Source organism: Sporichthya brevicatena (assembly GCF_039525035.1).
Lineage (GTDB): Bacteria > Actinomycetota > Actinomycetes > Sporichthyales > Sporichthyaceae > Sporichthya > Sporichthya brevicatena.
Genome location: NZ_BAAAHE010000044.1, coordinates 110891 through 226233 on the forward strand (window position 1 = coordinate 110891; position 115343 = coordinate 226233).

Below are 115343 nucleotides of genomic sequence, written 5' to 3' on the forward strand. Positions count from 1 at the left end.
GGCCGGGCCGCCGGGGTGAACCCGTCCGACGCGGTCGGGAACTCCGCCTCCGGCACGAACACGCAGGAGGCCGGGGTCGACGAGGCGGACCTGGCGAAGACCGACGGCCGCCTGCTCGTGACCGTGCGTGACCGCAGCCTGGTCGTCATGGACGTCGCCGGGAAGGTCCCCCAGCGGCTCGGGTCGGTCCGTCTGACCGGCCAGCGGGCGCTGGAACTGCTGCTGGCCGGCGACCGGGCCGTCGTGATCGGCACCGCGGACTCCCGGGAGCGCTACCTCGACGACGAGGCCGGGGCGCGCAGCCGCGGGGCGGCGGCGCTGACGACGCTGTCGGTCGTCGACCTCTCCGACCCCGCCCGCCCGCGCGTCGTGAGCACCGAGGAGATCACCGCCCGCTACCTGTCGGCGCGGATGACCGGCGACACGGTCCGGGTGGTCCTTTCCAGCACCCCGGACGTCCTGCGCGGCCTCGGCGGCGTGGCCGACGGGTGGCGCGGGCGCGACGACAGCGGCCTGGAGGCCGCCCGCGAGCGCCTGGCCCGCGTCCCTGGCGAGGACTGGCTCCCGATGCGCCGCCACGTCGACCGCGAGGCCCGGTCGGTCTCGGAGTCCCCGCTGCTGGACTGCTCGGACGTCCGGTACCCGGTCACCGACTCCGGGCTGGACCTGCTGACCGTCCTGTCCCTCGACACCGGACTCGACGACGCGATCGAGCAGGCGGCCGCGACCGCGCTCGTCGGCAGCGGCGACCTCGTCTACGCGACGGCCGAGAAGCTGTTCGTCGCCACCACCGACGGCGGCTGGAACGACGGGTGGGACGAGTTCCGCGGCCGCCGCGGCGGCGTGACCACACGCGTGCACTCGTTCGACATCACCGGCGCCGGCGCGGAGTACCTCGCCAGCGGCCGGGTCGACGGCTACCTCTACGGCCGGTGGGCGATGTCCGAGTCCGACGGCCTGCTGCGGATGGTCACGACCAGCACCGCTCCCTGGCGGCGTGGGGGCAGCACGGAGACCGGGGTCGTCGTCCTCGACACCGACGGCAAGCGCATGCGCGAGATCGGGCGCGTCGACGGGATGGGGCTGACCGAGACCGTCCGCGCGGTGCGGTGGTTCGACGACGTCGCGGCGATCGTGACGTTCCGTCAGACGGACCCGCTGTACCTGGTCGACCTCTCGCGACCGGAGAGCCCGCGGGTGCGCGGCGAGCTGAAGATCCCGGGCTACTCCGCCTACCTGCACCCGATCGGGGACCACCGGCTCCTCGGCGTCGGGCAGGACGGCGACAACTGGGGCGCGAACGGAGGTCTGCAGGTGTCGAACTTCGACATCCTCGACCTGGCGGACCCGCGGCGCACCGACGCGCTCGGGTTCGGCCCGGGCACCTCGTCACCGGTCGAGCAGGACCCGCGCGGATTCGTGTACCTGCCGAGCGAGTCGCTCGCGGTGCTGCCGGTCTTCTCCTACCGGGAGGGCCGCAACGGGCTCGCGGCGATCGGCGTGACCGACAACGGCCGCCTGCGCAAGGTGGCGACCTGGTACGACTCCGACCGTCGGCGGGTGATCAAGGTGATGCCCATCGGCGGCGGCCGGATCGTCGCTCTCGACCACGAGGGGGTTCGGATCTTCGACGCGGAGTCACTCCGCCTGCACGGCTCGGCGTACTACCGCTGAGCCCCGGTCGCGAGGGGGCCGTCTGCACCGGCGGTCCTCGCGCAAAGACCGGCGAAAACAGCTGACGAGCACGCACACACATTGAGACGGTGGGGACATGAGCGGTCGAACCGGCACGCGTACGACGAAGACACGCAGATCTCCGGCCCGGGCGGTCCGCGCCACGGCCGGCACGGGGGCGGCGCTCGCCCTCGTCCTGGGCTACGGCACGGTCACCGGCGGGGTGGGGCACGCCGCGGCCGACGAGCTGCCGCGATTCAGCGACTGCAACGAGTTCACGAAGTACATGCGCTCGACCGCGGAGTCCGAGGTCACCGCGTACGGCCTCGGCGGCGGGCCGATGATGTACAAGACCGCGCCGATGACCGCCGAGGGTGACGCGTCGCGCGCCGGGGCGGCTCCGAGCGCCGCCGTCGGCAACGGCCCGACCGGGACCAACACCCAGGAGCGCGGGGTCGACGAGCCCGACATCGCGAAGATCCAGGGAAAGCGCGTCCTCAGCCTGGTGAACGGCAAGCTCACCGTCGTCGACGCCGCGGGGCGCAAGCCCAAACTGCTCTCGACCCACACGTTCGCGGAGAACGAGTACCCGAACGAGCTGTTCGTCCTCGACAGGAACCGCGTGATGGTGCTCGGCACCGGCTGGAAGCAGCACGACGCGGTGGACTCCCCGGCCGGCAAGCGCGCCCCCGGCTTCGCGCCCGGCCCGTACCGGCCGGCCGAGTCCTACGTCGTGCTGACCGTGCTGGACCTGTCTCAGCCGACCCGGCCGAAGTTGGTCCGCACCGAGAGGATCACCGGCTCCTACGTCACCGGCCGGCTCACCGACGGCGTCGCGCGGATCGTGCTGACCAGCCAGCCGCGGATCGCGTTCAGCACCCCGCGCGAGGGTGAGCCCGAGACGCTGGCGCTGGCCCGCAACCGCAAGGCCGTCCGCGACGCGAAGGCCGAGGACTTCCTGCCCGAGCGCACGGTCCTCGACCAGGCCGGCAAGGTCGTCCGCTCCGGCCCGCTGATGGACTGCGGGGCCGTCCGGCACCCGTCGGTCCGCTCCGGGCTGGGCATCATCTCGGTCCTCACCCTCGACACCGCCGACGGCGGAGCCCGGCTCGAGCGGGGCAAGGCCGCAGGCGTCGTCAGCAACGGCGACCTCGTCTACAGCTCGACCGACCGCCTCTACGTCGCCACGACCGACGGCGGCTGGAACTCCCCGCGCCCGGTCGACTCGCGCCGTCCGCGCGAGCAGGAGATGCGGACCCGGATCCACGCGTTCGACGTGACCGGCCGCAACGACAGCCCGTACGTCGCGACGGGTTCAGTACCGGGCTTCCTCCTCGGCCGCTGGGCGCTCTCGGAGTTCCAGGGCAAGCTCCGCGTCGCCACCACGACCGGGCAGCCGTGGGCACCGCCGGAGGAGACCCCGAACTCGCAGTCGAGCGTCGTGGTCCTCGCCGAGCGCGGCGACGAGCTGCGGAAGATCGGCTCGGTCTCCGGCCTCGGCAAGGGCGAGACGATCCGCGCCGTCCGCTGGTTCGACGACATCGCCGCGATCGTGACGTTCCGTCAGACCGATCCGCTGTACCTCGTCGACCTCGCCGACCCGGCCCACCCGGCCGTGCGCGGCGAGCTGAAGATCCCGGGCTACTCCGCCTACCTCCACCCGGTCGGTGGGGACCGCCTGCTCGGCGTCGGGCAGGACGCCGACTCGACCGGCCGCGTCACCGGCCTGCAGGTCTCGTCGTTCGACCTGCGCAACCTGGCGAAGCCGACCCGCACCGCCGCGCTCGGCTACGGCCGCGGCTGGACCGACGTCGAGCACGACTCCCGGGCGTTCACCTACCTGCCCGGCCGTCGCCTCGCGGTGCTGCCGGCGTACGTGACGCAGAAGGTCCCGTGCCCGCCGGACGCCCAGTGCTTCGCCGCCGACGGGCGCCCGGGCTTCGTCGGGGAGATCCAGGTCCCCGCCGCTCTCGGCATTCGGGTCGGCGCCGACGGCACGCTCCGCAAGGCCGGGAAGTTCGTCGCGGACTCCGCCATCCTGCGCGTCCTCCCGGTCGGCGACCGCCTCGTCGCGATCACCGGGAACGCCGTCGTCCTCCTCGACCCGGACACCTTCTCCCCGACCGGGTCGGTCCGCACGGCCCCGGACGAGGCCAAGCCCACGCGCTGACGCACTTCACCAGCTGCACCCCTGCTTCACCGCCCGGCCCGGCCGGTGAAGCAGGGGTACGGCCAGTGAAGGCGGGGTGGGGACGGCAGGATGCTCGGCGTGGCGACGCGATCCTGGGTGCCGGTGCCGGAGGGCTCGGACTTCCCGCTCCAGAACCTGCCGTTCGGGGTGTTCTCGCGGCCCGGTGCGGAGCCCCGCTGCGGGGTGGCGATCGGGGACTTCGTCCTCGACCTCGCGCCGGTGTTCGGTGACCCGGCCTTCGGCGAGCCGTCGCTCAACCGGTTCCTGGCGGCGGGACGGGATCGCTGGGACGAGGTCCGGCGGGCGCTGACGTCGTTCCTGTCCGACCCGTCGCACGCGATCGACGTCGAGCCGCACCTGATCCCGCGGTCCGCGGTGACCCTGCATCTGCCGTTGGAGGTCGCGGACTACGTCGACTTCTACGCCTCGGAGCACCACGCGACGAACGTCGGGCGCATGTTCCGGCCGGGCGGCGAGCCGCTGACGCCGAACTGGAAGCACCTGCCGATCGGCTACCACGGCCGGGCGGGGACGGTGGTGGTGTCGGACACCGACATCGTCCGCCCCTGCGGGCAGCGGCGGTCGGCGGAGGGCCCGCCGACGTTCGGACCGACCCAGCGCCTCGACATCGAGGCCGAGGTCGGGTTCGTCGTCGGGGTCGGCACGGCGATGGGGACGCGGGTGCCGGTCGAGGACTTCCCCGAGCACGTCTTCGGCGTCGTGCTGCTCAACGACTGGTCCGCCCGGGACGTGCAGCAGTGGGAGGCCCAGCCGCTCGGGCCGTTCCTCGGCAAGTCCTTCGCGACGTCGATCTCGCCGTGGGTGGTGCCGCTCGCGGCACTGGAGCACGCGCTCGTCGACGCACCGGCTCCCGACCCGGAGCCGCTGCCCTACCTGCGGACCCCCGGACCCAGCGGTCTCGACATCGCGCTGGAGATCGAGATCGACGGCACGGTGGTCTCCCGGCCGTCGTTCGCCGACATGTACTGGACCGCCCCGCAGCAGTTGGCGCACCTGACCGTGAACGGGGCGTCGCTGCGGACCGGAGACCTCTTCGCCTCCGGCACCGTGTCCGGACCGGAGCGGGAGCAGCGCGGCTGCCTGCTCGAGCTGAGCTGGAACGGCACCGAGCCGATCCGTCTCGCTGACGGGTCCTCACGCACGTTCCTCGCCGACGGGGACACCGTGACGATCCGCGGCACCGCGCCCGGGGCGGACGGTGTCCGCATCGGGTTCGGTGAGCTCAGAGGAACCGTGCTGCCAGCGTCTCCAGCCGGGCGCGGTACTCCGGCCAGGTGAGGTCGCCGGGCAGGTTACTGTTCCCCGCCCGCAGCCCGGCCTGACCGTCGATCAGCTCGCGCACGATGTCGATGTGCCCCGCGTGCCGGTTCGCCTCGGCGATCATGTGGACGAGGATCACCTGCAGCGTGACGGGATTGCGGTCGCCCCACCACGGCACGTGCCCCGGCGCATCCAGCGGCAGCTCGGTGATCGTCGCGTCCGAGATCTCGCGCACGCGGCGCCAGAAGGCGATGATTTCCTCCTTCGACTCGGACTCGGTGGCAAACATGTCCGCGTTGGGTTCGGCGTCGTCGTCGTACCACGGCAGTGTGATGTCGGTGGCCCGGCCGAACGTCCAGCCGAAGTAGCCGAGCTCGACGCAGGCCAGGTGCTTCGCCACGCCCAGAACGTTGGTGCCGGTCGGGGTCAGGGGGCGCCGGGCGTCGTACTCGGAGAGGTCCTCGAGCTTCCACAGCACGGCGTCCCGCACGCCCGTGAAGTACCTGTGCAGGACAGTCTTGGGCTCGTTCAGGGGATTCTCGGCCATGTCCTCACCCTGCCACCGGCCACCGACAGACACACCTCGAAATGGCTTGACCCTCACGTCGCGGGAGGCTTCAGGATCGAGCCGTGGACGGATACACGGTCGGCGAGGTGGCCAAGCTCGCGCACATCTCGGTGCGCGCGCTGCACCACTACGACGAGCTGGGGCTGCTGACTCCGGCGGGGCGCTCCCCCGCCGGCTACCGGCTCTACTCGAACAAGGACCTGCACCGGCTGCAGCAGATCCTCTTCTACCGCGAGCTGGAGTTCTCCCTCGAGGAGATCGCCGCGATGCTCGCCGACCCGGACGTCGGCGTCGACGACCACCTGCGCCGCCAGCACCGACTGGTGCGCGAACGGCAGGCCCGCAACGCCGCGCTGCTGGCGGCGATCGAGAAGGAGATGGAGGCCCGGAGCATGGGCATGTCCCTGACACCCGAGGAGCAGTTCGAGATCTTCGGCACGGACAAGATCGCCGAGTACCAGGAGGAGGCGAAACAGAAGTGGGGAGACACCGACGCCTGGCGTGAGTCACAGCGCCGATCGGCTCGGTACACGAAGGAGGACTGGATCGAGATCAAGGAGCAGGCCGGAGCGAACATCGAGGGCTTCCTTGCGGCGATCCGAGCGGGCGAACCGGCCGACGGCCCCGTCGCGATGCAGCTGGCCGAGGAGCACCGGCAGCACCTGATCCGCTGGTTCTACGACTGCGGCCCGGACATGCACCGTGGGCTCGGCGATCTCTACATCTCCGACCCGCGGTACATGGCGGAGTACGACAAGCTCGCCCCGGGGTTCTCCCACTACGTCCGGGACGCGTTCCACGCGAACGCCGACCGGCTCTGAACGGGGGTTCGGGCATCAGCAGAATTGGCCGGTGCCCGAACTGCCTGAGGTCGAGTCCGCCCGCCGCGTCATCGAGTCCTACGCCCTCGGGCGACGGATCGTCGACGTCGACGACAGCGACACCTACGAGTGCCGTCCGCACTCCCCCGGCCAGATCCGCGACGCCCTCGTCGGGCGGAAGCTCACCGAGGCCTGCCGGCGCGGGAAGAGCATGTGGTGCCTGACCGGCGGAGTCGGGCGCAGCCGCACCCCCGGCCCGGAGCTCGGGATCCATCTCGGCATGTCCGGCAAGATCGTCGTCGCCGACCCGAACGGCGCCGAGACCGACGGCGGCGACTACTGGGCCCGTGGCCGGGCTGCCGGCGACCACCGCTTCACCCGCTTCGCGCTGCGGTTCGACGACGGCGGGTACCTGCTTCTCGTCGACCCACGCCGGCTCGGCCGCGTTCGTCTCGACCCGCCCCACGAGGACCTCGGGCCGGACGCGCAGGGCATCGGCGCCGCGGAGTTCCGCGCGATGCTCGGCCGCAGCGCCGCCCCGGTGAAGGCGCGTCTGCTCGACCAGCACGCGATCGCCGGCATCGGCAACCTGCTCGCCGACCAGGCGCTCTGGCTCGCGAGGGTCAGCCCGAGACACCCGGCCAAGGAACTGTCCCGCGCCGAGGCGGACCGGCTCCACAAGGGCGTGCGCAAGGCGATCACCGATGCGATCGCCGGCGGCGGCGTCCACACCCTGTCGGTCATCCCGTACCGGAAGGCCGGGGCCGAGTGCCCCCGGGACGGGGCACCCATGACCCGCGGCACCGTCGGCGGCCGGACCACCTGGTGGTGCGCGGAGGAGCAGAAACTCTGACGCCTCCTGACGATGCGTCAGTGAAGCTGGCGGGTGATTCCCTGCTCGAGGAGCCCGAAGCCCTCGACCCCGTCGGCCCGGCGCAGCGAGTGCCACTCGTCGTACGCGCTCAGCGTCGGGCCGGCCTGCTCGTCCAGACCCATCGGGCACCAGAACGTGCCGTGGCGCTCGACGAGCGAGACCTCGAGCGGGTCGCCCTCCTTGCGGTCGATGCGCGTGGACCGGAACAGACCAGCGGCGTCACGGACGATCGTCATACCCGTCACCGGGACGGTGCCGTTCGCGTCGCAGACGTGCCCGATCGTCGCGGTGTGGCCGTCCTGCCCGAGCAGGCGGATCGCCGAGACCGAGACGTCCGGGAACACCCACATGCAGCCGTAGTACTCCTGCACGCTGGCCGACTCCTCCCGGAAACCCCAGGTGCGGTCGCGGTAGCCGAAGCCGTCGACCTCCACCGTGCGCCCGTGGACGGTGAGCGTCCCGGTGACCCGCGCGCTGCGCTGGTAGTGGTGCAACGGGTGCTCGGCGTCGAGGCTGAACGCCTTCGGCGCGGACTCGCCGAGAAAGACCGCGAGCGCGTGGTGCGGGGCGAACGTCAGGCTCCCCGACAGGCCGGGGCCGTCGACGGTGAAGCCCGTCTGCGGGTCGAAAGTGATCGACTCGCTGTTCCAGGTCGCGAAACCGAGGGACTCGACGACCTCGACGGTCGTGTTCTCCACCCGCACGCTGACGCGCGCCCGCCGCCCGCCGGCCGCGTTGGGCGAGGCCGACACGTGCATCACGCCGGTGACCCGGCCCGCGGGGTCCCAGAAGCACAGGAACGCGTTGTCCCGCCACGGCCGCGGGTCGTCCGGGACCTCGGCGTGCAGCGGCTGGGCCAGCGGCCCCCAGTCGGTGTCGCTCGCCGTCCCGCTCGCCGTCCCGCTCAAGCCGCCCGCCTCCGTCGCCACTGTCCGTCGACCCTGCACTGGAGATGACATCTCCAGTGCAGGTCGGTGGAGATGTCATCTCCAAGGTGTCTGGACAGGTTATATGGACACGGCGTCCGGCACTAGGGCGGAGCGGGGCCGCTACTCCGAGACGCCGAGCTTCTCCAGGATCAGCGCCTTCGCGGCGGCGGCGTCGGCCTGGCCGCGGGTCTCCTTCATGACCGCCCCGACGAGGGCCCCGACGGCCTGGATCTTGCCGCCGCGGATCTTGTCGGCCACCCCGGCGTTCGCGGCGATCGCGGCGTCGACGGCGGCCGAGAGCGCCCCGGTGTCGGAGACGACCTCCAGGCCGCGGGCGGCGACGACCTGCTCCGGCGTCCCCTCCCCGGCGAGCACGCCCTCGATGACCTGGCGAGCGAGCTTGTCGTTGAGCTTGCCGGCGTCGACGAGCGCGCAGACCTCGGCGACCTGCGCCGGGGTGATGGCGAGCGCCGCGACCTCGACGCCCGCCTCGTTCGCGCGCCGGGCCAGCTCGCCCAGCCACCACTTGCGGGCCGCCTCCGGGGACGCGCCCGCGGCGACGGTCGCCTCGACGGAGTCGAGCGCGCCGACGCCGGTGAGGGCCTGCATGTCGAGGTCCGAGAGGTCCCACTCCGCCTGCAGCCGCTTGCGCCGCGCGGTCGGCAGCTCGGGCAGCGCCGCCCGGAGCTCCTCGACCCACTCGGGGGCCGGGGCGATCGGGACGAGGTCGGGCTCCGGGAAGTACCGGTAGTCCTCGGCGGTCTCCTTGCTCCGGCCGGGCGTGGTCGTCCCGGAGTCCTCCTGGAAGTGGCGGGTCTCCTGGATCACGCGGCCACCGGCGTCGAGCACGCCCGCCTGCCGCGAGATCTCGAACCGCACGGCGCGCTCGACCGAGCGCAGCGAGTTGACGTTCTTCGTCTCCGAGCGGGTGCCCCACTCGCTCGCGCCGCGGGGCGCGATGGAGACGTTGGCGTCGCAGCGCAGCGAACCCTCCTCCATGCGCACGTCGGAGATGCCGAGGGTGCGGCAGATGTCGCGCAGCTCGGTGACGTAGGCGCGGGCGACCTCGGGCGCAAGTGACCCGGTGTCAGTCACGGGCTTGGTCACGACCTCGACGAGCGGGATGCCGGCGCGGTTGTAGTCGACGAGCGAGTGCGAGGCCCCGTGGATGCGACCCGTCGCGCCGCCGACGTGCAGCGACTTGCCGGTGTCCTCCTCCAGGTGGACGCGCTCGATGCCGATGCGGAAGGTCCGGCCCTCGACCTCCACGTCGAGGTGGCCCTCGAAGCAGATCGGCTCGTCGTACTGGCTGATCTGAAAGTCCTTGGGCATGTCCGGGTAGAAGTAGTTCTTCCGCGCGAAGCGGCACCAGGACGCGATCGAGCAGTTCAGGGCCAGCCCGAGCCGGATGATCGAGGAGATCGCCTTCTTGTTCGCCACCGGCAGCGAGCCCGGCAGGCCGAGGCAGGTCGGGCAGACCTGGGTGTTGGGCTCGGCGCCGAACGCGGTCGGGCAGCCGCAGAACATCTTCGACGCGGTGCCGAGCTCGACGTGGACCTCGAGGCCGATGACCGGCTCGTAGGTCTCGAGCGCCTTCTCGTAGGGGACGATCGCGGGGGTCGCCAGGGTCTCGGTTCCGCTCACAGCTGGGGAGCCTCCTCGATCAGCAGGTGCCCGGCGCGCTCCACCAGGGCCTTCTCCAGCGCCGCCCCGACCCGGTAGAGGCGATCGTCCGCCATCGCCGGCGCCATGATCTGCAGGCCGACGGGCAGACCGTCCTCCGGCGCGAGGCCGACCGGAACGGACATCGCGCAGTTGCCCGCGAGATTCGACGGGATCGTGCAGAGGTCCTGCAGGTACATCGCGAGCGGGTCGTCGACCTTCTCCCCCAGCGGGAACGCCGTGGTCGGGGTGGTCGGCGAGACGAGGACGTCGACCTGCGAGAAGGCCGCCTCGAAGTCCCGCGCGATGAGTGTGCGGACCTTCTGCGCCGAGCCGTAGTAGGCGTCGTAGTACCCGGCGGACAGCGCGTAGGTACCGAGGATGATGCGGCGCTTCACCTCGGGGCCGAAGCCCGCCGCGCGCGTCCGCGACATGACCTCCTCGACCCCGGCGGTGCCGTCGTCGCCGACCCGCAGGCCGTACCGCATCGCGTCGAACCGGGCGAGGTTCGAGGAGCACTCGCTCGGCGCGATCAGGTAGTAGGCGGGCATCGCGTAGGTGAAGTCCGGGCACGAGACCTCGACGACCTCCGCACCGAGCGAGGTCAGCAGCTCGACGGCCTCCCGGAAGCGCTGCTCGACGCCGGGCTGGTACCCCTCGCCGGAGAGCTCGCGCACGACGCCGACGCGCAGCCCGGCGACGTCGGCCTGCCGGGCCGCGGCGACGACGGCCGGCACGGGCGCGTCGATCGACGTGGAGTCCAGCGGGTCGTGCCCAGCGACGGCCTCGTGCAGCAGCGCCGCGTCGAGGACGGTGCGGGCGAACGGCCCGGCCTGGTCGAGGCTGGAGGAGAACGCGACGAGCCCGTAGCGGCTGACGCCGCCGTACGTCGGCTTGGTGCCGACGATGCCGCAGACCGCGGCCGGCTGCCGGATCGAACCACCGGTGTCGGTGCCGATCGCGAGCGGCGCCTCGAACGCGGCGACCGCCGCCGAGGACCCGCCGGACGAGCCGCCCGGGATGCGCGTCAGGTCCCACGGGTTGCGCGTCGGGCCGTAGGCCGAGTTCTCGGTGGACGAACCCATCGCGAACTCGTCCATGTTCGCCTTGCCGAGGATGACGACGCCCGCCGCGCGCAGCTTGCGCACGACCGTCGAGTCGTACGGCGGCCGCCAGCCCTCGAGGATCTTCGAGCCGCAGGTGGTCGGGACGCCCTCCTGCGTGAGGACGTCCTTGAGCGCGAGCGGGACACCGGCGAGCGGACCGAGGGGCGTGCCTGCCGATCGCGCCGCGTCCACGGAGGCCGCGGCCGCCAGCGCCCCCTCGGTGTCGAGGTGCAGGAAGGCGTGGACGGAGTCGTCGACCTTGGTGATGCGGTCCAGGTGAGCCTGCGTCACTTCGACGGCGGACGCCTCGCCCGCCGCGATGAGCGCGGCCAGCTCCGCCGCGGTCAGCCTCGTCAGGTCGCCCATTACGGCGCCTCCCCCAGGATCCGCGGCACCCGGAACCGGCCGTCCTCGGCGGCCGGGGCGCCCGAGAGCGCCTGCTCCGGCGTCAGACCGGGACGCACCTCGTCCTCGCGGAGGACGTTCGTCAACGGGACGGCGTGGGACATCGGCGGCACGTCGGCGCCCGCGACCTCGGAGACGCGCGCCACCGCGTTGAGGATGGCGTCCAGCTGGCCGGCCATCTGCGCCAGCTCGTCCTCGCTCAGATCGAGCCGGGCGAGCCGGGCGAGGTGCGCGACCTCGTCTCGGGTGATGGACATGCGGCTCCGATCGAACGAGCTCCGGCGGACCCCGGCAATCCTAGGAGCCGACGAAAACACGGCCGAAACCTGCCGTCGACACGGCTGTCGCGCCCGGTGAGGGAGAATGGACGCATGTTCCTGCTCCGCGTCGTCCTGCCCGACCGCCCCGGTTCGCTGGGCGCGCTCGCGACGGCGCTCGGCAAGGCCGACGCCGACATCGTCGGCGTCGACGTCGTGGAGCAGCGTGGGGACGGCCGCGCGGTCGACGACATCCTCGTCCAGCTGCCGCCGGGCAAGATGGCGGACGCCCTGGTCACGGCGTGCAACTCGGTCGAGGGCGCGCAGGTCGAGTTCGTCCGGTTCTACCCCTCGCGCGGCGGGCTCCAGCGCGACCTGCAGGCCGTCGAGGCGATGACGGCGGACCCCACGCACGCCGAGGCCGTCCTCGTGCAGCTGAGCCCGAACGTCTTCCGCGCGGACTGGGCGATCCTGCTGGAGGCCCGCGACGAGGGCGACTCCAGGCCGCGGCTGCTGGACCGCAGCCCCGCCGCGCCGGAGGAGATCGACGACGTCAGCACGCCGTGGCTCCCCCTGACGCGACCGATAAGGCTGCCCGACCCCGCGGAGTGGGCGCCGAGCCTCGCGCAGTCCACGACCGCCGCCGTGATGACCTCCGGCGACCGGGTGCTGATCCTGGGCCGCCGCGGCGGGCCCGAGTTCCTCGACTCCGAGCTCGCGCGACTCGGTCACCTCGTCGCCCTGGCCCGGGCGATCGGCGCCGGCGCCGCCTGAGACCTGCGCCACAGCGGCAAATCTGTCTCGTCGGGCTTTGTCCGACTCCCGGGCCAATTCGTCAGCTGATGCTTCGTCAGGTGTGCCCGGTTCACGTCCGAACCGCGGCAATTCACGGCGCGTGATGGGCCGTCGCGATTGCCGTTACACCGAGTGCACCCCGTCTGAGCCGCCCTTACGTTCCTGACCTACGGGGGTTACCGGAAGGCAAGCAGCGCCTTCCAAGTACCAGGGGGGTAAGTCCGCTCATGCAGGCCACGCGCGTCCAAATGTTCCGCCGAGCCACCATCGTCGCTTCCTCGGCATTTCTGCTCAGCCCGACCTTGTTCGGACACACCGCGGCGGTCGCCGACCCCGCCGGCGACAACGGCGTGCTCCAGGTCCACGACCAGGGCACGTCGCGCACCGACCGCAGCAACGACCCGCACGTCGGGTGCGGCTTCTACTTCGTCGGGTTCGGGTTCGACGCCAACACCACGATCGACTACATCGTCGACGACGGCCCGCCGTTCCCGGCCAACCCCTCGGCGCCGTACGTGCTCACCGGGTCGTTCCAGGTCGACAGCGACGGCAACGGCTCGACCCTGAACCTGACCCTGCCGACCGGCGACTACAAGGTCTACTTCTCCTACACCGGCCAGAACGGCAACGGGAACGACAAGCGCTTCGACGTCACCTGTGCCCCGGCGCCCACGCCCACGCCGACGCCCACGCCCACCCCGACCCCGACCCCCACCCCGACGCCCACGCCGGTCGTGACGCCGACCCCGACCCCGACTCCGGTCGTCCCGACCCCCACCCCGGTGGTCCCCACCCCGACCCCGGACCCGACCCCGGCCGTCGGTGGCGTCACGGTGCCGGCTCCGACGCCGGCTCCGACCCCGCCGACCACGAAGCCGGTCGCCCAGCCCGCCACCAAGCCCGCGACGAAGCCCGTCGCGAAGCCCAAGCCCGTCGCGGAGCCCGCGCCGGCGGTGGGCGGCGTGGCGGTCCCGGCGGACGACGACAACGGGGCGATCCCGACCGGCGGGGTGGCGGCCGGTGGTGGCGCTCTCGCCGCCGGGGACAGCTCGCTCCCGCTCGGGCAGCAGTCCGCCGCCGCGATGGTCCTGGCCGCCATGGGCGCCTGGGCCGGCGTCGAGCGGCTGCGCAACCGCAAGCGCTGAGGTCCTCCTCGTGCGCTCCCTCGTGCGCGCGGGCGCCCGCCGTTCCGTGCGGTGGGCGCCCGCTGCTCTCGCCGTCCTCGCGGTCGGCTACGGCGGTCCCTCGGCCGCCGGGACCGAACCGGTTCTGACCCACGACGCGCCGTTCACCATCGCGTCGTTCCCCGCCGCCGACTCCGTGCCCGCGGCTGTCGCGGCGAGCGAGTCCGCGACCGGGTCGGCCACTGAACAGGTGGCCGACCCGGCGCGAGTCGCCGTACCCCGTCTCGGCATCTCGGCGGCGCTGTCGCCGCTGAGCCTGGGCGCCGACGGCGAGTTGATCCCGCCGGACTACGGCTCCGCCGGCTGGTACCGCAACGGCCCCGAGCCGGGCGAGACCGGGCGGGCGGTGATCGCCGGGCACGTCGACTCCCGGACCGGTCCGGACGTCTTCGCCGACCTGCGCAACGCCCGGCCGGGTGACCGGATCGTCGTCGACCTCGTCGACGGCACGGCGCAGGAGTTCGTCGTCGACGACGTCGGCCTGTACGCGAAGTCGGCGTTCCCGACCGCGGACGTCTACGGCCCGAGCACCGAGCGCGAGCTCCGCCTCATCACCTGCGGGGGCGAGTACGACCGTGACCGCGGCGGCTACCAGTCCAACGTCGTGGTGTTCGCCCACGCCGTGGGCTGACGCGAGGTCAGCGCACCCGCACCACGGTGTCGTCCACCCCGCGGCTGTAGACGGTCGCGACGGTGCGGTCGCGGGCGCGCCGCAACCGGGCGAGGTCCTCCCCCGCCGGCTTGCGCGCGAGGTCGGTCGCGACGTCTGCGGTGTGCAGTCCACCGACGGGTGAGACGAAGGTCGGGGTGACCTCGATGTCGGTGACCTTCCAGCGGTCGCCGTCGCGGGTGAAGGTGAACTTCGGGACGATTCCCTCGCGCGAGGCGCCGCTCGCGAAGTCGTGGCTCAGGGCCGAGATGACGTTGCCGAGACCGTAGGCGACGTAGCGGTCGCCGAACGCTTCGATCGCCTGGACCACGTGCGCGTGGTGGCCGATCACGAGGTCGATCTCGCCGGAGTCCATCAGCTCGGTCGCCAGCGAGATCTGATCAGCCGTCGGATTCGTCACGAACTCGACACCCCAGTGCAGGCTCGCGATCACGACCTCGGCCCCGGCCGCGCGCGCGGCGCGGGCGTCGTCGAGGATCGACTTGTCCGCGAGGGTGTTGATCAGCCACGGCTTGTCGGCCGGCCGGGCGTTGTTGTGGCCGTAGGTGTAGGACAGGTGAGCCACCGTCACGCCGTTGGCGTCGAGCAGCACCGGCTTGTCCTCGTCCGCGTTGCGCGCGGTTCCGACGTGGGCGACCCCCGCGGCGTCGAGCGCGGCCAGCGTCGAGTTCACGCCGGCCTCGCCCTGATCGATCCCGTGGTTGGACGCGGTCGAACAGGTGTCGTAGCCCAACTTGGCGACGGCGACGGCGAGCTCGGGCGGGTTCTGGAAGAGCGGGAAGCCCTTCGGCTCCGCGCCGGCCGCGCCCATCGGGCCTTCGAGGTGACAGATCGCGATGTCGGCACCGGCGATCAGCGGTTCCAGCGCGGACAGCGCCGGGAAGAAGTCGTAGCGCGCGGACGTACCCTTCGCCTCGCGCTCCGCCCGCCACCACACGCCCGGGTGGATCAGCAGGTCACCGCTCGCGACGACGGTGAACTGCTGCGGGGCGGGCGTGGGTGTCGGCGTCGGGGTCGCCGACGGCGCGGCCGTCGCGACCACGTCCGCCGCGGGCAGCGGGCCGGAGTCGTCGTCGGCACACGCCGACAACGACAGCACCAGGGACATCCCGAACACGGCCGCCCCGGCCCCCCGCACGAAGCTCACGCGGGCATGGTGACAGGCGCGGCGTCACTCCGCCGGGATCTGCGCCTTTTCGCGGGCGGCGTCGGGTCCGTCGGACAACAGGACCGCGAACCCCTCCTCGTCGAGGACCGGCACCTTCAGCGAGACCGCTTTGTCGTACTTCGACCCGGGTGAGTCACCGACGACCACGAAGCCGGTCTTCTTGGAGACCGAGCCCGACACCTTGCCCCCGAGTTTCTGCACGGCCTCGGTCGCCTCGTCGCGGGACCAGCCCGTGAGCGAACCGGTGACGACCACCGTGACGCCCTCCAACGGCCGCGGGCCCTCGTCGGTGACCTCCTCGGCCAGCCGGACGCCGGCGGCGCGCCACTTCTCGACGACGTCGCGGTGCCAGTCGACCGCGAACCACTCGCGCAGCGCGGCGGCGATCGTCGGGCCGACGCCCTCGGTGTTCGCGAGCTCCTCCTCGGACGCCGCCGCGATGGCGTCGACCGAGCGGAACTCCCGCGCGAGCGCCTGCGCCGCCGTCGGGCCGACGTGACGGATCGAGAGCGCCACGACGACGCGCCAGAGCGCGCGCTCCTTCGCGGCGTCGAGGTTCGCGAGCAGCTTCGCACCGTTCGCGGACAGCTTGCCCGCCTTGGTGGTGAACAGGTCGACGCCGAGCAGCTTGGTCTCGTCGAGGGTGAAGATGTCGCCCTCGTCGGTGAGCACGCCGGCGTCGAGCAGCGCCGTGGCCGCCTTGAAGCCGAGCACCTCGATGTCGAGGGCGTTGCGGCTCGCGACGTGGAAGATGCGCTCCCGCAGCTGCGAGGGGCAGGACCGCGAGTTCGGGCAGCGGAGGTCGACGTCGGCCTCCTTCTCCGGCCGCAGCTCGGTGCCGCAGGAGGGGCAGTGCGTCGGCATCACGAACTCGCGCTCGGTGCCGTCACGCAGGTCGACGACCGGCCCGACGATCTCGGGGATGACGTCGCCGGCCTTGCGGAGCACGACGGTGTCGCCGATCAGCACACCCTTGCGCTTGACCTCGCTCGCGTTGTGCAGCGTGGCCATCTCGACCGTCGACCCGGCGACCTTGACCGGCTCCATGACCCCGAACGGCGTCACGCGGCCCGTCCGGCCGACGTTGACCTGGATGTCGAGGAGCTTGGTGTTGACCTCTTCGGGCGGGTACTTGAACGCGATCGCCCACCGCGGAGCCCGCGAGGTCGACCCGAGGCGGCGCTGCAGGTCGCGCTGGTCGACCTTGACGACGACGCCGTCGATCTCGTGTTCGACGGAGTGCCGGTGCTCGCCGTAGTGGTCGATGAACTTCTGGACGCCCGTCAGGTCCGTCACGACCTTCGCCGTGGTCGCGACCGGGAGCCCCCAGGAGGCGAGCAGGTCGTAGCCGCCGGACTGCCGTTCGTAGGTGACGCCGCTGGACGCGCCGATGCCGTGCACGACGAGCTTGAGCTTGCGGCTGGCCGTGACGCGCGGGTCCTTCTGCCGCAGCGACCCGGCGGCGGTGTTGCGGGGGTTCGCGAACGGCGCCTTGCCGGCAGCCACGAGGGAGGCGTTGAGCTCCTCGAAGCCCGCCACCGGGAAGAACACCTCGCCGCGGACCTCGAGCAGGTCCGGGATCTCGCCACCGTCGGGGACCTGCAGTCGGTCGGGGACGTTCTCGAGCGTCCGGACGTTCGGCGTCACGTCCTCGCCGGTGGACCCGTCCCCGCGGGTGGCGGCGCGGACCAGGCGGCCCTTCTCGTAGACGAGCGCGACAGCCAGCCCGTCGACCTTGAGCTCACAGAGGTACTCCGCGCCGACGCCGACCTCCTTCTCGACGCGCGCGGCCCAGGCCGCGAGCTCCTCGGCCGAGAAGGCGTTGTCGAGACTCATCATCCGCTCGAGATGCTCGACCGGGGCGAAGTCCGTGCTGATCGCCGCGCCGACCCGCTGTGACGGGGAGTCAGGTGTCCGCAGCGACGGGTACTTCTCCTCGAGGCCGACCAGCTCGCGCATCTTCGCGTCGTAGTCGGCGTCGGACAGGGTGGGCCGGTCGAGCACGTGGTAGCGGTAGAGGGCGTCCGAGAGCTCCTCGGACAGCTCCGCGTGCTGGGCGCGCACCTCGGCCGGCACGTCGGCCATCTCCGGCACCTCGACCTCGTCGGCCATCCGTCACTCCTGTCCGAGGTCGGCGAGCCGGCGCGCCGCGTCGGCGCACCGGATGGTCACGGCACGGACCCAGGCCGGCGACGCCCCGGCCAGCCCGCACGCGGGCACCGGCACGACCCGCCCCAGGCCCGCTCGCGGCAGACCGAGGCGGTGCCAGAGGTCCTGCACCGGGGAGACCGTAGTCGCCAGCGGTGACAGTCCGCCCGGAGCGTCGACGGCGGGGACGACCCCCGACAGCAGGACCCCACCGGCCTCCAGGAACTCCCCGAGGGCCTCGTCGGCGCCCTCACCGGCGACCGAGAGGTCGAGCGCCAGCCCCGCCGCACCGGCCCGGTGGAGCAGGGCCACGGGGGTGTCCGCGGCGCAGGAGTGGATCACGGTCGGCACGCCGTCGGCCGCGAGCACGTCGATCACCCCCCGCAGCGTGGCCTCGACGACCGGCCCGTCGACCGCCCGGAGCGTCCCGAAGCCGCTGGCGGTGCGGACCGACCCGCGCAGGACGCCTGGGAGCGTCGGCTCGTCGAGCTGGACCACGACGGTCGTCGCCCGCGGCAGCCGCTTGCGGACCTCGGCGACGTGGCCGCGCAGACCTTCCGCGAGGCTGGCGGCGATGTCGCGGCAGGCCCCGGGGTCCGAGAGCGCCTTGTCGCCGTGCCGGAGCTCGACGGTCGAGGCGAGGGCCCACGGGCCGGCGACCTGGACCTTGATCGCGCCCTCGTAGCCCTCGCCGCGCTCCTCGAGCGCGTCCAGGTCCTGGCCGAGGTGGCTCATCGCCCGGCGGGTGTCCCGGCCGGGGTGCTCGGCGAAGCGCCATCCGCTCGGGGCGAGGTCGGCGTAGAGCTCGACGAGGATCCCGAACGCGCGGCCGATCATGTCGGCGCCGGGGCCACGGGCCGGGAGCTCGGGCAGGTAGGGCAGGCCGGGGAGGTCGAGGACGACGGGGAGCACCTCTAGCGGCGCGGTCCCGGGGAGGGAACCGACCCCACTGGCGGAGCCGGGCGGCAGGTCGAGCGGGAGGGCAGGCACCCCCGCAGGTTAGAACGCGACCGTCGCCACACCGGTCCCGGCTTGACGGCGGGGCGAATCGGGAGAACTCTCGCATTTCGGGTGCACGACGGGTGCCCCCAGCAGATTCGGGAGCCCCCATGCACGCCCTCGCCCGCCGCGCCGGTGCCGCGACCGCCGTCCTCACCCTGGCGCTCTCCCCCACCGCCGCCCACGCGGCCGGGCCGAAGCCCGTCACCCAGGGCGACGGGATCCTGATCGCCGACGGCGCCGCCGTGCGCCTGCCCGCCACCTTCGTGTGCCCGGCCGGTTGGACGGCCTACCTGGTCGCGCAGATCATCCAGGCGGTCGGCGACGAGTTCGCCGGCGGCTTCGACTCGGTCGCGAAGGAGTGCACCGGTCAGCGGCAGAAGGTGACGTTCTTCGTCCAGGCCGTCCCGGCGGGCGACAACACGCACCCGTTCCGGCCGGGCACCGCGTCCTCCCGCGTGATCATGGACGCCGTCGACCCCGCCGCCCAGGAGCCGCCCTACTACGAGGGCGAGGAAACCCCGGCCGAGGAGGAGGGTTCCTCGCTGCTGCCGCCGCTGCCGCCGCTGATGACCAGTCAGAACTCCGTCGCGGACGACCCGATGCCGACCGAACCCGCTCCGCAGACCGTCCACGCCGAGGCCCGCGGGGTCATCAAGCTGAAGGAGAGGGCCCGCTCCTGACGCCCTCCTGACATTCTCCCGAAAGCGCAGTACGACACGTCTGTAGGCAAAATCCGGGTGCTGCGCTGCGCTTTCGGGAGTGGAGGACACTCCGGGCGTCGTCAGCGCCAGGGGTCGGTGATCTCGCGCAGGTCCTCCAGAGCCCGACGGAGTTGGGCCATGCGGCGCTCGCCGAGGTGAGCGGTCCACTCCGCCTCGACCGCGGCCGCGATCGGGCGCGACGCCTCGACCGCGCGGACGCCGCGTTCGGCCACCGTCACCAGGCGCGCGCGGCCGTCGGTCGGGTCGGGGACGCGTTCGACGTACCCGGCGCGCTCGAGCTGGTCGACCAGAAAGGCCGCCGTCGGCTTGGTGATGCCGGCCTGCTCGGCGAGTTCGGTGAGGCGGGTCCCGTGGGGGCCGATTCGCTGGAACACGCGAGCCTGCGCCGGCGTGATGTCGTCGAAGCCGGCGGCGGCCAGCTCCCGGAAGACCCGGGTCTCCAGTGCGCGGTACGGGAGGAACAGCAGCAGGCCGACGTTCAGAGACTCCGTCACACTTGACGACGCTACCGGATGATTAGAGACTCGAACTACTTGGTTCGATACTCGAACAACTGGGGATCGCGATGGACCGCGACGAGAAGTGGACCGTCATCGCCGAGCAGCGGCACGTCCTGGCCGACCTGCTCGCGTCCCTGAGTCCGGAGCAGTGGGAGCGGCCCTCGCTCTGCGACGCCTGGCGGATTCGCGACGTCGCGGCGCACATCGCGCTGACCCCGCAGTCCCCCGGCTTGCCCAGGATCGTCGGCATGGCCGTCCGCGCCCGCGGGAACTTCGACGGCCTCAACCGGGACCTGGCCGTCCGGCACGCCGCGCGTACGCCGGACCTGGTCGCCGAGCTGCGCGCCCTCGCCGACAGCCGCAGCAAGCCCGCGATCACGACGCTCGACAACCTCGTCTTCGACACGCTCGTGCACATCCAGGACGTGGCCCGACCGCTCGGGCTGACCGTTCCGATGCCACCGATTGGAAATCCCCCACTTCCGTGGAGGCATGAGCTATGAGGAGTAGCCATGTCAGAGACGAGAAGGAAGTTCGACGCCGAGTTCCGTGAGGGGGCGGTGCGGCTGGTCCGGGAGAACCCGGGCAAGTCGATCGCGGCGCTCGCGCGGGACTTGGGCATCAACGAGGGCACGCTGGGGAACTGGGTAGCCCGGGACCGGGCCGCCGAGGGCGGGAACGGGCACCTGTCCGCTGATGATCTGGCCGAGCTCAAGCGGCTGCGTGCGGAGAACGCCGAGCTGCGGATGGAACGTGATGTCCTCAAGCGCTCCGTGGTCCTGTGGGTGAAGGAGGCGACGAAGTGAGCGTGGCGGGCTTCATCGCCGACCAGAGGACCTCCTACCGGGTGCCCCACGCGGTCTGCTGCGCCATCCTCGGGGTGAGCGTGTCGTGGTTCTACAAGTGGCTGGCGCGGGTCGGGAACCCGGCCCCGACGGTGCGGGCCCAGCGTCGGGCTCTGCTCGATGCTGAGGTTCGGCGGTGCTTCGAGGCCTCGGGTGGCGTTTACGGATCGCCGCGGGTCCATCTGGATCTGGTCGAGGCCGGCTGGCAGGTCAGCGTGAACACCGTCGCGGACTCGATGCGCCGCCAGCACCTGTTCGGGCGCAAACCCAAGCGGTACAAGGGATTGACGCGCCAGGACAAGGCCGCGCCGAAGTTCCCGGACCTGCTCAACCGTGACTTCAGCGCAGCGGCGCCGAACCGGAAGTGGTGCGGGGACATGACCGAGATCCCGACCGGTGAGGGCAAGCTCTACCTGGCGACCGTGATTGACCTGTACTCGCGGCGGCTGCTGGCCGCGGCGATGAGTGAGCACCCGGACGCGGTGCTGGCCGCGGATGCGATCAAGATCGCCGCTGCTGTGCGCGGTGGCCGGTCGGTGATCGAGGGTGTCATCTTCCACACCGACCGCGGCTCGACCTACACCGCCAAGGACTTCCGGCGCCTGTGCGCCGAGCAGCTCGGGATCCGCCAGTCGATGGGCAGGGTCGGGTCGTGTTTCGACAATGCAGCCGCGGAATCGTTCTTCTCCACCCTTGAACACGAGGTCCTGTCCCGGCACACCTTCGCGACAAAGGCCGAAGCCCGCGCGGTCATCGGACCTTGGTGCTACGAGTTCTACAACCATCGCCGCCGGCACACCACCGCGGCTGGACTGCCACCGGTCCGATACGAAATGATGCTCACTGACGCACCATCAGCTGCAAAACGGAACCCTCCACGAAATGAGGGGATTCCCAGATCGCCGCGGCCGCCGGGCTGGAGCGCGTCTGGCGCATGGGCTGGCCGTTCTGGGCCCGCCGGCGCCTGCGCGGCCTCCGCCTGCAGGCCACCGACCTCGACTGGTCCGCCGGCTCCGGCGAGGAGGTCACCGGCCCCGCCGCCGACCTCCTGCTCCTGCTGACCGGCCGCACCGCCGCCGCCCTCCCCGCCCTCTCCGGCCCCGGCACCACCCGCCTCGCCGCGGCGGTCTGACCGCCGTTCTCCCGAAAGCGCACTACGACACGTCCGAACACAAAATCCGGGTGCTGCACTGCGCTTTCGGGAGTCGATGGCGCCCCGGCGGGGCGGGGGGGGCTACCAGCGCATGCCGCGGGCGCGGAGGGCCGCGACGACCTGGTCGATGATCCACTGCGGCCGGAAGAAGATGTCCTCCTTCGTGACCTTGATCAGGATCCAGCCGTTCTCGCGGTAGGCGGCGTCGCGGCGGATGTCTCGCCGCCACTGATCGCGATCGGTCTGATGGTGGCTGCCCTCGATCTCGATCGCGACCCTCACCGTGTGCTCCCCCAGGTCGGGCTCGGCGAACGGGCGACCGTCCCGACCGATCGCCGGCTCGTTCACCGCCAGCGGCGGGACGCCGGCGAGGGTCAACAGCACGCGCACCCGCGTCTCCTGCGGAGATTTCGCGGCCGGGTTCAACAGTGCCCGCACCTCCCTCGCCAGCCGGATGCCCCGGCGGGCGACGGCCAGCGCGAGCGCTCGATCGAGCTCGGCGAGGTTGCTGCGGGACCCGAGGACGTCCCCGGCGACGCAGAGCGACATCAGATCCAGCTTCGACGCGAGGTCGACGAACGTCCGGCCCGGTGAGGTGACGGGGAAACCGCGCACGTTCCAGACGTCACCGAGGTCCAGCACGCGGTGCGCGACCAGACCTCGCATGCGCGGCTCGATCTCCGAGCGGACGCTGAGGTGGATCTTGGGGTCCGGGTCGATCGGAACGTTGTAGAGCTCCGCGGCGGTGAAGTGGCTGAACACGAACGGAATGTCCACCGCTTTGCGGAACGCAGCGCACCGCGTCGGCAGGTCGAGCGGCGTCTCCGCCGCGACATGGACGTCCTTCGTGATCAACCGGAAGCGCGACCCATTTACCTGACGCGCCGTCAAACCAGCTTCCAGGCCCTCGCGACGTCGGAAGGGCCCGTGGAGAAGTTCTGCATCGGTCATGAGCGGAAGCGTCGGGCACCCGGCTGTCCCGCCGACTCGGCCTGTGGACAACTTCGTGGGTGTGCGCGCTGTGGACAACTCCGCCCCAGCGCCCCGCCCCCTCTCCCGAAAGTGCAGTACGGCACCCGGATTTTGCTTTCGGACGTGCCAGAGTGCGCTTTCGGGAGAACGGCGGGGCGGGGACGGCGGGGCGGGGAGGGCGGGGCGGCTATCGGACGGTGGCGGCGATGGTGGCGGAGCCGAGGACGCGGGTGCCGTCGTAGAGGACGGCGGCCTGGCCGGGGGCGACGCCGCGGACCGGGGTGGTGAACGCGATCTGGAGCCCCGCCTCGAGGGCGGTGACGGCGGCGGGGACGGGGTCGCCGTGGGCGCGGAACTGCACCAGGCACTCGGACGAACCGAGCAGGGCGTCGCCGCACCAGCGGGGGCGGTCGGCGGTCAGGCCGCGGACGTCGAGGGCCTCGGCGGGGCCGACGGTGACGCGGTTGTCGACGACCGAGACGTCGAGGACGTACCGGGGCCGGCCGTCCGGCGCGGGAGTCCCGATGCGCAGGCCCTTCCGCTGCCCGACGGTGAAGCCGTAGGCACCGGAGTGCTCCCCCAGCACCGCGCCGGTGGTGTCGACGAGCTCGCCCGGCCGTTCCCCCAACCGCCGGCGGAGGAATCCCGCCGTGTCGCCGTCGGGGATGAAGCAGATGTCGTGGCTGTCGGGCTTGGCCGCGACGGCGAGGCCGCGCGTCTCGGCCTCGGCGCGGACGTCGCCCTTCACCGAGTCGCCGAGCGGGAACATCGCGTGGGCGAGCTGATCCGCCTCCAGCACCCCGAGCACGTAGGACTGGTCCTTGTCCGGGTCGATTGCTCGGTGCAGCTCGCGACCTGACGGACCGTCAATCAGCCGCGCGTAGTGGCCGGTGCAGACGGCGTCGAAGCCGAGGCCGATCGCACGGTCGAGCACCGCGGCGAACTTGATCGACTCGTTGCAGCGCAGGCACGGGTTCGGCGTGCGCCCGGCGGCGTACTCGGCGACGAAGTCGTCGACCACGTCGGCACGGAACTGCTCGGCGAGGTCCCACACGTAGAACGGGATGCCGAGCACGTCGGCGACGCGGCGCGCGTCCCGGGCGTCCTCGGGCGTGCAGCAGCCCTTGCCCCGCGGGTTGTCCGGCGCCTCGGCCAGCGCGAGGTGGACGCCGGTGACGTCGTGCCCGGCCTCGACGGCGCGGGCCGCGGCGACCGCGGAGTCCACGCCCCCGGACATCGCCGCGAGGACGCGCATCTCAGGCCCGCTTGTGCCGGGCGGCCGCGATCTCGCCGGCGCGACGGGCGCGCTCCACCACCGGGGGCAGCGCCTCGATCAGGTCGGCGACGTCGGCCTCGGTCGAGGTGTGGCCGAGCGAGAAGCGCAGCGAGCTGCGGGCCGAGGCCTCGTCGTGCCCCATCGCGAGCAGCACGTGCGACGGCCGCGCGACCCCGGCCGAGCACGCGGACCCGGTCGAGCACTCGATGCCGCGGGCGTCGAGCAGCATCAGCAGCGAGTCACCCTCGCAGCCGGGGAACGAGAAGTGGGCGTTGCCGGGCAGGCGGTCGTCGGGGTCGCCGTTGAAACGGGCGTCGGGCACGGCGGCCAGCACACCGGCGATCAGGTCCGAGCGCAGGCGCAGCATCGTCGCGGTGTGCGCGTCGAGGTTGCGCACCGCCGACTCGACGGCCGCCGCGAAGCCCGCGATGGCCGGCGTGTCCAGCGTGCCGGAGTGGACGTCACGCTCCTGCCCGCCGCCGTGGAGCAGCGGCGTCGGGACCGTCCCACGGGCGAGGACGAGGGCGCCGATGCCGAGCGGCCCGCCGAGCTTGTGACCGGTCAGCGCCATCGCGGACACCCCGGAGGCGGCGAAGTCGACCGGAAGCTGCCCGACGGCCTGGACGGCGTCCGAGTGCAGCGGGATCTCGAACTCGCGGGCGATCGCGGCGAGCTCGGCGATCGGCTGGACCGTCCCGACCTCGTTGTTCGCCCACATCACCGAGACCAGCGCGACCGAGGCGGGATCGCGCTCGATCGCGGCGCGCAACGTCTCGGGCTGCAGGCGTCCGAGGTCGTCCACGGGGAGGATCTCCAGCTCGGCACCCTGCTGCCGAGCGAGCCAGGCCGCGGGGTCGAGGACCGCGTGGTGCTCCACCGCGCTGATCAGGATGCGCCGGCGGGCCGGGGCCTCCGTGGAGCGTGCCCAGTACAGGCCCTTGAGCGCGAGGTTGTCGGCCTCCGTGCCGCCCCCGGTGAACACGACCTCACCGGGCCGGCACCCGAGCGCCGCGGCGACGGTCTCGCGCGACTCCTCGACCACCCGGCGGGCCTGACGGCCACTGCCGTGCAGCGACGAGGGGTTCCCGACGCGCCCGAGCTCGGCCGTCATCGCGGCCAGCGCCTCGGGGAGCATCGGCGTCGTCGCCGCGTGATCCAAGTACGTCATCGTTCCGCCAGCCTAACCGTCGCCCTTAACCACCTGCGTCCGGCGAACTGTGGGCTGTAGGCCACAGTTCACCGGACGCAACGCCGTGGGAGGGCGCGAACTTCCCTACTTGCGCTTGGTGATCTCGTCGGTGGCCTGCGGCAGGACCTTGTGCAGGTCGCCGACGACGCCGTAGTCCGCGAGCTCGAAGATCGGGGCCTCGCGGTCCTTGTTCACCGCGACGATCGTCTTCGAGGTCTGCATGCCGGCCCGGTGCTGGATCGCACCGGAGATCCCCGCCGCGATGTAGAGCTGCGGCGAGACGGTCTTGCCGGTCTGGCCGACCTGCGAGTTGTGCGGGTACCACCCGGCGTCGACGACGGCGCGGGAGGCGCCGACGGCCGCGCCGAGCGAGTCCGCCAGCTTCTCGACGACCGACATGTTCTCGGCCGAACCGACACCGCGACCGCCGGAGACGACGATCGAGGCCTCGGTGAGCTCCGGACGCTCGCCCTTCTCCTCGATGACGGAGTCGACGATCTTCGCGCCCTTGGCGGCGGCGGAGAGCTCCACCGAGACCGGGACGCGGTTGCCGGCGGCCGGCGAGGCCTCCGGCGGGGTGGCGTTCGGGAGCACCGCGATGATCGGGGTGCCCTTGGTGGCCGAGGACTGCACGACCGTGGCGCCACCGAAGATCGACTGCTCGGCGACGACCGAACCGCCCTCGCTGGTCAGGCCCGTGGCGTCGGTGAGGACACCGGAGGTGGTCTTGATGGCCAGGCGACCGGCGATCTCCTTGCCGGTGGCCGTGGCGGCGATCAGGACGGCGGCCGGGGACTGCTCCGCGACCAGCTTGGCCAGCACCTCGGCGACCGGGGCGACGACGTAGCCCGTGAGTTCGGCGTCGTCGGCGACGTAGATGGTCTCCGCGCCGTACTCGGCCAGCTTGTCGGCGGCGTTGTCGATGCCGGAGCCGACGAACACGGCCGCCGGCTCACCCACGGCCTTGGCCATGGTCAGCAGCTCGAGGCTGACCTTCTTCAGCGCACCGTCGGTGTGCTCGACGAGAACGAGAACCTGCGACATGTCTACCGGATCCCTTCTCAGACGAACTTCTTGGAGGCGAGGAAGTCGACGAGCGCGACGCCACCGTTGCCGTCGTCCTCGACGATGGTGCCGGCCGACCGCGGGGGCCGGTCCGCGCTGGAGTTGACCTGGGTCCAGGAACCCCCGAGGCCGACCTCACCGGCGTCGATGCCGAGGTCGGACAGCGACACCGTCTCGACCGGCTTCTTCTTCGCGGCCATGATCCCCTTGAACGAGGGGTACCGCGGCTCGTTCATCTTCTCGACGGCCGAGATCATCGCCGGCAGCGAGGCCTCGACGACCTGGTAGCCGTCGTCGGTGATGCGGTTGGCCTTGAGGGTCTTCGCGTTCGGGTCGACCTCGACCTTGTTCACGAAGGTGACCTGCGGGATCCCGAGGCGCTCGGCGAGCATCGCGGGCACGACCGAGGTCCGGGCGTCGGAGGCCTCCGACCCGGCGATGACCAGGTCGTAGTCCCCGATGCGCTCGAGGGCCTTGGCGAGCACCAGCGAGGTGGTCGCGGCGCACGAGCCCTTGAGGGCGTCGTCGACGACGTGCACGGCGTCGTCGGCACCCATCGAGAGCGCCTTGCGAATGGCCTCCGTGGCCGAGTCCGGCCCCATGCAGAGCACGGTCACCGAGCCCCCGTGGGCCTCGGTCATCTGGAGGGCCTCTTCGATGGCGAACTCGTCCATCTCGTTGAGGATGTTGTCGACCGAGACGCGGTCGAGCGTCTTGGACGCGTCGAGCTTCTTCTCAGCCCACGTGTCCGGCACCTGCTTCACGCAGACGACGATCTTCATGTTCGGCTCAGACCTCCTGGTCGAAAACGTCGCGCCGCAGCTTCACGCCGGCCTCGGTGCCCGAGGACCGGGTCACCGGGAAACGATTACTGGCGAGTAGGGATCCTATCGGGTGGTGCAGGACACGCTGTCATCGCCCCACGAACGATGCCTTCCCCGGACCGTTCTCCACGAACGAGCGCATGCCGTTCTTCTGGTCCTCGGTGGCGAACAGGGCCGCGAACAGGACCCGCTCGATGTCGAGGCCGGTGGGGAGATCGACCTCCAGACCGCGGTCGACGGCCTCCTTGGCCGCACGGAGGGCAGCTGCCGGCCCACCGACGAAGGTGCGGGCCCACGCGACGGCGGCGTCGTAGACCTCGGCGTCCGGGACGACCTTGTCGACCAGGCCGATCGAGAGCGCCTCGGCGGCGTCGACGAACCGGCCGGAGAAGATGATGTCCTTCGCCTTGGCCGGGCCGACCAGACGCGGCAGGCGCTGCGTGCCGCCGGCGCCGGGGATGATCCCGAGCAGGATCTCCGGCTGGCCCCACTTGGCGCTCTCGCCGCTGACGCGGAAGTCCGCGCACATCGCGAGCTCGCACCCGCCGCCGAGCGCGTAGCCGGTCACGGCCGCGATCGTCGGCTTCGGGATCGCCGCGACGGCGTTGAAGCAGCGGTGCAGGTCCATCGACTTGACGGCCATCTCGGCGTACGAGAGTTCCGCCATCTCCTTCACGTCGGCGCCCGCCGCGAAGACGCGCTCACCGCCGTAGATCACGACCGCGCGGATGTCGTCGTCCTTGCGCGCCGCCTGGGCGGCGTCGTGGAACTCCTCCTGAACCTGCGCGTTCAGGGCGTTCATCTTGGGCCGGTCGAGCCGAATCGTCGCGACCCCGTTGTCGACCTCAAGCCGCACAAACTCCGCCATACCGACCTCCTCGTCGAGTTCCTTCCGCACGGGCACGTTATCGGCCACGCTCCGCAGGCGGGATCATGGCCGGATGTGCGCTGATCAGGTGGTCCCGTGGCCGGGGCGGTCCGCCCCGCTCGGGGCCACCTACGACCCGGTCCGCGGTGGGGTCAACGTCGCGGTGTTCTCGCGGCGGGCGGAGTCGGTCGAGGTCTGCCTCCTCGACTCCGCCGGGGCCGAGACCAACCGGATCGGGCTGCACGAGCGCACCGGCCACGTCTGGCACGCGTTCCTGCCCGGCGTCGAGCCCGGCACGCGGTACGGCTTCCGGGTCCACGGTCCGTGGGACCCCGCGCGCGGTCTGCGTTTCAACCCGGCGAAGCTGCTGCTCGACCCGTACGCCCGCGCGATCACCGGGGGCTACGCCGGCCACCCGGCCAGTTACGCGCACGTCCACACGGGCCCCGGCTCGGACGACACGGTCCGCGACGAACGCGACTCGGCGCCCCACGTCCCGCACGCGGTGGTCGTCGACCCCGCCGACGCCTCCCCCACCGGCACCCGGCCGGGCACGGCCTGGACGGACACGGTCCTCTACGAACTGCACGTCCGCGGGTTCACCCGCAGCCACCCCGAGGTCCCGCCGCACCAGCGCGGCACCTACGCCGGACTCGCGCACCCCGCGGTCGTCGAGTACCTGACCGGGCTGGGCGTCACCGCCGTCGAACTTCTGCCGGTGCATCACTTCGTGTCCGAGGAGCACCTGCTGCGCAGCGGCCGGCGCAACTACTGGGGCTACAACTCGATCGGGTTCTTCGCCCCGCACGCCGGCTACTCGTCGGCGGGGACGCTCGGCGGGCAGGTCCGCGAGTTCCAGGAGATGGTCCGGACGCTTCACGCGGCCGGACTCGAGGTGATCCTCGACGTCGTCTACAACCACACGGCCGAGGGCGACGAGACCGGCCCGACGCTGTCGTTCCGCGGCCTCGACAACGTCGAGTACTACCGCCTGCGCGACGGCCGGCACTACGCCGACGTCACCGGCTGCGGCAACACCCTCGACGCGCGGTCCCCCCAGGTGATCGCCCTGATCGCGGACTCCCTGCGCTACTGGGTCACCGAGATGGGCGTCGACGGATTCCGCTTCGACCTCGCCTCCGCGCTGATCCGAGGACCGGTCGGCGCGGACGCCCCGGACCCCCGGGCGGCCCTGCTCACCGTGCTCGCACAGGATCCGGTCCTGGCCGACGTGAAGCTGATCGCCGAGCCGTGGGACGCGACCGCGGCGGGTTACCTGCTCGGCGGCTTCCCGCCGCCGTGGGCGGAGTGGAACGACCGCTACCGCGGCTGCGTCCGCGACTTCTGGCGCGGTGCCCCGGCGGGCGTCGACGACCTCGCCTACCGGCTCTCCGGATCCTCCGACCTGTTCGCCCACCCGGGCCGCGGCCCGATCGCGTCGGTCAACTACGTCACCTCGCACGACGGGTTCACCCTGCGCGACCTCGTCAGCTACACGAGCAAACGCAACCAGGCCAACGGCGAGGACAACCGCGACGGGACCGACGACAACCGCTCCTGGAACTGCGGCGAGGAGGGCGAGACCGCCACCTTCGGCGTCCTGGTCCTGAGAGAGCGTCAGATGCGCAACATGCTGATGACGTTGCTGCTGTCGGTCGGCACGCCGATGCTGGTCGCCGGCGACGAGCGCGCCCGCACCCAGCGGGGCAACAACAACGCCTACTGCCAGGACAACGAGATCTCCTGGGTCGACTGGACGCCCGACCCGACCGCCGACCGGCTGACCGAGTTCACGCGCACCCTGCTCGCCCTCCGGCACGCCCACCCCGTGTTCCGTCAGCAGGGCTTCTTCACCGGCGCCCCGATCGGCGCGCACGGCCAGCCCGACCTGGAGTGGTTCACCGAGGCCGGCGAGCGCCTGACCAACGAGGACTGGCACGACCCCCACCGCAGCGCGCTCGGGGTCCTGCTCTGCGGCGACGCGATCCACCAGCGCGGACCCCAGGGCGAGACCCTCACCGACGACAGCTTCCTGCTGCTGCTCAACGCCGGCGCCGAGGCGCTGGCGTGGCGGATGCCGACCACCACCTTCGCGACCGGCTTCGTCCCCGTGCTCGACAGCGACCCGGGCCACTCCGTCGACGGGCAGACCGTCCTCGCCCCGGGCGAGACCCTCACCCTGACCGGCCGCTCCGCCGTCCTGCTCCGGGTCCTCGGCGAACCCGACCCGCTGATCGGCTGAGCTACTCGCCCTGCTCCAACTCGACCGCCGGCGGCGTCGGCTCCGGCGTGAGCGTCGGCGTGGGCGTGGGCGTCGGCTCCTCCGTCGGCGTCGGGGTCGGCGTCGGCGTCGGGTCCGGCGGGGTGACCGTCACGACCGGGATCGTCGGGGTCGGGGTCGGGACCGGGGTGGGAGTCGGGGTCGGGGTCGGCTCCGGGGTCGGCGTCGGGGTGGTGCCCGGGGCCAACGGGGTCGGAGTCGGGGTCGGGGACTCCTCCGGGGTCGGGGTCGGGGACTCCTCCGGCGTCGGGGTCGGGGTCTCCTCCAGGTCGCCCGGGAAGCCCGGGGTCGGCAGGACGATGCCCGGGTCGTCGGTACCGGGGTCGTCGTCCCCGTCGCCGCCACCGAGCACCGCGCCGATCGCGACGCCGACGCCGATCACCGAGAGCAGGACGACGGCGGCGATGATCGCGAAGCGCCGACGCCGGTCGCGCTCGTACATGGCGAGGTAGGCGGCGTTGCGCGCGCGCTCCTCCTCGGCGTCCGCGGCCGCGGCGACCTCGACCGGGTCGGAGCCGACCGGCCCGTACCCGGCCCCGCCGTAGCCACCGGCGCCGTACCCGGCCGCGGCGGCGTAGGCCCCGGCGTCGTAGGCCCCGGCGTCGTAGCCGCCGGACTCACCGTAGGAGCCCGAGGAGGGGTACGGGTCGTAAGCCGCGGGCTCGACCGGCGGACGCTCCCAGGGCGCGGGGTCCGCGGGCGGGGGCGTCCAGGCGGGCGGCTCGACGACCGGCAGGACGTCGGTCTCGGCGGTCGGGCTGACGTCACCGATCGGCTCGTCGACCCAGGCCGACCCCGGTGCGCTGATGTCCGGCAGCGGGGCGAGCGGCACCGCCGCGGCGATGGGCCCGATCGGCGCGGCGGGCGGGACGCGGTCGACGTCGGCCGCGATCGCGTCGAGGTACCCGGCCACGGCGGCGGCGGGGCCGACGCGGGCGGCGCCGTCCTTGGCGAGCAGCGCCGCGATCAGGACCCACAGCTGGTCGGGGATGCCGGCCGGACGGACCGGCACCTCCTCGACGTGACGGCGCGTCACGTCAGCCGGGTCGCCGGTGAACGGCGGCACCCCGACGCACATCTCGTGCAGCAGGACACCGAGGGCGTACAGGTCGGCGGACGCCCCGGGCACGCCACCCGCGGCCACCTCGGGCGCCGCGTAGGCCGCCGCGCCGACCGGGATCCAGCCCCGGCCGAGTCCGGCCAGCCACCGCGTCAGGCCGGCGTCGGAGACGCGCACCGCCGGACGGCTGCCCGAGTCGTTGAACAGGATGTTGGTCGAGGTCAGGTCGCCGTGGACGAGGCCGGTCGCGTGCAGCGAGGCCAGCGCCCGGGCGATCTGCGCGCCGAGGCGGCACGCCTCCGACGGCGGGAAGGTGCGGACGACCTCGAGGGCCTGGCGCAGGTTGCCGCCCTCGGCCCGCTCGCTGACGACCGCGAGCAGCCCGGTGTCGGTGAGCACGATGTCGTACACCGGCATGAGGTGCGGGTGCCGCAGCGAGGTGAGGGTGTCGCGCTGCCCCGCGAACTCGCGCGCGGACGCGTCACCCCCGGACAGGTCCGGCGTCAGGACCTTGACCGCGAGGCGGCGCTCGGCCGCGTCCTGCGCGGTGAACACCGCGCCATGGGGACCGCGCCCCATGACCTCGCCGGCCAGATAGGGCGTGCCCGGCAACCGTTCCACGCCTTTACTCCTACCGGTCCCGCTGAACGATCTTGTGCAGCACGATCTTGTGCAGCCGCCGAATCTACGGCGACGGGGTCAAGGATTGCACCCGGAACCGATGATTGTTCGGGATAGTTCGCTACGCGTGTCCCGCGACCGACGGCCGCCCCCTCCCGGGGTCAGCGCACCGGCCCGTCCGTCATCCCCGCCGGGGCCATCGGGACCGCGACGAGCCCGAGCTCCGCGGGGCTCGCGAGCAACCGGTGAGCCGGCAGGACGCGCACCGAGTACCCGAACGGCCCGCTGTTCCGCAGCGCGACGGTGCCCTCGTACCGGCTGCGGCCGCTGTCGAACTGCTCCGCGACGGTGAGGGAGAGCGTCTGCGGCGCGAGGATCTGGTCCGACTCGTCGACCCGGCCGTACACCAGCTGCACGTCCACGTCAGCCGGGTCGAGCGACCCAAGGGAGACCAAACAGGAGACCGAGACCTCGTCACCCACGGACGCGACGTCGACCGCACCGGAGACCTCGACGTGGTCGACGCGGACGGCCTCCCAGCCACCCCGGACGCGCGACTTCCAGGACGCGAGCTCACGGGCGAGCGAGAGCTTGTCGTCAGCGAGCTCGCGCGACGACACCGCCGCGGGCGCGTAGAGCTGGTTGACGTAGTCCTGGACCATGCGCGAGGCGAGGACCTTCGGGCCCAGCGAGCCGATCGTGTGCCGGACCATCTCCAGCCAGCGGGCCGGCAGACCGGAGTCGTCGCGCTCGTAGAAGCGCGGTGCCACCGAGGTCTCGATCAGGTCGTAGAGCGCGCTCGACTCGAGCTCGTCGCGCCGCTCCGGGTCGTCGACACCGGTCGCGGACGGGATCGCCCAGCCGTTCGCGCCGTCGTACCACTCGTCCCACCAGCCGTCGAGCACGGAGAGGTTGAGGCAGCCGTTCAGAGCGGCCTTCATCCCGGACGTGCCGCAGGCCTCGAGCGGGCGCAGCGGGTTGTTCAGCCAGACGTCGCAGCCGGGGATCATCTCGGCGGCGAGGCCCATGTCGTAGTCGGTGAGGAACACGATCCGGTGCCGCACCGCGGGGTCGTCGGCGAAGCGGACGAGCTCCTGGATCAGGCGCTTGCCGCCGTCGTCGGCCGGGTGCGCCTTGCCGGCGATGACGAGCTGGATCGGACGCTCGGGGTGCAGCAGCAGGTGCTGAAGCCGCTCCGGGTCCGTCAGCATCAGCGTCAGTCGCTTGTAGGAGGGCACGCGGCGCGCGAACCCGATCGTCAGGACGTCGGGGTCGAGGACCGTGTTGACCCAGCCGAGCTCGGCCTCGCTCGCCCCCCGCTGCAGCCACTGCGCGCGCAGGCGCCGGCGGACCGACTGGACCAGCCGCTCGCGGAGCAGCCGGCCGACGTCGAACAGGGCGCGGTCGGAGACGTCGTCGAGCGCGCCCCAGTCCTCGGCGGTGGCGATGAAGGCCTGCCCGGCCTCGCGCCGGGCGAGCTCGATCGCCTCGGGCGCGGTCCAGGTCGGCGCGTGGACGCCGTTGGTGATGGACGTGATCGGCACCTCGTCCGGGTCGAAGCCCGGCCAGAGCCCGCCGAACATCTCGCGGCTGACCGCGCCGTGCAGCAGGCTCACGCCGTTGGCGCGCTGCGCGAGGCGCAGGCCCATGACCGCCATGTTGAACACCGTCGGGTCGCCGCCGGAGTAGGTCTCGGCGCCGAGTTCCAGGATCCGCTCGACCGGCACCGAGGCGATCGCGTTGTCGCCGCCGAAGTAGGTCGCGATCAGCTCGCGCGGGAAGCGGTCGATGCCGGCCGGCACCGGGGTGTGCGTGGTGAACACGGTCCCGGCCCGGGCTGCCTCGAGTGCGGCGTCGAACGGCAGGCCGTCCTCGTCCGCGTACTCGCGGATGCGCTCGATGCCGAGGAAGCCGGCGTGCCCCTCGTTGGTGTGGAACACCTCGGGGTCGGGCGTGCCGGACAGACGGCAGTACGCGCGGACGGCGCGGACGCCGCCGATGCCCAGCAGCAGCTCCTGGTGCAGGCGGTGCTCGGTGCCGCCGCCGTAGAGGCGGTCGGTGATCTCCCGCTCGAACGGGCCGTTCTCCTCCACGTCCGAGTCGAGCAGCAGCAGCGGGACTCGGCCGACCTGCGCCTTCCAGACCTGCGCGGACAGGGTTCGGCCTCCGGGCAGTCCGATGCGGACCCGCAGCAGCGAGCCGTCGGCCTCGCGCAGGGCCTCGATCGGGAGTTCGTGCGGGTCGAGGACCGGGTAGCGCTCCTCCTGCCAGCCCTCGCGGGAGAGCGACTGGATGAAGTAGCCGCGCCGGTAGAGCAGCCCGACGCCGATGATCGGGACGCCGAGGTCGCTGGCCGCCTTGAGGTGGTCGCCGGCGAGGATGCCGAGGCCGCCCGAGTACTGCGGCAGCACCGCGGTGATGCCGAATTCGGGAGAGAAGTAGGCAATCGCCCGCGGCAGCGGGTGCTCGCCGGCCTGCTCGTTGCGCTGGTACCAGCGTTCCTCGGTGCAGTAGGAGCGCAGGTCCGCCACGGCGGCGTCGAGCCGGGCGCGGAACTCGGTGTCGGCCGCGAGCTCGGAGAGCCGGGTCGTGGAGACGGCGCCGAGCAGCTTCATCGGGTCCTGCCCGACCGCGTCCCAGGTCGTGGGGTCGACCGCGGCGAAGATCGCCCGCGTGTCGGCGTGCCAGCTCCAACGGAGGTTCGTGGCCAGCTCCCCCAGGGGGAGCAGCTCGGCGGGCAGGGCGGCGCGGACGGTGAACCGACGGATAGCTCTCACCCGACTCAATCTATCCGGGACACGTTTCCGCAATGCATCGCGCGCGGAGCCATTCGAGGGAGCCGCCCGACATCACCCGAACAGCCCGGTCCGTCCACTCGCCCGGTGCCTGGTTGCGACCCGGACAGCCGGGTACGTTCGCCAACGTGAGCGCACGAATCCCGATCACCGACGTCCACCCGGTCGTGGACTGCACGGCCCGCCCCGCGAAGGCGGTCGCCGGCGAACCCTTCGAGGTCCGCGCGACGGTCTTCCGCGAGGGCCACGACGCGGTGAACGCGAACGTGGTCCTGCGCGACCCGCGCGGCAAGGTCGAGTCCTGGGTCCCGATGCGGCTGCTCGCCCCCGGCACCGACCGGTGGGCCGCGACCGTGATGCCCACCCGCCCCGGCAAGTGGACCTTCCAGGTCGAGGGGTGGAGCGACCCGTACGGCACGTGGCACCACGACGCCCCGCTCAAGATCGCGGCCGGCGTCGACGTGGAGCTGATGCTCGAGGAGGGCGCGCGGCTGATGGAGCGCGCGGCCGAGGCGCTCGCCGCGAACTCGGCCCTCGGCCCCGAGGAGATCGAGGCCGGACTGAAGCTGCTCCGCGGCACCGCCGCGGACCTGCGGGACGAGCGCTACCCCGCGCAGGTCCGCCTCGCGGCCGGCCTGGCGCCGGAGGTGGGGCGGCTGCTCGCCCGCCACCCGCTGCGTGACCTCGTGACCGCGACCAAGCGCTTCCCGCTGCAGGTGGACCGGCGCGAGGCGCTGTTCAGCTCCTGGTACGAGTTCTTCCCGCGCAGCGAGGGCGCGAGCCTGGACCCGCCGCGGTCCGGGACGTTCGCCGATGCCGCCGAGCGTCTGCCGGCGATCGCGGCGATGGGCTTCGACGTCGTCTACCTGCCGCCGATCCACCCCGTCGGCCACTCGTTCCGCAAGGGCCCGAACAACACGCTGACCCCCGGCCCCGACGACCCGGGTTCCCCGTGGGCGATCGGGTCCGAGGACGGCGGACACGACGCCGTGCACCCCGACCTCGGGACGCTCGCCGACTTCGACCGCTTCGTCGACACGGCCCGGACGAACGGTCTCGAGGTCGCGTTGGACTTCGCGCTGCAGTGCTCCCCCGACCACCCGTGGGTCAAGGAGCACCCGGAGTGGTTCACCACGCGCGCGGACGGGACGATCGCCTACGCGGAGAACCCGCCGAAGAAGTACCAGGACATCTACCCGATCAACTTCGACAACGACTTCGACGGCCTGTACGCCGAGTGCCTGCGGGTCCTGCGGCACTGGATGGACCACGGCGTCCGCATCTTCCGCGTCGACAACCCGCACACCAAGCCGGTGTCGTTCTGGGAGCAACTGCTCGCCGACATCCGCCGCACGGACCCGGACGTGCTGTTCCTCTCGGAGGCGTTCACGCGGCCGGCGATGATGCACGAGCTGGCGAAGGTCGGGTTCCACCAGTCCTACACGTACTTCACGTGGCGGACGACGAAGGAGGAACTGACCGAGTACGCGACGGAGCTCTCACAGCAGACGGCGCACTTCCTGCGGCCGAACTTCTTCGTCAACACCCCGGACATCCTCCACGCGTTCCTGCAGTACGGCGGGCCGCCGGCCTTCAAGATCCGCGCGGTCCTGGCCGCGACGCTCTCCCCCGCCTGGGGTGTGTACTCCGGCTACGAGCTGTACGAGTCGGTCGCCGTGCGCCCCGGCAGCGAGGAGTACCTCGACTCGGAGAAGTACCAGTACCGGCCGCGCGACTACGCGGCCGCCGAGGCCGAGGGCCGCAGCCTCGCGCCCTACCTCGCGACGCTGAACCGTTACCGCCGTGCGCACCCGGCGTTGCAGCAGTTGCGTAATCTCGCCTTCCACGACGTCGACGACGAGAACGTGATCGCGTACTCGAAGACCGCGTCCGGTCCTGACGGGTCGTCGGACACCGTGCTCGTCGTCGTGAGTCTCGACCCTCACGCGACACGGGAAACGATGCTGCACCTGGATCCCGCGCCCCTCGGCCTGACTCCCGGGGAGTCCTGCCTCGTGACCGACGAGTTCACCGGCGAGACCTGGACCTGGGGCGCCCACAACTACATCCGCCTGGACCCGCATCACGAGCCGGCGCACCTGCTCACCCTGCGGCGCTCGGGGACCGCGGGCCGATGAGCGACGACGTGTCCCGCGCCGCCGACGCCATGTCCGGCGACGCCCCGATCGAGTCCAACGCCCCGATCGAGTCGTACTCGGACACCCCGGCGAGTCCGCCGGACCCGCAGTGGTTCAAGCGCGCGGTCTTCTACGAGGTCCTCGTCCGGTCCTTCTACGACAGCAACGACGACGGCGTCGGCGACCTGCGGGGCCTGACGGAGAAGCTCGACTACCTCGCCTGGCTCGGCGTCGACTGCCTGTGGCTGCCGCCGTTCTTCGCCTCCCCGCTGCGGGACGGCGGGTACGACGTCGCGGACTACACCGCGGTGCTGCCGGAGTTCGGCACGCTCGGCGACTTCGTCGAGTTCGTCGACGCCGCGCACCAGCGGGGCATCCGCGTGATCATCGACTTCGTCATGAACCACACGTCGGACGCGCACCCGTGGTTCCAGGCCTCGCGCACCGACCCGGACGGCCCCTACGGCGACTTCTACGTGTGGGCCGACGACGACAAGGGCTACGGCGACGCCCGCATCATCTTCGTCGACACCGAGACATCGAACTGGACCTACGACCCGGTCCGCAAGCAGTACTACTGGCACCGCTTCTTCTCGCACCAGCCCGACCTGAACTTCGAGAACCCGCGGGTGCGCGAGGCGATCATGGAGGCCCTGCGCTTCTGGCTCGACCTCGGCATCGACGGGTTCCGCCTCGACGCCGTGCCCTACCTGTTCGAGGAGGAGGGCACCAACTGCGAGAACCTCCCGCGCACGCACGAGTTCCTGCGCGAGGTGCGCGCCGAGGTCGACCGGCTCTACCCGGACCGCGTCCTGCTGTGCGAGGCGAACCAGTGGCCCGAGGACGTCGTCGAGTACATGGGCGACGGCGACGAGTGCCACATGGCGTTCCACTTCCCCGTCATGCCACGGCTGTTCATGGCCGTCCGCCGCGAGACGCGCTACCCCATCTCGGAGATCCTCGCCCAGACGCCGAAGATCCCGGACAACTGCCAGTGGGGCATCTTCCTCCGCAACCACGACGAGCTCACGCTCGAGATGGTCACGGACGAGGAACGCGACTACATGTACGCGGAGTACGCCAAGGACCCGCGGATGAAGGCCAACATCGGCATCCGCCGGCGCCTGGCCCCGTTGCTCGACAACGACCGCCGCCGCCTCGAACTGTTCACCGCCCTGCTGCTCTCGCTCCCCGGCTCCCCCGTCCTCTACTACGGCGACGAGATCGGGATGGGCGACAACATCTGGCTCGGTGACCGCGACGGTGTGCGCACGCCGATGCAGTGGGACCCGGACCGCAACGCGGGGTTCTCCAACGCGAACCCCGGGCGCCTCACGCTGCCGGTGATCATGGACCCGATCTACGGCTACCAGGTCACCAACGTCGAGGCGCAGATGGCGTCGCCGACGTCGCTGCTGCACTTCACCCGCCGGATGATCGAGGTGCGCAAGGCGAACCCCGCCTTCGGGCTCGGCACCTTCACCGACCTCGGCGGGTCGAACCCCAGCGTGCTGTCGTTCCTGCGCGAGTACTGCCCGGACCCGGAGAACCCGACGCGGTGCGACATCGTCCTGTGCGTGAACAACCTCTCGCGGTTCGCGCAGCCGGTGGAGCTCGACCTGCGCCGCTTCGAGGGGTACCGGCCGGTCGAACTGCTCGGCGGCGTCGCATTCCCGCTCATCGGTGAGCTGCCTTACCTCCTGACGGCGCCACCGCACGGCAGCTACTGGTTCCGCCTCGACCCGCCCGGGTAAGCGATCGTCATGGACAGAAGTGACGAGCTCGCCCGCTGGTTGACCGGCCAACGGTGGTTCGCGGGCAAGGGCCGCGAGATCGCCCGGGCAGAGGCCTCGCGGATCGGGCGTCTGCACGACGACCCCGCGGCCGACCTGCTGGCGGTCGCGGTGACCTACGCGGAGGACGCCGACGACCCCGCGGCGGGCGGGGAGACGTACTCGGTGCCGGTGTCCTACCGGTCCGAGCCCGACCCGAACCTGGCCCACGCGCTGATCGGCCACTGGGCCCCGGCCGAGGGCGAGCCCCCGCAGTACGCCTACGACGCGACGCACGACAAGGAGACGACGGCGGCCTGGCTGACCGGCATGGCCGCCGGGAGGTACGCGGGCAGCCTGACCTTCCACCGTGACTCGACGGCGCTGCCGCTGCCCGCGAACGAGCCCTCGCGCGTGATCGGCGGCGAGCAGTCCAACACCTCGCTCGTCTTCGGCGACCTCTCCGACGGTCCGAAGGCGATCCTCAAGGTGTTCCGCCGCCTCGTCGCCGGCACCAACCCGGACGTCGAGCTGCTGCACGCGCTCGGACAGGCCGGCAACACGAGCGTGCCCGCCCTGCTCGGGTGGGTCGACGGCGAGTGGGCCGGGCCCGACGGCGACCCGCAGCACGGCACGCTCGCCATCGCGACGGAGTTCTTCCCCTCGGCGACCGACGGCTGGGACCTGGCGCTCGCCAGCGTCCGCGCGCTGTACGCCGACGACGACCCCGACCCGGCCGCCTCCGGCGGCGACTTCGCCGGCGAGGCCTACCGGCTCGGCCAGGCGACCGCGTCGGTGCACGCGGACCTCGCTCGCGTCCTCGGCAGCGTCACGTGGTCGGCGGCCGAGGTCGCCGACCTCGCGGCGACCCTGCGCAAGCGCCTCGACGCGGCCGTCGCCGCGGTGCCGGACCTCGCGCCGTTCGCCGAGGAGATCGCGGCCCGCTACGCCGAACTGCCGGCGGCGGCCCGCAACCTCGTCGGGCAGCGCGTCCACGGCGACCTGCACCTCGGGCAGGCGCTGCGGACCGACACCGGCTGGAAGATCCTCGATTTCGAGGGCGAGCCGGCCCGGCCGATCGCCGAGCGCTCCGCGCCGCAGACCGCGCTGAAGGACGTCGCCGGCATGTTGCGCTCGTTCGACTACGCCGCCCGGCAGCTGTTCTCCGGCGCCGACCCCGCGGACCCCGCGAGTCGTCCGGGGGCCGAGGAGCGGGCGGCCGCGTGGGCCGCACGCAACTCCCGCGCGTACTGTGCCGGCTACGCCGACGTCGCGGGCGCGGACGCCCTGGCCGACCCCGTTCCGCTGACAGCTCTCGTCCTCGACAAGGCGGTCTACGAAGTGGTGTACGAGACGCGCAACCGACCGGACTGGGTCGACGTTCCGCTGGGGGCGATCCGCCGGATGCTGGCGGCGCCCGTCCTGGGCGACGTCCTGACGGGAGGCCGCTCATGAGCAGGATCCAGGAGAAGGCCCTGACCCCGATGCCCGTCCCCCGCGAGGTCCTCGGCCGCGTCGTCGCCGGTGAGCACCACGACCCGCACTCGATCCTCGGTGCCCACCCCGACGGCCAGGGCGGGGTGACGATCCGCGCGCTGCGCCCGCTCGCCGACCGCGTCACGGTCGTCGTCGGCTCGGGCCCGGACGCGGCCCGGCACGAGCTCACCCACGAGCACGAGGGCGTCTTCGTCGGCGTCGTGCCGGGCGAGCACGCCCCCGACTACCGCCTCGAGGTCACCCACGACGGCACCACGACCCTGCTCGACGACCCGTACCGCTACCTCCCGACGCTCGGCGAGGTCGACCTGCACCTGATCCGCGAGGGCCGCCACGAGCAGCTCTGGCAGGTGCTCGGCGCGCACGTGCGGCACTACGACGGGCCGGCCGGGACGGTCGCGGGAACCTCGTTCGCCGTCTGGGCGCCGAACGCCCGGGGCGTGCGCCTGATCGGCGACTTCAACTTCTGGGACGGCCGGGCGCACCCGATGCGTTCGCTCGGCTCCTCCGGCGTCTGGGACATCTTCGTCCCCGGCATCGGTGCCGGCACGCACTACAAGTACGAGATCCTCGGCCGCGACGGGGGCTGGCGGCAGAAGGCCGACCCGATGGCGGCCGCCGCCGAGGTTCCGCCCGCGACCGCGTCCGTGGTCTACGAGTCGTCGTACACCTGGAACGACGAGCAGTGGATGACCACGCGCACGTCGACGGCGCCGACCGACCGGCCGATGAGCGTCTACGAGGTCCACCTCGGCTCGTGGCGTCCGGGCCTGACGTACCGTCAGCTCGCGGAGGAGCTCGTCAGCTACGTCCAGGAGATGGGCTTCACCCACGTCGAGTTCCTGCCGGTGGCGGAACACCCCTTCGGGGGGTCGTGGGGGTACCAGGTCTCCTCCTACTACGCGCCGACGTCGCGCTTCGGCTCCCCCGACGACTTCCGGTACCTCGTCGACCGACTGCACCAGGCCGGCATCGGCGTCATCATCGACTGGGTCCCGGCGCACTTCCCCAAGGACGAGTGGGCCCTGGCGCGCTTCGACGGCACGCCGCTCTACGAGCACGGCGACCCGCACCGGGGCGAGCACCCCGAGTGGGGCACGCTGATCTTCGACTTCGGCCGCAACGAGGTCCGCAACTTCCTCGTCGCGAACGCCTCGTACTGGCTGGAGGAGTTCCACGTCGACGGTCTGCGCGTCGACGCCGTCGCCTCGATGCTCTACCTGGACTACTCACGCCCCGAGGGCCAGTGGACGCCGAACCAGTACGGCGGCCGCGAGAACCTCGACGCGGTGCAGTTCCTGCAGGAGATGAACGCGACGGTCTACCGGCGCGCACCCGGCGCCTTCACCGTCGCCGAGGAGTCCACGGCCTGGCCGGGCGTCACCCGCGCCACGCATCTGGGCGGCCTCGGCTTCGGCTTCAAGTGGAACATGGGCTGGATGCACGACTCGCTCGGCTATGTGAGTCACGACCCCATCCACCGGCAGTACCACCACCATCAGATGACGTTCTCGATGATGTACGCGTACTCCGAGAACTACGTCCTGCCGCTCTCGCACGACGAGGTCGTCCACGGCAAGGGCTCCCTGCTCGGCAAGATGCCGGGCGACCGGTGGCAGAAGCTCGCGAACCTGCGCGCGTACCTGGCCTTCATGTGGGCGCACCCCGGCAAGCAGCTGCTGTTCATGGGCGGCGAGTTCGGCCAGGAGTCCGAGTGGTCCGAGGGCCGGGCGCTCGACTGGTGGCTGCTCGAGCACCCCGAGCACGCCGGGCTGCACCGGCTGGTCGGCGACCTCAACCGTGTCTACGTCGCCTCGGCCGAACTGTGGGAGCGCGACCACGACCCGAGCGGCTTCGCCTGGATCGACGCGAACGACACCGGCAGCAACGTGTTCTCGTTCCTGCGCTTCGCCGCCGACGGGTCCGCGCTGGCGTGCGTCGCGAACTTCGCCAACACCGTCCACAGCGAGTACCGGATCGGCCTGCCCTACGCCGGCCGCTGGACCGAGGTCCTCAACACCGACGCCGAGGTCTACGCCGGCAGCGGCGTCGGGAACCTGGGCGGCATCGACGCCACCGAGGTCCCGCACCACGGGCTCCCCGCGTCCGGGTGCCTCACCCTGCCGCCGCTCGGCGCCGTCTGGCTCCGCCACGGCCCCGCCTGACCCGCCAGAAGGGGTGACACCCTTTCTGGCGCCGAAAGGGGTGACACCCTTTCTGGCGCCGGAAAGGGTGTCACCCCTCCTGGTTCGTGGGCGGGCCCGCTAGAAGAGGGCGCTCGCGAGGGCGCGGCGGGCGGTGATGACGCGGGGGTCGTCGGCGCCGAGGACGGCGAACAGGCTCAGCAGGTGCTCGCGGAGCGCGTCGCGGTCGTCGCCGCCGGAGACCCGGATCGCCTCGACCAGACGGGTGAAGCCCGCCTCGGGGATACCGGAGGCGACCTCGACGTCCGCGGCGAGGCGGACCGCTGCGAGGTCGGCCGGGCGCTCGTTCGCCGTCTTGAGCGCAACGTCGGGGTCGACGCCCTGCACGCGCTGCAGCAGCTGCACCCGGGCGAGGCCCTCGGCCGCGTCGCGGTCCGCGGGCCGGTCGGCGAGCACCGCGGCGTACTTCGCCTCGGCCTCGTCCAGGTTGCCCGCGACCATTGCCTCGTAGGCGTCGGCGTGCGGGACGACCGGCTCGGCCGACGTCGCCGCGGCAGCCGGCGCACTCCCCCGCGGGGCGGCGCGGCCGGCGACGCCGTTCATCGCCGCGACGCGGAGCAGTTCCTCGATGTACTGGCGGACCTGCGCCTCGGGCAGCGCGCCCTGGAACAACGGCACCGGCTGCTGCCCGACGACGGCGAGGATCGTCGGCAGGCTCTGGATGCCGATCTCCTGCGCGAGCCGCTGGTTCGCGTCGGTGTCGATCGTGGCCAGCAGGAAGCGGCCCTCGTACTCGAGCGCCAGCTTCTCCATGATCGGCGCGAGTTGCTTGCACGGCTGGCACCAGCCCGCCCAGAAGTCGATGACGACCGGGACGGTCATCGAGGTCGTCATGACCTCGGTGCCGAAGTTCTCCTCGGTGACCTCGACGACCCAGGGGTTGCCGCCGTGTCCGGCCGCACCGGCGTCGGCTCCACCGGTGTGCTCCGGACCGACGCCCAGGGCGGAGCCGGCCGCGAGCGGCGGAGCCGAGCGAGCCGGCGGCTCGGGGATCTCACCCGGGCGGGTCGGACGCGCCTTCAGGGCGGAGAGGTCGACGGCGCCGTGGGTGGGGATGCGGGGAGAGGGAGGCTGAGCCATGGGTTCATCCTGCCTGACGGGAGTCCGCGTGGCCGGGCTCGGCGGGCTCGTGCTGCGTCCGGAGCCAGCGTTCGACGAAGAAGGTGGCGAACGGGATCACCGAGGCGCCCAGGAGCTTGACGAGCGTGACGTTGTCCCAGCGCATCCGCCGCTGCAGGTCGAGCACGCCCAGCACGTAGGCGACGAACAGGATCCCGTGGATGGGCCCGAGGACGGCCACGCCGGGGTGCCAGTCGAGCACCCACTGTGAGATCAGGAGCAGCAGCAGGTAGCTGACCCCCTCGACCAGCGAGACCACTCGCAGCCGACCGATCCGCGTCGCCAGCATCCGGCACCCCTTGCTCTGCTCTCGTTCGGCGCGAACACCCGTCCGCGCCCGCCTCCATCTTGCCCGGTCGCACTTTCACGCCGCCCGCACGCCCGGTTGCGGTCCGCGACCCGCGCCGCGTCGGCCGCGCTGCGTCGGCCGCGCCCCGGCAACCGCTAGGCGACGAACACGTCACGGAGCGGCGGTTCGGCTTTCAGGGCCCCCGAACCGGGACAAGGATGGAGACATGAGACGGCGAGGCCGCGGTGCCCGGGGCGCGACCCTGCTCGCCGTGGCCGCATCGGTCACGGCGCTCGCGGCCTGCGGTGGTCAGCCCGAGGTGACGCCGGCGGGCGACGCCGGTCTCGACGTCCCCTACGACGACTCCGCGCCCCGCGCCGCCGGGCAGCCGCGGCCCGCCGCGAGCACGTCCCCGCTGCCGAACGGGGCGACCCCGCCCCCGGCGATCCCGCTGCCGGGCGGCACGTTCCAGCCCCCGAAGCCGGTGAAGTCCGGCAAGCCGGGAGCCCCGACACCGACGCCCGCGCCGGGCCTGCCGGCGCCGCCGCCCGAGGGTGGCCTGACGCTGCCCGCCCCGGGCGAGTACACCTACACGCTCACGGGCAGCTCCAGCCTCGGCAAGCCACCGTCGACGATGAAGGCCACGGTCGCCGCGTCCTCCGGCGAGGACGAGCAGGTCTGGACGCTCGACGCCCGCCGCGCCGACGGCGCCGGGATCATCGAGGAGCTGACGCTGGCCCGCCAGGCCGACGGCGTCTACCTCTCCGCGTACCGGATGGACGCCTCCACCGGGCTCGCGGCGGTCGTCCTGGAGTTCGTCCCGCCGACGCCGGTGCTGTTCGAACCGGACGACGCGAAGGCGGGCCAGACCTGGGCGTTCGACCTCGAGTCCAAGGACGGCTGTGCGGCGGCACACACCGCCGCCGTGCTCGTGTCGGAGGGCAAGCCCGGCGCCGACGGGGTGAACTCGGTCCGGCACGTCCGGATGACGACGACGTTGAAGACGATCGGCCCGCCGACCTGCCCGGCGATCAGCGCCAAGCGCGTCCAGGACACGTATCACCCGGCCGGGGTCGCGCTCCCCGCCCGGATCGACAACAACTTCTCCGGCTCGCTCGGCGCCGTCCCGGTCCGGTCCGACACGCGCGCCACTCTCACCGCCCCGACCCCGAAGTCAGCGGCACGCCGGCCCGACGCGGACTAGGTTCTCCCAGCATGTGGCTGATTCCGCTGCGGGACCTCCAGTGGCGCCACCGACGGTTCGTGCTCGGCGCGGTCGCGACGGCCGTCGTTCTCACCCTCACTCTGCTCCTCGGCGGCGTCGGTTCGGCGCTGCGCGGCGAGGCGGACCGCGCCGTGCAGGCGGTGGGCGCCGACGCCTGGCTGGTCCGGGAGGGCGCGAGCGGGCCGTTCCACACGCTCGCCGCGATGCCGGACACCGTCGTCGACCAGGTCGCCCGTGCCCCGGGGGTGGCCTCCGCCGACCCGTTCGTGGCCGCGTCGGCCACCACCGGCGGCGCGCGCACGGTCGACGTCACGGTGATCGGTTATCGCCCCGGCGGGCTCGGGCCGCCGGTACCGACGGCCGGCCGTCAGCCCAGCCGGCCCAACGAGGCGCTGGTCGACCGCTCGACCGGCTACGCGGTCGGCGACACCGTCAGCCTGTCCGGGATCAACTTCACCGTCGTCGGCCAGGTCGAGCACATGACGATGCGCGGCGGCGTCGGCAACGTCTACCTGAACATTCGTGACGCGCAGTCAGTCCTGTTCAAGGGCAACCGGTTCGTCACCGCCGTCGTGGTGAAGGGCGTGCCCGAGGTCCCCGCCGCGCTCGGGCTCCGCGTGCTGGACACCGTCGACGCCCGCAGCGACGCGCTCCGGCCCGTCGACCGCCAGCTCGACGCCACGCACGCCCTGCGTCTGCTGCTGTGGGCGGCGGCCATCCTCGTCGTCGGCGCGACGGTGCACCTGGCGGCGGCGGAGCGGACGCAGGACCTCGCGGTGCTCAAGGTTCTCGGCGCGACGACCTCGACCCTCGCCGCCGGCCTCGCCCTGCAGGCCGTGGTGATCTCGCTCGTCGCCGCCGCCGCGGCGGTGCTCACCGCTCCACTGTTCGCGCCGGCGCTGCCGCTGCCCACGCACTTCTCGATGGGATCGACGATCGGTCTGTTCGCGATCGCCGCCGTCATCGGCATGCTCGCCGGGCTCGCGGGGCTCAGCCGCGCGGCTCGGGTCGAGGCGATCGAGGCGCTGGACGCCTGAGATGGAGCACCTGCAGATCAGCGACCTGACCGTCGAGCACGCGAGTGGTGACTACCTCGTCCGCCCGCTCGACCGGTTCAGCGGTGAGGCCCGCTCCGGCGAGCTCGTGCTCCTGCTCGGTCCCAGCGGCAGCGGCAAGACCACGCTGCTGGCCTGCCTGGCCGGCTTGCGGTCCCCCACCTCCGGCGGGATCCGGCTCGACGACGAGGTGGTCACCGATCTGCGGGGCCGGGACCTCGCCGAGTACTGCCGCCGCTCGGTCGGTCTGGTCCTCCCCGGTGCCAAACTGCTGCCCGGCCTCACGATCCGCGAGAACGTCGAGGTCCCGCTGCGCCTTGCGCACGTCCCCGGCCGCACGGCCCGGGCCCGCGCCGCGGAACTGCTCGACCTCGTCGGCCTCGGCGAGCACGGGCACCAGCGCCCCGCCGACCTCTCGGGCGGGCAGCAGCAGCGCGTCGCCATCGCGCGGGCGCTCGCCCACGAGCCGCCGCTGATTCTCGTCGACGAGCCGACCGTCGGGGCCGACTACGTGCAGGTCGAGATCGTGCTCCGCACCCTGCGCGACCTGGCCGTCCCCGGCCGTGCGGTGATCGTCGCGACCCACGACGAGCGGCTCGTGCCGCTGGCCGACCGCGTCATCGAGATGCGCCCGCAGACCCCCGAGGCCGAGCAGCTCGGCACCGTCGACCTGAAGGAGGGTCAGACGCTGTTCGAGCAGGGCGACAACGGCGAGCTCGTGTACGTGATCGTCAAGGGCCAGCTCGACGTGTTCCGCGCCCTCGCCGACGGCGGCGACGCGCTCGTGCACACCTGCCAGCCGGGCGAGTACGTCGGGGAGATCGGTCCGCTGCTCGGGCTGCCGCGGTCCGCCACCGTGAAGGCGAAGACCGACGCCGTCGTCCAGGGCCTCACCGTCGAGGAGTTCTGCGAGCGTGTCGGCCCCGAGGGGGTCCGTCACGCCCTGGGGTCGACCTCACTCTGACCCGGCCGCCAGTAGGGGTGACACCCTTTTCGGCGCCAGAAAGGGTGTCACCCCTTCTGGTTGCCGTCAGGTGGCGAGCTGCTCCGCGAGGGCGTCGGCCGCCGCGTAGGGGTCGAGCTCGCCGGCGGCGACGCGGTCGGCGAGGGCCTCCAGGCGACGGTCACCCCGCAGGTTGCCGATCCGGCGGCGCATCCCCTCGAGGGTGACGGCCTCGACCTCACCGGCCGCGCGCCGGCGGCGGCGGGCGAGAAGGCGCCCCGAGTCGGTGAGGTGCTGCCGGTGCTGGGAGATCGCGTCGAGGACCTCCTCGACGCCGTCCCCCCGGGACGCGACGGTCTTGAGCACCGGTGCGGTCCAGTCGCCCTCGCCGCGGCCGGGGCCGAGGGAGAGCATGTGGGTGAGCTCGCGCGCGGTCTGCGCGGCGCCTTCGCGATCGGCCTTGTTGACGACGTAGATGTCGCCGACCTCGAGGATCCCGGCCTTGGCGGCCTGGATGCCGTCGCCCATGCCGGGGGCCATCAGGACGAGCGTCGTGTCGGCCTGGCCGGCGACCTCGACCTCGGACTGCCCGACGCCGACGGTCTCCAGCAGGATCACCTCGCACCCGGCGGCGGCGAGGACGCGCAGTGCCTGCGGCGCCGCCCACGACAGTCCGCCGAGGTGACCGCGGGCCGCCATCGAGCGGATGTAGACGCCGTCGTCCTCGGCGTGCGCGCCCATCCGGATGCGGTCACCGAGCAGCGCGCCGCCGGAATAGGGCGAGGACGGGTCGATCGCCAGCACGCCGACGCGGACGCCGCGGCGGCGGTACGCGCCGATCAGCGCCGCCGTCGACGTGGACTTGCCGACGCCCGGCGGGCCGGTCAGTCCCACCACGTAGGTGTCCGCCGGACCGGCCGCGACGAGGGCGGCCATCACCTCGCGCAGCAGCGGCGAGGCGTCCTCGACCAGGCTGATCAGCCGGGCGACCGCGCGACGGTCACCCGTGCGCGCCCGCCCGACGAGATCGGCGACGTCGGTCACGAACTGGCCAGCGATTCTGACGAAGAGTCAGGACCCGACCTTGATGATCAGAGCGTCGCCCTGGCCACCGCCGCCGCAGAGCGCGGCGGCGCCGTACCCGCCGCCACGGCGGCCGAGCTCGAGGGCCAGGTGGAGCACGATGCGGGCGCCGGACATCCCGACCGGGTGCCCGAGCGCGATCGCGCCGCCGTTGACGTTGACCTTCTCCGGGTCGACGCCGAGCTCACGGGTGGACTGGATGCCGACTGCGGCGAACGCCTCGTTGATCTCGATCAGGTCCAGGTCCGAGGCCGCGATGCCCTGCTTGGCCAGCGCGGCGTTGATCGCGCGGGAGGGCTGGGACTGCAGCGAGGAGTCCGGGCCGGCGACCATGCCGTGCGCGCCGATCTCGGCGATCCAGGACAGCCCGTTGGCCTGCGCCTTCTCCTTGCTCATCACGACGACCGCGGCGCCGCCGTCGGAGATCTGCGAGGCCGAGCCCGCGGTGATGGTGCCGTCCTTGGTGAACGCCGGGCGCAGCTTCGACAGCGACTCGGCGGTGGTGTCCCCACGCACGCCCTCGTCGTCGCCGAACAGGATCGGGTCGCCCTTGCGCTGCGGCAGCTCGATGGGGGCGATCTCGTCGGCGAACAGGCCGTTCTTGTGCGCCGCGGCCGCGCGCTGGTGGGAGCGGGCCGAGAACTCGTCCTGCTCCTCGCGCGTGATGTTCAGACCCGCGTTGGCCTTCTCGGTGAGCTCACCCATCGGCACGTTGGTGAACTGGTCCCACAGGCCGTCGTAGGCCATCGAGTCCGTCAGCTTGGTGTCGCCGTACTTGAACCCGCTGCGCGAGTTGAGCAGCACGTGCGGGGCGTTCGTCATCGACTCCATGCCGCCCGCGACGACGGTGTCGACCTCACCGGCGCGGATCAGCTGGTCGGCCATCGCGATCGCGTTCAGACCCGACAGGCACACCTTGTTGATGGTGATCGCGGGGACGTTCATCCCGATCCCGCCCTTGACCGCGGCCTGGCGGGCGGTGATCTGCCCCGCGCCGGCCTGCAGGACCTGGCCCATGATCACGTACTGGATCTCCGCGGCCGGCACACCGGACTTCGCGAGCGCGGCCTGAATGGCATGACCACCCAGGTCCGCCCCGGAGAAGTCCTTGAGGGAGCCGAGCAGGCGTCCCATCGGCGTACGCGCGCCGGCAACGATCACGGAGCTGGTCATGGGGGGCCTCCACGGGTCCTCGGACGTGCCCTGGTCTCGGGCATCTGCCACGATAGTCAGGAGGCGCAAATCGACATCTCCCCGGCGTCCGTGCCGTCGGCCGGGTGGACCGCTCGTCGCGCCGAACGGCCCGTCGGACGCCCGCCAGGGAGCACCCTCATGATCAACCGGATCGACCACGTCGGCCTCGCCGTCCAGGACCTGGACGCCTCGATCGCCTTCTACGAGCGGACCTTCGGCATGCACGTCGTGCACGAGGAGGTCAACGAGGAGCAGGGCGTCCGCGAGGCGATGCTGGCGGTCGGCGACTCGGGCTCCTACATCCAGCTGCTCGCGCCGCTGCGCGAGGACTCCCCCATCGGCAAGTTCCTCGCCCGCAACGGCGAGGGCATCCAGCAGATGGCCTACAACGTGGACGACATCGACGCGATCTCCACGCACCTGCGGGACGCCGGCGTCCGGCTCCTCTACGACGAGCCCAAGCGCGGCACCGCCAACTCCCGCATCAACTTCGTCCACCCGAAGGACGCCGGCGGCGTCCTGATCGAGCTCGTCCAGTCGGCTCCGGAGGGCGAGGGCGGCCACTGAGCCCGCCGGCGGGCCACCGCTGAGGCTCCCTCAGCCAGGCCGGCTGAGGCGCAGAACACGGTTTACCGTTCGGGCTTTCCGGTCACCTTGGCTCGAAACCGCACGCCACCTCGCCGCCGCTCGGCGACGGGGTCGACCGTCCGGCGACCAGCTCGACCAGGCGAGCGGCGGCCGGTCCGGGGGACATTTCGGGCGTCGGTATCGTCTACCAGCCGCTCGCACTACCCGGGAGTAATGCCGTGAAGGACATCCTCGAGGCCATCCTCGCCAGCGACACCGAACGCCCGGACGTTGCCGGACTCCCGATCCCGGAGTCCTACAAGGGCATCGTCGTCCGCAAGGACGAGCAGAACATGTTCGAGGGTGTCCCCTCCAAGGAGAAGGACCCGCGCAAGAGCCTCCACCTCGACGAGGTCCCCACCCCCGAGCTCGGCCCGGGTGAGGCCCTCGTCGCCGTCATGGCGTCGTCGGTCAACTACAACACCGTCTGGACCTCGATCTTCGAGCCGGTCTCGACGTTCGGCTTCCTGGAGCGCTACGGCCGGGTCTCCGAGCTGACCAAGCGCCACGACCAGCCGTACCACGTGGTCGGCTCCGACCTCGCCGGCGTCGTCCTCAAGGTCGGCCCGGGCGTGAGCAAGTGGAAGGCCGGCGACCGCGTCGTCGCCCACTGCCTGAGCGTCGAGCTCGAGGACGCCATGGGCCACGACGACACGATGATGGACCCGCAGCAGCGCATCTGGGGCTTCGAGACCAACTTCGGCGGCCTCGCCGAGCTGGCCCTGGTCAAGGCCAACCAGCTGATGCCCAAGCCGGACCACCTCTCGTGGGAGGAGGCCGCGTCCCCGGGTCTGGTGAACTCCACCGCCTACCGGCAGCTGGTCTCGCACAACGGCGCGAACATGAAGCAGGGCGACGTCGTCCTGATCTGGGGCGCCTCCGGCGGCCTCGGCTCCTACGCCACACAGATGGCCCTGGCCGGCGGCGCGATCCCGGTCTGCGTCGTCTCCTCCCCCGACAAGGTCGAGATCTGCAAGTCGCTCGGCGCGGAGCACGTCATCGACCGCGCGGCCGAGGGCTACAAGTTCTGGAAGAACGAGAACGAGCAGGACCCGAAGGAGTGGCAGCGCTTCGGCAAGAAGATCCGTGAGCTCACCGGCGGCGAGGACATCGACATCGTCTTCGAGCACCCGGGCCGCGAGACCTTCGGCGCCTCCATCTACGTGACCCGTCGCGGCGGCATCATCACCACCTGCGCGTCGACCTCGGGCTACATCCACCAGTACGACAACCGGTACTTCTGGATGAACCTCAAGCGGATCATCGGCTCGCACTTCGCGAACTACCGCGAGGCGTGGGAGGCCAACCGCCTCATCGACAAGGGCATCATCCACCCGACGCTGTCGAAGACCTACGCCCTCGCCGACACCGGCCAGGCCGCCCTCGACGTCCACCGCAACGTCCACCAGGGCAAGGTCGGCGTCCTCTGCCTCGCCCCCTCCGAGGGCCTCGGCGTCGCCAACCCCGAGAAGCGCGCCAAGTTCGAGGACAAGATCAACCGCTTCCGCAACGTCTGAGCCTCGCGCCCGGACCTCCTGCACCACCCCGATCCGCCCGACCGCCCGCTCATGCATGAGCGGGCGGTCGCTTTTCGGGCGGCCGGTGTCCGAATCTCGACCCTCCGCTCATGCATGAGCGGGCGGTCGCTTTTCGGGCGGCCGGTGTCCGAATCTCGACCCTCCGCTCATGCATGAGCAACGGGCGGGAGCGGGGACGTGAAGATTTGTCCGTTTCGTTCCCGGGCCGGGGGCGCCGTGGGAACATGCCGGGGTGACGTCGGACGCCGAGCGGGCGCCCGGCCGCGAGCTGTCGCGGCCGGGGACGGTCGCACGGTTCGAGACGGCCCTGCGCGGTTACGACCGGGCCCAGGTCGATCTCTACGTCGACGAACTCAGCTCCCGGCTGGAGGCACTGCGCGCCGCGGTGGCGGACGCCGAGCAGGTCGCGCACGACGCGCGCGAGGACGCACTCGCCGCGCACGCGGAGCTGACGCGGACCCGAGCCCGGCTCGCGGACACCGAGGCCCGGCTCGCCCAGGTCGAGGCCTCCCCCGGCCTGCCCGGGGAGGACAGCGCCGGCCGGCTGATGCGCCTGGCCGAGCTGACGGCCGAGGCGCTGCGCGCGGAGGCGGCCGAGGCGGCCGCCGCGGTGCAGCGGGAGGCCCACGAAGCACTGGAGGCGGCGCACCGCAGGCACGCGGAGCTGCTGGAGGCGGCCGCGGTCGAGAAGGCCGCCCTGCTCGCCGAGGCCCGCCGGGTGGCCGTGGCCCTGGCCGAGGCCGGCCGCGTCACCGGCGAGGCCCGCCGGACCGAGGGCGCGAGCTCCCGCAAGCGCGCCGAGCAGGCCGCCCGCCGGGAGGGCGAGCGGATCGTCGCGGCCGCGCGGGCCCGGGCCGCCGAGATCGAGCGCATCATCGAGCGCCGCGTGACCGAGGCCGAGACCGCCGGCTTCGGGGCCCGGGCCCGTGGTCACGCCCAGGCGGCGGCGACCGCCGCGCGGCTGCGGACGCGCGCCGCGGACGTCCTCGCCCGCGCCCACGAGCGGGCCGAGACCCTGCAGACCACGGCCGCCCGCGAGGCGGACGCGCTGATCACCGAGGCGACCGCGAAGTCCCAGGCGATGCTCGCCGCGGCCCGGACCGAGAGCCAGCAGCTCGTCACGGACGCCGAGACCCGCCTCGCCGCCGCGCAGGCCGCGGCGGCCGCGCTCACCCGCGTCGCGACGGCCGAGGCGCGGGAACTCTCCGAGACCACGAAGGCCGAGGCCGCACGGCTCGCGGAGACCTCACGCGAGCAGGCCACCCGTCTGCTCCAGGAGGCCCGCGCCGAGGCCACCCGCCTGACCACCGCGGCCCGCGCCGAGGCCGAGCGGGTCTCGCGGTCGGCCGCCGACGAGGCGACCGCCCTGCTCACCGCGGCCCGTAGCGACGCCGAGGCCACCACCGTCGCCGCCCGCGAGGCCGCCGAGAAGCTGACGACCACGTCCACCGCGGCCGCCGCGGCGCGCGAGGCCAGCGCCCGGGCCGAGGCCGAGCGGGTGCTGCGGGAGGCCCAGGAGGCGGCGGACGCCCTGACCGCGCGCTCCACCGGCGAGGCGGCGAAGGTCCTTGCCGAGGCCCGGCGCGAGGCGCACTCGATCGCCGCGGCGTCGCGGTCCCAGGTCGAGCAGATCACCAGCGAGGCCCGGGCGACCGCGGACGCCGTCACCGCCCGCGCCACGGCCGAGGCCGAGCGCCTGTCCTCCTCGACCCGCGCCGCGGCCGCCGAGCTCGCCGCGGCCGCCAGTGCGGACCGCGAAGCGGCCGCCGAGATGTTGGCCGAGGCGGAGCGCAAGCTCGACGACGCCCGGCGGCGCGCCGAGGGCCTCGCGACCGCGGCCCTGGAGGCGATCGCGGACGAACTGGCCGCGCGCCGGGCCGAGGTCCGCGCCCTCGAAAACGAAAGAGATTCGATTCTGGCGCAGCGTCAGGACATCGGTGCGCACTTGATCAACCTTCAGGCAAGTCTGGATCTCATGGCCGAGCTCGGCGTCGATCCGGGTGGTCCTGGTTCCGAATCGGGCTCGGACAACGGGCCGAAGTCGACCGACAGGTCCTGAGAAATCCCTTTCGACCGGCGCCGCGCGGTCCCTCGGTTTGCCCAGAGGGCGGACGGCGGGACCCGCCTCGAGAGATGATCACTGCAGGCTCGCGCCGGGCCGAGGCAAAGCGGGACCATGAAGATTGCACAGATCCCGCGTCGCACCCGAACCGGCTGCGAGGATGGTCAACAATCAACGCAGGACGATCACCGCAGACCTTGAGGACAAGTGTCGCAATGACGATGAACGAGACCCCTCCCGCCTTCGACATCGTGCTGCGTGGGTACGAGCGCCGCCAGGTCGACGAGCACCTGTCCACCCTCGTGAACGACCGGCTCTCGGCTGAGCGCAAGGTCCAGGAGCTGGAGAAGCAGGTCCAGCGGGTCCGCGCCGAGTTCGAGGCCAGCGACGTCAGCGAGCCGAACTACGCCAGCCTGGGCGCCCGGGTCGAGAAGATCCTGCGCCTGGCCGAGGAGGAGGCCCGCGACGTTCGCGCCGAGGCCGACGCCGCCGGCCAGCAGGCCCGCGCGAAGGCGAGCGAGGACGCCGAGGCGATCCGCAAGTCGGCCGAGGCCGAGGCGGAGCGCCGCCGCACCGAGGCGGAGGCCAAGACCGAGCAGATGCTCGAGCAGGCCAAGGCCGAGGTCGAGCGGATCCAGACCGAGGCCCAGAACGAGGCCCAGGCGAAGATCACGAGCGCAGAGAACATCGTCGAGGAGGCCCGCGCCAAGGCCGCCCAGATCGCGACCGAGGTCGAGGCCAAGCTCGCCAAGCGCCGCGAGCAGGCCGAGCGCGACATGGCCACCCGCCAGGAGGTCGCCGAGCGCCGCCTGATGGAGACCGGCGAGAAGGCCGACGCCCTCCGCATGGAGGCCCAGAAGATGCGGGACGACGCCGAGCGTCGCGCCAAGCAGCTGCTGGAGGCCGCGCGCCGCGAGGCCGAGGACCTGGTCGCCGACGCCCGCGCCAAGGCCGAGCGCATGCGCCTGGAGTCCGAGCGCGAGCTCGCCGCCCTGACGCACCGCCGCGACAGCATCAACGCCCAGCTGAGCAACGTCCGCGAGATGCTCGCGACGCTGACCGGCTCGGCGGCGGCCCTGATCGGTGGCGGCGCCCCCGCCGCCGGTGCCGAGACCGGGGCGATGCCGGCGCAGGCTCCGCGTCCGGACGCGCCGCAGCAGCCGCAGTCGGCCGACAACGGCACCGCGGCCTCCTGAGGTAGCTCACCCAGCAATCACCCCGAAGGGGCGGCACCGGTTCGGTGCCGCCCCTTCGGCGTGTTCGGGGTGCTCGCCGGCGTCGTGGGCTCAGCCCAACGGCCGGCGCCGGGTCCGGGCCTCCCAGCAGGCGGTGTGCCAGTGGCGGCGGTCGGCGCCGTCGGAGTCGGCGGGCCAGGCGACGACGTGCGGCCGCGACGCCGGGAGCTCGTGCGCGCAGCCCGGGCACCGGTAGGTCCGCCCCGACGGGGAGCCCGTGAGCCGCCGGACGTTCCACTCCCCGTCCGGGCCGGACTCGTAGGCCTGGGTCTCCCGCACCGGGCGCACCGGACGCCCGTCCGGGCGTGGCTTGCGGCGCGGCATGAGGTCCATTCTCCCGCCCGCCGTCGTGCCCGCGGAATTTGTCCCGATCCCGGCGAACGTTCCGCCCGGCCCCGCCGTCCTCCCCCCGAACGGGCCACGGGACCGGCCCCGGTGACCGGGCCGCGCTGAAGGGGAGACACCGCCATGACCATGTCGCTTCGTCGCACCTGGGGGCCGCTCGCCGCGGCCGGCGTCGTCGGCGCCGTCCTCACCGGCGTCCTGCTGGGCAGCGGATCGGGCGCGAGCGTCGCCGCGATCGGGTCGGACAGCGTGCGGGACACGGTCTCCGTCGCCGGCACCGGCAAGGTCAGCGGCGTGCCGGACGTCCTGCGCCTCGACCTGGGCGTCGAGCACACCGGCAAGGACGTCAACGTCGCGCTCAACGCGGCCAACCGCGACGTCGCCGCGATCAAGAAGGCGCTCGGCCGCTTCGACGTGCCGGACGCCGACATCCAGACCTCGCAGCTCTCGATCAACCCGCACTACGAGAACAACGGCAAGGTCAACGGCTACGAGGTCTTCCAGGGGCTGACGGTCAAACTGCGCGACCTGCCGAAGGCGGGCCAGGCGATCTCCGCGGCGGCGCAGGCCGGCGGCAACGCGACACGCATCAACGGCGTCTCCTTCGACATCGAGGACAACGCGAAGCTCGTCCAGGCCGCCCGCGACGCGGCGTTCGCCGACGCGAAGGCCAAGGCCGAGCAGTACGCGAAACTCGCCGGCCGTCGCCTCGGAAAGGTGACGACGATCAGCGAACAGACCTCCTACGGCGGCGAGCCGGTCCCCTACGCCGTGATGGCGGAGGACTCCGCGGCCGCCGGCGGTTCGGTGCCGCTGGAGGCGGGCAGCCGGCAGGTCTCGGTCGACTCCAACGTCGCCTGGGAACTGGTCTAGCAGGCTCGGCGACGTCGCAGAACTGCACTGTCGGGGGAAGGGGCCGGCCGGACGCGCTGGTGGGGCGCGTCCGGCCGGCCGTCGCATGTCGGGGCGGGCAGGAGCAGGATGGAGCGATGGCTCCGCGAATGCCCGTGGCCTTCCTCGGCCACGGCAACCCGATGAACGCGCTCGAGACCAACCGCTACACCGAGGCCTGGCGCGCGTTCGGGGCGGCGGTCCCCCGCCCGCGCGCGATCCTCGTGGTCTCCGCGCACTGGTACATCCACGCGACCGCCGTGACGGCGATGCCGCGGCCCCGCACCATCCACGACTTCTTCGGCTTCCCCCAGGCGCTGTTCGACGTCGCCTATCCCGCGCCCGGGCTGCCGGAGCTCGCGACCGAGATCGCGGACGTCGTCCACCCGACCTGGGTCGGCGCCGACCAGGACTCCTGGGGCATCGACCACGGCACGTGGTCGGTGCTCGTGCACGCGTTCCCCGAGGCCGACATCCCCGTCGTGCAGCTCTCGCTCAAGGCCGACGCCGGTCTCGACCACCACCTCGCCCTCGGCGCCCGGTTGGCCCCGCTGCGCGAGCGCGGTGTGCTGATCGTCGGCAGCGGCAACGTCGTGCACAACCTGCGCGCCGTCGACTTCTCGCAGCCCGACGCCGGCTTCGACTGGGCCCAGCGGTTCGACGCGGCCTTCACCGAGGCCGTCACCGGCTCCGACCCGGCCGCCACCGCCGCCCTCGACGGCCACGCCGACTTCGCCGCCGCCGTCCCGACCCCGGATCACTACCTGCCCGCGCTGTACCTCGCGGGCCTCGCCGACGCCGCCGGCGAGTCCGCGGAGGTCCTGATCGACGGCTGCGCCTACGGCTCGTTGTCGATGACCGCGTACACCCTCGGCCTCCCGGCCGCCGACCGGACGAACGACCGGGCGAACGACAACGCGGCGGCGGCCACCACCCCCGCCGCCGAGACCGCCCCCGCCGCCCCCGCGGACTGCGCGAACATCTGACCCCTGCACTGGAGATGACATCTCCAGTGCACAGGCCCGAACCCGGTGGAGATGTCATCTCCACCGCACACACCCCAACCCGGTGGAGATGACATCTCCAGTGCACAGACCCGAACCCGGTGGAGATGTCATCTCCACCGCACAGGCCCGAGCCCGGTGGAGATGTCATCTCCACTGTGGGGGGACGCGCCGACCTACAATGGGCGGGTGCCCCGATACGAGTACCGCTGCCGCGACTGCGAGCACACGTTCGAGCTGAACCGGCCGATGGCGGACTCCGGCGCGCCCGCGCCGTGCCCGTTCGGCCACACCGACACCGTCAAGCTGCTCTCGACGATCTCGGTCGTCGGCGCCGCCACCAGCGGTGGCGGGGCTCCGCGGCCCGCCGCTCCCCCGCCCGCGATGGGTGGCGGCTGCTGCGGCGGCGCGTGCCACTGACGTCAGGTCACCGTCACCGGCAGGCGGTCGAGCCCGTGGAAGATGAAGCTCGGCGCCCAGGTCAGCTCGTCGGGGTCGACGGCGAGGCGTAGCTCCGGGCACCGACGCAGCAGGGTCTCGAAGGCGATCCGCGCCTCCAGCCGCGCGAGCGCGACGCCGAGGCAGTGATGAATCCCGTGGCCGAAGCCGAGGTGCGGCCGCGGTTCCCGGGTGACGTCGAGGACGTCCGGCTCCGCGACCTGGGCGGAGTCCCGGTTCGCCGGCATCAGCGCGACGATCACCAGCTCCCCCGTCCCGATCACGGCGCCGCCCACGTCGACCGGCTCGGCCGCGATCAGCGGGAACGCCACCTGGACCGGGCCGCACCAGCAGAGCAGTTCCTCGACGGCGGCGGGCACGCGCTCGGGCTCGGCGCGGAGCAGGTCCCACTGCGGACGGTGCGTCAGCAGGGCCTCCACGCCGTTGGCGATCAGGTGCACGGTCGTCTCGTGGCCCGCGGCGATGAGGATGAACGTCATCGACAGCAGCTCGTCCTCGGAGAGCGTGTCGCCGCCGTCGTCACGGACCTCGATCAGCGCACTGATCAGGTCGTCGCCGGGTTCGCGCCGCTTGGTCGCCACGAGCTCGGTGAGGCTGCGTTCGAGCACCTCGAACTTGGCCGCCCACTCCTCGTCGGGCATGCCCATGCCGCGGAAGGTCGTCTCCATCCCGGCCTTGATGTCGTCCCGCAGGTGCGCCGGTACGCCCATCAGCTCGCAGATCACGGTCATCGGCAGCGGGAAGGCGAACTGCGCGAGCAGGTCGACGGTCGAGCCGTCCTTTCCCGCGATCAGCACCTCGTCGAGCAGGGCGTCCGTGATCGCCTGCATCGACGGGGCGAGGGACTCGACGCGCCGCCGGGTGAAAGCGGCCGTCACGAGACGGCGCTGGCGTTCGTGCGCCGCGCCGTCGCGGACCAGCATGTGGCTGGCGATCCAGGGCGCCCGGGCGAGGCGCTCGCGCCGGAACGGGGTGACCGGCGGCGGTGGCGCCTTCACCAGGCGCGCGTCGTTGAGGACGGACCGCCTCGGCGTAGCCCGTGACGAGCCACGCCTCCCCGCCCCCGGGGGACGGGATCCGCAGCACCGGACCGGCGGACGCCATCGCGGCGTAGGCCGCGACGCGGTCACCGCGGGCGGTGGCGAGGAACGGGTTGAGGCCGGCTGGTGCGCTCATGGCGACTCCCGGGCGTGGGTGGCACGTCGAGTCTGACGCGGGCCACCCCCGCCCGGGAAGGGCTCAGCGGTGGAGCTGCTCAGCTGTAGTCGCGGAACCCGCGGCCGGTCTTGCGGCCGAGGTAGCCGGCGGTGACGAGGTGCTCGAGCAGCGGAGCCGGGGCGAACCCGGACTCGCGGAACTCGGAGAACAGCGTCCGCTCGATCGCCAGCGAAACGTCGAGGCCGACGACGTCGAGCAGGGTGAACGGCCCCATCGGGAGCCGGCAGCCTTCCTTCATCGCCAGGTCGATGTCGTCGGCGGTCGCGTAGTGCGCCTCGAGCATCTTCACCGCGTCGTTCAGGTACGGGAACAGCAGCGCGTTGACGATGAAGCCGGCCCGGTCGCCGCAGGTGACCGCGACCTTGCCGAGCTTGACGCACAGGGCCTGGGCGGTCTCGGTGACCTCGGGCGAGGTCGAGACCGTGTGCACGACCTCGACGAGCTTCATGATCGCCGCCGGGTTGAAGAAGTGCATGCCGACGACGTCGCCGGGGCGCTTGGTGCTCGCGGCGAGTTCGACGACCGGCAGCGACGAGGTGGTCGTCGCGAGGATCGCGCCCGGTCGGCAGATCTCGTCGAGGTTCTCGAACAGTGCGCGCTTGACGTCGATGTCCTCGACGACGGCCTCGACGACGAGGTCGACCGACGCGAGGTCGTCGAGCTTCGTGGTGCCGGTGACCTTCGCGAGCGTCGCGTCGCGGGCCTCCTCGGTGAGCTTGCCGCGCTGGACGGCCTTCTCGAGCGACTTGGCGATCGACTTCTGGACGCCCGCGGCCTTCTCCTCGCTGCGCGCGACGAAGATGACGTCGTAACCCGCCTTGGCGAAGACCTCGACGATGCCGGTCGCCATGGTGCCGGTGCCGATGACACCGACACGGCTGATCTCGTGGCGCAGCTGCGGGAGGCGGTCCTTGCTCGGGGTCTGCTCGTCGGCCACGACCTCGTGGGAGTCCTTGCCCGCGTAGGTGTAGAAGCCCTTGCCGGTCTTCCGGCCGAGCAGGCCCGCGGTGATCATCTGCTTGAGGATCGGCGCCGGCGCGTGGACGCGCTTGCGGTCCTGCTTGTACATCGAGTTCAGGATCTCGTAGGCCGAGTCCAGGCCGATGAGGTCGAGCAGCGCCAGCGGGCCCATCGGGTAGCCGCAGCCGTACATCATCGCGGCGTCGATGTCCTCGCGCGTCGCGTAGCGCGACTCGTACATCTGCACCGCGTGGTTGAGGTAGCCGAACAGCAGCGCGTTGGCGATGAAGCCCGCCTTGTCGCCGCAGACGACCGGGGTCTTCCCGAGCTTCTCGGCGAGGTTCTTCACCGCGTCGACGGCGCTCTGGTCGGTGACGACCGTCCGCACGACCTCGACGAACGCCTGCACCGGCGCCGGGTTGAAGAAGTGGAGGCCGAGCACGCGGCGCGGGTTCGCCGTCGAGACCGAGATCTCGGTGACCGACAGCGACGAGGTGTTCGTGGCGAGCACGGCCTCGGGGCGCGTGATCTGGCCGAGTTCGGTGAAGATCTGCTGCTTGAGCTCCAGGTCCTCGGGGACGGCCTCGATGACCAGGTCCGCCGCGGCGACCGCCGTCAGGTCGGTCCCGATCGTGATCCGGCCCAGCAGGTCGGCGCGCTCGGCCTCGGTGAGCTTGCCGCCGGCGACGGCGCGGGCGGTGGAGGCCTCGATCGTGGCGCGGGCGCGGGTGGCGGAGTCGGCGTCCTTCTCGACCCCGACGACGGAGACCCCGCTGCGCGCGAGTACCTCTGCGATCCCCGACCCCATCGTCCCGATTCCGACGACCCCGGCGGTGGCGAACTCTGCGGACACGGTGAATCTCCTTGGTTCCAGCTGAAAATCCCGCGCTGCCTGACCCGGCGGCGCGTTGCCTGGGTCACGCTACCGCCCGGTAAAGATCGCCTGCTCAGCGCGGCGGTTCGGCGGCCGTTCGGCGCGACGGGCGGTGGCGCGAATCGACGGGCGGCACGCGTCCGCGCCGAGTGGACCCGTAGCGTTGCGTTCGTGCGCCTCGTGATCGCCCGCTGCTCCGTCGACTACGTCGGCCGGCTGACCGCCCACCTCCCCCCGGCCACCCGGCTGCTGCTGATCAAGGCCGACGGCTCGGTCCTGGTCCACTCCGACGGCGGCTCGTACAAGCCGCTGAACTGGATGAGCCCGCCGTGCACGCTCAAGGAGGCCCCCGCCGACGACGGCACCGCCTCCTGGGTCGTCACGAACAAGGCCGGCGAGGAGCTCCGGATCTCGATCGAGGAGGTCCTGCACGACTCGTCCCACGAGCTCGGCGTGGACCCGGGTCTGCAGAAGGACGGCGTCGAGGCCCACCTGCAGATCCTGCTGGCCGAGAACGCCGAGGTCCTCGGCGAGGGCTGGCGCGTCGTCCGCCGCGAGTACCCGACCTCGATCGGCCCCGTCGACCTGCTCTGCAAGGACGCCGCCGGCGCCTCCGTCGCCGTCGAGATCAAGCGCCGCGGCGAGATCGACGGCGTCGAGCAGCTCACCCGCTACCTCGACCTGATGAACCGGGACCCCCTGCTGGCCCCCGTCTCGGGCGTCTTCGCCGCCCAGGAGATCAAGCCCCAGGCCCGCGTCCTCGCCGAGGACCGCGGCATCCGCTGCGTCGTCCTCGACTACGACGAGCTCCGCGGCATGGACGACAAGGAGTCCCGCCTCTTCTGATCGGCGGGATGTGGGTCCGGCGGGTTAGCGTCAATCCGTGCCCGCCGCCCTGTTCACCCTCGACGTCGCCAGCCTGCGGGCGGTCGTCGGGATGGCGACGTTTCAGCGGGGCGTGGAGTACGCCGACCGCGGCGCCGTCGAGCAGCTGACCTGGAGCAAGGCGGCCCGGGTGGTGCTGGGGTCCGTCGCGGGCGGGTCGACGACGCCGTACGTGACGACGCTGCACGTGTACCCCTCCGACTCCGGCAGCGGGGCGTACGTGTTCGTCCGGGGCGAGTGCAGCTGCCCGGTCCACTACAACTGCAAGCACGCGGCCGCCCTCGCGCTCGTCGCCGGCGGGCACGCGGCGCCGCCCCCGGCGAAGCCCACCCCGCCGAAGGAACCGACGTGGGAGGACCGCTGGCGCTCGGCCCTCGACCCGGCGGCGCCGTTCCCGGTGAAGGTCGAGCCGCGCACGCTCGCGATCGAGTTGACCCTCAAGCGCCGCCTGCCGACCCGGTGGGGCGGCGGCGACGCGATGGCGAGCGAGCCGGTCGAGCTGTGGGCGCGGATCGTGCGCGAGGGCAAGAAGGGCTGGGTTGCGGGCGAGCTGTCCTGGGGCCGTCTCGGGTCGCTGGCGAGCCGCACCGCCTACCCCGAGGACCAGGTGCGCGTCCTGCACGACCTGCACGCCCTCTACCGGGCCCGCACCGGCGCCGGCTACGCCGAGCATCTCCGCTACGGCGACGAGCGCTCCATCGAGCTCTCCGCCGTCACCTCCAGCGCCTTGCTCCCCCTGCTCCGCCAGGCGGTCCGGGCCGGGTTGCGCCTGATCCACCCGGACCTCGGCGACCTGCCTCCGATCGAAACCGCGGACCTGTGCCTCGACGTGACCGCGGCGTCCGCCGACGCCGACGCCGAAACCGGACTTGAGGTCACTCCCGTCCTGCGGACCGGGACCGGGTTCGGGGAGCTGACGCCGATCGCCTTCCTCGGCAGCGGATCCGGGGCCCTCGTGCGCTCGCGGGAGGACGAGGACCGCCTGCCCGGCAACCCCGCGGACTGGCCGATCCGCCTCGTCGAGCTCAGCTCCCCCGCCGCGCTCCCCCTGCGCCGCATGGTGTTCGCGGTCGAGCCGCTCGCGGTGCCGGCGGCCCACCGGGACCGGTTCACCGACGAGTACCTCCCGCAACTGCGCCGCATCGCCGAGGTCGTCAGCTCCGACGGTTCGTTCACCGTCCCCGAGGTCTCGCCGCCCGAGCTCGTGCTCCGCGCCGACTTCGGCGACGACCACGCGCTCGCGCTGTCCTGGCACTGGTCGTACCGGGTCGGCGACGAGGAGCGGCGGCTCACGGTCAACTCCCCCGAGGGCGCGGCGTTCCGCGACCCCCAGGCCGAGGCCGCCCTGATGTCCGGTCTCGCCCCGGGCCTGAGCGCCTACGGCCTGGGCCGCCCCGACGGTCCCGGCGTCGACTCCCCGCTCGAGCTCTCCGGCGTCGACACCATGCACTTCGCCACCGAGTGGCTCCCGCGGCTCACCGAGCGGGACGACCTGCGGGTCGAGGTCGGCGGCACGCCCGTCGAGTACCGCGAGGCCGGCGACTCGCTGCGGATCGCGGTCTCCACCGCGGCGCTCGACAACGACGGCGACTGGTACGACCTCGGCGTCTCCGTGACCGTCGACGGCGAGACCGTCCCGTTCCTGCAGCTGTTCGTCGCCCTCGCACAGGGCCGTTCGCACCTGCTGCTGCCGGGCGGCGCGTACTTCTCGCTGGAGAAGCCCGAGCTGATCGCCCTGCGCGCGTTGATCGACGAGGCCCGCCGGCTCGCGGACGCCCCGCCGGGCCAGCTGCGGATCAGCCGGTACCAGACCGGGCTCTGGGAGGAGCTCGCCGGCCTCGGCGACGTCAGCCACCAGACCCCGGCCTGGCAGGAGCACGTGCAGGCGCTGCGCCGACTCGACGCCATCGGCAGCACCCCCGTCCCCGCCGGCGTCCACGCCGATCTGAGGCACTATCAGGTCGAAGGTTTCGAGTGGCTCGCGTTCCTCTGGGAGCACCGCCTCGGCGGAATCCTCGCCGACGACATGGGCCTGGGCAAGACACTGCAGTCGCTCGCGCTGATCGCGCACGCCCGTACCACCGAGCCCGACGCACCGCCGTTCCTCATCGTCGCCCCGACCTCGGTCGTGTCGAACTGGGCGGCCGAGGCGGCGCGCTTCACCCCGGGCCTGCGGGTCGAGACCGTCACCGAGACGGCCGCGCGCTCCCGGCGCTCCAAGTCGGCCCCGCTGCACGAGAAGGCCGCGCGGGCCGACGTCGTCGTGACCTCCTACGCCCTGCTGCGCATCGACGCCGCGAGCTACCTGGAGCGGCCGTGGGCCGGACTCCTGCTCGACGAGGCGCAGTTCGTGAAGAACCGCAAGGCGCAGGTGCACCGGGTCGCGCGGCACATCGACGCCCCGTTCAAGCTCGCCATCACCGGGACCCCGCTGGAGAACTCGGTGATGGAGCTGTGGGCACTGCTCTCCGTCGCAGCGCCCGGGCTCTTCCCGAACCCCGAGGCGTTCAAGGAGATCTACGCCGTCCCGATCGAGCGCAACGGCGACTCCGACCTGCTCGCCCGGCTGCGCCGCCGGATCCGTCCGCTGGTGAAACGGCGGACCAAGGAGGAGGTCGCCCCCGAGCTCCCGCCCAAGCAGGAGCAGGTCCTGTCGGTCCAGCTCGACCCGAAGCACCGGAAGATCTACGATCTCACGCTCCAGCGGGAGCGTCAGAAGGTGCTCAAGCTGCTCGACGACCTCGACGGCAACCGCTTCGAGATCCTGCGCTCACTCACCCTGCTCCGGCAGCTCAGCCTGCACCCCGGACTCACCGACGACGAGCACCTCGCGGTCCCGAACGCGAAGCTCGATTCCCTCCTCGAGCACGTCCAGTCCGTCGAGGGCACCGGGCACCGGACGCTGGTCTTCAGCCAGTTCACCCGCCTGCTGGACCTGATCGAGGCCCGGCTCGACGCGGAGGGCGTCGAGCACGTCCGGCTCGACGGGACGACCCGCCGGCGGGCCGAGGTGATCGAGCGCTTCAAGTCCGGCTCCGCATCGGTGTTCCTGATCAGCCTCAAAGCCGGCGGGTTCGGGCTGAACCTGACCGAGGCCGACTACTGCTTCCTGATGGACCCGTGGTGGAACCCGGCCGCGGAGCTGCAGGCGGTCGACCGCACGCACCGCATCGGGCAGACCCGCACCGTGCACGTCTACCGGCTGATCGCGGCCAACACGATCGAGGAACGGGTGCTCGATCTGCAGGCCCGCAAGGCGAAGCTGTTCGCCCGCGTCGTCGACGGCGGCGAGGGCGAGGGTTTCGGTCGCGCGCTCTCGGCCGAGGACATCCGCGGCCTGTTCACGTAGAGATCAAGCCGCTCGATTTCCGCCCGGCGCTGCGGTACAACACGTCCCATGCCCACCATCGCGCAGCGTCGTCGCCTGGCCGGTCTGCTGACGGCCGTCTCGCTGGTCGCCGCCGGCGGCCTCGCCACCGAAACGGTCGCCGCTCCCGCGGCGCCGCCGTCGGACACCAGCCCGAAGGTGAAGACCCGGAACCCGGCGAAGATCCCGCGGGTCGTCGACGCCCGGTTCGGCAAGCACAAGGCCTACGACCGGGTGGTGTTCGACCTGACCGGGAAGGCGTCGGGCTACAACGTCCGGTACGTCAGCACCCTGCGCCAGTGCGGCAGCGGGAAGAAGGTGACGATCCCCGGCAAGAAGTTCCTCAGCATCACCCTCGAGCCGGCGCAGGCCCACGACAACAAGGGCCGGGACGTCTACCGCGGGCCGGGCCAGAACTCCACGGCCAACCCCAAGCTCCCGACGCTGCGGAGCATGCGCATGCTGTGCGACTTCGAGGGCCAGGTCGCCTTCGGCCTCGGGCTGAAGCGCAAGGCCGGCTTCCGGGTCGGGACGCTCTCGAAGCCGACCCGGATCTACGTCGACGTCGCGCACTGAGCACGACGCCGCACGCCCGGCTCAGGTCAGCGGGTCGAGCCCGTTCGCCGCGCGGATGACGTCGACGATGCGCGCCATGATCTCGGTGAGGCCGTAGTCCTTCGGCGTGAACACCGCGGCGACGCCGGCCTCGCGGAGAGCCCGGGCGTCACCGTCGGGCACGATGCCGCCCACGATCACGGGGACGTCGGAAGCACCGGCGTCCCGCAGGCGGGCCAGGACGTCCGGGATCAGCTCCATGTGCGAGCCGGACAGGATCGACAGACCCACGCAGTGGACGTCCTCCTCGACGGCGGCGGCAACAATCTGAGCCGGCGTCAGGCGGATGCCCTGGTAGATGACCTCGAACCCGACGTCCCGGGCACGGACCGCGACCTGCTCGGCACCGTTGGAGTGACCGTCGAGGCCGGGCTTGCCGACGAGCAGACGCAGCCGGCGGCCGAGTTCGTCACCCGTCCGCTGCACGGCCGCGCGCACCTCGGCGATCGCGGCGCCGTCGGGCGCGGAACTCACGCCGGTGACCCCGGTCGGCGCGCGGTACTCGCCGAACTCCTCGCGCAGGGCACCGGACCACTCCCCCGTCGTGACGCCGGCGCGGACGCACTCGAGCGTCGCCGTCATCAGGTTGTCGTTGCTCTTCGCGACCTTGCGCAGGTTCTCCAGCGCGGCCGCGACCGCGTTGTCGTCGCGCTGTGCCTTCCAGGCCCGGACGCTCTCGATCGCCGCGGACTCCGCCGCGGGATCCGCGGTCTGGATCGCGGCGTCGAGGTCGGCGAGCAGCGGGTTCGGCTCGGTCTCGGTGAACGAGTTGACGCCGATGATCTTGTCCTCGCCGGTCTCGATGCGCTTGCGGCGCTCGGCGTGCGAGGCGACGAGGGCGGACTTCATGTAGCCGGACTCGACGGCCGCGACCGCCCCGCCGAGTTCGGCGATGCGGTCCATCTCCGCGTACGCGTCACGGACCAGCTGGTCGACCTTGGCCTCGACGACGACCGAGCCGTGAAACAGGTCGTCGTACTCGAGCAGGTCGGACTCGAACGCGAGGACCTGCTGGATCCGCAGCGACCACTGCTGGTCCCACGGCCGCGGGAGGCCGAGCGCCTCGTTCCACGCCGGCAGCTGGATGGCGCGGGCCCGGGCGTCCTTCGAGAGCGTCACGCCGAGCATCTCCAGCACGATGCGCTGGACGTTGTTCTCCGGCTGAGCCTCCGTCAGACCGAGCGAGTTCACCTGCACGCCGTAGCGGAAACGCCGCTGCTTCGGGTCGGTCACCCCGTAGCGCTGCTCGGTGACCTCGTCCCACAGGCGCACGAACGCGCGCATCTTGCACATCTCCTCGACGAACCGCACACCGGCGTTCACGAAGAAGGAGATGCGGGCGACGACGTCACCGAACTTCTCGGCCGGCACCTGGCCCGAGTCGCGGACCGCGTCGAGGACCGCGATCGCGGTCGACATCGCGAAGGCGAGCTCCTGGACCGTGGTGGCCCCGGCCTCCTGCAGGTGGTAGCTGCAGATGTTGATCGGGTTCCACTTGGGGACGTTCGTGACCGTGTACGCGATGGTGTCGACGGTCAGGCGCATCGAGGCGGCCGGCGGGAACACGTAGGTCCCGCGCGACAGGTACTCCTTGATGATGTCGTTCTGGGTCGTCCCGGAGAGCTTGCGCAGCGTCTCGGCCGGGTCGGTGCCGGCGGCGATCGCCTGCTCCTCGGCGACCACCTGGTACATGGCGAGCAGCCACATCGCGGTGGCGTTGATCGTCATGGAGGTGTTCATGGAGTCGAGCGGGATGCCCTCGAAGAGCTGACGCATCTCACCCAGATGCGGGACGGGCACGCCGACCTTGCCGACCTCACCCCTGGCCAGGACGTGGTCGGGGTCGTACCCGGTCTGCGTCGGGAGGTCGAACGCCACCGACAGACCGGTCTGGCCCTTGGCGAGGTTGCTCCGGTACAGCGCGTTCGAGCCCGCCGCGGACGAGTGCCCCGCGTAGGTCCGAATCAGCCAAGGCTTGTCGCGGGTGCTGCCACCGTCTGCCATCGCGGCCCTCCAGTCTCGTGGGTGCGATGGTAACGACGCCGTAACCCGGGGCAGAATCCGACCGTGGGCTACGCCACGGAGCACATGGTGATCGTCGCGGTCGTCCTCGGCGTGCTCGTTCTGGTCCTGCGCTGGGCCTTCTCACCCCGTCCGACGTCGCTGCTGGCACGCCGTCCGCGGACCGGGTCCGAGCACGACTACGGGCTGATGACGCCCCTCGCCGCGCCCCAGGACGCTGCGGAGGGCGCGCAGATCAGCTCACTGCTGGCCCGGTCGGGGATCCGCAGCCGGGTCGTCGAGACGCACGACGGACTGCGCGTCATGGTGTGGAACGACGACCTGCAACGCGCCCGCGAGTTGCTGCTGGGCTACTGATCGACCGCGCTGCGCGACCGATCCGCGTGAGCGAACTCACTCGTGAAAGTGGTCCGGATCCGGCTCGCGGACGACCTGGGCGCCGAGGGAGTTGAGCTGCGCGACAAAGTCGGCGTACCCGCGGTCGATGTGGTGGACGTCGGTCACGATCGTCTCGCCCTCGGCCACGAGGCCCGCGAGGACGAGACCCGCACCCGCACGGATGTCGTGCGACCGCACGGGCGCCCCGGACAGGTGCGGGCGGCCGCGGATGACCGCGTGGTGGCCGTCGGTCTTGATCTCGGCGCCGAGGCGAACCATCTCGTCGATGAACATGAACCGCGCCTCGAAGATGTTCTCGGTGACCATCGCGGCGCCCTCGGCGACGGTGTTGAGCGCGATGTAGGCCGGCTGCAGGTCGGTCGGGAAGCCCGGGTACGGCAACGTCATGATGTCGACCGCCTCGGGGCGGCGGTTCATCTCGACGCGGAAGCCGTCGGGCATCCACTCGACGTCCGCGCCTGCGGTCACGAGCTTGTCGAGCGGGAGCTCCAGGTGATGGGGGTTCGCGTTCAGGATCGTGACGTCGCCGCGCGTCATCGCCGCCGCGACCGCCCAGGTGCCGGCGACGATGCGGTCGGGAACGGTGCGGTGCGAGGTCGGGCTCAGTGAGCCGGCCGGGACGCCCTCGATCTCGATCGTCGAGGTGCCGGCGCCGGAGACCTTCGCGCCCATCTGGATCAGCATGTCGGCGAGGTCGACGATCTCGGGTTCGCGCGCCGCGTTGTCGATGACCGTCGTGCCGTTGGCGAGCACCGCCGCCATGAGGATGTTCTCGGTGGCCCCGACGCTCGGGAAGTCCAGCCAGACCGACGCTCCGGTCAGTCCCTTCGGGGCCTCCGTGATGATGTAGCCGTGCTCGGACTCGCTCGTCGCGCCGAGCTTGGCCAGCCCGCCGATGTGCATGTCGAGCGCGCGCGAGCCGATGTTGTCACCGCCCGGCAGCGCGACCTTCGCGCGACCCAGCCGCGCGACCAGCGGACCGAGGACGCAGATCGAGGCCCGGAGCCGGCGCACCAGCTCGTACGGCGCCTCGTGCGAGAGCTCGGCCGGCACGTCGATCACCACGGTGCCGGGCCGCTGTTCGACCTCGCAGCCGAGGCGGCGCAGCAGCGCCGACATGAAGTCGATGTCGAGGATCTCCGGGACGTTCGTCAGCGTCGTGCGCCCCTCGGCGAGCAGCGCAGCCGCCATCAGCTTGAGGACGCTGTTCTTCGCGCCGTCGACGCGCACCTCGCCCGCCAGACGGGCCCCACCCGTAACCCGGAACCGTTCCACGCGTAGATCGTAGGGCGCGGCGCGTCAACCGGACGGGCGCTTCGCGCGTCTTGCGGGTGTCAGGAACCCCCTGCACCCCCTCGGCAGGCCCCCTGGAGGCCGACATGTTCCGTCGGAAGACGCCCCGCATCCGTTCCGTCCTGCTCTCCGTCGCCCTGCTGGCCGGCGCCTCGGCCACGTTGGCGGTGCCGTCCCTCGCCGACGCGGCGGGCGGGTCGAGCGGGACCAGCAAGCTCGTCGCGATCCGGACGGCCACCCATCCGGGCTACGACCGCCTGGTGTTCGAGTTCTCCGGGAAGCTGCCCTCGCACACGTTCGTGCAGTGGGCGCCCAGGATCGCCCACGACGGGTCCGGCGACACCGTGCCGGCGGCGGGTAACGCGTTCCTGCAGATCGGGCTGGGCGGCGTCACCGGGTACACGAAGAACTACGCCTCCACCTTCGGCCCCCTGCGCCGTTCCACCGGCAACCAGAACCTCAACGAGGTGGTCCACGCGGGTGAATTCGAGGGCATGGTCTCCTTCGGCGCGGCGCTGATGGCGCGCACCTCCTACAGCGTCCTGAAGCTGACGAAGCCCAGCCGCGTCGTCATCGACATCCGCAACGACTACGCGCGGACCCGCGTCCCGGTGTACTTCACGAATCAGGCCACCGCCGAGACCCGCTCCGTCTGGCGCGACGTGCCGGCCGGCGCCCCGGCCACCGGCGCGCTGCACCGCATGTTCGCCGGGCCGACGGCGGCCGAATCCGCGGCGGGCGTGGGCAACATGCTCTCGAAGGCCACCGGTTTCACGAACCTCTCGATCAGCAACGGGATTGCGCGCGTCCGCCTCACCGGCGGCTGCTCCGCCGGCGGCGGAGCGTTCAGCATCGCGAACCAGATCGACGCGACGCTCTCCCACTACCCGACCGTCCGCTGGGTGAAGATCTACTCGCCCACCGGCCAGACGGGCGCCCCGACCGGAAACTCGGACTCGCTCCCGACCTGCCTGGAGCCGTAGCGTTCGGCCATGACGACCACACGACGCCTGTCCCTCGCCGCCGGTGTCTCCGCGGTCGGCCTGACGGTCACGCTGCTGCCGACGGCGGGCGCGACCGCCGCCTCGACGGCGGGCAGCGAGGGCGAGCAGGCGACCGTCGCCGCGGCGGGCAAGATCACGAAGCGCTGCACGAGCACGGTCCGCGGCCGCACGGCGCGCATCCAGATCAAGGTCAACGTCGGCGCCAACGGCCGGGACGTCCAGGCGATCAGCCTGCGCATCACCGACAACGGCGAGACCGGGATCTACCGGAACAAGAAGATCAACATCAAGAAGCTCCGCCTGATCATCAAGGACCAGGACGGCAAGACCCAGCTGAGCCAGCTCGTCGCCCCGTCCTCCCCCGGCGGCTACGACATCCCCGCCTCGGCGGGCGAGGGCGCGGGCCTGGTGCGCACGCGGGTCGAGTTCCGCTCCAGCGGCCACACCGTCGTCCGCAACTGCGCGATGGTCATCGACTGATCACCGGCCGGAGCCTGCGCGTGCTGCTCGCCTAGGCTGCACCGCATGGTCAACCTGACGCGGATCTACACCAAGACCGGCGACGACGGGACGACGGCGCTCGGCGACTTCAGCCGGACGTCGAAGAACGACCCCCGCCTGGCCGCCTACGCGGACTGCGACGAGGCGAACTCGGCGATCGGGGTCGCGATCGCGCTCGGCGACCTCGCGCCCGACCTGGTCGAGCTGCTGACCCGCATTCAGAACGACCTGTTCGACGTCGGCGCCGACCTGTGCAATCCGATCGTCGAGAACCCCGCCTACCCGCCGCTGCGGATCGGCGAGGCCGACATCGAGCGCCTCGAGGCCGCCTGCGACCGCTACAACGAGGATCTGCCGAAGCTGAAGAGCTTCATCCTGCCCGGCGGGACGAAGGGCGCCGCCCTCCTCCACGTCGCGCGTACCGTGACCCGCCGCGCCGAGCGCTCCGCCTGGGCCGCGTACGAGGCGCACCCGGACAGCACCAGCAAACTCCCGGCGAAGTACCTCAACCGATTGAGCGACCTGCTGTTCATCCTCGGCCGCGTCGCGAATGTGACATCAGAGGGTGGGGACGGCGACGTCCTCTGGGTGCCCGGCGCCAACCGCTGAGCACACGCGGCCGAGGAGAGCGCGAAACCCGGACGCCCCTGTTTAGTGCCTGTGAACCCGGGCACTGCGAATGAATGCGTAGCAAACCGAACAAACACCGTTCCCCGAGTCCGACCCGCACCGTGGCCACGCGGGCCGCGGTGGCCGCCGGCGGCGCGCTCCTCGCCGTCGCCGCGAGCGCCGGCACCGCGTCCGCGACCACCGCCGCTCCCGCAGAAGAGCCCTGCACCGGCACCCCGCTGGACCTCGTGCTCTGCCCGGACTCGACCGAGACCGAACCCCACTCTCCGGAGGAGACCACCCCGCCTCCGGGCGAGGACCCGACGACACCCCCGCCCGCCGATCCCGGCACTCCGCCGGCCGATCCGGGCACGCCGCCCCCGGCCGACCCCGGCACCCCGCCGGTCGACCCGGGCACGCCGCCGGCCGACCCGGGCACGCCGCCCCCGGCCGACCCGGGCACGGCACCGCCGCCGCCCGGCATCTGACGCCAGAGACCAGTTCCAGGACCCACGCGGTCCGTCGCGGCCCGGCCGCGGCGGGCCGCGCCTGCGTTGCGCGGCCGCGTCAGGCGACCATCGGGTCCTTCGGCGGGGCCGCCTCGACCCAGGAAAGAAAGCCCGTCATCGCGTCGTGGGTCATCGCGAGCTCGAGGGGCTCGGTGCCCAGCGCGCAGACCAGGACCACCGAGCCGACGGAGACCGTGTGGGTCTCGGCGGTGGTCGCGTCGCGCCGACTGCGCACGCGGAGCTGACGGCGGGTCAGAACGTGCCGCGGCCGCCAGCGGAGGCTGAAGATGGGGAACCACTCGACGCGGTCCCCGTGGTACCGGCCGATCCCGTAGGACCAGCCCTCCCCGTCCGGATGATCACCGAACCGGAGGCTGCAGGCGAACGTACCGACCGGGCGGGACAGCACCATCCGTCGCACGGTCAGGGCCAGCAGGGAGAGGCCCACAAAGGCGAGCAGGCCGATGACGATGTCGAGAAACAGCATCATCGGCCCTCCCCTGCCGTGCGGTGCCCTTGCGGGTCAGGCCTCCCGGCCCGCGGCGCGCAGACGCGTCTGCGCCCGCTTGGCCGCGTCGCCCTCGGGGTCACCCTCGGACTTGGCCCGGTCCAGCGCACGCTGGGCGCGGGCCACGTCGATGTCGGTGCCGAGCTCGGCCACCTCGGCGAGGATCGACACGACGTCGTCCGCCACCGAGATGAAGCCGCCGTGCACGGCCGCCGTGACGGTCTCGCCGTCCGGCGTACGGATCGTCACCGGGCCCGACTCCAGCACGCCGAGCACCGGTACGTGTCCCTTGAGGATGCCGAGCTCGCCCTCGAGGGTGCGCGCGATGACGATCGTCGCCGGACCGCGATAGACGTTGCGGTCCGGAGCGACGACGTCGACGGAGAGCGTGTCAGCCACGAGCCAGTTCCTTGGCCTTCTTCTCGACGTCCTCGACGCCGCCGCACATGAAGAACGCCTGCTCGGGCAGGTGGTCGAACTCGCCGGCCACGAGCGCCTTGAAGGAGGCGATGGTCTCCGAGAGCGGAACGAACACGCCGGGCTGGCCGGTGAAGGCCTCGGCCACGAACATCGGGTGCGAGAGGAAACGCTCGATGCGGCGGGCCCGGTTGACGGCGACCTTGTCCTCTTCGGACAGTTCGTCGATACCGAGGATGGCGATGATGTCCTGCAGCTCCTTGTACTTCTGCAGGAGCCGCTTCACCGACTGCGCGACCTGGTAGTGCTCCTCGCCGACGATCTGCGGGTCGAGGATGCGGGAGGTCGAGTCGAGCGGGTCGACGGCCGGGTAGATGCCCTTCTCGGTGATGGCCCGGGAAAGAACGGTCGTCGCGTCGAGGTGGGCGAACGCGTTGTGCGGCGCCGGGTCGGTGATGTCGTCGGCGGGGACGTAGATCGCCTGCATCGAGGTGATCGAACGACCACGCGTCGAGGTGATGCGCTCCTGCAGGAGGCCCATCTCGTCGGCCAGGGTCGGCTGGTAACCGACGGCGGAGGGCATGCGGCCGAGCAGGGTCGACACCTCGGAACCGGCCTGGGTGAACCGGAAGATGTTGTCGATGAACAGGAGCACGTCCTGCTTCTGCACGTCGCGGAAGTACTCCGCCATCGTCAGCGCGGTCAGCGCGACGCGAAGACGCGTGCCCGGCGGCTCGTCCATCTGACCGAAGCAGAGCGCGGTCGAGTTGATGACGCCGGACTCGGACATCTCCAGGAAGAGGTCGTTGCCCTCACGGGTGCGCTCGCCGACACCGGCGAAGCAGGACACGCCACCGAACTCCTGGGCGACGCGGCGGATCATCTCCTGGATCAGAACGGTCTTGCCGACACCGGCACCACCGAACAGACCGATCTTCCCACCCTTTACGTAAGGGGTGAGGAGGTCGATGACCTTGATGCCCGTCTCGAGGATCTCGGTGCGCGACTCGAGCTGGTCGAAGGGCGGCGGGTCGCGGTGAATCGGCCAGCGCTCGGTGATCTGCAGGCTCTCGGCCGGCACGTCGAGCGGGTCGCCGATGGTGTTCCAGACGTGGCCCTTGGTCACGTCACCGACGGGCACCGAGATCGGCGCGCCGGTGTCGATGACCTCGGCGCCGCGGGTCAGGCCGTCGGTCGGGTTCAGCGAGACGGCGCGGACCAGGTTGTCACCGAGGTGCTGCGCGACCTCGAGGGTGAGCGTCGAGGTGACACCACCCATGGTGACCTTCACCTTGAGCGCGTTGAAGATCGCGGGCATCGCGCCGACGGGGAACTCCACGTCGGCGACGGGGCCGATGACGCGGGCGACCCGGCCGGTCGCGGTCGTGCCCCCAGGAAGTGTCTCAGCAGCGGTAGCAGTCATCTGTCGTATCCCTGTCCCTTATTCGCTTCCTGCGGTCGCGTCGGCGAGCGCGTTCGCGCCACCCACGATTTCGCTGATTTCCTGGGTGATCTCGGCCTGCCGGGCCTGGTTGGCCGACCGGGTGAGGATGTCGACCAGTTCGTTCGCGTTGTCGGTCGCGGACTTCATCGCGCGGCGACGCGCAGCGAACTCCGAGGCCGCCGACGTGAGCAGCGCGTAGTAGAAGCGGCTCTCGACGTACCGCGGCAGCAGCGCGTCGAGCACCTCCTCCTCGTCGGGCTCGTAGTCGTACTGCGGGAGCGGGCCACCGCCCTGCGCAGCCGCGGCGGCAGCCGCCGCGGCGCTGCCCTCCTCGACCTCCTCGACCTCAAGCGGGAGGATGCGGCGCACCACGACCCGCTGGGTCAGCATCGAGACGAACTCGGTGTAGACGAGGTGGATCTCGTCGACACCGCCCTCCTCGGTGGGGGTCTTGAAGGCCTCGATGACCACGTCGGCGATCGCCTTCGCGTCGTCGTAGGTCGGCCGGTCCGAGAACCCGCTCCACTCCCCCGCGAGGGCGCGGTTGCGGAACTTGTACCAGGTGACGCCCTTACGCCCGGAGACGTAGGGCACGACCTCGCTGCCCTCCTCGCGGAGCAGGCTCGTCAGAGCCTCGCCCTCGCGCAGGATGTTGGCGTTGAAGCCGCCCGCGAAGCCGCGGTCGGAGGTCAGCAGGACGACCGCGGAGCGGGTCGGGCTGGCCTTCTTCTCGGTGAGCAGCGGATGGTCGACGGTGCCGGCCTGGCTGACCAGGGCCGTGACCGCGCGCGTGATCGCACGGGCGTACGGCTGGGCCGCCACCGTGCGCTGCTGCGCCTTGATGATCCGGGACGAGGCAATGAGCTCCTGCGCCCGCGTGATCTTCGCGGTCGACTTAACCGACCGGATCCGCTGCCGGAAGATCCGGAGTTGAGCGCCCATTCGTCAGGCCTTCTTCACCTTGGTGATCTTCTCCTGGTCGACGTCCTCGTCGTCCATCGCCGCCACCGCAGCCTCCTTGGCCAGCGACTGGCCCGAGGAGGTCGTGAAGCCCTTCTTGAACTCCGTGATGGCGTCGGCGAACACGGCGAGGTCCTCGTCGCTCAGGTTGCCGGTCTCGCGGATCGTGTCGAGGGTGCCCTTGTGCTTGAGGCTCAGGTAGTCGAGGAACTCCTCCTCGAAGCGGCGGATGTCCGCGACCGGGACCTCGTCGAGCTGACCGGTGGTACCCGCCCAGATCGAGGCGACCTGACGGTCGATCGAGAACGGCGAGAACTGCGGCTGCTTGAGGAGCTCGATCATGCGGGCACCGCGCTCCAGCTGGGCGCGGGAGGCCGCGTCCAGGTCGGAGGCGAAGGCCGCGAACGCTTCCAGATCTCGGTACTGCGACAGGGCCAGACGCAGCGTGCCGGCGACCTTCTTCATCGCCTTGACCTGCGCGGCACCACCGACGCGGGAGACCGAGACACCGACGTTGATGGCCGGGCGGACACCCGCGTTGAACAGGTCCGACTCGAGGAAGCACTGGCCGTCGGTGATGGAGATGACGTTGGTCGGGATGTACGCCGACACGTCGTTGCCCTTGGTCTCGATGACCGGCAGACCCGTCATCGAACCGGCGCCCAGGTCGTCCGAGAGCTTCGCGCAACGCTCGAGGAGCCGCGAGTGCAGGTAGAAGACGTCGCCCGGGAAGGCCTCGCGGCCCGGCGGGCGGCGGAGCAGGAGGGAGACGGCGCGGTAGGCGTCGGCCTGCTTGCTCAGGTCGTCGAAGACGATGAGGACGTGCTTGCCCTGGTACATCCAGTGCTGGCCGATGGCCGAGCCGGTGTAGGGGGCGATGTACTTGAAGCCGGCCGGGTCGGACGCCGGGGCGGCGACGATCGTCGTGTACTCCAGGGCGCCGTTGTCGGCGAGGACCTGGCGGATGTTGGCGATCGTCGAGCCCTTCTGGCCGACGGCGACGTAGATGCAGCGGACCTGCTTGGTCGGGTCGCCCGACTCCCAGTTGGCCTTCTGGTTCAGGATCGTGTCGACCGCGATGGTGGTCTTGCCCGTCTGGCGGTCACCGATGATCAGCTGGCGCTGGCCACGGCCGATCGGGGTCATCGCGTCGATGGCCTTGATACCGGTCTGCAGCGGCTCGGTGACCGGCTGGCGCTGGACGACCGAGGGGGCCTGCAGCTCGAGGATGCGGCGCTCGGTGGTCTCGACGGCGCCGAGGCCGTCGAGCGGGTTGCCGAGCGAGTCGACCACGCGACCGAGGTACGCGTCGCCGACCGGCACCGAGAGAACCTCACCGGTGCGGCGGACCGACTGGCCCTCCTCGATCTTCGAGAAGTCACCGAGGACGACGACGCCGATCTCGCGGACGTCGAGGTTCTGCGCCAGGCCGCGGGTGCCGTCCTCGAACTCGAGGATCTCGTTGGCCATCGTCGAGGGCAGGCCCTCGACGCGGGCGATGCCGTCACCACACTCGATGACCGTGCCGACCTCGTCGCGGGTGGGGGCGTCGGGCGAGTAACCCGAGACGAAGCGCTCCAGCGCCTCCCGGATCTCGTCCGGCCGGATCGTCAGCTCCGCCATGTCCTTCGTCTCCCTGTTCCTGTTACTCGTTCAACCGGCGTTCGAATGGGGCTGCGAAAAATCAGCGCTCGAAGCGCCGCTTGAGCCGGTCGAGCCGACCGGCGATGGTTCCGTCGACGACCTCGTCGCCGACCTGGACGAACAGACCGCCCACGATCGACGGGTCGACCTCGGCCTTGACCTGGACGTCGTGGCCGTAGATCCCGGCCAGCGCGCGGGCCAGCCGGTCCTTCTCCTGCGGCTCCAGCGGAACCGCGGACCGCACCAGGGCGACGAGCTTGCGCCGGCGGTCCGAGACCGCCTTGCCGAGGTGCGCGATGTTGCGCTCGGGGGTACGGCCACGGGGGTGGCTCACGACCTGGCGCACCAGGCGGACGGTCGAGTCCTTCGCGCGCCCGCTGAGCAGACCGGCGACGAGCTCACCCTTGCGGTCCGCGCCGACGGCCGGGTCCACCAGCGCGCCGCGCAGTCCCGGCTCCGCCTCGACGATGCGGCCGAAGCGGAACAGCTCGTCCTCGACGTCGTCGAGCTCGCCGAGCGCCTCGGCCCGGGCGATCTCGGCCAGCACCGCGAGGTTCTCGAGGCCGTCGGCCATCTCGCTCGGGCGCGACCAGCGCTGCGCCGCGAGGGTCGTGACGACCTCGAGCGTCTCGCCGGACACCTTGCCGCTGAACAGGACCTGCGCGACCTCGCTCTTGGCCGAACCGGGCCGGCTGGGGTCGGACAGCGAGCGGCGGAGCATGTGCTCGGTGTCGACGACCTGCAGCACGGCGAACAGCTCGTCCGAGAGCCGGGCCAGGCCGTTGGCGTCGAGCCCGCGGCTGACCTGGTCGAACCGGTCGACGGCAGCCGCGAGGGCCGCCTTGGACGCACCCCTCACTAGAACAGCCCTCCCTGACCGGACTGGCCGGCCGTCTCTCCGGCCGGGGCCGAGGCCACCGGCGCGTTGGAGCTGGCGATCGAGCCGCCCTCGAGCTCGGACAGGAACCGGTCGTTGATCCGGCGCTGCACCGCGTCGTTCTGGAGCGCCTCGCGGACCTGCCGCTCGGCCAGCTCGACGGCCATGGAGGCGATCTCGGCCTGCAGGGTGCGCACCGCGCTGACCCGCTCGGCCTCGAGGGCCTCGGTGGCGCGGGCGGTGATCTCGTCCGCCCGGGCCTGCGCGGCGGCCGCCGCCTCCGACACGATCTGCTGGTTCTGCTCCCGAGCGTCGGCCCGCAGCTTCTCGGCCTCGGCACGAGCCTCGGCGACCGCGTTGTCGTACGCGGCCTGAGCCTCCGCCAGCTTCTGGCTGGCGGCCTCACTGTCGGCGAGCTGCTTGGCGATCCGCTCCTGCTGGGCCGACATCAGCTTCAGCACCACCGGCACGAGCCACTTCGCGAGGATCGCGACGATGACCACGAAGCCGATGAGCTCGATCGTGACGCCCTTGGCACCGCCCGAGGCCAGGATCAGGTCACTCGTGGGTGACGTTGTCACTGAATTCATACCTGCTCCCCCACGACCCGGCCGGCCAGCTGACCGGCGAGGGCGGAGACGTCGGACTGCAACGAAGCCAGCGCACGCTCGCGCTCCTCGGCCAGCTGAGCCCGGGTGGTCGCGGTGATCTCGTCCGCCCGGGCCTGCGCCGCCGCGGCGGCCTCGTCGACGATCGCCTTGTGCTGCGCACGCGCCTCTTCGCGGAGGCGGTTCGCCTCGGCGCGAGCGTCGGCCATCGCGTTCTCGTAGGCCGCCTGGGCCTCGGCGAGTTTGCGCGTGGCCGCCTCGGTGTCCGACATCGATCCGGAGATCTTCGCCTGCCGCTCGGCCATGGCCTTGGCGACCGGCGGCACGATGAACTTCCAGACGACGAACAGGACGATCGCGAAGAGGACGAGCTCGACCAGCATGGTCGCGTTGGGGATCAGGAAGATGTCATCTTCCTCTTCCTCAATCCCCTCGGGGCTTTCCGAGGTGGCGATGCTGTAGGCGAGTCGCAGCACGGTGGGCTACCTACTTACCGATGACGAAGACGAACATCGCCATGAAGGCGAGGTTGATGAAGTACGCCGCCTCACACAGACCGACCGTCAGGAAGAAGATCGTGAACAGGCGGGACTGCGCCTCGGGCTGACGAGCGACACCGGAGATGGTCGCCGAGCCGGCGAGACCGTCACCGATGGCCGCGCCGATCGCGCCGCCGCCCAGTGCCAGGCCACCGCCGATAAGGCCGCCCGCGACCTTGATGGCCTCGGCCGAGAGCTCTGCATCGGTTGCCATGTACCTAATCCTTTGTGTGAGTGCTTGTCCCCGGGGGTCCGGGTACGTCTGAGGGGTTGACGGGTGAGGCTGGTCGTGCAGTCCGTGGGTCAGGCGTGCGCGAGTTCCTTCTCGCCGGGCGCCTTGTCGTGGCCGTCGCCGTGGCCGTCGCCGTGGCCGTCGCCGTGGTCGTCGTGCGCACCGTGGCTGGCCGCCATCCCGAAGTAGAGGATGGTCAGCAGGGCGAAGATGAAGGCCTGGATGACGCCGATGGCGAGGTCGAACAGCTTCCACGCGACGTTCGGCGCCCAGGCGACGTAGGTCGGCATCAGACCGATCAGGGCGATCATGATGCCGCCGGAGAAGATGTTGCCGAACAGTCGCAAAGCGAGCGTGAACGGCTTGACGATCTCTTCGAGCACGTTCAGCGGCAGCAGCGCCTTGTAGGGCTGGGCCAGGTGCTTGTAGCTGCCGATGCCGTTGAGCCGGATGGCGTTCACGTGCACCCAGATGATCACGACCAGCGCGATCGAGTACGTCAGGTTCACGTCGGACGTGGCCGGCGGCAGCCACTCGTGGGCCGGGAGCAGCGCCACCCAGTTGCAGAACAGGATGAAGAAGAACAGCGTGACCGCGAGCGGCACCACGAACGGCGACGTCTTGCCCAGGGAGTTGTCGACCTCGCCCTGGACCCAGCCGACCACGGCCTCCCAGAGGAGCTGAATCTTGCTCGGGACGCCGCTGGTGGCGGTCCGGGCGAGCCAGAGGCCCATCAGGATCACGATGGCGCCACCGATGCAGGTGGTGGCGATCGTGTCGATGTGGAGCTCGACACCACCGATGGAGATCTTGTGGTGCTTGCCGACCTCGACATCGGCAGCCATCACCAGATCGGGGTTCACGGCGTCGGACAGCCGGATCATCCGGAGCGCACCTCACGGTAGAGAACACCGGCGCTGCTGCCGATGATCGTGAATTGGAAGAAAGCGAGCCCGAAGAGGACGGCGAGACCATCGGGCCGGAACGCGAACATGATGTAGCCGGCGATCAGGGTGACCAGCGCGAGGCGCTTCACCACCGCCGCCATGAACTTCTTCTTGTTGGGGTTCTCCTCGCCGGCGTTCTCGGCGGCGAACTTCGCGGTGGCGGAGACCACCATCGCGGTGTTCAGCCAGCCCAGCAGGAGGCCGACGCAGAGAAAGATGCCGATCTTGGTCTCGCCGACGGCGACGCAGAAGATCAGCCCGAGCAAGCCGACGACCGCGCCGAAGCGCACCGAGAACTTGTAGCTGGAACTGGCCTTCATCAGCCCGACGCGCTCCATGCCACCTCGCTCTCTCATCACTTGCTCGCCCTGAGGTAGTCCGAGACCCGCCGCCACGTGGCGAGAACTCCGAGAGCCAGGCCGAGCACCAGGCCGATCAGGATGAAAACCGGGGTCGTGTCCAACTGCGTATCGACGAGCCACCCGAGGGCGCACCCACCGACGGCCGCGACCGCGTTCAACATCCCGATCCCAGCCAGCGCAAGCGCTGTCTCACGGATCGAACGTTGGTCTGGGGGATTTTCGTCGGAGGCCACGCCGCCTCCTTCCGGGCACTGCACAAACGGGCGCCGGCAGGGGCTAGGCGTCCGTTCGGTGTGGAAACTACCACCCGTACGGAGGAGTTCCGGACGGTGGGTCCGCTGCTACGTCAGCGCGTCGGTTTTCCGGTCGGTGCACCGACCCGCTGGATGACCGGGAGACGGAGCAGGACGACCCCGACGACCACCAGCAACGCCACCGCCACCAGGGCCCACGCCTGGGCGCTGACCAGGGACAAGGCCACGACGCCGAAGGCGATCAGGGCCGACCAGAAGTACATGATGAGCACCGCCCCGCGGTGCGAGTGACCGATCTCCAGCAGGCGGTGGTGCAGGTGCTGCTTGTCCGGCGCGAACGGCGACCGGCCGGACATGGTGCGCCGGATGATCGCGAGCACGAGGTCGAGGAACGGCGCCGCGATCGCCGCGAACGGCAGGATCAGCGGCAGCAGGGCAGGTGAGACGTCCTCGGACTCGACCGCGCCGAAGTCGATCTGCCCGGCGAAGCTCACCGTGGAGGCGGCCAGCACGAGCCCGATGAGCATCGAGCCGGAGTCCCCCATGAAGATCTTCGCCGGGTAGAAGTTGTGCGGCAGGAAGCCCAGACAGATGCCGGCGAGCAGGGCGGAGAACAGCGACGGCGAGATCGCGCGGTCGAACTGCTGCTCGATCGAGAGCAGGTACGTGTAGCTGAAGAAGGCCAGGGCCGCGGTCAGCGCGATCCCGGCCAGCAGCCCGTCCAGGCCGTCGACGAAGTTCACGGCATTGACCGTCGCGACCACGATGAGCACCGAGAGCAGGAACCCCGAGCTCGCGTCCAGGACGATCGTCGTGCCCGGCACCGGCAGGTAGGTCATCTGGATCCCGAGGACCACCATGACGCCGGCGGCCAGCACCTGCCCGGCGAGCTTGGTGACCGCGTCCAGGCCCCACTTGTCGTCGACCACCCCGAGCGCGCAGATGATCGTCGCCCCGGCGAGCAGGGCCCACGGGTCGTGCGAGTTCGCGAACAGCTCGCGGGACAGGAACGGGAGCTCGGCCGCCACCACCAGGCCGGCCGCGAGGCCGACCAGCATCGCCAGCCCGCCCATGCGAGGGGTCGGGACGGCGTGCACGTCCCGGTCGCGGACCTCCGCCATGACCCCACCGGCCAGGGCGGCCCGACGGACGACCCCGGTGGTCAGGTACGTGGCGGCGGCGGCAACCAGCATGGTGAGCAGGTACTCGCGCACGGCCCTATCGAATCAGTCGCGGCCGCGCGGCGCCGACGACGACCCGCTCGGACGGGCGCGGCCTAGACGGCGGACGAGCCACGACGCCCGGCCGTCGACGCCGGGGCCAGGTGCTCGACCAGCGCCGCCAGGCCCTCGGCGAGCATGTCGGCGCACAGCCGGAACACGTGCAGGGGCGCTCCGAACGGGTCCGGGATGTCGTCGGCCGGCCGGCCGGGGCCGGGGCGCGGGGTCCGCAGCATCGCGACGCGGTCGACCAGCACCCGCGCCCGCGCGGCCGGGTCGGCCTCGGGCAGCGTGGCCGGGTACACGCGGCGCGCGAAGCGCGCGAACTCCCGGATCGTGAACGTGCGCCCGCCGGCGTAGGGGTCGAGCAGGCGCACCTGCTCGCGGTGCTCGCGGGTCGCGCCGAGGATCAGGTCGGCCTCGAGGACCTGGTCGGGGTTCAGCTCGCGGGCGACGAAGCGGCCCGCCTCGATCCCCCGCTCGGCGAGGACGGCCGCGGCGTGCGGCTCCATCCCGGCGCCGCTGTGCCCCCAGGTGCCCGCGCTCTCGCAGCGGAACACGCGGGGGTCGGTGCCGATGGCTGCTCTCAGCTGGGCGCCGAGAATCTTCTCGGCGAGCGGGGAACGGCACACGTTCCCGGTCGAGACGATCAGGACGCTGAAACGCGTCGCGCTCACGCGCCCGAGCCTGTGGCCAGCTCCACGTCGGCGACCACCGACCGGATGTCGTCGACGCTGATGTGACCCGCGCGCAGGATCCGCGGGCGGCTCCCGGTCACGTCCACGATCGTGGACGGGATGTTGTCGTCGGTGGGCCCGCCGTCGAGGTAGACCTCCACCGAGTCGCCGAGCTGCTCGCGCGCCTGCGCGACCGTCGTCGCCGGCGGGTAGCCGGTGCGGTTCGCGCTGCTGACGGCCATCGGGCCGGTGGCCTTGAGCAGGTCGAGCGCGACCGGGTGCAGCGGCATCCGGATCGCGACGGTCTGCGCGGAGTCGCCGAGGTCCCAGGCCAGCGAGGGCTGCTGGTGGCACACGATCGTGAGACCGCCGGGCCAGAACGCGTCGGCGAGCTCGCGGGCGGCGTCCGACAGGCGCGCGGCGATCCCGTCCAGCGTGCGCATCGTGCCGATCAGCACCGGGACGGGCATGTCCCGCCCCCGACCCTTCGCGGCGAGCAGCGCCTCGACGGCCGACGGGGTGAACGCGTCCGCACCGAGTCCGTAGACCGTGTCGGTGGGCAGGACGACGAGCTGACCGGCCCCGACGGCGGCACCGGCAGCGGCGAGACCCGCCGCCCGTGCATCGGGATCGGCGCAGTCGTAGGACTGCGGCAAGGGTCTTACCTCTCGCTGGTGGTTCGGGGACGGTGGTTCAGGGACGGTGGTTCAGGGACGGGCCGGGCGCTGCGCGCAACGCACACGACGAACGACGCAGGGGGCCACGCTAGATCCCCTGACGGTGGCCTGCCAATGCGGGTGCACCGAATTCGTGACAGAAGACCGAATCAGGCACGAATCGCGGTGACGAACCGGTCCCGTTCGGTGAGGTCCTGCTGACTGCGCACCTGCGTCCACCGCCCGGTCCGGGCGAAAACCTCGACCACGGCGGGCCCCTGGACGTCCGCGTGCTCCACCGCCACGCGACCACCCGTGCGGAGCAGTCGACCGGCGGTGCGCTCGACCGCGCGCACGACGTCGAGTCCGTCGTCCCCGCCCCAGAGGGCGGCGGCGGGATCGTGGTCACGCGCCTCGACGGCCACGGATTCCCAAGCGTCCAAAGGAATGTACGGCGGATTCGAGACCACAAGATCCACTTCGCCGTCGAGTTCGGGCAGCGCGTCGGCGGCGTCGCCGGCGTGCAGCGTCACCCCGCTGCCGTCGAGGTTGCGCCGCGCCCAGGCGAGCGCGCCGGGGTCGAGCTCGACGGCGTGGACGACCAGGCCGGGGACCTCCGTCGCCAACGCGAGCGCGATGGCGCCCGACCCGGTGCACAGGTCGACGGCGACCGAACCGGCCGGTAATGATCTTGCAACGTCAACCATCTGACCCACCATCACTTCAGTCTCGGGCCGCGGGACGAAGACCCCGGGACCGACCGCGAGACTGACGTGACGGAAATGGGCGACGCCGGTGAGGTGCTGCAGCGGGGTGCGCGCAGCCCGCGCCTCGATCAACGGCGCGTAGGCACCGGCGTCGATCTCGTCGAACCGGACAAGGTCGCGGCGCTCGACGCCGAGCACGTGCGCGGCCAGTTCCTCCGCGTCCGTCCGCGGCGACGCGACCCCCGCGGCCCGCAGCTGCTCGGTCGCGGCCGCGAGCGCCGCGCGGAGCGGCTGCCGCGTCACCGGCTCGGACGTCACCGGCTCAGTCGTCACCGGCGAGGGCAGCGGCCTGGTCGCCCGCGATGACCGCGTCGATGACCGCGTCGAGGTCGCCGTCGAGGACCTGGTCGAGGTTGTAGGCCTTGAAGTTCACCCGGTGGTCGGAGATGCGGTTCTCCGGGAAGTTGTACGTGCGGATCCGCTCCGAGCGGTCGACCGTGCGGATCTGGCTCTTGCGCAGGTCCCCGGCCTCCTTGTCCGCCTCCTCCTGCGCGGCGGCCAGCAGCCGGGCCCGCAGGATGCGCATCGCCTGCTCCTTGTTCTGGAGCTGGCTCTTCTCGTTCTGGCAGGAGACGACGATCCCCGTCGGGATGTGTGTGAGGCGCACGGCCGAGTCGGTGGTGTTGACGCTCTGCCCGCCCGGGCCGGAGGAGCGGAAGACGTCGACGCGCAGGTCGTTCAGGTTCAGCTCGACGTCGACCTCCTCGGCCTCCGGGAGCACGAGCACGCCGGCGGCGGAGGTGTGGATGCGGCCCTGGGACTCGGTCACGGGCACGCGCTGCACGCGGTGCACGCCGCCCTCGAACTTGAGGCGGTCCCAGACGCCCTCGGCGTCGGTCCCCCGCGTCTTGATCGCCACCGAGACGTCCTTGTAGCCGCCGAGGTCGGACTCGGTGGCGTCGAGGACCTCGGCCTTCCAACCGCGGCGTTCGGCGTACCGCAGGTACATGCGCAGCAGGTCGCCGGCGAACAGCGCGGACTCCTGGCCACCCTCGCCGGCCTTGACCTCGAGGATGACGTCCTTGCCGTCGTTGGGGTCGCGGGGCAGCAGCAGCTGCCGCAGCTTTTCCCCCAGCTCCTCACGCCGCGCGGTCAGTTCCGGGATCTCGGCCTTGAAGGACTCGTCCTCGGCCGCGAGCTCCGTCGCCGCCGCGAGGTCGTCCCCGATCTGCTCCCACGCGCGGTGCGTCGCGACGATCGGGCCCAGCTCGGCGTACCGCCGGCCGAGCTTGCGCGCCGCGCCCGCGTCGGCGTGCACCGCCGGGTCGGCCAGCTTCTTCTCGAGCTCGGCGTACTCGTCGATCAGCTCCTGCACGGTCTCGAACACTGCTGGCCTCCTTCCGAACGTCGGTCCCGAACACAAGAACGCCGGCGAGGCGACCTCGTGGGTCGCCCGCCGGCGTCAGGAGAGCTACTTCTTCTTGCCGAAGCGCTTCTCGAACCGGGCCACGCGGCCACCGGTGTCGAGGATCTTCTGCTTGCCCGTGTAGAAGGGGTGGCACTGCGAGCACACGTCGGCGTGGATGACGCCGTTCTTCGCGGTGCTGCGGGTGACGAACGTGGCGCCGCAGGTACAGGTGACCTCGGTCTTGCCGTACTGCGGGTGGATGTCGGGCTTCACGACGCGCTCCTGATTCTCGTGGCTCCGGGTCGCCTCCGCTGGTCACGGGGGCGTGAACCGGAACCGGGTCAGTGTGCCAGGTCCTGGCGCACCCACCCAAACGCAGGTGCGCCTCCGGACATTCCGGGGGTGCGGGGACTACTCGTCCCCGCCCTCCTCGCCCGGGGTCGTCTTCTGGACCTGCATGAGGAACTCGATGTTCGACTTGGTCTTCCGCAAGCGCTCGAGCAGCAGCTCGATGGCCTGCTGGTCGTCCAGGGCGGCGAGCACGCGGCGGAGCTTCCAGACGATCTGGAGCTCGTCCTTGCTCATCAGGATCTCTTCCTTGCGGGTGCCGGACGCGTCCACGTCCACCGCCGGGAAGATCCGCTTGTCGGCGAGCTTCCGGTCGAGCTTGAGCTCCATGTTCCCGGTGCCCTTGAACTCCTCGAAGATCACCTCGTCCATGCGGGACCCGGTCTCGACCAGGGCCGTGGCGAGGATCGTCAGGGAGCCACCGTTCTCGATGTTGCGCGCGGCGCCGAAGAACTTCTTCGGCGGGTAGAGCGCGGTCGAGTCGACACCGCCGGACAGGATCCGCCCGGAGGCCGGCGCGGCCAGGTTGTACGCCCGGCCCAGGCGGGTGATCGAGTCGAGCAGCACGACGACGTCGTGACCGAGCTCGACCAGACGCTTGGCGCGCTCGATCGAGAGCTCCGCGACCGTCGTGTGGTCCTCGGCGGGGCGGTCGAAGGTGGAGGCGATGACCTCACCCTTCACCGACCGCTGCATGTCGGTGACCTCCTCGGGCCGCTCGTCGACGAGGACGACCATGAGGTGGCACTCCGGGTTGTTGCGGGTGATCGCGTTGGCGATCGCCTGCAGCACCATCGTCTTGCCGGCCTTGGGCGGGGAGACGATGAGACCGCGCTGGCCCTTGCCGATCGGCGCGACGAGGTCGATGACGCGGGTGGTCATCGAGTTGACGTCGTGCTCCAGACGCAGGCGCTCCTGCGGGTACAGCGGCGTGAGCTTGCCGAACTCGACGCGCTCGCGCGCGGCGTCCGGCTCCATGCCGTTGACGGTGTCGAGGCGGACGAGCGCGTTGAACTTCTCGCGCCGCTCCCCGTCGCGGGGCTGCCGCACCGCACCGGTGACGGCGTCACCCTTGCGCAGGCCGTACTTGCGGACCTGGGCGAGCGAGACGTAGACGTCGTTCGGGCCGGGCAGGTAGCCGCTGGTCCGCACGAACGCGTAGTTGTCGAGGATGTCGAGGATCCCGGCGACGGGGATGAGGACGTCGTCCTCGCTGATCTCGATGTCGCCCGGCTCGTAGCCACCCGGGCCCCGGGTCCGGCCGCCGCGCTGACGGTCCCGGTACCGGCCGCGGCGCCGACGGCGACCGCCGCCCTCACCGTCGTCCTCGTCGTCGTCGCGCGGACCGTTGTCCCGGTCGCGCTGGTCGCGCGGACCGCGGTCGTCCCGCATGCGGTCGTCACGGGGGCCGCGGTCGTCCCGCGGGCCGCGGTCGTCGCGGGCGCCCCGGTCCTCGCGGGCGCCCCGGTCCTCGCGCTGACCCCGGTCCTCCCGGGGAGCACGGTCCTCGCGGGGGCCGCGGTTGTTCGGGCCCGAGCCGTCGGGGCGGTCGCTGCGGTTGCGCTGGCGGTCGCGCTGGCGCTCCCGGCGCTCACTGCGCTCGGTGGTGTCGGCGCCGGAGTCGGTGTCGGCGGCCGCCGCGTCACCGGAACGTTCACCCGAACGGGTGTCGACGGCGTCGTCGGCGGGCGCGGTCGCGGGGCGCTGGGCCCGGCGCGAGGTCCGCGCGGGGGCCTCGGTGGTGTCCTCGGACTTGCTCTCCGGCTTGCTCTCCGGCTTGCTCTCCGGCTTGCTCTCCGGCTTGTTCTCGGACTTGCTCTCGGACTTGCTCTCGGACTTGCTGGGCGCGTCCGCGGGGGCCGTGGCCCCACCACCGGCGCGGCCCGCGGTGATCGCCTCGATGAGCTGGCTCTTGCGCATCCGGGCGGTGCCGGTGATGCCCATGCCCGCGGCCATGGCCTGCAGCTCCGAGAGCACCATGCCGTTCAGGCCCTCGCCACGGCGCCGGCGGGTCGTTCCGCCGCCGTCCCCCGACGACTCCGCCGTCGAGGAAGCGAGTTCTGTGGTTTCTGTCACTGGGTCGTGTCCTTCCGGACCTCACGTCGCACGGGACGTGGCAGGTCGGTAACTGACGGAACGCACCACGGCGCCGGGAAATCCGATGTCAGGCAGGAACTCGGCGGACCAGCGCACGCTTCGGGAGGATCTTCACCCGGAGATTCGACCGGCAAGCGCCACAGATTCCGGCGCGCCTAGGTGCGGCCTCACGATAACACGGTGGCTCCGAGCGGGTCGACGGACAGGCGGTGGACACGCCAGCCCTCCCCCGCCAGTCCGGCCACCTTCTCCACGGTGTCGCGCGTCGCCAGTGCGAGCACACTCGGCCCGGCCCCGGACACCGTCGCGGGCACTCCGTCCGCGCGCAGACGCTGAATCAGATCGAGGCTCGCCGGCATGGCGGGCCCGCGGTAGTCCTGGTGCAGTCGGTCCTCGGTGGCTACCAGGAGAAGCTCAGGATTGCGGGTGAGCGCCTCGACGAGCAGCGCCGCGCGGCCGGCGTTCGCCGCGGCGTCGGCGTGCGGGACGGTGCGCGGCAGCAGACCGCGGGCCTTGCGCGTCGACAGCTCCGTCGACGGCACGAACACCACCGGCGAGACCTCGGGCGACGCCTCGAGCCGGATCAGGTGCGGCCCGTCCGCCTCGGTCCACGCGAGCGTGAACCCGCCCGCGATCGCGGCCGCGACGTTGTCGGGGTGACCCTCGAGTTCGGTGGCCAGGCGGAGCAGCGCCACGTCGTCCATGCGCTGCTCACCGTCGACGCAGAGCGCGCGGGCCGCGACGATGCCGGCGACGATCGCCGCGGAGCTCGAACCCATGCCCCGGCCGTGCGGGATCGCGTTGCGGCACGCGACGCGCAGCCCCGGCGGCGGACCGCCGAGCTTGGCGAAGCACTCGTTCATGGCGCGGACGACCAGGTGCCGGCCGTCGCGATTGACGGTGTGCGCCCCCTCGCCCTCGACGGAGAGGGCGAGGCCGTCGGCCTGGACCTGCGCCTCCACGACGTCGTGCAACGTCAGCGCCAGGCCGAAGCAGTCGAACCCCGGGCCCAGGTTCGCGCTGCTGGCCGGGACGCGGACCCGGACGGCCTCGGAGCGGTAGGTCGGCGGCGACGAGAGTTGCTGCGACAAGTCAGGCCAGACCGAGCTTCTCGGCCGCCGCGGCGGCGTCGATCGGCACGGTGACGGGCGCGGGTGCCCCCGCGATCGCCCACTCCGGGTCCTTCAACCCGTTGCCGGTGACGGTGCAGACGACCTGCTGACCGGCCGGGAGCCAGTCGTTCTCACGCGCCATGAGCAGGCCGGCGACGCTGGCCGCGGAGGCCGGCTCGACGAAGACACCCTCGCGGGAGGCGAGCAGTCGATAGGCGGCAAGGATCTGACGGTCCGTCACTGCCTCGATGCGGCCGCCGGATTCGTCACGCGCAGCCAGGGCGGAGTCCCAGGAGGCGGGGTTGCCGATGCGGATCGCGGTCGCGATCGTCTGCGGCTGCTTCACGACCTCGCCGGTGACCAGCGGCGCCGCGCCGGCGGCCTGGAAGCCGAGCATCCGCGGGCGACGGGTGGCCGGGCCGTCGGCCTCGTACTCGGTGTAGCCCTTCCAGTACGCGGTGATGTTGCCGGCGTTGCCGACCGGCAGCACGTGCACGTCGGGGGCGTCGCCGAGCGCGTCGACGATCTCGAACGCGGCGCTCTTCTGGCCCTCGAGCCGGAACGGGTTCACCGAGTTCACCAGCGCGACCGGGTAGTGCTCGGAGAGGTCGCGGGCCAGCGTGAGGCAGTCGTCGAAGTTGCCGTCGACCTGCAGGATCCGCGAGCCGTGGACGAGGGCCTGGCTCATCTTGCCGAGCGCGATCTTGCCCTGCGGGACGAGGACGGCGCAGACCATGCCGGCGCGCACCGCGTACGCGGCGGCGCTCGCGCTGGTGTTGCCGGTCGAGGCGCAGATGACCGCCTTCGCGCCCTCCTCCGCGGCCTTGGAGATCGCCATCGTCATGCCGCGGTCCTTGAAGGACCCGGTCGGGTTGGCGCCCTCGACCTTGAGGTGGACCTCGCAGCCGGTCATCTCCGAGAGCACCGGCGCGGGCACGAGCGGCGTGCCGCCCTCCCGCAGCGTGACGATCGGCGTCGCGTCGGTGACCGGCATCCGGTCGCGGTACTCGGTGATGACCCCACGCCACTGGTGGGTCATGGCCCCGCGGATCGAATCAGTGCTCACGACTCGAGATCTCCTTCGACCCGCATCACGCTGGCAACAGCCCGGACGGCATCCATGGTCCGCAGGTGCGCGACCGTCGCGGCCAGGGCCGAGTCCGGGGCGCGGTGGGTGACCACGACGAGGGTCGCGTCGTCGGCGTGGCCGTGCTGACGAACCGTCTGGATCGAGACGCCGTGCTCGGCGAACGCGGCGGCCACCTGCGCCAGCACGCCGGGCTTCTCGGCCACGTCGAGGCAGATGTAGTACCGGGTGATCGTCTCGCCCATCGGCCGCACCGCGAGCTGCGCGTAGGCCGACTCCCCCGGCCCGCGGCCGCCGACGACCTTGTGCCGCGCGACGGCGACGAGGTCGCCGAGGACGGCGCTCGCCGTCGGGCCGCCACCGGCGCCGCGGCCGTAGAACATGACCTGACCGGCCGCCTCGGCCTCGACGAACACCGCGTTGAATGCGTCGCCGACCCCGGCGAGGGGGTGGGAGCGCGGAATCATTGCCGGGTGCACCCGCACGCCGATCGTCGAGCCGTCCGGGGAGAGCTCGCAGATCGCGAGGAGCTTGATGACCGAGTTCATGTCGCGCGCGCTCGCGACGTCGGCGGCGCTGACCTCGGTGATGCCTTCGCGGTAGACGTCGGCCGCCGTCACGCGGCTGTGGAACGCGAGGCTGGCGAGGATCGCCGCCTTGGCCGCGGCGTCGAAGCCCTCGACGTCCGCGGAGGGGTCGGCCTCGGCGTAGCCGAGCGCACTCGCCTCCTCCAGCGCCTCGGTGAAGCCGGCGCCGGTCTCGTGCATCCGCGACAGGATGAAGTTGGTGGTGCCGTTGACGATGCCGAGCACGCGGTGGACCTGGTCCCCCACCATCGACTCGCGCAGCGGGCGCAGCAGCGGGATCGCCCCGGCGACCGCCGCCTCGTAGTAGAGGTCCACGCCGTGCTTCTCGGCGGCGGCGTACAGCGTCGCGCCGTCCTCGGCGAGCAGCGCCTTGTTCGCGCTGACCACGGACGCGCCGTGCTCCATCGCCGACAGGATCAGCGAGCGCGCGGGCTCGATCCCGCCGATGACCTCGACCACCACGTCACAGCCGCGGGTGACCAGCTCGGCGGAGTCGGTCGTGAACAGCGACTCGGGGACGCCGAGCTCGGCCGCCTTCTCTGGGATGCGCTTGGCGCGCCGGACGGCGATGCCGACCAGCTCCAACGGGGCACCCACCCGCTGCGTGAGGTCGTCGGCCTGCGTCTGGAGCTGCCGGACCACCTCGGTGCCGACCACTCCGCAGCCGAGAAGTCCTACTCGGATCGGGGCCATCACCTCCCCGCCCTTGCGGCGTTGCGCACTCATGTCGGGGATTCTTCCATCCGGACCGGCGAGCACCGGGCCCGCGCTCACCCGACGTCCAGTCGGGCCAGGTCCTCGTCGGTCTCCCGGCGGACGATCACGCGGGCCTCGCCGTCGCGCACGGCGACGACCGGGGGCCGGCCCAGCAGGTTGTAGTTGCTGGCCATCGACCGGCAGTAGGCCCCGGTCGCGGCGACGGCGACCAGGTCCCCGGGCGCGATGTCGGCCGGCAGGTAGAGGTCCCGGACGACGATGTCGCCGCTCTCGCAGTGCTTGCCGACCAGCCGCGACAGCGCCGGCGGGGCGTCCGAGGCGCGGGAGACGAGCGCTGCGGTGTAGCTGGCGTCGTACAGCGCGGTCCGGATGTTGTCGCTCATCCCGCCGTCGACGGAGACGTAGGCGCGGGTCGCTCCCCCGCTGACGGCGACCGGCTTGACCGTCCCGACCTCGTAGAGGGTCACCGTGCCGGGGCCGGCGATCGCGCGGCCGGGCTCGACCGACAGCCGCGGCACCGCCAGACCGGCGCTCGCGCAGGCCCGCTCGACGATCGCGACCAGCGACTTCGCCATGGCGGCGACGTCGGCCGGGTCGTCGTCGGAGGTGTAGGCGATGCCCAGCCCGCCGCCGAGGTCGAGCTCGGGCAGCTCGACGCCGTGCTCGTCCCGGATCGCCGAGGCCAGCCCGACCAGGCGGGAGGCGGCGACCTCGAAGCCGTCGGTGTCGAAGATCTGGGAGCCGATGTGCGAGTGCAGCCCGATCAGCTCCAGCGACGGGAGCATCAGGATGCGGCGGACCGCCTCGGCCGCCGCGCCGCCGGCGAGGGAGAACCCGAACTTCTGGTCCTCGTGGGCGGTGGCGATGAACTCGTGGGTGTGCGCCTCGACCCCGACCGTCACGCGGACCTGGACGCGGGCGCGGACGCCGCGCTCGCGGGCGACGTCGGCCAGGCGCACGATCTCGGCGAAGGAGTCGACGACGATCCGGCCGACCCCGGCGTCCAGGGCCGTCGCGAGCTCGGCGGTGGACTTGTTGTTGCCGTGGAAGGCGATGCGCTCGGTCGGGAATCCGGCACGGAGCGCGATCGCGAGCTCGCCGGAGCTGCAGACGTCGAGCCCGAGCCCCTCCTCCGCGACCCAGCGCGCCACCGCGCTGCAGAGGAAGGCCTTGCCCGCGTAGAAAACATCGGAGCCGGCGAAGGACTCGGCGTACGCGCGGGCCCGGGACCGGAAGTCGGACTCGTCCAGCAGGTAGGCGGGGGTGCCGAACTCGGCCGCGAGGTCACGGACGTCGAGACCGGCGAGGGTGCAGACCCCGTCGTCCCGGCGGCGGAAGTTCTGCGGCCAGACCAGCGGGTCGAGGGCGTTGAGGTCCTCCGGCGCGGCCGCGACCCCGTCGGCGTGCAGGACCTCGGCGTGCCGCGGCCCCGCGGGGTGCGCGGAGCGGCTCATGCGTTCACATCCGTTCCGGGGCGGAGACGCCGAGCATCGCGAGGCCGTTGGAGATCACCGTGCGCGTGGCGTCGTTGAGCCACAGGCGCGCCTTGTGCAGGTCGGAGATCTCCTCCTCCCCGCGGGGCAGGATCCGGCACCCGTCGTAGAACCGGTGATAGACGCCGGCGAGCTCCTCCAGGTACCGCGCGATCCGGTGCGGCTCGCGCAGCTCGGCGGCGGACGCGACGACCCGCGGGAAGTCGCCGAGCACCGCGAGCAGCCGCGCCTCGCGGTCGTCGGCGAGCAGCTCGGGGCGGAAGGACTCCGGCGCCGACCAGTCGATGCCGAGGTCCCGGGCGTTGGCGGCGACGCGGAAGGTCCGCGCGGCCACGTACTGGACGTAGTAGACCGGGTTCTCCGGCGCCTGCCGGGTGATCTCCTCGACGTCGATCGTCAACTGGCTGTCGGTCGAGGACCGGGCGAGCGTGTAGCGGGCGGCGTCGACGCCGACCAGGTCGACGAGGTCGTCGAGCGTGACGATCGTGCCCGCCCGCTTCGACATCTTCAGTTCCTGGCCACCCTGCAGCAGCTTGACCAGCTGCCCGATCAGGACGAGCACCGAGGTGTCCGGGTCGTCGCCGGCGCAGGCCGCGAGCGCCCGGAGCCGGCCGATGTAGCCGTGGTGGTCGGCGCCGAGCATGTAGATGCAGGTGTCGAAGCCACGGCCGCGCTTGTCGAGGTAGTACGCCGCGTCGGCGGCGAAGTAGGTCTTCTCCCCGTCGGCCTTGACCAGGACCCGGTCCTTGTCGTCGCCGAAGTCGGTGGTCCGCAGCCAGACCGCGCCGTCCTGGTCGTAGACGTGGCCCTGCTCGCGCAGGGTCGCGATCGCCAGATCGACCCGGCCGGACTCATGCAGGCTCCGCTCGGAGAACCAGACGTCGTAGTGGACGCCGAACTTCTCCAGGCTGGCCGCGATCTCGGCGAGCATCAGCCGGTAGCCACGCTCCCGGAACTCCGGCAGCGCCTCCTCGTCCGGGGCGTCGGCCAGGTGCGGGGCGGCCTCGAGGATCTTGGCGGCGATGTCGGCGATGTACTGCCCGCCGTAGCCGTCCTCGGGCGCCGGGAGCCCGCGGCCCGCCGCCACCAGGGACTGCGCGAACTTCTCCATCTGCACGCCGGCGTCGTTGATGTAGTACTCGCTCGCGACGTCGGCGCCCGCCGCCTCCAGGATCCGGCGCAGGCTGTCACCGACCGCCGCCCACCGCGTGTGTCCGAGGTGCACCGGGCCGGTCGGGTTCGCGGAGACGAACTCCAGGTTGACCCGCTGCTTGCGCAGGGCCTCGGACCGGCCGTAGGCGGTCCCGGCCAGCACGATCTGGTACGCGAGCCGGCCGGCCGCGCCCGAGTCGAGGGTGATGTTGAGGAAGCCCGGGCCGGCGACGTCGACCCGCTCGATGCCCGAGGCGCGGCGCAGGTGCTTGGCGAGGATCTCGCCGATCTCGCGCGGGGGCTTGCGGGCCGGCTTGGCCAGCTGCATGGCGACGTTGGTGGCGTAGTCCCCGTGCTCCCGGGTCTTGGTCCGCTCGACGTGGACCTCCCGGGGGACCTCAGCCTCAAGTTCACCGGCCTGCACCGCGGTGTACACGGCGATCTGGACGGCGTCAGCAAGCTCGGCGGGAGTCACCCGCGGAAGCCTAGTGGCCCGTCGAGGTCCGCTCTTCCGACTTCCGCGCCGGCTCGGCCGGGAGCGGCGGACGGACGGTGGCGCCCGCCACACGCCGGATCGTCGCGACGAGGTCCTGCGGCGCAAAAGGCTTGGTCAGGACGGCGTCGATGCCGATCTCGTCCGCCCGAACCCGGTCCCGCGGCGTCGCGGCGGCGGTGATCAGGACGAGCGGGATGTGTCGACTGTGTTCCGCCTCACGCAGCCGCGCGGCGGCCGTCAGTCCGTCGAGGGCCGGCATCACGAGGTCGAGCGTGATGACGTCCGGCGGGTTCGTGCGGACCATCGTCAGGCACTCCCGACCGTCAGCCGCCTGCTCGACCTCGAACCCCTCCAGCTCGAGGTTCAGGCGAATGAGGCGCCGCACGGGCTCGTCGTCGTCGACGACAAGCACGCGGAGGGTGGGTGTCCGCACTCTCGGAGACTATCGACGGCCGCACCGCCGTACGGGTGTTTTGCCCGATTTATGAGAACGGTGCGTTCTACGGAAAAGCTGCAGGGACATCCTGGAAAAACCCGGACAGTCCCGGCAGTATCCCCGCAAGGACCGTCGCGCCCCCGCCACGGCCCTGTTTCCCCGTACGCAACATCTCTCCCACGGAGTGGCTCATGCAGAGCAACAGCCCCGGTCGCCACCGCAAGCCCACCCGGACCGCCAAGTTCGCCGCCCGCACCGCCCTCACGGCCGGCGCCGCTTTCACTGCAGTCCTGGTCTCCGGTGGCGCCGCCACCGCCGCGACCCCCGACACCCAGCCCCAGTACCCCCTCCCCTGCACGGGGTACCCGATCGACTCGGTCCTCAAGGCGATCGCCGGCTCCTACTGCGGCAGCTGACCCTCAGCCCGGAGTTTGTAGTTCACGCCAAAGACCCCCGGTTTCGACCGGGGGTCTTTGCGTGTCCGGACCCCCCGGCCCGGGCTTGGCCCGCCCTTGATTGATGCCGGTCGTCTCCGCGCGTGTGCTGGAGGGAGGTCGGCAAGGGAGGTCTCATGGCTGGTCGTCACCGTCGCGCCGTCGTCGCCACCACCTCGGCGGCGCTGCTGATCGGAGGCCTCGCGGTCGTCGCCGCTCCCCCGGCCTCGGCCGCCTCCCGCGTGACGTTCTGCTTCACCTGGGAGGGCAACGGCACCGACGGCGTCCAGCGGTCCGGGACCCCGTACGTCGACGAACCGGTGTACCTCGTCCGCGTCGTGAACGGGAAGAAGCGGACGCTGCGCTCGGGTCGGACCGACCGCCGAGGTTGCGGCGAGTTCCGCACCCCGCGCAACGTGCGCGTCTTCGTCCGGGCGGCGACCGAGATCGGCCACACGAAGACCGGAGGTACCGCCGTCGACTTCTGGTCCGGCCGAACCCCCTCCGTCGCCCCCGGCGACTCTCCCGCCGTCCGCCGCGCCACCGTCACCAATCGAGGCAGCATCAGCGCGATCAGCCAACCGCGGCGGTAGATCGTTCGGCGCATCGGCGCCAAGGAAGAGTGTGTGCCCCCGGCAGGATTCGAACCTGCGCACCCGGCTCCGGAGGCCGATGCTCTATCCCCTGAGCTACGGGGGCTCGGGAACCCGGAGAGGTTATCGCACGCGTCGCGGTGGTCCGCGCGGGCTCGGCCGTGAACGACACGACACTGGCGCGGCGGCTCGGGAGGGAGGAGGCTGACGCCGCGGCCGATCTCGACCGCGCCACGAACGGTCGCCCGAGCCGGTTTCGAAGTCCTCCGGGTGCGCCGGTATCACCGCCGCGGTTCCTGCCCGTCGCGGCGCGGCGCACCTTGCTCGGACCGACCGTCACCCACGAGTGAGGGTCCTCATGAGACGCACTGCCGCTCTGACGACCGCCGCGCTGATCGCGCTGACGGCGTGTTCCAACGACGATGACGACGACCTCGAGAGTCTCGTGCCCGCTGCGGCGGACAGTCCCGTCGCAGCCGGGCCCCCCGCCGGCGACGGGCCCAGCCAGACGCTCGGAAACGGCAAGGTCTGGACGTACGTCACCTCAGCCGCCGGCCAGCCCGTCGAGGTGGGCGTCCGCTTCTCGGCCACCGCGTTGGAAGGCCTGGCCTCGGACACGCACGGGGATCTGCACCCGGTCGCGATGGTCCTCAACTTCCCGACCGACGCCGCGACCGGCGTGCTCGACCACGTCGAGCTCTACTGGAATCCGCAGGGCCACGAACCGCCGGGCGTGTGGGACAAGGCCCACTTCGACTACCACTTCTACCTGACCGACGAAGCCGCGGTGCGGGAGATCGTGCCCACCGCACCGGACTTCGCCGCGAAGGCGGCGAGAATCCCGGACGCGAAGTACATCGCCGCCGACTTCGTCGCCCCGCCCGGGACCGCGGTCGAGAACACGATCCCCGGTATGGGCCTGCACTGGTTGGACGGCACCGAGCCGCCGGTGCCCGGGCAGTACACCTTCACCGAGACGATGATTCACGGCTCGTACGACGGAGCCGTCACCTTCATCGAACCGATGATCACGCGCGAGTGGTTGCTGACGAAGCCCACGTTGAACGAGGCGATCAAGCAACCGCAGGCCTACCAGCGCACCGGCCTCTGGCCGACGACCTACAGCGTCCGGTTCGACTCCGCGACGAACGAGTACTCCGTCGCCCTCGGCGGCTTCGTCCAGCGCACATCGTCCTGAGCCGTCGCCGCGTCGCCCGCGGCGTCCGACGTCAAGAAGGGGTGACACCCCTTACTCCGTAGTAAGGGGTGTCACCCTTTCTTCACACGACCTGCACTGGAGATGACATCTCTTGTGCAGGTGCCGGTGGTGCTGATGAGGCGTCAGAGACGTTGCCGGGCTGGGTGATCCGGCGAAAACAGACTGTCGGTGGTGCCGTCTAGGTTCATCAGTGATGACGGGGACATCGACAACAGCAGGGATACCCACGCCGAGCGCGTGGGGCATCTCGTTGGGCATCGCACCCAGCAAGGCCGAGCGCGCGTCGATGACCGGGGCCGAGTCGGTCGCGCTGTTGCGCGCCGCTCAGCGGCAACTGAACGCCGCCCACGCGGTCTGGTTGGGCCTGGTGGCCGAGGTCGGATCCCGGGGGCTGGATTCCGCGGACGAGATCGTGCGCCTGGCGGCCCCGGACCGGTGGGGTGGGGACGAGGTCCGCACCGCGTTGCGGATCTCCGCGTACTCGGGCAACGAACTGCTCGACTTCGCCTGGGCCGTCGTGCGCCGCTTCCCGCGCCTGCACGCCGCGATGGCCGCGGGCGAGTTGAGCATCGAACGGGCCCGGGTGATCCATTTCTGGGTCCGGGACATGAGCGACGAGCACGCCAACACCGTGATCGACGAGGTCCTCGGGCACTGCTCGATCGACGCCGACCGCCCGTGGACCAGTGAGCAGATCGGGGCCCGGTGCCGCACACTCGGCATCCAGCTCGATCCGGACTGGGCCCAACGCCGATTTGAAGAGGCTCACCGGGAGCGGCGGGTGATCTCCTGGCGCAACGAGGACGGCACCGCCACCCTCGCCGCGCAGAACCAGGACCCCGCCCGGGTCGCTGCCGCGATCGCCCGAGTCCGCAAGCTGGCTGATGATGCGAAGCGGGACGGTGATCCGCGGCCGGTGGATCACCTGCGCTCGGAGATCGCGCTCAACCTGCTCGACGGCACCTACGCCGACCTCACCGACGACCAGATCCTGGCCCACCTCGCCACCACCCGCCCCACCGACGACGAGACGGACGAGACGGCCGACACCGACCAGACTGACGCGCGCGAAGAGCCCGAGCCGGAGCCGGCGCCCGCACCGCAGCCCGAGCCGGAGGCGGAGCCCGAGCCGGTGGCGGTGGCGCGGTCCCCGCACCGCGGGGTGCAGCTGACCGCGAAGGTCTCCACCCTGCTCGGGATGGACCGCGACCCCGCCGAGCTCGCCGGGCAGGGACCGATCCACGCCGAGTACGCCCGCAACCTCGCGAAGCAACTCTCGGCCGGGCAGTGGCGGTTCGCGGTCACCGGCCCCGACGGGTACGCGGTCTCCTCCGGACTGGTCACCGCGCGGCCGACCGGCTGGGAGCGGCGCCGGGCGGACGACCACGGCATCGTCGACCTGCTCATCCCCGCCGACCTGCTGGCCGCGCTCCTGGACGGCACGCTCACCAGCCCCGCACTCAAGCCCTGGTGGCCGGTACTGGAGGACATCGCCGACCACACCGCCACCGCGCCCACCGAGGACGAGGAGGCCGGGGACGAGGAGACCGGGGCCAAGGACGCCCGCCGCCGCTTCCCCCGCCAAGGACTACGCCGGGACACCCACCTGCGCATGACGACCTGCCAAGGCCCCGGCTGCCGCCTCCCCGCCGCCCGGTCCGAGATCGACCACACCCTCGACCACGCCCGCGGGGGCCTCACCCTCGCCGGGAACCTCGGACCCCTGTGCGAGCACGACCACGACCTCAAGACCAAAGGCGGCTGGCAACTCCTCCGGCTGTCCGACCGCAAGGTCCGCTGGATCACCCGCCTCGGCGCCGTCTACGACGTCGAAATCCCACCCCTGATCGAGCCCGACCGGCCCGGCCGAGCCAGAGCACCCGGGGACCGACCACAACCCCGCCCCGCACCCGACGAGCCAGCAGCCTGAGGCTCCCGGGGCGATGGCGGACGCCGGCGGCCGGGATCCAGCCCGGAGGACTCAGCCCGTGAGCGCGCGGTCGAGGATCGGGCCGACGTCGACGGAGCCGGGGAGCATGCCGTAGGTGTGACCACCCCCGCCGAGGCGGGAGGCGCAGAAGGCGTCGGCGACGGCGGGCGGGGCGTGGCGGACCAGGAGACTCCCCTGCAGCGCCAGGCACAGATCGGCGACGACGCGGCGGGCGGCGAATTCGGCGTCGCCCTCGGTCAGGCCGGCGAGGCGGGAGCGGGTCTCGGACAGGTGGGCGTCGAGGCGACGGTCCGCGCCGGCAGCGAGGTCGCACTCGGCGAGGAACGCCGGCAGGCACTCGGGCTCGCGGGTCAGGGCCCGCAGGACGTCGAGGGCGGCGACGTTGCCGGAGCCCTCCCAGATCGAGTTCAGCGGGGCGTCGCGGTAGATCCGCGGCAGGCCCGACTCCTCGATGTACCCGTTGCCGCCCAGGCACTCGAGCGCCTCGGCCGCGTGACCCGGCGCGCGCTTGCACACCCAGTACTTGGCCACCGCGGTCGCCAGGCGCCGGAAGGCGTTCGCGCCCTCCGCCCCGGCCGCACCCTCGTCGTACGAGCGGGCGACGCGCATCGCGAGCACCGTCGCCGCCTCGGACTCGACGGCGAGGTCCGCGAGCACGTTCCGCATCGCCGACTGCTCGACCAGCGGACGTCCGAAAGCCGAGCGGTGCCGCGCGTGGTGAACGGCCTGCGTCAGACCGGCGCGCATCGTCGCCGACGAGGAGATCAGGCAGTCGAGGCGGGTGTGGTTGACCATCTCGATGATCGTCGGGATCCCGCGGCCCTCGACGCCGACCATCCGGGCCGGGACGCGGTCGAACTCGACCTCCGAACTCGGCAGGCTCCGCGTCCCGAGCTTGTCCTTCAGCCGCTGCACGCGGAAGCCCGGGGCCGTGCGCTCGATGAAGAAGCACGAGACACCCGCAGCCGTCTGAGCGAGCGTCAGAAACGCGTCACAGCTGGGGTACGAGCAGAACCACTTGTGCCCGGTGATCTCCCACCAGCCGTCGCCGATCGGCTCCGCGCGGGTGGTGGACGCGCGCAGGTCGGACCCGCCCTGTTTCTCCGTCATCGCCATGCCCATGAGCGCGCCGTCGGCGTAGCTCGTGGACGTCAGACGGGGCTCCCACTCCGCGGCGATCTCCGGCTGCCGCCGCAACGCCGGCACGCCCGCGTACGTCATCGACACCGGGCACAGGACGCCCATGTCGAGTTCGATCCACATGCGCAGCAGCGCCGCGCGGACCACGTGGGCACCCGGACCCGGCGAACGCCACGGCAGGGACGTGATCTCGCGCTCGACGGCCTGCCCGAGCAGCCAGTGCCACGACGGGTCGAGCTCGACGGTGTCGACGCGGTTGCCGTAGCGGTCGTGCGTGTGCAGCACCGGCTCGTGGCGCTCCGCCCGCTCGGCGTGCTCCTGGGCCTCGGCGCTGCCCGCCGCCGCGCCCGCCGAGAGCAGCCGCTCGGTCCCCCACTCCCCGCCCTCGCGGGCGATCGCCTCGACCAAGGCCGGGTCGCCGGCGTAGAGGTTGTGCCCCACCAGCGGCGGGACCTGGTTGAGAACGTCGTGGGTGGAACGGGACCGGTCGAGCGTCGTCACGGCGAGCCTCTCGGGTCGGGAGAGCGTACTCGCCGGTAACTTAGCTCGCGTCCTCGGCGGTGTCCACGAGATCGGCCCAGTCGTCGTTCTTCTCCAGGAAACGCCGCACGTAGGGGCAGGTCGCGCGGATGCGCAGCCCGTCCTCCCGCGTCGTGTCCAGCGCCGCGCGGACGAGGACGCCCGCGAGTCCCTGCCCGGAGAACGCGTCGTCGACCTCGGTGTGGACGAACGTCCGGTGGCCGGTCTCCTCGGTGTACTCGGCCACGCCGGCAAGCTTGCCGTCGACGTGGATCTCGAACCGCCCCTCCTGCGGGGCGTTGCGAACGGTGACGTCCGGGCTGCTCTGCTCGCTCATCACCGCAGGCTACCCACGCCTCGCGCGGGCTACGCTGCGGCGATGACTGAACCTGTCGTACTGGGCCAGCGCGAGGTGCCGCTCGGCGGACCGCGCGACATGACGGTGCGACGGGCCCTCCCCCAGCGGTCGCGGTCGCTGATCGGTGCCTGGTGCTTCGTCGACCACTACGGACCCGACGACGTCGCGGTCACCGGCGGCATGGTGCTGCCGGGCCATCCGCACACCGGGCTGCAGACCGTCTCCTGGCTGTTCGCCGGCGAACTCGAGCACCGCGACACCTCCGGCGCCCACCAGGTCGTCCGCCCCGGGGAGGTCAACCTCATGACGGCGGGCTCCGGCATCGCCCACTCGGAGTTCTCGACGCCGAACACCTCGTTGCTGCACGGCGCCCAGTTGTGGGTGGCACTGCCTGAGTCCCATCGCAACACCGAGCGCCGACTCGACCACTACGCCCCGACGCCGTTCGACGTCGACGGCGCGCGCGTCAACGTCTTCCTCGGCGCGCTGTTCGGGACCAGCTCGCCGGTGCCCACGTTCACGGCTCTCACCGGCGCCGAGGTCGTCCTGCCGGCCGGCGCGACGCTGGAGATCCCCGTCCCGCGCACGCACGAGCACGGCCTGCTCTGCGACACCGGCACCGTCACCGCGGAGGCGCCGGGTGGGACCGTCACGGCGACGCGCGGCGAGATCGCCTTCGTGCCCACGGGCGCCGACGGGATCCGCGTCCGCGCCGGCAACGTGCCCACCCGGTTCCTGGTCCTCGGCGGCGAGCCGTTCGGGGAGCAGATCGTGATGTGGTGGAACTTCGTCGGCCGCAGCCACGAGGAGATCGTCGAGTTCCGTGAGGAGTGGCAGCGCCAGCACGCCCACCCGACGGACGACGGCCGGTTCGGCCGTTTCCCCGCCGCGTGGACGCACACGCTCCCCGCCCCGGAGTTGCCGAACGTGCGGATGCGCCTCCGCGGCTGACGTCGTTGGGTACCGTGCGGACAGCCCCGCTGCCCGAGAAGGAGAACGTGTGATCGACCAGTCCCGCCGGGATGCGATCGCGGCCAAGGTGGTCGGACGCACGCGCGAACTCGACCTCGTGCTCGCCGCCGTGAGCGCCGGCCGCGACATCCTGCTCGAAGGCCCGCCCGGCACGGGCAAGTCGACGCTGTTGCGGGCGATCACCGCGAACTGGGGCGTTCCGTTCGTCCTGGTCGAGGGCAACGCCGAGCTCACCGCGGCCCGCCTGGTCGGCCACCACAACCCGGCGCGGGTCCTCAAGGAGGACTACAGCGCGGACAACTTCGTCGCCGGTCCGCTGCTCGAAGCCATGCAGGGCGGCGGCTTCCTCTACATCGAGGAGTTCAACCGGGCTCCCGAGGACACGGTGAACGTCCTCCTCGCCGCCATGGCGGAACGTCAGATCGCCGTCCCGCGCGTGGGTCTGATCACCGCCAAGGACACCTTCCGCGTCGTCGCCTCGATGAACCCGTACGACTCGGTCGGCACCGCCCGGATCTCCGACTCGGTCTACGACCGCTGGTGCCGCCTCGCGGTCGGCTACCAGGACGCCGCCGAGGAGGAGGCGATCGTCGCCACCCGCACCGGGTGCACCGACGACCGCCTCGTTGCCGACGCCGTCGCGATCACGCGCGCCACCCGCGGGCACAAGGAACTGCGGCGCGGGTCGTCCGTGCGCGGGGCGATCGACCTGACCGCGATCGCGTCCGAACTCACCGGCCTGGCCACCGGCACCGACGCCGAGGAGGCGCATCGCAACCGCGTCCTCGACGCCGCGTTGCTCGCGCTGTCCGCCCGTATCTCGCTCGACGAGGCCAGCGACCGTACCCCCGAGGACGTCATCCGGGACATCTGGGAGCGCCATTTTTTCTGAGGGCCCGGCGCAGCCCGGGCGGTAACAGCGTTCTCCTCGACGACCCCGACGGCTTCCCCTCCGACAACCCGCTGCGGGAAGGGCTCGCACCGTTGCGGCGTCGGCCCAAGAAGCTGACGGAGATGCCGTCGCTGTTCGGCGGCGGTGGGCCGCCGTTGGTGCTCGACCTCGGCGCGGACCGCGACGCCGAGACCGGCGGCCCTCCCCCGCCGGGGTCGCAGCGCACCGTCGTCACCGCGCAGGCGGGTTCCTGGCGGGATGTCGGCGACCTGCTCGAGGAACGGGAGCCGGACCCGGAGATCGATCGGATGGCCCGTCAGATCTCGCGCAACCTGGCGCTGCGCCGGACCTGGCGGGACGCCGACGTGGCCGCGGGCTCGGGCCGGCCGATCTCGGTGCCGTACCACTACCGCTCCGACGAGATCGACCTCGACCGAACGCTGGAGGTCCTCACCGAGCGCCCCGTGCCCGAGGACACGGACATCATCGTGCGCGAGTCGGTGCGCCGCAGCATCGACGTCGTGCTCATGGTCGACGTCTCCGGGTCGATGCGCGGCGAGAAGGTGCGGGTGGCCGCCGCGACCGTCGCCGCCCTGTCCAGCGCCCTCTCCGGCCCGGGCGCCGGGCACCGCCTCGCCCTCGTCGGGTTCTGGTCGGACGCCGCACTCCTGGAGCCGCTGACCGGCAACACCTCCCCCGTCGTCCTGCTCGACCGCCTGCTGCGGATCCCCGCGCGCGGACTGACGAACGTCCACTTCGCCCTCACCGTCGGCGACGCGGTGCTGAAGACCTCGGGCGCCCGCCGGCAGGTCGGCGTGCTGCTCACCGACGCCGTGCACAACGCCGGGCCCGACCCACGGGACGTCGCCCGCCGGTTCCGGGAACTGCACGTCCTGCTGCAGACCGACGGCGAGCACGACCGCGACCTCGGCCGGGACATCGCCAAGCTCGGCAAGGGCATGACCGCCCCGATCCGGACCCATCGCGACGTCGCCCCGGCTCTGAACCGGGTACTGGGCCGGGGCTGACGCGGCGTCGGTCAGAGCGCGTGCATGAGCTCCACGAGCCGCGGCAGCTGACCGCCGAGGACGCGGGCGGTCTCCTCAGGCGCGTAGGTGGTGCCGGTGACGTCGCCGAGGACGATGTGCTCCAGCCCCACCTCCGCGTACGGCTTGAGCCGGGCGGCGATCTCGTCGGCGTTGCCGAACCAGGCGAGTTCCTCGACGAGCTCGACCGGGATGCGCTTGGCCGTCTCGCGCAGGGCCTTCGGGTCCAGCTCGTGCGGAATCAGGTCGATCTGGCCACGGCAGTTCGGACCGCCGGGGTGCTCGACGCCGTAGCGGTCCCACACGTACGCCGGCAGGTAGTACGCGATCAGCTTGACGACCGGCACGTCCTCCAGCACACCGAGCACGGAGTCCCGGGAGTCACCGAAGATGACGGCCGGGACCATCGACGCCGTCGGTGCCGGGCGGCCGGCGCGCTCGGCGGCCTCGCGCACCGCCTGATACTGCGCCGCGTACTCCTCCGGCGGGCTGGGCAACGGCAGCCAGCCGTCGGCGTAACGGCCCGTCAGCTCCAGCATCCGCGGCATCTTCGCCGCGACCCAGACCTCGGGCACGCCCTTCGGACCCGAGCGGTCCAGACCGATGCGACCCGAACCGCTCGGCATGTTGCCGGTGTCGAGCAGCGAGCGGATGTCGCGCAGCGCCGCCTCGAGCCGGTCGACCGGACGCTTGTAGTCGTAGCCGTAGGGCACGAGCGACTCGGCCTCACCCGAGCCCAGACCGAGGACGAACCCGCCCCGGCAGGCGTCGTTCACGGTCAGGGCGGCGCGGGCCAGGTCCGGCCCGGCACGGCGGACGGCGTCGGTGACGGACAGCCCGAAGCGCAGGTCCGTGCCACCGCCGAGGGCGGCCGCCACGCAGAACGGGTCGAGGAACGCGTCCGGGTCGGGCAGCGCGGAGGCGGCCGGGAACTCGGACCACAGGGCCGGGTGGGTCAGGCCCATCATGTGGTCGAGCACCCAGACGTCGTCGACCCCGAGCGCCTCTGCGCCGCGGAGGGCCATCTCGTTGAGCGCGATCGAGTGGACGGTCGGCAGCAGCAGTCCGAGCTTCACGAAGTTCTCCCGAGGAGTTCGACGGTGCCGGCGTTCCCGTCGACGCGGATGCGATCGCCGGTACGCAGGGTGTGCATGGCCGTGCGGGTGTTGACCACGCACGGGATTCCGAGCTCGCGGGCGACGACCGCGGTGTGGCTCATCAGGCCGCCGATGTCGGAGACCAGGCCGCCGGACAGGAACATCAGCGACGCCCACGCCGGGTCGGTGTGACGGGCAATCAGGATGTCGCCGTCCTCGATGTCGGCCCCGGCGGGGTCCTCGAGGACGAGCGCTCGACCCTCGACCACACCGGGGCTCGCGCCGATGCCGGTGATGGTGCCCGCCGTCGCCTCTGGCGCCGGGGCCGGCTCGGGCTCCCCCACCCAGAACTCGGGCAGGTCGAGCGTGCGGTACTTCTCGTACGCCGCCCGACGCTCGGCGACCAGCTCCATGGCGTGCGCCGGCCAGCCGGTCCGCAGCTCGTCGAGGGTGAAGAAGAAGATGTCCTCGCGGTCGAGCAGGCGGCCGTCCGCGACGGCCAGCTCACCGAGCCGACGGGCCGCCATGCGGGTCACGTCAACGCCCTGCAGGAACGCCACCTTGCCGACGCCGCGCAGGGGCAGGTACGTGCCGGCGAGCTTCAGCGCGGTGCGGGCCAGCGGCTTGCGCGCGGCCGACGTCGCGGCCAGCAGCTTCGCCTCCAACTCGTGCCGCCGCCGCTGCTGGGCCGCTTCGACGGCCTCGGGGTTCTCGGACTCCGGCTGCGCCGCGTAGGCCTCGACCAGCTTGTGCACCGGCGTCGGGTTCTCACGCCACGTCGTGATCGAGATGTCGCCCTCGCGCGGGCCGTGGTAGCCGTAGTCCGCGACGAACCGCTCGACCGGCAGTCGGCCGCGCGAGCACGCCCACAGGTCGCGCACCATCGCCGTCTCCTCGTGCCCGCCGTGTCCTCCGGCGAGGTCCTGCGGCGTGAGGTCGGTGCCGGCGCAGATCTTGGCGAGCAGGTCGTACACCGGCTGCACCGCGCCGAGCGTGAGCACCGTGTGGTGGTAGATGACCTGCCGGAACTCGTCCGCGCCGGTGATCAGCAGCGCCCGGGCCCCGGCCTCGTCGAGACCGTCGACGCGCGCGACCGCGTCGGACCACACGCCCTGCATGCGGGTCCGGCTGGCGCGGATCGCCTTCGGGCCACGCACCCACGGGACGCCGGCCCGGACCGCGACGCGCGGGTAGTACCGCCGCTGCGGCCGTGAGACGTAGTCCGGCGGGACGAACGTGAAGATCTGACGTGCCATCGCATCGCCGCTGGTGCCGGGGATCCGGTCGGCCCAGGCGCAGAGGATGTCCAACTGCAGCGCGATCCGGCCGTAGAACGCGGAGAACAGCCGGTCCTCCGACGCCGTCGGCACGGCGGTCTCGTCCCGGTTCAGCGCACCCAGGGTGTGGAACGCGCGGCGCAGGCCCTCCTCACCGGCGGGGCCCCAGATCGACCAGCCCAGCGGCGTCTGCACACCGGGCACCGCCTCACCGACGTTGGTCGTCGTCCAGGACGAACCCGGCCGCGACCGACCGTGGAGCGGGTCCTCGACTCGCGGGCTCGTCATCGGGCGGCGCCCAGGTTCTCGCGCTGGTGACGGCGGATCACGTTGATGTCGAACCAGTCCTGGTTCTCGCCCCACCCGTGCTCGCCGTCGATCTCCCACTCGGCCAGGCACCACTGCATGTGCCAGAGGCTGTGCCACTTCAGGCAGTTGCGGACGCGCGAGACGGCACGCATCTCGCGACCGTGCTCGTCCTCCAGGAGCAGCTCGACGCGCCGCGGACGGCCGTCCGGCTCCCGCTCCAGCACGACGCGCCGGCCACCGGTGATCTGCCCGAGCTTGCCGTCCTGGACGAAGTGGCCGTAGCCGATGCGGTCGACCGAACTCGCGGTGACCGGGGCGGTCGGGTCGGGCCGCGCCGAGGTGACCGCGAACGACGTCCGCTCCGACGCCCAGCCGTAGTCGAATCCGCCGCCGGACTGGTTGCGCGCCGGGCCCGGACGCAGGCCGCGCGAGTGGTCACGGAACGCGTGGCAGTCGACCGGGATCGTCTCGCCGCGCAGGGTGATCGTGCCGGTGACCGAGCCGAGCTGCTCGTAGTGCACCGAGCCCCAGACCTCGAAGCCGTCGGCGTCGCTGTTCGAGTAGTGCAGGTTCGGCGGGTGGTACGCGCCCTCCCACAGCAGGTCGAGCTGCATCTCGTCGCCGGCGTAGCCGAGCTTGTACCGCTTGAGCGGTTCGAGCAGCTCGCAGCTCATCCCGTTGCCCAGCCGGAAGTTGAACATGTCCGTGTCCGGCGCCATCGGGTTGAAGTGGTACCACTCCGAGAACAGGCAGTTGTGGGTCTCCGTGCCGACCGCGTCCCACAGCGCGACCCCGGCGGAGGTCAGCTTCATGTTGGGCCGGTGCCAGACGTAGAAGTACCCGTTGATGTCCAGCTCGGGGACCATGAAGGTGAACAGGCCGGACTCGTTCCAGAACGGGTCCTCCGGGCGCGGATGGTGCGCCCAGGAGTCGTCCTCGGGAACGATCTCGCGGGTGCGGTCGGCAGTGGTCATGTCGCGGGCACCGAGTCTTTCTGCGGGATTTATTTACGCTGTATCAATAAATCTGTTCGTACCGTAGGCTCGGAGTGTGACGGTGTCAACGACGGGTTCGCGCCGGCCGCGGGGACGCCCCAAGAAGGTCACCGTGGCCGAGATCGCCGACGCCGCGTTGACCCTCCTCGACGGCGAGGGTCTCGACGCCGTGAGCTTCCGCCGGGTTGCGGCCGAGCTCGGCGTCAGCCACATGACGTTGTACAGCTACCTCGACTCGAAAGAGGCGCTGCTCGACGTGATGGTCGGACGGGCGCTGGAGGTCCCGGAGCTGACGCACCCTCAGGGCGATTGGGCACAGAGCCTGCGCGAGGTCCTGGTCGAGATCCACGACGCCCTGGTCGCCCGGCCGGGGATCGCCCAGCTGATCATCACCACCTCCCTCGACGGGCCGTGGGTGATCGCGGTCCGCGACCGCCTGGTCGGCCTGCTGCGCCCGGCCGGCTTCACCCGCGCCCAGTCCGTCGACGCGATCAGCGTGCTGGTCAACTACGTCCTCGGGACCGCCCTCGTCGAGGCGAGTCGCGGAAGTGGCGCCTCGCCCCGCGCGTTCACCACGGGCCTCGACCTGCTCATCGACGGCCTCCGTCGCCGGGTTGAGGACTCCGCGTCGGGCTGAGCAGGGGCTGGGTAATCTTCGACCCCATGACCTTCGCCGAGGCCACCGCCGTCTCCGCCACCGGCCCCGGCCGCTACACCGCCGAGCTGACCCCGTACTGGAGCGCCTTCGGCAACCCGAACGGCGGTTACCTGGCGGCGATCACCGCGCGGGCCGCGCTGGCCGAGACCGGGCGCGAGCACCCCCAGTCCGTCTCCACGACGTTCTTCAAGGCCTCCCGCCCGGGACCGGCCGAGCTCGAGGTGACCGTCAACGGCACGGGCCGCACGCTGTCCAACGCGCGGGTGCTGCTCCGGCAGAACGGCGTCATGATCCTGGAGTCGACGGTCGTCTGCACCGACACCCCGACCGACGACGTGCCGGCGGACCCGTCCGCCCTCCCGGTCGACGAGAGCCGGTGCGCGGCGCCGGGCATCCGTCCCGGTACCGGTCCCTCGATCCTCGACAGCGTCTCGGTCCGCTACCCCCCGGGTTTCGGGCCCCGCGACGTCGTGAGCCCGGAGCGCCCCGACGCCGTCGTGACGGCCTGGGTCCGCCTGCTCACCGGCGAGGACCCCGACCCGTTCGTCGCGATCGTGGCGGCCGACGCCCTGGTCCCGACGCCGTTCCAGCTCGGCTACGTCGGCTGGTCGCCGACGGTCTCGATGACCTGGCACCTGCGCACGCGGCCGGCCCCCGGCCCGCTCGCCGTCACGGTGTCCGCCGGGCAGGTGACGCCCGCGGACGGGTGGTTCGACGAGCGCGCCGTCGTGCGCGACAGCGCCGGCCGGACCGTCGCCCACGCCTGGCAGATCGCGCGCCTGACGAAGGGAATGCCCGAGGCAGCGCCGGAGGGGTCGGCCTAGGCCGGCACCGGCTCCACGGCCGGCGTCGCCGCCGCGGTGCGCGCCTCCGCCTGCGCGGCCAGCAGGGCACAGAACGCCATGGCCGCCATCCAGCCGCCGAACGTGAACAGCGGGATCCAGTACGAGATCACGCCGTGGTACGCGAACGGGCCGGAGTGGAAGAACAGCAGCACCACGCCCGGCAGGAGCAGCAGCGCCACCCACACGCAGACGTAGCCGAGCCAGCGCGGGTAGACCGGCCGGGCCGAGCGGTCCCCCAGCACGGCGGCGCCGATCGCCAGCGCCTGGGTCGAGAACACCGGTGCGGTCAGGAACGCCATGAACCATCCGACGTCGTGCAGCAGCTGCAGGCTCTCGCCGGAGCGCTCCGGCCGGAACGCGGCGGCGGTGAGGAAGACCGCGAACAGCGTCAGGAGGACGAAGGTCGTGGTGCCGGTGACGGCGAACAGCGCGGTCAGCACCGGACGCGGACCCTCGAAGCGCAGCATCTGCACACTGACCACCGCCACGACCGCGGCCCACCCGACGACCGCGACGAGCAGGATCAGCAGGCCGGCGCGGATGCGGTCCGGGTCGCCGTAGAACGCGGCGAACTCGTCGGTCGTCCAGTTCGCGTCCGGCGGCACGAAGTAGTCGGCGATGAGGAACGCCGGCGGGATCATCAGCACCCCGATGAGGCCGGCCAGCGCACACGCGATCTGACTCCGTGTATTCATGGCCGGCACGCTAGCGGCCCACACCCGTCGCGGGGAACCTCTGATTCGCCGTCAGCGGAAGTCGCGCGAACGGGTGCCGACGGCCATCTCGAGGCGGACGAAGTTCTCCGCGACCAGGCTGATGACCCCCTCGGAGCGCTCCAGGCGGCCGCGGATGACCAGCGCCGCGGAGTCGCGCGCGATCCGCCGGTGCCGGGCCCACGCCCCCGGGGAGCAGATGACGTTGAGCATCCCGGTCTCGTCCTCGAGGTTGAGGAAGATCGTCCCCGCCGCGGTCTGCGGCTGCTGACGATGCGTCACCACACCGGCGACCCGGACCTTCGAGCGGTCCGGCGTCGAGGCGAGGGCGGAGATCGGGAGGATGTCGGGGTTCAGGTGCGTCCGCATGTTCTCCATCGGGTGCCCGTCCGGGGTGATGCCGGTGGCCCACAGGTCGGCCATCGTCAGCTCGACCTGCTCCAGCTCCGGCAGCCGCGGGGCGCGGTGCCCGACCACCGTGCCGGCGATCTGGTCCGGCCCGGTCTGCGCGACGGCCCCCGCCGCCCACAGCGCCTCCCGGCGCGCGAGCCCGAGACTGTCGAACGCCCCCGCGGTGGAGAGCGCCTCGATGTGGGCCGCGCCGGCCTGCGTCCGCCGCGCGAAGTCGGCGAGGTCGGCGTACGGGCCGTTCGCGCGCCGCTCGGCCTCGATCCGCTCGGCGAGGTCGTCACCGATCGAGCGGACCCCGGAGAGTCCGAGCCGGATCGCGGCCCTCCCCCAGGACGTCTCCGGCTCGTGGTTCCCCGGCCCGGCCGGCTCCAGGCTCGCCCCCGCGGCGGAGAGGTTGACGTCCGGCCGCAGCACCTCGACCCCGTGGCGGCGCGCGTCGGCGACCAGCGACTGCGGTGAGTAGAACCCCATCGGCTGCGCGTTGAGCAGCGCGGCACAGAACGCGGCCGGGTACCGCAGCTTCTGCCACGAGCTGGCGTAGACCAGCAGCGCGAAGCTGATCGAGTGGCTCTCGGCGAAGCCGAAGTTCGCGAACGCCGCGATCAGGTTGAAGATCGTGTCCGCGGTCTCGCCGGTGATGCCGTGCGTCCGGCGCATGCCCTCGTAGAGCTCCGCGCGCAGTTCGGCGACGCGCTCCGGGGACCGCTTCGACCCGACCGCGCGGCGGACCCGGTCGGCCTGCTCGGGGGTGCAACCGGCGGCGTCGACCACCATCTGCATGAGCTGTTCCTGGAACATCGGGACGCCGAGCGTGCGCCGCAGGCAGTTCTCCAGCGACGGGTGCGGGTAGGTGATCGGCTCCTTGCCCGCCCGGCGGCGGATGAACGGGTGCACCGACCCGCCCTGGATCGGCCCCGGCCGGATCAGCGCGATCTCCAGCACGAGGTCGTAGAAGCAGCGCGGCCGCAGGCGCGGCAGCGTCGCCATCTGCGCCCGGGACTCGACCTGGAACACCCCGACCGAGTCCGCCCGGCAGAGCATCTCGTAGACCTCGGGGTCCTCCTTCGGCATCGACTGGAGCGTCCACTCCGTGCCGTGGAAGTCGCGGATCAGGTCGAAGCAGCCGTGCAGCGCCGAGAGCATCCCGAGTCCGAGCAGGTCGAACTTGACGAGGTTGACCAGCGGCGAGGCGCAGTCGTCCTTGTCCCACTGGATGACGGTGCGGTTCTCCATCCGCGCCCACTCGACCGGGACGACCTCGACCACCGGGCGGTCGCAGATCACCATCCCCCCGGAGTGGATGCCCAGGTGCCGCGGGAACTTCGCCACCTGCCCGGCCAGTTCGAGCACGTCCGCCGGCATGTCGTCGGTGTCGGCCATGTCGCCGCTGTAGCGGTGCACCTCCTTGGCGAAGGCGTCCTGGGCACCGGTCGAGTACCCGAGCGCCTTGGCCATGTCCCGCACCGCCGAGCGCGGCCGGTAGGAGATGACGTTCGCGACCTGCGCCGCGTGCTTGCGCCCGTAGCGGGAGTAGACGTGCTGGATGACCTCCTCCCGGCGGCCGGACTCGATGTCGATGTCGATGTCCGGCGGCTCGCCGCGTTCCGGGGAGAGGAAGCGTTCGAAGAGCAGTTGGTAGTAGACGGCGTCGACGGCGGTGATGCCGAGCGCGTAACAGACCGCGGAGTTCGCCGCCGAGCCCCGGCCCTGGCAGAGGATGTTCCGGCTGCGCGCGAAGTCGACGATCTCGTGGACGATGAGGAAGTAGCCCGGGAAGTCCAGCTTCTCGATCATCGCGAGCTCGTGGTCGATCTGCGCCCACGCCCCCGGCTGGGTCTCCGCCTCCCGCGGGCCGTAGCGCTCCCGGGCCCCGCGGTAGGTGAGTTCGCGCAGCCAGCTCATCGCGGTGTGCCCCGCCGGGACCGGGAAGTCCGGCAGCCGCGGCCGGATCAGCGAGAGGTTGAACGCGCACTCCTGCCCGAGGGCGTGCGCAGCCGCGACCGCGCCGGGGTACCGCGCGAACCGTGCCGCCATCTCCGCCCCGGAGTGCAGGTGCGCGGTCCCGGCCGCGGGCAGCCAGCCGGCCAGCTCGTCGAGACTGCGCCGGGCCCGCACGGCCGCGAGGGCGGTGGCGAGCCGGCGCCGCTCCGGGGTCGCGTAGTGGACGTTGCCGGTCGCGACGGCCGGGAGCCGGAACCGCCGGGCCAGGCCGGCGAGCGCGTCGAGCCGCGCGTCGTCGTCGGGGTAGCCGTGGGCGGTGAGTTCGATGGCGACGTGGTCCCGACCGAACAGGGCGACGAGCCGGTCGAGCTCGCGCGCCGCCGCCTCCTCGCCGCCGTGCGGCCCCTTCCTCGTCAGCGCCGCCGGTACCGCGCCCTTCCGGCACCCGGTGAGGATCAGCCAGTGCCCGTCGGCCGCGGCCGCGACCTCCTCGAGGTGATGGATCGGGCGGCCCTTCTCCCCACCCCGCGCGTGACCTTCGCTGATCACGGTGGACAGGCGGGCGTACCCGTCCGGGTCCCGCGCGAGGACGAGCAGATGCGTCCCCTCCGGGTCCGGGACGCCGTTCTGAGCCTTCGTCAGACCGAGCGAGAGCTCCGAGCCGAAGATCGTCGACAGCCCGTGCCTCTCCGCCGCCTCCGCGAACCGGACGACGCCGTAGAACCCGTCGTGATCGGTGATCGCGAGCCCGGTCAGCCCGAGCCGCACCGCCTCCTCGACCAGCTCCTCCGGGTGGCTCGCCCCGTCGAGGAAGCTGAAGTTCGAGTGCGCGTGCAGCTCGGCGTAGGGCACGACGTCGGTCGCGCGCTCGATCTCCTTCGGCCGGTACGGGGCCCGCCGGTAGCTCCCCGGCCGCTCCACCTCCGGCCCGAACGCCAGCTTCTGCCCGTTGGGGGCCCGGTTCTCGGGGGGCCGGTTCTCCCCGTTCGGCGGGAACTTCCCGGAGAGCCGCTTCTCCAGCTCCCGCCACGGCATCGGCGGGTTCTCCCACCCCATCTACCCCCGCCTCCCCTCTGCGGGATGACGTCCCTGGGGAGCCCTTGTCGGCCCGCAGGAGGGCTGACACTCACCACTGCGGGACGTCATCCCGCAGGAGGAAGGGCTAGTCATAGACGGCCTCGACGAACCAGCGGCCGCCCTGGCTGATCAGCAGCCAGCCGGTGCCGTCGGCGGTGGCGACCTGGACGCGGACCTTCACCGCGCCGCCGTCGATCCGGGCGCCGTCGACCCGGGAGGCGTCCCACCACCGCTCCTCGGCGGGCCAGGGACCGGCCCAGGACAGCACGGGCCGCGGGGACTCCTCGCCCACACGGAGCTTCGCGGGCGGGGCGGAGATCGCGTAGCGGGAGCTGATCGCGACCGGGAGCCCGCCGTCGTCGACGAGCTGGGCCGGGACCGGGGAGGGCGGGACCAGGGCCGGGCTCGGGGCGGGGATCCGGCCGGGCCACGGACCGGTCTCCTCGGCCTCGCGCTCGAGCGGGCCGCGCGGGTCGCCCCACGCGACGTAGCGGATCCGCTCCCCCGGGCCCCGGCCGCCGGCCAGCACCGCGGTGAGGACGGCCGGCTGGCCGAGCATCCCCTGCACCCGGGCCAACGCCCGGCCGGCGCGCTCAGCCGCCTCGGCGTCGGCGCCGTGCGTCCAGAACCCCAGTTGGTCGCCCCCGTGCGGGATGACCTCGTCCGGCGTCAGGCGCAGGACGGCGATGCCACCGCGCGGCCGGTGCTTGACCTGACGTGCCGTCAGCCATCCGTCGAGCTGCCAGCGGACGCGTTCGGCGATCGCGGCGGCGTCCAGCACGCCCTCGTAGCGCCAAATGCGTTCGTGGCGTTCGCCGGTCTCGGTCTCGGCCTCCACCACGAGCCGGGTGCAGCCCAGGCCGACCGCGGTCAGCCGCGCGTGCAGCTGATCGGCGAGCGGACGGGCAGCGAAGGCGGCGCGCTCCACCTGCTCGGCAGGCGGATCCAGGTGGGTGGTGACGACGAGGTCCGGCGGCGGGGTCCGCCCGTCCGGGGGCAGGGGGTCCTCGCCCCGGGCCAACCGGTGGGCGAAGCCGCCGTCGGCCCCGAACCGGGCCGTGACGTCGGCCGGGGGCAGGCCGGCGAAGTCGCCCAGCGTCCGCAGGCCGAGCCGGCGGAGCAGGTCGGCGAGGTCGGGCCGGTCGAGGACGTCGACCGGATAGGGGGCGAGGAACTCCGGGGTCTGCCCCGCCGGGACGATCCGGCCGACCCGGGCGGCCAGGGCGGCGGCGAACGCGCCCTCGGCGACCCCGGCCCGGCACAGATCACCGGGGCCGGCCGCGGAGGCCTCGTCGGCCAGGCGCGCGGCGGCCGCCTCGTCGCCCCCGAAGTACCGGGCCGGACCGCGGGCGGCCACCGTGCACAGCCCCGGCCGGACGATCTCGACCCCCGGCGCCAGCGACTCGACGGCGACGACGATCGGCTCGAACGCGCGGGACTCCTCGGCGAGGTCGCGGGCGAGAATCGCCAGGTCAGGGCAGCGGTACTGCGCCTCGCGCCGCCGCAACCCGCGGCGCACCCCGGCCTCCCGGGCCGAGGCCGTGCAGGCGAGGACGCGCCCGGCGGCGAGCACCGCGGCGGGGGCCGCCGGGTCCAGCCCCGCGGCCGCGGCGGCGGTCACCACCGGCCAGTCCGGCGACCAGATCGCGATCGTCCGCGCCGCACGTCCCATGCGTCGATGTTCGAACGCATGTTCGAACAAGTCAAGCGGTTCGGCGAGTCGTGACGCGCCGCGCAGTGGCCACACGCCGGAACCTCGCCCTAAGGTGACCGACACTTGGGCCCAAACCGGGCGCATCCGGAGGTGTCGTGTTGGGCGATCGTCGACTGGTCGTGGTCGAACGCATCGACGACGTGCTGCACACCCTCGCCACCCGAGGCATGCATCCCGGTGAGTCGGTGACCGTCGGCCGCGCCGCCGAGCTCCCGATCGGGCACACCCACGACGCCCGGATCTCCCGACTGGCCCTCACGGTGACGTGCACCGAGGACGGCTGGGCCTTCGAGTCCACGAACCGCAACGGGGTGCTCATCCACCCCTGGGGCCAGCCCCCGCGGTACGCCCAGCG

At 72.0% G+C, this 115343-nt stretch carries 104 protein-coding genes and 1 tRNA gene (1 of these 105 cut by a window edge); 45 read left to right on the top strand and 60 right to left on the bottom strand.

The window, feature by feature from the left end; translation table 11 throughout:
- From ABD401_RS20495 to fahA, 3 genes are all read left to right on the top strand, one after another.
- The coding region (locus ABD401_RS20495; RefSeq protein ID WP_344608208.1) for a beta-propeller domain-containing protein at positions 1–1674 on the top strand (1674 nt) is incomplete at its 5' end.
- A 97-nt stretch (positions 1675–1771) separates the two neighbouring features.
- Positions 1772–3844 carry a beta-propeller domain-containing protein gene (locus ABD401_RS20500; RefSeq protein ID WP_344608210.1) on the top strand — a complete coding sequence of 691 codons (2073 nt, stop codon included), beginning with the start codon at positions 1772–1774 and terminating at the stop codon, positions 3842–3844.
- A gap of 90 nt (positions 3845–3934) precedes the next feature.
- Positions 3935–5164: a fumarylacetoacetase gene (gene fahA, locus ABD401_RS20505; protein ID WP_344608212.1), complete on the top strand. Its 1230-nt coding sequence runs from the start codon at positions 3935–3937 to the stop codon at positions 5162–5164.
- Here fahA and ABD401_RS20510 read toward each other — a convergent pair.
- Positions 5109–5693 carry a DinB family protein gene (locus ABD401_RS20510; protein ID WP_344608214.1) on the bottom strand — a complete coding sequence of 195 codons (585 nt, stop codon included), beginning with the start codon at positions 5691–5693 and terminating at the stop codon, positions 5109–5111. The genes fahA and ABD401_RS20510 overlap by 56 nt on opposite strands.
- An 83-nt stretch (positions 5694–5776) precedes the next feature.
- Here ABD401_RS20510 and ABD401_RS20515 point away from each other — a divergent pair, with 83 nt between their 5' ends.
- Together ABD401_RS20515 and ABD401_RS20520 are read left to right on the top strand one after the other, a co-directional pair.
- On the top strand, positions 5777–6535 hold the full coding sequence (locus ABD401_RS20515; RefSeq protein ID WP_344608216.1) for a MerR family transcriptional regulator: 759 nt from the start codon (positions 5777–5779) through the stop codon (positions 6533–6535).
- Between the two features lie 31 nt (positions 6536–6566).
- The gene (locus tag ABD401_RS20520; RefSeq protein ID WP_344608218.1) at positions 6567–7388 is read left to right on the top strand and encodes an Fpg/Nei family DNA glycosylase; all 822 of its coding nucleotides are present in this window, start codon (positions 6567–6569) and stop codon (positions 7386–7388) included.
- A gap of 17 nt (positions 7389–7405) precedes the next feature.
- On the opposite strand, the gene ABD401_RS20525 is transcribed toward ABD401_RS20520, so the two are convergent.
- The 4 genes from ABD401_RS20525 to gatC all read right to left on the bottom strand — a co-directional run bounded on the left by ABD401_RS20525 (position 7406) and on the right by gatC (position 11768).
- On the bottom strand, positions 7406–8317 hold the full coding sequence (locus tag ABD401_RS20525; protein WP_344608220.1) for a DUF7065 domain-containing protein: 912 nt from the start codon (positions 8315–8317) through the stop codon (positions 7406–7408).
- A gap of 141 nt (positions 8318–8458) precedes the next feature.
- A complete protein-coding gene (gene gatB, locus ABD401_RS20530; RefSeq protein WP_425566214.1) occupies positions 8459–9949 on the bottom strand; it encodes an Asp-tRNA(Asn)/Glu-tRNA(Gln) amidotransferase subunit GatB in 1491 nt (496 codons plus the stop codon).
- A gap of 29 nt (positions 9950–9978) precedes the next feature.
- Entirely contained in the window at positions 9979–11472 is a 1494-nt protein-coding gene (gene gatA, locus ABD401_RS20535; RefSeq protein ID WP_344608222.1) for an Asp-tRNA(Asn)/Glu-tRNA(Gln) amidotransferase subunit GatA, read from the bottom strand.
- Complete coding sequence (gatC, locus tag ABD401_RS20540) at positions 11472–11768, bottom strand: Asp-tRNA(Asn)/Glu-tRNA(Gln) amidotransferase subunit GatC (protein WP_344608224.1); 297 nt, start codon at positions 11766–11768, stop codon at positions 11472–11474. The genes gatA and gatC overlap by 1 nt, the downstream gene beginning before the upstream one ends.
- Positions 11769–11882: 114 nt before the next feature.
- Here gatC and ABD401_RS20545 point away from each other — a divergent pair, with 114 nt between their 5' ends.
- The 3 genes from ABD401_RS20545 (at position 11883) to ABD401_RS20555 (ending at position 14378) form a co-directional block, all read left to right on the top strand.
- Positions 11883–12542 carry an ACT domain-containing protein gene (locus ABD401_RS20545; protein ID WP_344608226.1) on the top strand — a complete coding sequence of 220 codons (660 nt, stop codon included), beginning with the start codon at positions 11883–11885 and terminating at the stop codon, positions 12540–12542.
- A gap of 269 nt (positions 12543–12811) precedes the next feature.
- A complete protein-coding gene (locus tag ABD401_RS20550) occupies positions 12812–13708 on the top strand; it encodes a hypothetical protein (protein WP_344608228.1) in 897 nt (298 codons plus the stop codon).
- 10 nt (positions 13709–13718) lie between these two features.
- Positions 13719–14378 (top strand): class F sortase, encoded by a 660-nt coding sequence (locus tag ABD401_RS20555; protein ID WP_344608230.1) that lies wholly within the window; start codon positions 13719–13721, stop codon positions 14376–14378.
- Between the two features lie 7 nt (positions 14379–14385).
- Here the strand turns inward: ABD401_RS20555 and ABD401_RS20560 are convergent, their stop codons facing one another.
- The 3 genes from ABD401_RS20560 to ABD401_RS20570 are packed head-to-tail and all read right to left on the bottom strand — an operon-like array spanning position 14386 to position 18723.
- Positions 14386–15564, bottom strand: coding sequence for a CapA family protein (locus ABD401_RS20560; protein ID WP_344608232.1), 1179 nt, complete (start codon positions 15562–15564; stop codon positions 14386–14388).
- A gap of 24 nt (positions 15565–15588) precedes the next feature.
- The gene (gene ligA / locus ABD401_RS20565) at positions 15589–17697 is read right to left on the bottom strand and encodes an NAD-dependent DNA ligase LigA (RefSeq protein ID WP_344608234.1); all 2109 of its coding nucleotides are present in this window, start codon (positions 17695–17697) and stop codon (positions 15589–15591) included.
- 3 nt (positions 17698–17700) lie between these two features.
- Positions 17701–18723: a methionine synthase gene (locus tag ABD401_RS20570; RefSeq protein ID WP_344608236.1), complete on the bottom strand. Its 1023-nt coding sequence runs from the start codon at positions 18721–18723 to the stop codon at positions 17701–17703.
- A 119-nt stretch (positions 18724–18842) separates the two neighbouring features.
- Here ABD401_RS20570 and ABD401_RS20575 point away from each other — a divergent pair, with 119 nt between their 5' ends.
- Complete coding sequence (locus ABD401_RS20575; protein WP_344608238.1) at positions 18843–19415, top strand: hypothetical protein; 573 nt, start codon at positions 18843–18845, stop codon at positions 19413–19415.
- A 101-nt stretch (positions 19416–19516) separates the two neighbouring features.
- On the opposite strand, the gene ABD401_RS20580 is transcribed toward ABD401_RS20575, so the two are convergent.
- Positions 19517–19951 carry a MarR family winged helix-turn-helix transcriptional regulator gene (locus ABD401_RS20580; RefSeq protein ID WP_344608240.1) on the bottom strand — a complete coding sequence of 145 codons (435 nt, stop codon included), beginning with the start codon at positions 19949–19951 and terminating at the stop codon, positions 19517–19519.
- 71 nt (positions 19952–20022) lie between these two features.
- Between ABD401_RS20580 and ABD401_RS20585 the strand changes: the two genes are divergently transcribed.
- Genes ABD401_RS20585 through ABD401_RS20595 form a run of 3 tightly spaced genes read left to right on the top strand, consistent with a single transcriptional unit; the run spans position 20023 to position 21863 of the window.
- Complete coding sequence (locus tag ABD401_RS20585) at positions 20023–20460, top strand: maleylpyruvate isomerase family mycothiol-dependent enzyme (protein WP_344608241.1); 438 nt, start codon at positions 20023–20025, stop codon at positions 20458–20460.
- A 9-nt stretch (positions 20461–20469) separates the two neighbouring features.
- On the top strand, positions 20470–20763 hold the full coding sequence (locus ABD401_RS20590; protein ID WP_344608243.1) for a transposase: 294 nt from the start codon (positions 20470–20472) through the stop codon (positions 20761–20763).
- Positions 20760–21863 carry an IS3 family transposase gene (locus ABD401_RS20595; protein ID WP_425566209.1) on the top strand — a complete coding sequence of 368 codons (1104 nt, stop codon included), beginning with the start codon at positions 20760–20762 and terminating at the stop codon, positions 21861–21863. Before ABD401_RS20590 ends, ABD401_RS20595 begins: the two co-directional genes overlap by 4 nt.
- A 173-nt stretch (positions 21864–22036) precedes the next feature.
- Here the strand turns inward: ABD401_RS20595 and ABD401_RS20605 are convergent, their stop codons facing one another.
- The 6 genes from ABD401_RS20605 to ABD401_RS20630 form a co-directional block, all read right to left on the bottom strand.
- Complete coding sequence (locus tag ABD401_RS20605; RefSeq protein WP_344608245.1) at positions 22037–22810, bottom strand: endonuclease domain-containing protein; 774 nt, start codon at positions 22808–22810, stop codon at positions 22037–22039.
- 304 nt (positions 22811–23114) lie between these two features.
- Entirely contained in the window at positions 23115–24182 is a 1068-nt protein-coding gene (mnmA, locus tag ABD401_RS20610; protein ID WP_344608247.1) for a tRNA 2-thiouridine(34) synthase MnmA, read from the bottom strand.
- A 1-nt stretch (position 24183) separates the two neighbouring features.
- A complete protein-coding gene (locus ABD401_RS20615; protein WP_344608249.1) occupies positions 24184–25371 on the bottom strand; it encodes a cysteine desulfurase family protein in 1188 nt (395 codons plus the stop codon).
- Between the two features lie 105 nt (positions 25372–25476).
- Positions 25477–26436, bottom strand: coding sequence for an electron transfer flavoprotein subunit alpha/FixB family protein (locus ABD401_RS20620; RefSeq protein WP_344608251.1), 960 nt, complete (start codon positions 26434–26436; stop codon positions 25477–25479).
- A 17-nt stretch (positions 26437–26453) separates the two neighbouring features.
- On the bottom strand, positions 26454–27239 hold the full coding sequence (locus ABD401_RS20625; protein ID WP_344608253.1) for an electron transfer flavoprotein subunit beta/FixA family protein: 786 nt from the start codon (positions 27237–27239) through the stop codon (positions 26454–26456).
- A 130-nt stretch (positions 27240–27369) separates the two neighbouring features.
- Positions 27370–28149 carry an enoyl-CoA hydratase/isomerase family protein gene (locus tag ABD401_RS20630; RefSeq protein WP_344608255.1) on the bottom strand — a complete coding sequence of 260 codons (780 nt, stop codon included), beginning with the start codon at positions 28147–28149 and terminating at the stop codon, positions 27370–27372.
- Between the two features lie 73 nt (positions 28150–28222).
- Here ABD401_RS20630 and glgX point away from each other — a divergent pair, with 73 nt between their 5' ends.
- Positions 28223–30391, top strand: coding sequence for a glycogen debranching protein GlgX (glgX, locus tag ABD401_RS20635; protein WP_344608257.1), 2169 nt, complete (start codon positions 28223–28225; stop codon positions 30389–30391).
- Position 30392: 1 nt separating this feature from the next.
- On the opposite strand, the gene ABD401_RS20640 is transcribed toward glgX, so the two are convergent.
- Positions 30393–32111 carry a protein kinase domain-containing protein gene (locus ABD401_RS20640; RefSeq protein WP_344608259.1) on the bottom strand — a complete coding sequence of 573 codons (1719 nt, stop codon included), beginning with the start codon at positions 32109–32111 and terminating at the stop codon, positions 30393–30395.
- A gap of 161 nt (positions 32112–32272) precedes the next feature.
- The gene (glgP, locus tag ABD401_RS20645) at positions 32273–34888 is read right to left on the bottom strand and encodes an alpha-glucan family phosphorylase (RefSeq protein ID WP_344608261.1); all 2616 of its coding nucleotides are present in this window, start codon (positions 34886–34888) and stop codon (positions 32273–32275) included.
- A gap of 146 nt (positions 34889–35034) precedes the next feature.
- Here glgP and ABD401_RS20650 point away from each other — a divergent pair, with 146 nt between their 5' ends.
- The 4 genes from ABD401_RS20650 to glgB are packed head-to-tail and all read left to right on the top strand — an operon-like array spanning position 35035 to position 42478.
- Entirely contained in the window at positions 35035–37044 is a 2010-nt protein-coding gene (locus ABD401_RS20650) for an alpha-1,4-glucan--maltose-1-phosphate maltosyltransferase (RefSeq protein ID WP_344608263.1), read from the top strand.
- Positions 37045–37073: 29 nt separating this feature from the next.
- Positions 37074–38798 (top strand): maltose alpha-D-glucosyltransferase, encoded by a 1725-nt coding sequence (treS, locus tag ABD401_RS20655; RefSeq protein WP_425566215.1) that lies wholly within the window; start codon positions 37074–37076, stop codon positions 38796–38798.
- Positions 38799–38807: 9 nt separating this feature from the next.
- Positions 38808–40271, top strand: coding sequence for a maltokinase N-terminal cap-like domain-containing protein (locus ABD401_RS20660; RefSeq protein ID WP_344608265.1), 1464 nt, complete (start codon positions 38808–38810; stop codon positions 40269–40271).
- Positions 40268–42478 carry a 1,4-alpha-glucan branching protein GlgB gene (glgB, locus tag ABD401_RS20665; RefSeq protein ID WP_344608267.1) on the top strand — a complete coding sequence of 737 codons (2211 nt, stop codon included), beginning with the start codon at positions 40268–40270 and terminating at the stop codon, positions 42476–42478. Before ABD401_RS20660 ends, glgB begins: the two co-directional genes overlap by 4 nt.
- A 99-nt stretch (positions 42479–42577) precedes the next feature.
- Here the strand turns inward: glgB and ABD401_RS20670 are convergent, their stop codons facing one another.
- Positions 42578–43597 carry a tetratricopeptide repeat protein gene (locus ABD401_RS20670; RefSeq protein WP_344608269.1) on the bottom strand — a complete coding sequence of 340 codons (1020 nt, stop codon included), beginning with the start codon at positions 43595–43597 and terminating at the stop codon, positions 42578–42580.
- 4 nt (positions 43598–43601) lie between these two features.
- Positions 43602–43925 carry a DUF3817 domain-containing protein gene (locus ABD401_RS20675; protein WP_344608271.1) on the bottom strand — a complete coding sequence of 108 codons (324 nt, stop codon included), beginning with the start codon at positions 43923–43925 and terminating at the stop codon, positions 43602–43604.
- A gap of 226 nt (positions 43926–44151) precedes the next feature.
- Here ABD401_RS20675 and ABD401_RS20680 point away from each other — a divergent pair, with 226 nt between their 5' ends.
- The 3 genes from ABD401_RS20680 to ABD401_RS20690 are packed head-to-tail and all read left to right on the top strand — an operon-like array spanning position 44152 to position 47169.
- Complete coding sequence (locus ABD401_RS20680; protein ID WP_344608273.1) at positions 44152–45129, top strand: hypothetical protein; 978 nt, start codon at positions 44152–44154, stop codon at positions 45127–45129.
- An 11-nt stretch (positions 45130–45140) separates the two neighbouring features.
- Positions 45141–46187, top strand: coding sequence for an ABC transporter permease (locus ABD401_RS20685; protein ID WP_344608275.1), 1047 nt, complete (start codon positions 45141–45143; stop codon positions 46185–46187).
- A gap of 1 nt (position 46188) precedes the next feature.
- Positions 46189–47169, top strand: coding sequence for an ABC transporter ATP-binding protein (locus ABD401_RS20690; protein ID WP_344608277.1), 981 nt, complete (start codon positions 46189–46191; stop codon positions 47167–47169).
- Between the two features lie 66 nt (positions 47170–47235).
- Here ABD401_RS20690 and meaB read toward each other — a convergent pair whose 3' ends face one another.
- Together meaB and ABD401_RS20700 are read right to left on the bottom strand one after the other, a co-directional pair.
- Positions 47236–48192 (bottom strand): methylmalonyl Co-A mutase-associated GTPase MeaB, encoded by a 957-nt coding sequence (meaB, locus tag ABD401_RS20695; protein WP_344608279.1) that lies wholly within the window; start codon positions 48190–48192, stop codon positions 47236–47238.
- A 27-nt stretch (positions 48193–48219) separates the two neighbouring features.
- Entirely contained in the window at positions 48220–49404 is a 1185-nt protein-coding gene (locus tag ABD401_RS20700; RefSeq protein WP_344608281.1) for an acetyl-CoA C-acetyltransferase, read from the bottom strand.
- 159 nt (positions 49405–49563) lie between these two features.
- Between ABD401_RS20700 and mce the strand changes: the two genes are divergently transcribed.
- The 4 genes from mce to ABD401_RS20720 all read left to right on the top strand — a co-directional run bounded on the left by mce (position 49564) and on the right by ABD401_RS20720 (position 54848).
- Positions 49564–49992, top strand: a complete 429-nt coding sequence (gene mce, locus ABD401_RS20705; RefSeq protein ID WP_344608283.1) for a methylmalonyl-CoA epimerase — start codon at positions 49564–49566, stop codon at positions 49990–49992.
- A 239-nt stretch (positions 49993–50231) separates the two neighbouring features.
- The gene (gene ccrA, locus ABD401_RS20710; protein WP_344608285.1) at positions 50232–51569 is read left to right on the top strand and encodes a crotonyl-CoA carboxylase/reductase; all 1338 of its coding nucleotides are present in this window, start codon (positions 50232–50234) and stop codon (positions 51567–51569) included.
- 253 nt (positions 51570–51822) lie between these two features.
- Positions 51823–53649 carry a DivIVA domain-containing protein gene (locus ABD401_RS20715; protein WP_344608287.1) on the top strand — a complete coding sequence of 609 codons (1827 nt, stop codon included), beginning with the start codon at positions 51823–51825 and terminating at the stop codon, positions 53647–53649.
- 224 nt (positions 53650–53873) lie between these two features.
- Positions 53874–54848 carry a coiled-coil domain-containing protein gene (locus ABD401_RS20720; protein WP_425566216.1) on the top strand — a complete coding sequence of 325 codons (975 nt, stop codon included), beginning with the start codon at positions 53874–53876 and terminating at the stop codon, positions 54846–54848.
- Between the two features lie 90 nt (positions 54849–54938).
- Here the strand turns inward: ABD401_RS20720 and ABD401_RS20725 are convergent, their stop codons facing one another.
- Positions 54939–55211, bottom strand: a complete 273-nt coding sequence (locus ABD401_RS20725) for a hypothetical protein (RefSeq protein WP_344608291.1) — start codon at positions 55209–55211, stop codon at positions 54939–54941.
- 144 nt (positions 55212–55355) lie between these two features.
- Here ABD401_RS20725 and ABD401_RS20730 point away from each other — a divergent pair, with 144 nt between their 5' ends.
- The 3 genes from ABD401_RS20730 (at position 55356) to ABD401_RS20740 (ending at position 57547) form a co-directional block, all read left to right on the top strand.
- The gene (locus ABD401_RS20730) at positions 55356–56105 is read left to right on the top strand and encodes an SIMPL domain-containing protein (RefSeq protein WP_344608293.1); all 750 of its coding nucleotides are present in this window, start codon (positions 55356–55358) and stop codon (positions 56103–56105) included.
- A 128-nt stretch (positions 56106–56233) separates the two neighbouring features.
- Positions 56234–57109, top strand: coding sequence for a 4,5-DOPA-extradiol-dioxygenase (gene ygiD, locus ABD401_RS20735; RefSeq protein WP_344608439.1), 876 nt, complete (start codon positions 56234–56236; stop codon positions 57107–57109).
- Between the two features lie 207 nt (positions 57110–57316).
- Positions 57317–57547 carry an FmdB family zinc ribbon protein gene (locus ABD401_RS20740; protein WP_344608295.1) on the top strand — a complete coding sequence of 77 codons (231 nt, stop codon included), beginning with the start codon at positions 57317–57319 and terminating at the stop codon, positions 57545–57547.
- A gap of 2 nt (positions 57548–57549) precedes the next feature.
- On the opposite strand, the gene ABD401_RS20745 is transcribed toward ABD401_RS20740, so the two are convergent.
- Both ABD401_RS20745 and ABD401_RS20750 read right to left on the bottom strand, forming a co-directional pair.
- A complete protein-coding gene (locus ABD401_RS20745; protein WP_344608297.1) occupies positions 57550–58584 on the bottom strand; it encodes a cytochrome P450 family protein in 1035 nt (344 codons plus the stop codon).
- Between the two features lie 257 nt (positions 58585–58841).
- Entirely contained in the window at positions 58842–60617 is a 1776-nt protein-coding gene (locus ABD401_RS20750) for a 3-hydroxyacyl-CoA dehydrogenase family protein (protein WP_344608299.1), read from the bottom strand.
- 192 nt (positions 60618–60809) lie between these two features.
- On the opposite strand from ABD401_RS20750, the gene nucS reads away from it, so the two are divergent.
- Genes nucS through ABD401_RS20765 form a run of 3 tightly spaced genes read left to right on the top strand, consistent with a single transcriptional unit; the run spans position 60810 to position 65466 of the window.
- The gene (gene nucS, locus ABD401_RS20755; protein ID WP_344608301.1) at positions 60810–61484 is read left to right on the top strand and encodes an endonuclease NucS; all 675 of its coding nucleotides are present in this window, start codon (positions 60810–60812) and stop codon (positions 61482–61484) included.
- A gap of 37 nt (positions 61485–61521) precedes the next feature.
- Positions 61522–64872, top strand: a complete 3351-nt coding sequence (locus ABD401_RS20760) for an SNF2-related protein (protein ID WP_344608303.1) — start codon at positions 61522–61524, stop codon at positions 64870–64872.
- A 48-nt stretch (positions 64873–64920) separates the two neighbouring features.
- The gene (locus tag ABD401_RS20765) at positions 64921–65466 is read left to right on the top strand and encodes an AMIN-like domain-containing (lipo)protein (RefSeq protein ID WP_344608305.1); all 546 of its coding nucleotides are present in this window, start codon (positions 64921–64923) and stop codon (positions 65464–65466) included.
- Positions 65467–65487: 21 nt separating this feature from the next.
- Here ABD401_RS20765 and ABD401_RS20770 read toward each other — a convergent pair whose 3' ends face one another.
- The gene (locus tag ABD401_RS20770; RefSeq protein ID WP_344608308.1) at positions 65488–67509 is read right to left on the bottom strand and encodes a protein meaA; all 2022 of its coding nucleotides are present in this window, start codon (positions 67507–67509) and stop codon (positions 65488–65490) included.
- Positions 67510–67572: 63 nt separating this feature from the next.
- Between ABD401_RS20770 and ABD401_RS20775 the strand changes: the two genes are divergently transcribed.
- The gene (locus ABD401_RS20775; protein ID WP_344608310.1) at positions 67573–67884 is read left to right on the top strand and encodes a hypothetical protein; all 312 of its coding nucleotides are present in this window, start codon (positions 67573–67575) and stop codon (positions 67882–67884) included.
- 36 nt (positions 67885–67920) lie between these two features.
- On the opposite strand, the gene murA is transcribed toward ABD401_RS20775, so the two are convergent.
- Entirely contained in the window at positions 67921–69201 is a 1281-nt protein-coding gene (gene murA, locus ABD401_RS20780) for a UDP-N-acetylglucosamine 1-carboxyvinyltransferase (protein ID WP_344608312.1), read from the bottom strand.
- Between the two features lie 104 nt (positions 69202–69305).
- Here murA and ABD401_RS20785 point away from each other — a divergent pair, with 104 nt between their 5' ends.
- The 4 genes from ABD401_RS20785 (at position 69306) to ABD401_RS20800 (ending at position 71821) form a co-directional block, all read left to right on the top strand.
- The gene (locus tag ABD401_RS20785; RefSeq protein WP_344608314.1) at positions 69306–70202 is read left to right on the top strand and encodes an AMIN-like domain-containing (lipo)protein; all 897 of its coding nucleotides are present in this window, start codon (positions 69306–69308) and stop codon (positions 70200–70202) included.
- Positions 70203–70211: 9 nt separating this feature from the next.
- On the top strand, positions 70212–70703 hold the full coding sequence (locus ABD401_RS20790; protein ID WP_344608316.1) for a hypothetical protein: 492 nt from the start codon (positions 70212–70214) through the stop codon (positions 70701–70703).
- A gap of 45 nt (positions 70704–70748) precedes the next feature.
- Positions 70749–71333: a cob(I)yrinic acid a,c-diamide adenosyltransferase gene (locus tag ABD401_RS20795; RefSeq protein WP_344608318.1), complete on the top strand. Its 585-nt coding sequence runs from the start codon at positions 70749–70751 to the stop codon at positions 71331–71333.
- A gap of 122 nt (positions 71334–71455) precedes the next feature.
- Positions 71456–71821, top strand: coding sequence for a hypothetical protein (locus ABD401_RS20800; protein ID WP_344608320.1), 366 nt, complete (start codon positions 71456–71458; stop codon positions 71819–71821).
- Positions 71822–71900: 79 nt separating this feature from the next.
- Here the strand turns inward: ABD401_RS20800 and ABD401_RS20805 are convergent, their stop codons facing one another.
- From ABD401_RS20805 to ABD401_RS20925, 25 genes are all read right to left on the bottom strand, one after another.
- Entirely contained in the window at positions 71901–72332 is a 432-nt protein-coding gene (locus tag ABD401_RS20805) for a DUF2550 domain-containing protein (protein WP_344608322.1), read from the bottom strand.
- Positions 72333–72365: 33 nt separating this feature from the next.
- Entirely contained in the window at positions 72366–72749 is a 384-nt protein-coding gene (locus ABD401_RS20810) for a F0F1 ATP synthase subunit epsilon (RefSeq protein ID WP_344608324.1), read from the bottom strand.
- The gene (atpD, locus tag ABD401_RS20815; protein WP_344608326.1) at positions 72742–74190 is read right to left on the bottom strand and encodes a F0F1 ATP synthase subunit beta; all 1449 of its coding nucleotides are present in this window, start codon (positions 74188–74190) and stop codon (positions 72742–72744) included. Before atpD ends, ABD401_RS20810 begins: the two co-directional genes overlap by 8 nt.
- A gap of 18 nt (positions 74191–74208) precedes the next feature.
- Positions 74209–75153: a F0F1 ATP synthase subunit gamma gene (locus ABD401_RS20820; protein ID WP_344608328.1), complete on the bottom strand. Its 945-nt coding sequence runs from the start codon at positions 75151–75153 to the stop codon at positions 74209–74211.
- 3 nt (positions 75154–75156) lie between these two features.
- Positions 75157–76794 (bottom strand): F0F1 ATP synthase subunit alpha, encoded by a 1638-nt coding sequence (gene atpA / locus ABD401_RS20825; protein WP_344608330.1) that lies wholly within the window; start codon positions 76792–76794, stop codon positions 75157–75159.
- A gap of 61 nt (positions 76795–76855) precedes the next feature.
- Complete coding sequence (locus ABD401_RS20830) at positions 76856–77674, bottom strand: F0F1 ATP synthase subunit delta (protein ID WP_344608332.1); 819 nt, start codon at positions 77672–77674, stop codon at positions 76856–76858.
- Positions 77674–78282: a F0F1 ATP synthase subunit B gene (atpF, locus tag ABD401_RS20835; protein WP_344608334.1), complete on the bottom strand. Its 609-nt coding sequence runs from the start codon at positions 78280–78282 to the stop codon at positions 77674–77676. The genes ABD401_RS20830 and atpF (ABD401_RS20835) overlap by 1 nt, the downstream gene beginning before the upstream one ends.
- Positions 78279–78776, bottom strand: a complete 498-nt coding sequence (atpF, locus tag ABD401_RS20840) for a F0F1 ATP synthase subunit B (RefSeq protein WP_344608336.1) — start codon at positions 78774–78776, stop codon at positions 78279–78281. The genes atpF (ABD401_RS20835) and atpF (ABD401_RS20840) overlap by 4 nt, the downstream gene beginning before the upstream one ends.
- Before the next feature lie 10 nt (positions 78777–78786).
- Positions 78787–79053 (bottom strand): F0F1 ATP synthase subunit C, encoded by a 267-nt coding sequence (locus ABD401_RS20845; RefSeq protein ID WP_344608338.1) that lies wholly within the window; start codon positions 79051–79053, stop codon positions 78787–78789.
- A gap of 89 nt (positions 79054–79142) precedes the next feature.
- On the bottom strand, positions 79143–79955 hold the full coding sequence (gene atpB / locus ABD401_RS20850) for a F0F1 ATP synthase subunit A (protein ID WP_344608340.1): 813 nt from the start codon (positions 79953–79955) through the stop codon (positions 79143–79145).
- On the bottom strand, positions 79952–80374 hold the full coding sequence (locus ABD401_RS20855) for a hypothetical protein (RefSeq protein ID WP_344608342.1): 423 nt from the start codon (positions 80372–80374) through the stop codon (positions 79952–79954). The genes atpB and ABD401_RS20855 overlap by 4 nt, the downstream gene beginning before the upstream one ends.
- A complete protein-coding gene (locus ABD401_RS20860) occupies positions 80374–80613 on the bottom strand; it encodes an AtpZ/AtpI family protein (protein ID WP_344608344.1) in 240 nt (79 codons plus the stop codon). The genes ABD401_RS20855 and ABD401_RS20860 overlap by 1 nt, the downstream gene beginning before the upstream one ends.
- Positions 80614–80726: 113 nt before the next feature.
- Entirely contained in the window at positions 80727–81848 is a 1122-nt protein-coding gene (locus ABD401_RS20865; protein WP_344608346.1) for a glycosyltransferase family 4 protein, read from the bottom strand.
- Between the two features lie 62 nt (positions 81849–81910).
- Positions 81911–82531: an arsenate reductase/protein-tyrosine-phosphatase family protein gene (locus tag ABD401_RS20870; protein ID WP_344608348.1), complete on the bottom strand. Its 621-nt coding sequence runs from the start codon at positions 82529–82531 to the stop codon at positions 81911–81913.
- On the bottom strand, positions 82528–83187 hold the full coding sequence (locus tag ABD401_RS20875; protein ID WP_344608350.1) for an L-threonylcarbamoyladenylate synthase: 660 nt from the start codon (positions 83185–83187) through the stop codon (positions 82528–82530). The genes ABD401_RS20870 and ABD401_RS20875 overlap by 4 nt, the downstream gene beginning before the upstream one ends.
- A gap of 170 nt (positions 83188–83357) precedes the next feature.
- Positions 83358–84212, bottom strand: coding sequence for a peptide chain release factor N(5)-glutamine methyltransferase (gene prmC / locus ABD401_RS20880; RefSeq protein ID WP_344608352.1), 855 nt, complete (start codon positions 84210–84212; stop codon positions 83358–83360).
- Positions 84213–84216: 4 nt separating this feature from the next.
- Entirely contained in the window at positions 84217–85281 is a 1065-nt protein-coding gene (gene prfA / locus ABD401_RS20885) for a peptide chain release factor 1 (RefSeq protein WP_344608354.1), read from the bottom strand.
- 84 nt (positions 85282–85365) lie between these two features.
- Positions 85366–85575 (bottom strand): 50S ribosomal protein L31, encoded by a 210-nt coding sequence (gene rpmE / locus ABD401_RS20890; RefSeq protein ID WP_344608356.1) that lies wholly within the window; start codon positions 85573–85575, stop codon positions 85366–85368.
- Between the two features lie 138 nt (positions 85576–85713).
- Positions 85714–87726, bottom strand: coding sequence for a transcription termination factor Rho (gene rho / locus ABD401_RS20895; RefSeq protein WP_425566211.1), 2013 nt, complete (start codon positions 87724–87726; stop codon positions 85714–85716).
- A gap of 188 nt (positions 87727–87914) precedes the next feature.
- On the bottom strand, positions 87915–88838 hold the full coding sequence (gene thrB / locus ABD401_RS20900; protein ID WP_344608357.1) for a homoserine kinase: 924 nt from the start codon (positions 88836–88838) through the stop codon (positions 87915–87917).
- A 1-nt stretch (position 88839) separates the two neighbouring features.
- Positions 88840–89898 (bottom strand): threonine synthase, encoded by a 1059-nt coding sequence (thrC, locus tag ABD401_RS20905; protein WP_344608442.1) that lies wholly within the window; start codon positions 89896–89898, stop codon positions 88840–88842.
- Positions 89899–89921: 23 nt separating this feature from the next.
- A complete protein-coding gene (locus tag ABD401_RS20910; protein ID WP_344608444.1) occupies positions 89922–91226 on the bottom strand; it encodes a homoserine dehydrogenase in 1305 nt (434 codons plus the stop codon).
- Between the two features lie 77 nt (positions 91227–91303).
- Positions 91304–92704, bottom strand: a complete 1401-nt coding sequence (gene lysA, locus ABD401_RS20915; RefSeq protein ID WP_344608359.1) for a diaminopimelate decarboxylase — start codon at positions 92702–92704, stop codon at positions 91304–91306.
- Between the two features lie 4 nt (positions 92705–92708).
- On the bottom strand, positions 92709–94370 hold the full coding sequence (argS, locus tag ABD401_RS20920) for an arginine--tRNA ligase (protein WP_344608361.1): 1662 nt from the start codon (positions 94368–94370) through the stop codon (positions 92709–92711).
- A gap of 10 nt (positions 94371–94380) precedes the next feature.
- Entirely contained in the window at positions 94381–94824 is a 444-nt protein-coding gene (locus tag ABD401_RS20925; protein WP_344608363.1) for a response regulator, read from the bottom strand.
- 194 nt (positions 94825–95018) lie between these two features.
- Between ABD401_RS20925 and ABD401_RS20930 the strand changes: the two genes are divergently transcribed.
- Positions 95019–95243 carry a hypothetical protein gene (locus ABD401_RS20930; RefSeq protein ID WP_344608365.1) on the top strand — a complete coding sequence of 75 codons (225 nt, stop codon included), beginning with the start codon at positions 95019–95021 and terminating at the stop codon, positions 95241–95243.
- Positions 95244–95398: 155 nt separating this feature from the next.
- On the top strand, positions 95399–95854 hold the full coding sequence (locus ABD401_RS20935; protein ID WP_344608367.1) for a hypothetical protein: 456 nt from the start codon (positions 95399–95401) through the stop codon (positions 95852–95854).
- Between the two features lie 34 nt (positions 95855–95888).
- On the opposite strand, the gene ABD401_RS20940 is transcribed toward ABD401_RS20935, so the two are convergent.
- Positions 95889–95960, bottom strand: a tRNA-Arg gene (locus tag ABD401_RS20940).
- Positions 95961–96212: 252 nt separating this feature from the next.
- Between ABD401_RS20940 and ABD401_RS20945 the strand changes: the two genes are divergently transcribed.
- Together ABD401_RS20945 and ABD401_RS20950 are read left to right on the top strand one after the other, a co-directional pair.
- Positions 96213–97052: a DUF5602 domain-containing protein gene (locus ABD401_RS20945; protein ID WP_344608369.1), complete on the top strand. Its 840-nt coding sequence runs from the start codon at positions 96213–96215 to the stop codon at positions 97050–97052.
- Between the two features lie 307 nt (positions 97053–97359).
- Positions 97360–99003 carry an HNH endonuclease signature motif containing protein gene (locus ABD401_RS20950; protein WP_344608446.1) on the top strand — a complete coding sequence of 548 codons (1644 nt, stop codon included), beginning with the start codon at positions 97360–97362 and terminating at the stop codon, positions 99001–99003.
- A 51-nt stretch (positions 99004–99054) separates the two neighbouring features.
- On the opposite strand, the gene ABD401_RS20955 is transcribed toward ABD401_RS20950, so the two are convergent.
- Positions 99055–100665: an acyl-CoA dehydrogenase family protein gene (locus ABD401_RS20955; RefSeq protein ID WP_344608371.1), complete on the bottom strand. Its 1611-nt coding sequence runs from the start codon at positions 100663–100665 to the stop codon at positions 99055–99057.
- A 40-nt stretch (positions 100666–100705) separates the two neighbouring features.
- Positions 100706–101020 (bottom strand): GNAT family N-acetyltransferase, encoded by a 315-nt coding sequence (locus tag ABD401_RS20960; RefSeq protein WP_344608373.1) that lies wholly within the window; start codon positions 101018–101020, stop codon positions 100706–100708.
- 42 nt (positions 101021–101062) lie between these two features.
- On the opposite strand from ABD401_RS20960, the gene ABD401_RS20965 reads away from it, so the two are divergent.
- The 3 genes from ABD401_RS20965 (at position 101063) to ABD401_RS20975 (ending at position 103933) form a co-directional block, all read left to right on the top strand.
- A complete protein-coding gene (locus tag ABD401_RS20965) occupies positions 101063–101992 on the top strand; it encodes a pirin family protein (protein WP_344608375.1) in 930 nt (309 codons plus the stop codon).
- A gap of 49 nt (positions 101993–102041) precedes the next feature.
- Entirely contained in the window at positions 102042–102905 is an 864-nt protein-coding gene (locus tag ABD401_RS20970) for an AAA family ATPase (protein WP_344608377.1), read from the top strand.
- Between the two features lie 122 nt (positions 102906–103027).
- Positions 103028–103933, top strand: coding sequence for a vWA domain-containing protein (locus tag ABD401_RS20975; RefSeq protein ID WP_344608379.1), 906 nt, complete (start codon positions 103028–103030; stop codon positions 103931–103933).
- A gap of 11 nt (positions 103934–103944) precedes the next feature.
- On the opposite strand, the gene ABD401_RS20980 is transcribed toward ABD401_RS20975, so the two are convergent.
- The 3 genes from ABD401_RS20980 to ABD401_RS20990 are packed head-to-tail and all read right to left on the bottom strand — an operon-like array spanning position 103945 to position 107608.
- A complete protein-coding gene (locus tag ABD401_RS20980) occupies positions 103945–105027 on the bottom strand; it encodes an LLM class flavin-dependent oxidoreductase (protein WP_344608381.1) in 1083 nt (360 codons plus the stop codon).
- Complete coding sequence (locus ABD401_RS20985; protein ID WP_344608382.1) at positions 105024–106613, bottom strand: PEP-utilizing enzyme; 1590 nt, start codon at positions 106611–106613, stop codon at positions 105024–105026. Before ABD401_RS20985 ends, ABD401_RS20980 begins: the two co-directional genes overlap by 4 nt.
- Positions 106610–107608 carry a DUF7065 domain-containing protein gene (locus ABD401_RS20990; RefSeq protein WP_344608384.1) on the bottom strand — a complete coding sequence of 333 codons (999 nt, stop codon included), beginning with the start codon at positions 107606–107608 and terminating at the stop codon, positions 106610–106612. The genes ABD401_RS20985 and ABD401_RS20990 overlap by 4 nt, the downstream gene beginning before the upstream one ends.
- 133 nt (positions 107609–107741) lie before the next feature.
- Here ABD401_RS20990 and ABD401_RS20995 point away from each other — a divergent pair, with 133 nt between their 5' ends.
- Positions 107742–108266, top strand: coding sequence for a TetR/AcrR family transcriptional regulator (locus ABD401_RS20995; protein WP_344608386.1), 525 nt, complete (start codon positions 107742–107744; stop codon positions 108264–108266).
- A 26-nt stretch (positions 108267–108292) separates the two neighbouring features.
- A complete protein-coding gene (locus ABD401_RS21000; RefSeq protein ID WP_344608388.1) occupies positions 108293–109111 on the top strand; it encodes a thioesterase family protein in 819 nt (272 codons plus the stop codon).
- Here the strand turns inward: ABD401_RS21000 and ABD401_RS21005 are convergent.
- The 3 genes from ABD401_RS21005 to ABD401_RS21015 all read right to left on the bottom strand — a co-directional run bounded on the left by ABD401_RS21005 (position 109108) and on the right by ABD401_RS21015 (position 114946).
- Complete coding sequence (locus ABD401_RS21005) at positions 109108–109827, bottom strand: hypothetical protein (RefSeq protein WP_344608390.1); 720 nt, start codon at positions 109825–109827, stop codon at positions 109108–109110. The genes ABD401_RS21000 and ABD401_RS21005 overlap by 4 nt on opposite strands.
- Before the next feature lie 51 nt (positions 109828–109878).
- The gene (locus ABD401_RS21010) at positions 109879–113253 is read right to left on the bottom strand and encodes an error-prone DNA polymerase (RefSeq protein ID WP_344608392.1); all 3375 of its coding nucleotides are present in this window, start codon (positions 113251–113253) and stop codon (positions 109879–109881) included.
- A 106-nt stretch (positions 113254–113359) separates the two neighbouring features.
- A complete protein-coding gene (locus ABD401_RS21015; RefSeq protein WP_344608394.1) occupies positions 113360–114946 on the bottom strand; it encodes a DNA polymerase Y family protein in 1587 nt (528 codons plus the stop codon).
- 140 nt (positions 114947–115086) lie between these two features.
- Here ABD401_RS21015 and ABD401_RS21020 point away from each other — a divergent pair, with 140 nt between their 5' ends.
- A protein-coding gene (locus tag ABD401_RS21020; protein ID WP_344608396.1) for a hypothetical protein crosses the window boundary here: on the top strand, positions 115087–115343 show its beginning. 436 nt of this gene lie beyond the right edge of the window; 257 of the gene's 693 nt are visible here — the first part of the coding sequence; its start codon is at positions 115087–115089; its stop codon lies off the right edge, out of view.

What these genes read in the sequence shown, in the direction of transcription:
- ABD401_RS20500 (WP_344608210.1), top strand. Translation starts at nt 1,772, where the DNA reads ATGAGCGGTCGAACCGGCACGCGTACGACGAAGACACGCAGATCTCCG.
- fahA (WP_344608212.1), top strand. Translation starts at nt 3,935, where the DNA reads ATGCTCGGCGTGGCGACGCGATCCTGGGTGCCGGTGCCGGAGGGCTCG.
- ABD401_RS20510 (WP_344608214.1), bottom strand. Translation starts at nt 5,693, where the DNA reads ATGGCCGAGAATCCCCTGAACGAGCCCAAGACTGTCCTGCACAGGTAC.
- gatA (WP_344608222.1), bottom strand. Translation starts at nt 11,472, where the DNA reads ATGGGCGACCTGACGAGGCTGACCGCGGCGGAGCTGGCCGCGCTCATC.
- gatC (WP_344608224.1), bottom strand. Translation starts at nt 11,768, where the DNA reads ATGTCCATCACCCGAGACGAGGTCGCGCACCTCGCCCGGCTCGCCCGG.
- ABD401_RS20545 (WP_344608226.1), top strand. Translation starts at nt 11,883, where the DNA reads ATGTTCCTGCTCCGCGTCGTCCTGCCCGACCGCCCCGGTTCGCTGGGC.
- ABD401_RS20550 (WP_344608228.1), top strand. Translation starts at nt 12,812, where the DNA reads ATGTTCCGCCGAGCCACCATCGTCGCTTCCTCGGCATTTCTGCTCAGC.
- ligA (WP_344608234.1), bottom strand. Translation starts at nt 17,697, where the DNA reads ATGGCCGACGAGGTCGAGGTGCCGGAGATGGCCGACGTGCCGGCCGAG.
- ABD401_RS20575 (WP_344608238.1), top strand. Translation starts at nt 18,843, where the DNA reads ATGCACGCCCTCGCCCGCCGCGCCGGTGCCGCGACCGCCGTCCTCACC.
- ABD401_RS20585 (WP_344608241.1), top strand. Translation starts at nt 20,023, where the DNA reads ATGGACCGCGACGAGAAGTGGACCGTCATCGCCGAGCAGCGGCACGTC.
- ABD401_RS20590 (WP_344608243.1), top strand. Translation starts at nt 20,470, where the DNA reads ATGTCAGAGACGAGAAGGAAGTTCGACGCCGAGTTCCGTGAGGGGGCG.
- mnmA (WP_344608247.1), bottom strand. Translation starts at nt 24,182, where the DNA reads ATGCGCGTCCTCGCGGCGATGTCCGGGGGCGTGGACTCCGCGGTCGCC.
- ABD401_RS20615 (WP_344608249.1), bottom strand. Translation starts at nt 25,371, where the DNA reads ATGACGTACTTGGATCACGCGGCGACGACGCCGATGCTCCCCGAGGCG.
- ABD401_RS20620 (WP_344608251.1), bottom strand. Translation starts at nt 26,436, where the DNA reads ATGTCGCAGGTTCTCGTTCTCGTCGAGCACACCGACGGTGCGCTGAAG.
- ABD401_RS20625 (WP_344608253.1), bottom strand. Translation starts at nt 27,239, where the DNA reads ATGAAGATCGTCGTCTGCGTGAAGCAGGTGCCGGACACGTGGGCTGAG.
- ABD401_RS20630 (WP_344608255.1), bottom strand. Translation starts at nt 28,149, where the DNA reads ATGGCGGAGTTTGTGCGGCTTGAGGTCGACAACGGGGTCGCGACGATT.
- glgX (WP_344608257.1), top strand. Translation starts at nt 28,223, where the DNA reads ATGTGCGCTGATCAGGTGGTCCCGTGGCCGGGGCGGTCCGCCCCGCTC.
- treS (WP_425566215.1), top strand. Translation starts at nt 37,074, where the DNA reads ATGTCCGGCGACGCCCCGATCGAGTCCAACGCCCCGATCGAGTCGTAC.
- ABD401_RS20660 (WP_344608265.1), top strand. Translation starts at nt 38,808, where the DNA reads ATGGACAGAAGTGACGAGCTCGCCCGCTGGTTGACCGGCCAACGGTGG.
- glgB (WP_344608267.1), top strand. Translation starts at nt 40,268, where the DNA reads ATGAGCAGGATCCAGGAGAAGGCCCTGACCCCGATGCCCGTCCCCCGC.
- ABD401_RS20670 (WP_344608269.1), bottom strand. Translation starts at nt 43,597, where the DNA reads ATGGCTCAGCCTCCCTCTCCCCGCATCCCCACCCACGGCGCCGTCGAC.
- ABD401_RS20675 (WP_344608271.1), bottom strand. Translation starts at nt 43,925, where the DNA reads ATGCTGGCGACGCGGATCGGTCGGCTGCGAGTGGTCTCGCTGGTCGAG.
- ABD401_RS20680 (WP_344608273.1), top strand. Translation starts at nt 44,152, where the DNA reads ATGAGACGGCGAGGCCGCGGTGCCCGGGGCGCGACCCTGCTCGCCGTG.
- ABD401_RS20685 (WP_344608275.1), top strand. Translation starts at nt 45,141, where the DNA reads ATGTGGCTGATTCCGCTGCGGGACCTCCAGTGGCGCCACCGACGGTTC.
- ABD401_RS20690 (WP_344608277.1), top strand. Translation starts at nt 46,189, where the DNA reads ATGGAGCACCTGCAGATCAGCGACCTGACCGTCGAGCACGCGAGTGGT.
- ABD401_RS20700 (WP_344608281.1), bottom strand. Translation starts at nt 49,404, where the DNA reads ATGACCAGCTCCGTGATCGTTGCCGGCGCGCGTACGCCGATGGGACGC.
- mce (WP_344608283.1), top strand. Translation starts at nt 49,564, where the DNA reads ATGATCAACCGGATCGACCACGTCGGCCTCGCCGTCCAGGACCTGGAC.
- ABD401_RS20720 (WP_425566216.1), top strand. Translation starts at nt 53,874, where the DNA reads ATGAACGAGACCCCTCCCGCCTTCGACATCGTGCTGCGTGGGTACGAG.
- ABD401_RS20725 (WP_344608291.1), bottom strand. Translation starts at nt 55,211, where the DNA reads ATGCCGCGCCGCAAGCCACGCCCGGACGGGCGTCCGGTGCGCCCGGTG.
- ABD401_RS20730 (WP_344608293.1), top strand. Translation starts at nt 55,356, where the DNA reads ATGACCATGTCGCTTCGTCGCACCTGGGGGCCGCTCGCCGCGGCCGGC.
- ygiD (WP_344608439.1), top strand. Translation starts at nt 56,234, where the DNA reads ATGCCCGTGGCCTTCCTCGGCCACGGCAACCCGATGAACGCGCTCGAG.
- ABD401_RS20765 (WP_344608305.1), top strand. Translation starts at nt 64,921, where the DNA reads ATGCCCACCATCGCGCAGCGTCGTCGCCTGGCCGGTCTGCTGACGGCC.
- ABD401_RS20770 (WP_344608308.1), bottom strand. Translation starts at nt 67,509, where the DNA reads ATGGCAGACGGTGGCAGCACCCGCGACAAGCCTTGGCTGATTCGGACC.
- ABD401_RS20785 (WP_344608314.1), top strand. Translation starts at nt 69,306, where the DNA reads ATGTTCCGTCGGAAGACGCCCCGCATCCGTTCCGTCCTGCTCTCCGTC.
- ABD401_RS20790 (WP_344608316.1), top strand. Translation starts at nt 70,212, where the DNA reads ATGACGACCACACGACGCCTGTCCCTCGCCGCCGGTGTCTCCGCGGTC.
- ABD401_RS20795 (WP_344608318.1), top strand. Translation starts at nt 70,749, where the DNA reads ATGGTCAACCTGACGCGGATCTACACCAAGACCGGCGACGACGGGACG.
- ABD401_RS20805 (WP_344608322.1), bottom strand. Translation starts at nt 72,332, where the DNA reads ATGATGCTGTTTCTCGACATCGTCATCGGCCTGCTCGCCTTTGTGGGC.
- atpD (WP_344608326.1), bottom strand. Translation starts at nt 74,190, where the DNA reads ATGACTGCTACCGCTGCTGAGACACTTCCTGGGGGCACGACCGCGACC.
- ABD401_RS20820 (WP_344608328.1), bottom strand. Translation starts at nt 75,153, where the DNA reads ATGGGCGCTCAACTCCGGATCTTCCGGCAGCGGATCCGGTCGGTTAAG.
- atpA (WP_344608330.1), bottom strand. Translation starts at nt 76,794, where the DNA reads ATGGCGGAGCTGACGATCCGGCCGGACGAGATCCGGGAGGCGCTGGAG.
- atpF (WP_344608334.1), bottom strand. Translation starts at nt 78,282, where the DNA reads ATGAATTCAGTGACAACGTCACCCACGAGTGACCTGATCCTGGCCTCG.
- ABD401_RS20845 (WP_344608338.1), bottom strand. Translation starts at nt 79,053, where the DNA reads ATGGCAACCGATGCAGAGCTCTCGGCCGAGGCCATCAAGGTCGCGGGC.
- atpB (WP_344608340.1), bottom strand. Translation starts at nt 79,955, where the DNA reads ATGATCCGGCTGTCCGACGCCGTGAACCCCGATCTGGTGATGGCTGCC.
- ABD401_RS20855 (WP_344608342.1), bottom strand. Translation starts at nt 80,374, where the DNA reads ATGAGAGAGCGAGGTGGCATGGAGCGCGTCGGGCTGATGAAGGCCAGT.
- thrC (WP_344608442.1), bottom strand. Translation starts at nt 89,898, where the DNA reads ATGACCCACCAGTGGCGTGGGGTCATCACCGAGTACCGCGACCGGATG.
- ABD401_RS20910 (WP_344608444.1), bottom strand. Translation starts at nt 91,226, where the DNA reads ATGGCCCCGATCCGAGTAGGACTTCTCGGCTGCGGAGTGGTCGGCACC.
- lysA (WP_344608359.1), bottom strand. Translation starts at nt 92,704, where the DNA reads ATGAGCCGCTCCGCGCACCCCGCGGGGCCGCGGCACGCCGAGGTCCTG.
- ABD401_RS20930 (WP_344608365.1), top strand. Translation starts at nt 95,019, where the DNA reads ATGCAGAGCAACAGCCCCGGTCGCCACCGCAAGCCCACCCGGACCGCC.
- ABD401_RS20935 (WP_344608367.1), top strand. Translation starts at nt 95,399, where the DNA reads ATGGCTGGTCGTCACCGTCGCGCCGTCGTCGCCACCACCTCGGCGGCG.
- ABD401_RS20945 (WP_344608369.1), top strand. Translation starts at nt 96,213, where the DNA reads ATGAGACGCACTGCCGCTCTGACGACCGCCGCGCTGATCGCGCTGACG.
- ABD401_RS20950 (WP_344608446.1), top strand. Translation starts at nt 97,360, where the DNA reads ATGACCGGGGCCGAGTCGGTCGCGCTGTTGCGCGCCGCTCAGCGGCAA.
- ABD401_RS20960 (WP_344608373.1), bottom strand. Translation starts at nt 101,020, where the DNA reads ATGAGCGAGCAGAGCAGCCCGGACGTCACCGTTCGCAACGCCCCGCAG.
- ABD401_RS20965 (WP_344608375.1), top strand. Translation starts at nt 101,063, where the DNA reads ATGACTGAACCTGTCGTACTGGGCCAGCGCGAGGTGCCGCTCGGCGGA.
- ABD401_RS20975 (WP_344608379.1), top strand. Translation starts at nt 103,028, where the DNA reads ATGCCGTCGCTGTTCGGCGGCGGTGGGCCGCCGTTGGTGCTCGACCTC.
- ABD401_RS20985 (WP_344608382.1), bottom strand. Translation starts at nt 106,613, where the DNA reads ATGACGAGCCCGCGAGTCGAGGACCCGCTCCACGGTCGGTCGCGGCCG.
- ABD401_RS20990 (WP_344608384.1), bottom strand. Translation starts at nt 107,608, where the DNA reads ATGACCACTGCCGACCGCACCCGCGAGATCGTTCCCGAGGACGACTCC.
- ABD401_RS21000 (WP_344608388.1), top strand. Translation starts at nt 108,293, where the DNA reads ATGACCTTCGCCGAGGCCACCGCCGTCTCCGCCACCGGCCCCGGCCGC.
- ABD401_RS21005 (WP_344608390.1), bottom strand. Translation starts at nt 109,827, where the DNA reads ATGAATACACGGAGTCAGATCGCGTGTGCGCTGGCCGGCCTCATCGGG.
- ABD401_RS21010 (WP_344608392.1), bottom strand. Translation starts at nt 113,253, where the DNA reads ATGGGGTGGGAGAACCCGCCGATGCCGTGGCGGGAGCTGGAGAAGCGG.
- ABD401_RS21015 (WP_344608394.1), bottom strand. Translation starts at nt 114,946, where the DNA reads ATGGGACGTGCGGCGCGGACGATCGCGATCTGGTCGCCGGACTGGCCG.